General features: G+C 70.7%; 82 protein-coding genes, 2 tRNA genes and 2 pseudogenes (2 of these 86 cut by a window edge). 40 read left to right on the top strand and 46 right to left on the bottom strand.

Annotated features, from left to right (window positions below):
* The 15 genes from AB0I43_RS15435 to AB0I43_RS15365 all read right to left on the bottom strand — a co-directional run.
* A protein-coding gene (locus AB0I43_RS15435) for an ABC transporter ATP-binding protein (protein ID WP_356973403.1) crosses the window boundary here: on the bottom strand, positions 1 to 586 show its 5' portion. The gene continues 335 nt to the left of window position 1, outside the view; the window shows 586 of its 921 coding nt (coding positions 1–586); it begins with the start codon at positions 584 to 586; the stop codon falls past the left edge of the window.
* Between the two features lie 29 nt (positions 587 to 615).
* Positions 616 to 900 carry a hypothetical protein gene (locus AB0I43_RS15430; protein ID WP_356973402.1) on the bottom strand — a complete coding sequence of 95 codons (285 nt, stop codon included), beginning with the start codon at positions 898 to 900 and terminating at the stop codon, positions 616 to 618.
* A gap of 204 nt (positions 901 to 1,104) precedes the next feature.
* Positions 1,105 to 1,674 (bottom strand): hypothetical protein, encoded by a 570-nt coding sequence (locus tag AB0I43_RS15425; RefSeq protein ID WP_357432193.1) that lies wholly within the window; start codon positions 1,672 to 1,674, stop codon positions 1,105 to 1,107.
* A 50-nt stretch (positions 1,675 to 1,724) separates the two neighbouring features.
* Entirely contained in the window at positions 1,725 to 1,931 is a 207-nt protein-coding gene (locus tag AB0I43_RS15420; protein ID WP_356973400.1) for an MbtH family protein, read from the bottom strand.
* Positions 1,928 to 25,006 carry a non-ribosomal peptide synthase/polyketide synthase gene (locus AB0I43_RS15415; RefSeq protein WP_356973399.1) on the bottom strand — a complete coding sequence of 7,693 codons (23,079 nt, stop codon included), beginning with the start codon at positions 25,004 to 25,006 and terminating at the stop codon, positions 1,928 to 1,930. Before AB0I43_RS15415 ends, AB0I43_RS15420 begins: the two co-directional genes overlap by 4 nt.
* Before the next feature lie 173 nt (positions 25,007 to 25,179).
* The gene (gene sigK, locus AB0I43_RS15410) at positions 25,180 to 25,842 is read right to left on the bottom strand and encodes an ECF RNA polymerase sigma factor SigK (protein ID WP_357432191.1); all 663 of its coding nucleotides are present in this window, start codon (positions 25,840 to 25,842) and stop codon (positions 25,180 to 25,182) included.
* Positions 25,843 to 26,073: 231 nt separating this feature from the next.
* Positions 26,074 to 26,793, bottom strand: a complete 720-nt coding sequence (locus AB0I43_RS15405) for an alpha/beta hydrolase (RefSeq protein WP_357432189.1) — start codon at positions 26,791 to 26,793, stop codon at positions 26,074 to 26,076.
* Between the two features lie 64 nt (positions 26,794 to 26,857).
* Positions 26,858 to 26,931 (bottom strand) — tRNA-Leu (locus AB0I43_RS15400).
* 403 nt (positions 26,932 to 27,334) lie between these two features.
* Positions 27,335 to 28,828 (bottom strand): amino acid permease, encoded by a 1,494-nt coding sequence (locus AB0I43_RS15395; RefSeq protein ID WP_356973396.1) that lies wholly within the window; start codon positions 28,826 to 28,828, stop codon positions 27,335 to 27,337.
* 50 nt (positions 28,829 to 28,878) lie between these two features.
* Complete coding sequence (locus AB0I43_RS15390; protein ID WP_357432187.1) at positions 28,879 to 30,345, bottom strand: oligopeptide:H+ symporter; 1,467 nt, start codon at positions 30,343 to 30,345, stop codon at positions 28,879 to 28,881.
* 346 nt (positions 30,346 to 30,691) lie between these two features.
* Positions 30,692 to 31,675, bottom strand: coding sequence for a Ppx/GppA phosphatase family protein (locus tag AB0I43_RS15385; protein WP_356973394.1), 984 nt, complete (start codon positions 31,673 to 31,675; stop codon positions 30,692 to 30,694).
* Complete coding sequence (locus AB0I43_RS15380; RefSeq protein WP_356973393.1) at positions 31,672 to 32,190, bottom strand: DUF501 domain-containing protein; 519 nt, start codon at positions 32,188 to 32,190, stop codon at positions 31,672 to 31,674. Before AB0I43_RS15380 ends, AB0I43_RS15385 begins: the two co-directional genes overlap by 4 nt.
* Positions 32,187 to 32,837 (bottom strand): septum formation initiator family protein, encoded by a 651-nt coding sequence (locus AB0I43_RS15375; protein ID WP_356973392.1) that lies wholly within the window; start codon positions 32,835 to 32,837, stop codon positions 32,187 to 32,189. Before AB0I43_RS15375 ends, AB0I43_RS15380 begins: the two co-directional genes overlap by 4 nt.
* Positions 32,838 to 32,854: 17 nt before the next feature.
* Positions 32,855 to 34,141, bottom strand: a complete 1,287-nt coding sequence (gene eno / locus AB0I43_RS15370) for a phosphopyruvate hydratase (RefSeq protein WP_356973391.1) — start codon at positions 34,139 to 34,141, stop codon at positions 32,855 to 32,857.
* A 170-nt stretch (positions 34,142 to 34,311) separates the two neighbouring features.
* The gene (locus AB0I43_RS15365) at positions 34,312 to 34,998 is read right to left on the bottom strand and encodes a lytic murein transglycosylase (RefSeq protein WP_356973715.1); all 687 of its coding nucleotides are present in this window, start codon (positions 34,996 to 34,998) and stop codon (positions 34,312 to 34,314) included.
* A gap of 301 nt (positions 34,999 to 35,299) precedes the next feature.
* Between AB0I43_RS15365 and AB0I43_RS15360 the strand changes: the two genes are divergently transcribed.
* From AB0I43_RS15360 to AB0I43_RS15350, 3 genes and pseudogenes are all read left to right on the top strand, one after another.
* Positions 35,300 to 36,811: an ABC transporter substrate-binding protein gene (locus tag AB0I43_RS15360; RefSeq protein ID WP_357432185.1), complete on the top strand. Its 1,512-nt coding sequence runs from the start codon at positions 35,300 to 35,302 to the stop codon at positions 36,809 to 36,811.
* On the top strand, positions 36,808 to 37,788 hold the full coding sequence (locus AB0I43_RS15355) for an ABC transporter permease (RefSeq protein WP_357432183.1): 981 nt from the start codon (positions 36,808 to 36,810) through the stop codon (positions 37,786 to 37,788). Before AB0I43_RS15360 ends, AB0I43_RS15355 begins: the two co-directional genes overlap by 4 nt.
* Positions 37,785 to 39,878: pseudogene (locus AB0I43_RS15350) on the top strand (ATP-binding cassette domain-containing protein); the annotation flags it as partial. The gene AB0I43_RS15355 and the pseudogene AB0I43_RS15350, both read left to right, overlap by 4 nt.
* A 69-nt stretch (positions 39,879 to 39,947) precedes the next feature.
* On the opposite strand, the gene AB0I43_RS15345 reads toward AB0I43_RS15350, so the two are convergent.
* Positions 39,948 to 40,361 carry a DUF3224 domain-containing protein gene (locus AB0I43_RS15345; RefSeq protein ID WP_357432291.1) on the bottom strand — a complete coding sequence of 138 codons (414 nt, stop codon included), beginning with the start codon at positions 40,359 to 40,361 and terminating at the stop codon, positions 39,948 to 39,950.
* A 36-nt stretch (positions 40,362 to 40,397) separates the two neighbouring features.
* On the opposite strand from AB0I43_RS15345, the gene AB0I43_RS15340 reads away from it, so the two are divergent.
* The 7 genes from AB0I43_RS15340 to AB0I43_RS15310 all read left to right on the top strand — a co-directional run bounded on the left by AB0I43_RS15340 (position 40,398) and on the right by AB0I43_RS15310 (position 50,209).
* Positions 40,398 to 41,120, top strand: coding sequence for an ATP-binding cassette domain-containing protein (locus AB0I43_RS15340; protein ID WP_357432289.1), 723 nt, complete (start codon positions 40,398 to 40,400; stop codon positions 41,118 to 41,120).
* A gap of 194 nt (positions 41,121 to 41,314) precedes the next feature.
* Positions 41,315 to 42,424 carry a TauD/TfdA family dioxygenase gene (locus tag AB0I43_RS15335; protein ID WP_356973388.1) on the top strand — a complete coding sequence of 370 codons (1,110 nt, stop codon included), beginning with the start codon at positions 41,315 to 41,317 and terminating at the stop codon, positions 42,422 to 42,424.
* Complete coding sequence (locus AB0I43_RS15330; RefSeq protein WP_357432181.1) at positions 42,396 to 43,406, top strand: ornithine cyclodeaminase family protein; 1,011 nt, start codon at positions 42,396 to 42,398, stop codon at positions 43,404 to 43,406. Before AB0I43_RS15335 ends, AB0I43_RS15330 begins: the two co-directional genes overlap by 29 nt.
* Entirely contained in the window at positions 43,397 to 46,750 is a 3,354-nt protein-coding gene (locus tag AB0I43_RS15325) for a hypothetical protein (protein ID WP_357432179.1), read from the top strand. Before AB0I43_RS15330 ends, AB0I43_RS15325 begins: the two co-directional genes overlap by 10 nt.
* A 52-nt stretch (positions 46,751 to 46,802) precedes the next feature.
* Positions 46,803 to 47,834: a cysteine synthase family protein gene (locus AB0I43_RS15320; protein ID WP_356973385.1), complete on the top strand. Its 1,032-nt coding sequence runs from the start codon at positions 46,803 to 46,805 to the stop codon at positions 47,832 to 47,834.
* Positions 47,831 to 49,240: an MATE family efflux transporter gene (locus tag AB0I43_RS15315; protein ID WP_356973384.1), complete on the top strand. Its 1,410-nt coding sequence runs from the start codon at positions 47,831 to 47,833 to the stop codon at positions 49,238 to 49,240. The genes AB0I43_RS15320 and AB0I43_RS15315 overlap by 4 nt, the downstream gene beginning before the upstream one ends.
* A gap of 165 nt (positions 49,241 to 49,405) precedes the next feature.
* A complete protein-coding gene (locus tag AB0I43_RS15310; RefSeq protein WP_356973383.1) occupies positions 49,406 to 50,209 on the top strand; it encodes an enoyl-CoA hydratase in 804 nt (267 codons plus the stop codon).
* Here AB0I43_RS15310 and AB0I43_RS15305 read toward each other — a convergent pair.
* Positions 50,206 to 50,781, bottom strand: a complete 576-nt coding sequence (locus AB0I43_RS15305; RefSeq protein WP_356973382.1) for a TerD family protein — start codon at positions 50,779 to 50,781, stop codon at positions 50,206 to 50,208. The genes AB0I43_RS15310 and AB0I43_RS15305 overlap by 4 nt on opposite strands.
* A gap of 83 nt (positions 50,782 to 50,864) precedes the next feature.
* Complete coding sequence (locus tag AB0I43_RS15300; RefSeq protein WP_356973381.1) at positions 50,865 to 51,299, bottom strand: hypothetical protein; 435 nt, start codon at positions 51,297 to 51,299, stop codon at positions 50,865 to 50,867.
* Between the two features lie 611 nt (positions 51,300 to 51,910).
* Here AB0I43_RS15300 and AB0I43_RS15295 point away from each other — a divergent pair.
* Positions 51,911 to 53,404, top strand: coding sequence for a stealth family protein (locus AB0I43_RS15295; RefSeq protein ID WP_356973380.1), 1,494 nt, complete (start codon positions 51,911 to 51,913; stop codon positions 53,402 to 53,404).
* On the opposite strand, the gene AB0I43_RS15290 is transcribed toward AB0I43_RS15295, so the two are convergent.
* Positions 53,316 to 54,305, bottom strand: a complete 990-nt coding sequence (locus AB0I43_RS15290; RefSeq protein ID WP_356973379.1) for a phosphodiesterase — start codon at positions 54,303 to 54,305, stop codon at positions 53,316 to 53,318. The two genes, AB0I43_RS15295 and AB0I43_RS15290, sit on opposite strands and share 89 nt — an antisense overlap.
* 193 nt (positions 54,306 to 54,498) lie before the next feature.
* Between AB0I43_RS15290 and AB0I43_RS15285 the strand changes: the two genes are divergently transcribed.
* Positions 54,499 to 55,308 (top strand): MOSC N-terminal beta barrel domain-containing protein, encoded by an 810-nt coding sequence (locus AB0I43_RS15285; RefSeq protein ID WP_356973378.1) that lies wholly within the window; start codon positions 54,499 to 54,501, stop codon positions 55,306 to 55,308.
* A gap of 316 nt (positions 55,309 to 55,624) precedes the next feature.
* On the opposite strand, the gene AB0I43_RS15280 is transcribed toward AB0I43_RS15285, so the two are convergent.
* The 5 genes from AB0I43_RS15280 to AB0I43_RS15260 all read right to left on the bottom strand — a co-directional run bounded on the left by AB0I43_RS15280 (position 55,625) and on the right by AB0I43_RS15260 (position 62,222).
* On the bottom strand, positions 55,625 to 56,149 hold the full coding sequence (locus AB0I43_RS15280; protein WP_356973377.1) for a Uma2 family endonuclease: 525 nt from the start codon (positions 56,147 to 56,149) through the stop codon (positions 55,625 to 55,627).
* 114 nt (positions 56,150 to 56,263) lie between these two features.
* Complete coding sequence (locus AB0I43_RS15275) at positions 56,264 to 56,896, bottom strand: MazG family protein (RefSeq protein WP_356973712.1); 633 nt, start codon at positions 56,894 to 56,896, stop codon at positions 56,264 to 56,266.
* A gap of 101 nt (positions 56,897 to 56,997) precedes the next feature.
* Complete coding sequence (mfd, locus tag AB0I43_RS15270; protein ID WP_356973376.1) at positions 56,998 to 60,618, bottom strand: transcription-repair coupling factor; 3,621 nt, start codon at positions 60,616 to 60,618, stop codon at positions 56,998 to 57,000.
* Between the two features lie 140 nt (positions 60,619 to 60,758).
* Positions 60,759 to 61,406 carry a TetR/AcrR family transcriptional regulator gene (locus AB0I43_RS15265; protein WP_356973375.1) on the bottom strand — a complete coding sequence of 216 codons (648 nt, stop codon included), beginning with the start codon at positions 61,404 to 61,406 and terminating at the stop codon, positions 60,759 to 60,761.
* Positions 61,407 to 61,589: 183 nt separating this feature from the next.
* On the bottom strand, positions 61,590 to 62,222 hold the full coding sequence (locus AB0I43_RS15260) for a TetR/AcrR family transcriptional regulator (protein WP_356973711.1): 633 nt from the start codon (positions 62,220 to 62,222) through the stop codon (positions 61,590 to 61,592).
* A 213-nt stretch (positions 62,223 to 62,435) separates the two neighbouring features.
* On the opposite strand from AB0I43_RS15260, the gene AB0I43_RS15255 reads away from it, so the two are divergent.
* The 7 genes from AB0I43_RS15255 (at position 62,436) to AB0I43_RS15225 (ending at position 67,953) form a co-directional block, all read left to right on the top strand.
* Positions 62,436 to 62,506 (top strand) — tRNA-Gln (locus AB0I43_RS15255).
* 62 nt (positions 62,507 to 62,568) lie between these two features.
* Positions 62,569 to 64,038, top strand: coding sequence for a bifunctional UDP-N-acetylglucosamine diphosphorylase/glucosamine-1-phosphate N-acetyltransferase GlmU (gene glmU, locus AB0I43_RS15250; RefSeq protein ID WP_356973374.1), 1,470 nt, complete (start codon positions 62,569 to 62,571; stop codon positions 64,036 to 64,038).
* 21 nt (positions 64,039 to 64,059) lie between these two features.
* Complete coding sequence (locus tag AB0I43_RS15245) at positions 64,060 to 65,043, top strand: ribose-phosphate diphosphokinase (RefSeq protein ID WP_356973373.1); 984 nt, start codon at positions 64,060 to 64,062, stop codon at positions 65,041 to 65,043.
* A gap of 106 nt (positions 65,044 to 65,149) precedes the next feature.
* Positions 65,150 to 65,725 (top strand): hypothetical protein, encoded by a 576-nt coding sequence (locus AB0I43_RS15240; protein ID WP_356973372.1) that lies wholly within the window; start codon positions 65,150 to 65,152, stop codon positions 65,723 to 65,725.
* A gap of 70 nt (positions 65,726 to 65,795) precedes the next feature.
* Entirely contained in the window at positions 65,796 to 66,056 is a 261-nt protein-coding gene (locus tag AB0I43_RS15235) for a hypothetical protein (protein WP_356973371.1), read from the top strand.
* A 127-nt stretch (positions 66,057 to 66,183) separates the two neighbouring features.
* Positions 66,184 to 67,290 (top strand): hypothetical protein, encoded by a 1,107-nt coding sequence (locus AB0I43_RS15230; protein ID WP_356973370.1) that lies wholly within the window; start codon positions 66,184 to 66,186, stop codon positions 67,288 to 67,290.
* A gap of 33 nt (positions 67,291 to 67,323) precedes the next feature.
* The gene (locus AB0I43_RS15225; protein WP_356973369.1) at positions 67,324 to 67,953 is read left to right on the top strand and encodes a DUF2461 domain-containing protein; all 630 of its coding nucleotides are present in this window, start codon (positions 67,324 to 67,326) and stop codon (positions 67,951 to 67,953) included.
* On the opposite strand, the gene AB0I43_RS15220 is transcribed toward AB0I43_RS15225, so the two are convergent.
* Together AB0I43_RS15220 and AB0I43_RS15215 are read right to left on the bottom strand one after the other, a co-directional pair.
* A complete protein-coding gene (locus AB0I43_RS15220) occupies positions 67,950 to 69,596 on the bottom strand; it encodes a fatty acyl-AMP ligase (RefSeq protein WP_356973368.1) in 1,647 nt (548 codons plus the stop codon). The genes AB0I43_RS15225 and AB0I43_RS15220 overlap by 4 nt on opposite strands.
* Positions 69,597 to 69,716: 120 nt before the next feature.
* Complete coding sequence (locus AB0I43_RS15215; RefSeq protein WP_356973367.1) at positions 69,717 to 70,376, bottom strand: lysophospholipid acyltransferase family protein; 660 nt, start codon at positions 70,374 to 70,376, stop codon at positions 69,717 to 69,719.
* A gap of 74 nt (positions 70,377 to 70,450) precedes the next feature.
* On the opposite strand from AB0I43_RS15215, the gene AB0I43_RS15210 reads away from it, so the two are divergent.
* Positions 70,451 to 71,008, top strand: coding sequence for a WHG domain-containing protein (locus tag AB0I43_RS15210; RefSeq protein ID WP_356973366.1), 558 nt, complete (start codon positions 70,451 to 70,453; stop codon positions 71,006 to 71,008).
* Position 71,009: 1 nt separating this feature from the next.
* On the opposite strand, the gene AB0I43_RS15205 is transcribed toward AB0I43_RS15210, so the two are convergent.
* Both AB0I43_RS15205 and AB0I43_RS15200 read right to left on the bottom strand, forming a co-directional pair.
* On the bottom strand, positions 71,010 to 71,927 hold the full coding sequence (locus AB0I43_RS15205) for a ribonuclease Z (RefSeq protein WP_356973365.1): 918 nt from the start codon (positions 71,925 to 71,927) through the stop codon (positions 71,010 to 71,012).
* 6 nt (positions 71,928 to 71,933) lie between these two features.
* Entirely contained in the window at positions 71,934 to 73,112 is a 1,179-nt protein-coding gene (locus AB0I43_RS15200; protein WP_356973364.1) for an aminotransferase class V-fold PLP-dependent enzyme, read from the bottom strand.
* 303 nt (positions 73,113 to 73,415) lie between these two features.
* Here AB0I43_RS15200 and egtA point away from each other — a divergent pair, with 303 nt between their 5' ends.
* The 4 genes from egtA to egtD all read left to right on the top strand — a co-directional run bounded on the left by egtA (position 73,416) and on the right by egtD (position 78,143).
* Positions 73,416 to 74,732 (top strand): ergothioneine biosynthesis glutamate--cysteine ligase EgtA, encoded by a 1,317-nt coding sequence (gene egtA / locus AB0I43_RS15195; RefSeq protein WP_356973363.1) that lies wholly within the window; start codon positions 73,416 to 73,418, stop codon positions 74,730 to 74,732.
* Between the two features lie 103 nt (positions 74,733 to 74,835).
* On the top strand, positions 74,836 to 76,128 hold the full coding sequence (gene egtB, locus AB0I43_RS15190; protein ID WP_356973710.1) for an ergothioneine biosynthesis protein EgtB: 1,293 nt from the start codon (positions 74,836 to 74,838) through the stop codon (positions 76,126 to 76,128).
* Between the two features lie 63 nt (positions 76,129 to 76,191).
* Positions 76,192 to 77,106: a class II glutamine amidotransferase gene (locus AB0I43_RS15185; RefSeq protein ID WP_356973362.1), complete on the top strand. Its 915-nt coding sequence runs from the start codon at positions 76,192 to 76,194 to the stop codon at positions 77,104 to 77,106.
* Positions 77,107 to 77,168: 62 nt separating this feature from the next.
* Positions 77,169 to 78,143: an L-histidine N(alpha)-methyltransferase gene (gene egtD, locus AB0I43_RS15180; RefSeq protein WP_356973361.1), complete on the top strand. Its 975-nt coding sequence runs from the start codon at positions 77,169 to 77,171 to the stop codon at positions 78,141 to 78,143.
* Between the two features lie 13 nt (positions 78,144 to 78,156).
* Here the strand turns inward: egtD and pth are convergent, their stop codons facing one another.
* On the bottom strand, positions 78,157 to 78,732 hold the full coding sequence (gene pth / locus AB0I43_RS15175) for an aminoacyl-tRNA hydrolase (RefSeq protein WP_356973360.1): 576 nt from the start codon (positions 78,730 to 78,732) through the stop codon (positions 78,157 to 78,159).
* Positions 78,733 to 78,750: 18 nt separating this feature from the next.
* Positions 78,751 to 79,380: a 50S ribosomal protein L25/general stress protein Ctc gene (locus AB0I43_RS15170; protein ID WP_356973359.1), complete on the bottom strand. Its 630-nt coding sequence runs from the start codon at positions 79,378 to 79,380 to the stop codon at positions 78,751 to 78,753.
* Between the two features lie 330 nt (positions 79,381 to 79,710).
* On the opposite strand from AB0I43_RS15170, the gene AB0I43_RS15165 reads away from it, so the two are divergent.
* Entirely contained in the window at positions 79,711 to 81,351 is a 1,641-nt protein-coding gene (locus AB0I43_RS15165; RefSeq protein WP_356973358.1) for a peptide chain release factor 3, read from the top strand.
* Here the strand turns inward: AB0I43_RS15165 and AB0I43_RS15160 are convergent.
* Positions 81,348 to 81,887 carry a nuclear transport factor 2 family protein gene (locus AB0I43_RS15160; RefSeq protein ID WP_356973357.1) on the bottom strand — a complete coding sequence of 180 codons (540 nt, stop codon included), beginning with the start codon at positions 81,885 to 81,887 and terminating at the stop codon, positions 81,348 to 81,350. The two genes, AB0I43_RS15165 and AB0I43_RS15160, sit on opposite strands and share 4 nt — an antisense overlap.
* A gap of 133 nt (positions 81,888 to 82,020) precedes the next feature.
* Positions 82,021 to 82,908 (bottom strand): Abi-alpha family protein, encoded by an 888-nt coding sequence (locus AB0I43_RS15155; protein WP_356973356.1) that lies wholly within the window; start codon positions 82,906 to 82,908, stop codon positions 82,021 to 82,023.
* A 300-nt stretch (positions 82,909 to 83,208) separates the two neighbouring features.
* Here AB0I43_RS15155 and AB0I43_RS15150 point away from each other — a divergent pair, with 300 nt between their 5' ends.
* The 7 genes from AB0I43_RS15150 (at position 83,209) to AB0I43_RS15120 (ending at position 92,177) form a co-directional block, all read left to right on the top strand.
* The gene (locus AB0I43_RS15150; protein WP_356973355.1) at positions 83,209 to 84,531 is read left to right on the top strand and encodes a hypothetical protein; all 1,323 of its coding nucleotides are present in this window, start codon (positions 83,209 to 83,211) and stop codon (positions 84,529 to 84,531) included.
* Positions 84,522 to 85,391, top strand: coding sequence for an Abi-alpha family protein (locus AB0I43_RS15145; RefSeq protein ID WP_356973354.1), 870 nt, complete (start codon positions 84,522 to 84,524; stop codon positions 85,389 to 85,391). Before AB0I43_RS15150 ends, AB0I43_RS15145 begins: the two co-directional genes overlap by 10 nt.
* Positions 85,392 to 85,499: 108 nt before the next feature.
* Positions 85,500 to 87,107: a DUF4331 domain-containing protein gene (locus AB0I43_RS15140; protein WP_356973353.1), complete on the top strand. Its 1,608-nt coding sequence runs from the start codon at positions 85,500 to 85,502 to the stop codon at positions 87,105 to 87,107.
* A gap of 120 nt (positions 87,108 to 87,227) precedes the next feature.
* Complete coding sequence (locus tag AB0I43_RS15135; protein ID WP_357432177.1) at positions 87,228 to 88,529, top strand: tetratricopeptide repeat protein; 1,302 nt, start codon at positions 87,228 to 87,230, stop codon at positions 88,527 to 88,529.
* Positions 88,530 to 88,879: 350 nt separating this feature from the next.
* On the top strand, positions 88,880 to 90,418 hold the full coding sequence (locus AB0I43_RS15130) for an HD domain-containing phosphohydrolase (protein WP_356973351.1): 1,539 nt from the start codon (positions 88,880 to 88,882) through the stop codon (positions 90,416 to 90,418).
* A 65-nt stretch (positions 90,419 to 90,483) separates the two neighbouring features.
* A complete protein-coding gene (pnuC, locus tag AB0I43_RS15125) occupies positions 90,484 to 91,086 on the top strand; it encodes a nicotinamide riboside transporter PnuC (RefSeq protein ID WP_356973350.1) in 603 nt (200 codons plus the stop codon).
* Positions 91,083 to 92,177: an AAA family ATPase gene (locus tag AB0I43_RS15120; protein WP_356973349.1), complete on the top strand. Its 1,095-nt coding sequence runs from the start codon at positions 91,083 to 91,085 to the stop codon at positions 92,175 to 92,177. The genes pnuC and AB0I43_RS15120 overlap by 4 nt, the downstream gene beginning before the upstream one ends.
* A 3-nt stretch (positions 92,178 to 92,180) precedes the next feature.
* Here AB0I43_RS15120 and AB0I43_RS15115 read toward each other — a convergent pair whose 3' ends face one another.
* A complete protein-coding gene (locus AB0I43_RS15115) occupies positions 92,181 to 93,968 on the bottom strand; it encodes an ABC-F family ATP-binding cassette domain-containing protein (protein WP_356973348.1) in 1,788 nt (595 codons plus the stop codon).
* A gap of 202 nt (positions 93,969 to 94,170) precedes the next feature.
* Here AB0I43_RS15115 and AB0I43_RS15110 point away from each other — a divergent pair, with 202 nt between their 5' ends.
* On the top strand, positions 94,171 to 95,019 hold the full coding sequence (locus AB0I43_RS15110) for an LLM class flavin-dependent oxidoreductase (protein WP_356973347.1): 849 nt from the start codon (positions 94,171 to 94,173) through the stop codon (positions 95,017 to 95,019).
* 19 nt (positions 95,020 to 95,038) lie between these two features.
* Positions 95,039 to 95,677, top strand: a complete 639-nt coding sequence (locus tag AB0I43_RS15105) for a hypothetical protein (RefSeq protein ID WP_356973346.1) — start codon at positions 95,039 to 95,041, stop codon at positions 95,675 to 95,677.
* A gap of 148 nt (positions 95,678 to 95,825) precedes the next feature.
* On the opposite strand, the gene AB0I43_RS15100 is transcribed toward AB0I43_RS15105, so the two are convergent.
* Together AB0I43_RS15100 and AB0I43_RS15095 are read right to left on the bottom strand one after the other, a co-directional pair.
* On the bottom strand, positions 95,826 to 96,761 hold the full coding sequence (locus AB0I43_RS15100; RefSeq protein ID WP_356973345.1) for a 4-(cytidine 5'-diphospho)-2-C-methyl-D-erythritol kinase: 936 nt from the start codon (positions 96,759 to 96,761) through the stop codon (positions 95,826 to 95,828).
* 51 nt (positions 96,762 to 96,812) lie between these two features.
* Positions 96,813 to 97,565, bottom strand: coding sequence for an SDR family oxidoreductase (locus AB0I43_RS15095; RefSeq protein ID WP_356973344.1), 753 nt, complete (start codon positions 97,563 to 97,565; stop codon positions 96,813 to 96,815).
* A gap of 76 nt (positions 97,566 to 97,641) precedes the next feature.
* Between AB0I43_RS15095 and AB0I43_RS15090 the strand changes: the two genes are divergently transcribed.
* The 3 genes from AB0I43_RS15090 to AB0I43_RS15080 all read left to right on the top strand — a co-directional run bounded on the left by AB0I43_RS15090 (position 97,642) and on the right by AB0I43_RS15080 (position 99,392).
* Positions 97,642 to 98,235 carry a TetR/AcrR family transcriptional regulator gene (locus AB0I43_RS15090; RefSeq protein WP_356973343.1) on the top strand — a complete coding sequence of 198 codons (594 nt, stop codon included), beginning with the start codon at positions 97,642 to 97,644 and terminating at the stop codon, positions 98,233 to 98,235.
* 90 nt (positions 98,236 to 98,325) lie between these two features.
* Positions 98,326 to 98,529, top strand: coding sequence for a copper ion binding protein (locus AB0I43_RS15085; protein ID WP_356973342.1), 204 nt, complete (start codon positions 98,326 to 98,328; stop codon positions 98,527 to 98,529).
* A complete protein-coding gene (locus tag AB0I43_RS15080; protein ID WP_356973341.1) occupies positions 98,529 to 99,392 on the top strand; it encodes a hypothetical protein in 864 nt (287 codons plus the stop codon). The genes AB0I43_RS15085 and AB0I43_RS15080 overlap by 1 nt, the downstream gene beginning before the upstream one ends.
* A gap of 210 nt (positions 99,393 to 99,602) precedes the next feature.
* Here the strand turns inward: AB0I43_RS15080 and rsmA are convergent, their stop codons facing one another.
* The 4 genes from rsmA to AB0I43_RS15060 form a co-directional block, all read right to left on the bottom strand.
* On the bottom strand, positions 99,603 to 100,484 hold the full coding sequence (rsmA, locus tag AB0I43_RS15075) for a 16S rRNA (adenine(1518)-N(6)/adenine(1519)-N(6))-dimethyltransferase RsmA (RefSeq protein WP_356973340.1): 882 nt from the start codon (positions 100,482 to 100,484) through the stop codon (positions 99,603 to 99,605).
* Positions 100,485 to 100,598: 114 nt separating this feature from the next.
* Complete coding sequence (locus tag AB0I43_RS15070; RefSeq protein ID WP_356973339.1) at positions 100,599 to 101,753, bottom strand: lipase family protein; 1,155 nt, start codon at positions 101,751 to 101,753, stop codon at positions 100,599 to 100,601.
* 126 nt (positions 101,754 to 101,879) lie between these two features.
* A complete protein-coding gene (locus tag AB0I43_RS15065) occupies positions 101,880 to 103,004 on the bottom strand; it encodes a transglycosylase family protein (RefSeq protein ID WP_356973338.1) in 1,125 nt (374 codons plus the stop codon).
* A gap of 189 nt (positions 103,005 to 103,193) precedes the next feature.
* Complete coding sequence (locus AB0I43_RS15060; RefSeq protein WP_356973337.1) at positions 103,194 to 104,021, bottom strand: TatD family hydrolase; 828 nt, start codon at positions 104,019 to 104,021, stop codon at positions 103,194 to 103,196.
* 65 nt (positions 104,022 to 104,086) lie between these two features.
* On the opposite strand from AB0I43_RS15060, the pseudogene metG reads away from it, so the two are divergent.
* Positions 104,087 to 105,649, top strand: a pseudogene (gene metG / locus AB0I43_RS15055) (methionine--tRNA ligase); the annotation flags it as partial.
* 75 nt (positions 105,650 to 105,724) lie between these two features.
* Here metG and AB0I43_RS15050 read toward each other — a convergent pair.
* Both AB0I43_RS15050 and rsmI read right to left on the bottom strand, forming a co-directional pair.
* A complete protein-coding gene (locus AB0I43_RS15050; RefSeq protein ID WP_356973336.1) occupies positions 105,725 to 106,477 on the bottom strand; it encodes an isocitrate lyase/phosphoenolpyruvate mutase family protein in 753 nt (250 codons plus the stop codon).
* Positions 106,478 to 106,600: 123 nt separating this feature from the next.
* Positions 106,601 to 107,455, bottom strand: coding sequence for a 16S rRNA (cytidine(1402)-2'-O)-methyltransferase (rsmI, locus tag AB0I43_RS15045; protein WP_356973335.1), 855 nt, complete (start codon positions 107,453 to 107,455; stop codon positions 106,601 to 106,603).
* Between the two features lie 167 nt (positions 107,456 to 107,622).
* Between rsmI and AB0I43_RS15040 the strand changes: the two genes are divergently transcribed.
* The gene (locus tag AB0I43_RS15040) at positions 107,623 to 109,236 is read left to right on the top strand and encodes a phospholipid carrier-dependent glycosyltransferase (protein ID WP_356973334.1); all 1,614 of its coding nucleotides are present in this window, start codon (positions 107,623 to 107,625) and stop codon (positions 109,234 to 109,236) included.
* Here the strand turns inward: AB0I43_RS15040 and AB0I43_RS15035 are convergent.
* Positions 109,233 to 109,592, bottom strand: a complete 360-nt coding sequence (locus tag AB0I43_RS15035; RefSeq protein WP_356973333.1) for a GntR family transcriptional regulator — start codon at positions 109,590 to 109,592, stop codon at positions 109,233 to 109,235. The genes AB0I43_RS15040 and AB0I43_RS15035 overlap by 4 nt on opposite strands.
* A 7-nt stretch (positions 109,593 to 109,599) precedes the next feature.
* Complete coding sequence (gene arcA, locus AB0I43_RS15030; protein ID WP_356973332.1) at positions 109,600 to 110,835, bottom strand: arginine deiminase; 1,236 nt, start codon at positions 110,833 to 110,835, stop codon at positions 109,600 to 109,602.
* 135 nt (positions 110,836 to 110,970) lie between these two features.
* On the opposite strand from arcA, the gene soxR reads away from it, so the two are divergent.
* A complete protein-coding gene (soxR, locus tag AB0I43_RS15025) occupies positions 110,971 to 111,492 on the top strand; it encodes a redox-sensitive transcriptional activator SoxR (protein ID WP_356973331.1) in 522 nt (173 codons plus the stop codon).
* Here soxR and AB0I43_RS15020 read toward each other — a convergent pair.
* The 3 genes from AB0I43_RS15020 to AB0I43_RS15010 form a co-directional block, all read right to left on the bottom strand.
* Positions 111,455 to 112,339, bottom strand: a complete 885-nt coding sequence (locus AB0I43_RS15020; protein WP_357432174.1) for an SDR family oxidoreductase — start codon at positions 112,337 to 112,339, stop codon at positions 111,455 to 111,457. The two genes, soxR and AB0I43_RS15020, sit on opposite strands and share 38 nt — an antisense overlap.
* 121 nt (positions 112,340 to 112,460) lie before the next feature.
* The gene (locus tag AB0I43_RS15015; protein ID WP_356973329.1) at positions 112,461 to 113,588 is read right to left on the bottom strand and encodes a glycosyltransferase; all 1,128 of its coding nucleotides are present in this window, start codon (positions 113,586 to 113,588) and stop codon (positions 112,461 to 112,463) included.
* A 77-nt stretch (positions 113,589 to 113,665) separates the two neighbouring features.
* Positions 113,666 to 115,343, bottom strand: partial view of an EAL domain-containing protein gene (locus AB0I43_RS15010; protein ID WP_356973709.1) — the 3' portion only. Its footprint extends 164 nt past the window's final position; the window shows 1,678 of its 1,842 coding nt (coding positions 165–1,842); the start codon falls outside the window, past its right edge — the gene reads right to left on this strand; the stop codon is at positions 113,666 to 113,668.

The following is a 115,343-nucleotide window of genomic DNA, read 5'->3' as shown; positions in this document are numbered from 1 at the left end:
GGTTCTCCACCTGCGCGAGAATATGACTGGACAGCAGCACCGTCGCGCCGGCCCGCTTCACCTCCGCCACCACGCTCTGGAACACGGCCTCCATCAACGGATCCAGGCCCGCGGTCGGTTCGTCGAGCAGGTAGAGCTCCACGTCGGCGGCCAAGGCGGCGATCAGCGCCACCTTCTGGCGGTTGCCCTTGGAGTACGTGCGCCCCTTCTTCGTGGGATCCAGGTCGAAGCGCTCGATCAGTTCGTCGCGCCGGGCCCGGTCCAGGCCGCCGCGCAGCCGCCCGAACAGATCGATGGCCTCGCCGCCGGTGAGATTGGGCCACAGCTCGACATCGCCCGGCACGTAGGCCAGGCGGCGGTGCAGGCCGACCGCGTCGTGCCAGGGGTCGCGACCGAGCAGACGTACTTGGCCCGCATCGGCTTTCAGCAGACCGAGCAGCACCCGGGTGGTGGTGGTCTTGCCCGCGCCGTTGGGTCCTAGGAATCCGTGCACTTCGCCGCGTGCGACTTCCAGGTCGAGACCGTCGAGCGCGATGGCCGAGCCGAAGGATTTACGCAGGCTGCGAATGTCGATGGCGGTTTCCATGGGAAGAGCTTACACATTCTGTTCAGAACCTACTGAAGTGTCTGAATTACCATTCGGGAATTCCACAGCAGGTCCAGCGCCCGCACCAGCCGCGCCTCCAATTCCCCTGGCGGAGCGCAGACATCGAGCAGACTCAGCGCGGCGAGGGTGTCGCGCAGTGCCGCCACGGTGGCGTCGAATTCGGCCGCCGTCACCGCGTCCGCACACCGGCGGCGGGATTCGACGGCGCACCGCTCGGCGGGCGGCACGGCGTCCAGCGCATACGGATAGGCCAGCTCCAGCAATTCGGCGTCCGGGCGCCCGGCGGAGGTCATATCGGCCAGCTCGCTCTCACTCGCATCCCTTCGAATTCGTCGCGGCGCAGCGGAATTCGTGAGATCGATGCCGCCGACCCGGCCCGGGCCACGCACGGGCCCGGAGTCGAAGCTCCGCCGCGCCCACTCGGGCACGAAAGTATTTCGCACCGAAACGCGCGGCGGTTTGGTGATGCTGAGAATTTGCGGAAGTAGCCTCTGCGGTTACCGTCCGAGTTCGCCGTACACGGCGGCGGCGGTGCCCACCGCGGCGAAGTCGAAGTCGTAGTGGTGAACCAGGAAGAGGCCGGCGCCGAGCACGAGCAGCACCGTCGCCGCGGCGTAGAGCCGCTCGAAGCGCGTTCGCGCGCGGGCCGATTCGGTTCTCTCCGCCGATTCCCTGGCCGCCTCCAGGCGGTCCACCCCGGATAGCACGCGGGACAGCAGCCCCGGCGGCGGCGGACAGCTGTCGGACCGGCCCAGCATCGCCAGCGCCAGCCGCACCCGCGCCACCGCGGTGTCGAATGCGGCCGCGGTGGCGGGGTCGGCGTGGGCGCGGCAGCGATCGATATCCGCGCGCTCCACCTCATCGATCGCGTCGATCGCATATATGTAGGCGCGATCGAGCAGGTCGGCACGGCGGGGCTCGTCGGCGCTCATCGGGGCCTCTTCCTGCGCAGCAATCGGTGGGCGTTCGAACGCATCACGGAACCAGATCGGCTGGCCCGAGAATACCGTTCGATCGACGGTGCCAGAGATCTTGGCGCGGGGCGTGTCCGAGCACTCGGCACGCACCGCAACCATGATTGCTAGACAATAGCTATTCCTGAATTCGGAGCGACGTTCTACGGATTCTGTTCGATCAGGCTCTTCGGGCGCATATCCACCCAATTGCGCTCGACATAATCCAGGCAACTCGCCCGATCACCACTGTGCACGGCGTCCCAGCCGTCGGGAATCGGCACGTAGTCGGGCCAGAGCGAATGCTGTCCCTCGTGGTTCACCAGAACCGCGAACCGGCCGGATTCGTCGTCGAAGGGGTTGGAGCTCATGGATTCATCCTTTCCCTGGTGCTGTCGGTGGTGCTGGCGAAACCGGCGTGCCCGGATTCCTCGAGATATCCGCGCAGCGCGACCGCGATCTCGGCCAGCGCGTCGGGCGACCCCATGTCCACGTGCGAGCAGGCGACGAAACGCTCGTCGACCGCGCCCAGCACGACCGCGCGCCACGGATCCGCCCCCGGAATCGGTTGCGGCCGTTGCGCGCTGTCGGCCGCGGTGTCGTGCACCGTCGCGGTGAAATAGAGCAGATCGCCCGCGTACGGCCGGGGCCGGAACCCGTATCCCATGCTGGTGCCCGCGAGATAGCCCGCGTAGAGCCGCTCCACGTGCGCCGCGCTGAGCGAGCCGAACGGCCCCTGGTGTTCGTGCAGCAGCTCGGCCGCCCGTTCCGCGGAGACGTTCTCCGCGGCCAGGGCGGAATCGCCGAGCAGAGCCGCCAGCAGTTCGCCGGTGCTCGCGTCGGCGATCTCCGGCTCGTCGGCCAGGATCCGGCTGTCCAGCATGGCCAGCAGCTCCACCCGGTCCCCGGAGCGCTCGAGCTGGGTCGCGATCTCGTAGGCGATCAGACCGCCCAGCGACCAGCCCACCAGATGGTAAGGCCCGTGCGGCTGAACGGCTTTCATCTCCCGGATGTACCGGGTCGCCACCTCCTCGACCGAGTCCAGACCCGCCGCGTCCTCGGTCAGGTGCGGCAACTGCAGGCCGTACACCGGCCGGTCCGCCTCCAGGTGCGGCAGCAGCCCGGTGTAGCTCCAGGCCACGCCGCTGACCGAGTGCACGCAGAACAGCGGCGGCAGCGTGCCCGCCGGCCGGATCGGCAGCATGGTCTCGAAGGCCGATTCGATCACGGCCGCCGCGCCCGCGGTGTTCCCGAGCCGCACCGCGACACCGGCCGGCGTCGGATCCAGGAACAGCGCCTGCATCGGCACCTCGACACCGTGCTCGTCGCGCAGCACGGCGACCAACTTCGTTGCCAGCAGCGAGTTTCCGCCGAGTTCGAAGAAGTTGTCGTCGGCGCCGACCGTGTCCAGGCCGAGCACCGCGCCGAACGCCGCGCACACCAGCGCCTCGGCCGGGCCGGCCGGCGCCCGATAGCCGGCGCTGGCCAGCAGCTCCGGCGCGGGAAGCGCGGCACGATCGAGCTTGCCCGCCGGCGTCAGCGGCAGCGCGTCGATCACCATGATCGACTGCGGCACCATGTAACCCGGCACCCGCTCGGCGACCTGCTGCCGCAACTCCGCCGGAGACGGTCCGGCCGCCCCGGCGCAGCAGACATAGGACGCCAGAATCGCGGCGCCGCTGTCCAGTTCGACGCCCAGCGTCGTGGCCGCGGTGACGGCCGGATGCGCCACCAGGGCCGCGTCGATCTCGCCGAGTTCGATGCGGAAACCGCGGATCTTCACCTGATCATCGCCGCGGCCCAGGTATTCCAGCTCCCAGCGGCCGTCCCGGTCCACCCAGCGGACCAGATCGCCCGTGCGGTACATGCGCTCGCCCGGCCCACCCAGGGGGTTGGCCACGAAGCGCTGCGCGGACAGGCCCGGGCGGCGGTGGTAGCCACGGCCGAGCGCCGCGCCCGCCAGGTACAGCTCACCGGCCACGCCGCGCGGCACCGGTCGCAGCCGCGAATCCAGCACCGCCAGGGCGAAACCGCGCAGCGGTGCGCCGATGGTCACCGGGGCTCCGGGGCGCAGCGGCGCGCTGATCGTGGCGGCCACCGTGGCCTCGGACGGACCGTAGGCGTTGAGCATGCTGCGCTGCGGCGCCTCGGTGTCACCGACCCAGCGCCGCACCAGCTCCGGCCCGGTCCGGTCGCCGCCGACCATGATCATCTCGAGGTCGTCCAGCCCCTCCGGCGCGACCGTGGCCAGCGCCGCGGGCGTGATGAAGGCGTGGCTGATCCGCTCCTGGCGCAGCAGGGTGCGCAGCGCGTCACCGCCGTACACCGAGGCGTCGGCGAGCACGGCGGTCGAGGCCGCGCTCAGGCTCAGCAGCAGCTCCAGGATCGCCGCGTCGAAACTCGGCGTCGCGAAGTGCAGCACCCGGGCCGCCGGTGTGACCCCGCAGCGTTCGGCCAGCTCCGCCGCGAAATTCGCGATACCGGCGTGGGTGACCACGACACCCTTGGGCACGCCGGTCGAGCCCGAGGTGTAGATCAGGTAGGCCGGGTGCGCGTAGGACAGCGGGCGCCGTTCGTCCTGCCGCAGCGGCGTGTCCGGCATCGAGCGCACCGCCGCCGTCAGCGCCGGATCGTCGAGCACCAGCCACTGCGGCCCGTCCGGCACCGCCGCACGGCAGGCGGCGACGGTGAGGCCGACCGCGGCCTGGGAGTCGGACAGCATGTGCTGCTGGCGTTCCCGCGGATAGGCGGGATCGACCGGCACGATCGCGGCGCCCGCCTTCTGCACGGCCAGCAGCGCCTGGATCGAGCTCACCGACCGCGGAATGCCGACCGCGACATAGGATTCCGGGCCGATGCCACGCGCGATGAGCACTCGGGCGAGCCGGTTGGTCGCGCGGTCCAGCTGCGCGTAGCTCATCTGGACCTCGTTGTCGCGCACGGCGATTCCGCCCGGAGCGGTCGCCACGGCGGCGGCGAACAGCTCGGGGAAGGTCGACGGCGGCACCGCCGCCGGCCCGCGGACCGGGGCGAGCTCGGCCAGCTCGGCGTCGTCGAGCAGTTCGATGTCCCCGACCGGCCGCTCCGGGTCGGCCACCACCGCCGTGAGGATCGCCACGAGCCGCTCGGCCAGCCGCTCGGCGGAGGCCGCGTCGAACAGGTCCGTCGCGTAGGTGACGCTCAGGTCCAGCGCGCCCGCCACCGCGGCCGATTCGGCGACCGTGAACTGGAGATCGAACTTCGCCGTGTCCAGCGGCGGGTCCTCCGGCAGCACCTCGACGCCGCCCAGTTCCGGCAGACCCGGCCGCGCCGCGTGCACCGAGAGCATCACCTGGAACAGCGGGTGATAGGCGGCCGAACGGCTGGGCGCGAGCGCGTCGACGAGCCGCTCGAACGGAATGTCGGCGTGCGCGAAGGCATCCAGATCGGTTTCGCGGACCCCGGCCAGCAACTCGGCGAAGGACCGGTCCACCGCGACCGGCGTGCGCAGCACCAGGGTGCCGACGAACATGCCGACCAGCCGTTCCAGCTGCGGATCGGTGCGCCCGCCGGTCGGCGTGCCGACGGCGATGTCGCCGCTTCCGCTGAGCCGGGCCAGCAGCACGGCGAGCGCCGCGTGCAGCGTCATGAAGACGCTGGCGCCGTGCCGGCGCGCCAATTCCCCGATCGCCGTGTGCAACTCGGCCCCGATCCGGGCCTGCACCGTGGCGCCGCGCTGGGACGGCACCGGCGGACGCGGGCGATCGGTGGGCAGGGCGAGCACATCCGGCAGCCCGGCCAGCGTCTCCGTCCAATACGCCACCTGCCGTGCGGCGAGGCTGTCGGGATCCGTGTCGCTGCCCAGGATCTCGTGCTGCCAGAGGCTGAAATCGGCGTACTGCACCGGCAACGGCGTCCAGGTGGGCGCCGTGCCGTTGCGCCGGTCGGCGTAGGCGGCCGCGAGGTCGGCGGCCAGCGGCCCCATCGACGCGCCGTCGGCGACGATGTGGTGCACGACCAGCACCAGCAGGTGCTCGTCGGTGCCGATCCGGAGCAGCCTGGCCCGCACCGGAATCTCCTGCGCGACATCGAACCCGAGCGTGGCGAAGGAGTGGACGAACTCCTCGGCCGCCGCTCGCTCCAGATCCATCAGCGGCAGCGTCGCCGGATCGCCGGCCACCACCTGGTGCGGGCCGTCCGCGTCCGCGGGGAAGCGGGTGCGCAACGACTCGTGCCGCGCGACGACGTCGCCGAAGGCGCGGCGCAGCGCGCTCACGTCCAGCGCGCCCCGCAACCGCAGCACCAGCGGAATGTTGTAAACGCCGCTGGCGGTGTCGAATCGGTTCAGCAGCCACAGCCGCTGCTGCGCGGCCGAGAGCGGGATCCGCTCCGGTCGCGGCCGGGCGGTGAGCGCGACCTGCGGTCCGTGCCCCGCCGCGCGGGTCCGATCGATCTCGGCGGCCAGCGCCTCCGGGGTCGGGTGCTCGAAGACCGCGCGCACCGGCAGGCGGCAGCCGGCGGCCGCGTTGATCCGGCCGATCAGCTGGGTGGCGGAGAGCGAGTTCCCGCCCAGCTCGAAGAAGCTGTGATCGGCGAAGACCTGCTCCAGCCCGACCACCTCGGCCATCGCGGCCGCGACCAGACGCTCACCCGCCGTGGCGGGTTCGCGGCCGGTGTCGGCGACGGACCAGTCCGGCTCCGGCAGCGCGCGCCGGTCCAGCTTGCCGTTGGGGGTCAGCGGCACGGTGTCCAGCAGCACGAAGCGGGACGGCACCATGTGCGCCGGCAACTGCCGGGCCGCGCCGTCGCGCAGCTCCGCCTCGGTCAGCGTGTGACCGGCCTCGGCGACGGCGTAGCAGACGATCTGCGCCCGGCCGCCCCGATCGTCACGCACCTCGGTGTGCGCGAGATTCACGCCCGGGCAGGCGGTGATCACGGCCGTGATCTCGCCCAGCTCGATGCGGAAACCGCGCACCTTCACCTGGTCGTCGGTGCGGCCGACGAACACCAGATCGCCATTGCTGTTCCAGCGCACCAGATCTCCGGTGCGGTACATGCGCTCGCCGGGACCGGCGAACGGGTTGGCGACGAACCGCTCGGCCGAGAGACCGGGGCGGCGGTGATAGCCCTGCGCCACGCCGACGCCGCCGACGTAGAGTTCGGCCACCACGCCCGTCGCCACCGGCCGCAGCCGGGCGTCGAGCACCATGGCGCTTACCCCGCGGATGGGGCGGCCCAGCGCGATCGGCCGATCCGCGCTCAGCGGCTCGGAGAAGGTGGTGGTGATCGTCGCCTCGGACGGGCCGTAGCCGTTGACGAACTGGTGCCCCCGGGTCCACCGCTCGACCAGGTCGCGGTCGAACGCCTCGCCGCCCACCACCAGGGTGCGCAACTCGGGCAGCGGCCAGCGCTCGGCGTCGATGCTCGCCAGCGCCGCGGGCGTGATGACCGCATGCGTCACCCGCTCGGCGTCCATCAGCTCCGCGAGTTCGTCGCCGCCGTAGATCTCGGTCGGCACGATCACCATGGTGGCGCCCGCGCACCAGGCCAGCAGCAGTTCCAGCACCGCCACGTCGAAGCTCGGCGAGGCCAGATGCATGGTGCGCGAACGCGATCCGACGCCGAAGCGGCGGCGCTGCACCTCCGCGCAGTTGAGCACGCCGCGATGCGGCACCGCCACGCCCTTGGGCAGGCCGGTCGAGCCGGAGGTGTAGATGACATAGGAGACGTCGTCCACCAGCAGCGTCCGGGTCCGGTCGCGCTCCTCGATCGGCGCGGAGCTGTGCCCCTCGGCCGAATCCACCGGCACCCAGTCGATCTCGAGATCAATGGGCAACTTCGACCGATCGCGGTCAACGGTGAAGCCCAGGCGCGCACCGGAATCGGCGAGCATGTGCCGGATCCGATCGGCCGGGTGCCGCATGTCCACGGGCAGGAACGCCGCGCCCGCCTTCGCGATCGCGACGGTACCCACCACCGACTCGATCGAACGGGACAGCCCGAGGGCGACGACGTCACCCGGACCCGCACCGCGCCCGATCAATTCGCGCGCCAGCCGGTTCGACCAGGCGTCCACCTCGGCGTAGGTGAGCGAGCGCTCCCCCGACACCAGCGCGACCCGCGTGCCGTCGGCCGCGGCCCGCGCGAACAGCTCCGGCATGGTGATCGCCGCCGCCGCCGCGGAGCCGCGCGCCGGGGCAAGAGCCGCGCGTTCCCAGGCGCTGAGCAGGTTCGCGTCGCCGACCGGGGCGCCCGGCTCGGCGAGCAGCACCTGCAGCAGCCTGGTGAACCGGCGGCTGAGCCGGTCGGCGGTCCGGGGCTCGAACAGATCGGTGGCGTAGGTCAGGCACATCTCGATGCCCGCCGGATCGCCCTCGATGGTGTGCGATTCGGTGAAGGTGAATTGCAGATCACACTTGGCCAGGCCGGGATCGACCGGGAACGGGTCGACCGTCAGCGCCGGCAGCTGCACGCTGGGCTGGGCCATATTCGTCAGCGACAGGCTCACCTGGAACAGCGGGTGGTGCGCGGTGGAGCGCATCGGGTTGAGCACCTCGACCAGCCGCTCGAAGGGCAGGTCGGCGTGTGCGAAGGCGTCCAGATCGGCCTCCCGGACCGCGCCGAGCAGGTCGGTGAAGCTCGCCGAGCTGTCGACCTCGGTGCGCAGCACCAGGGTGCCGACGAACATGCCGACCAGATCGTCCAGCGCGCTGGCCCCGCGTCCGGCCACCGCCGTGCCGATGGCGATGTCGGCGCTGCCGCTCATCCGGGCGGTCAGCACCGCCAGCACGGCGTGCAGCACCATGAAGACGCTGCTCTCCTGCGACCGCGTGAATTCCACGAGCCGCCAGTGCAATTCGGCGTCGATGCGGGCGTTCACCGAATCCGCGCGGTGCGAGGCGACCACCGGCCGCGGCCGGTCGACGGGCAGCTCGAGGCACTCCGGCAGCCCGGCCAGGCGGGTGCGCCAGTAGCTCAGCTGCCGAGCCGCGACGCTGGCCGGATCGTCCTCCGCGCCCAGCAGCTCACGCTGCCAGACACTGAAGTCCGCGTACTGCACCGGCAGCGGCGGCCACTGCGGGGCCGTGCCGTTGCGCCGGGTTTCGTAGGCGGCCACGAAGTCCCGGGCCAGCGGGGCCAGCGACCAGCCGTCGGCGGCGATGTGATGGATGACGAACACCAGCACATGGCTGTCCGACCCGAGCGCGAGCAGCACCGCGCGCACGGGCAGCTCGACCGTCAGATCGAAACCGGCCCGGACGAACTCGGCCGCGTCGGCGTGCGCCGACTCCGCGTCGGAGACGATCCTGGTGAACGGCACCGTGATCGCGTCCGCGGGCACGACGCGCTGGTGCGGACCCGCGGCGTCCTCGTCGAAGACGGTGCGCAGCACCTCGTGCCGGGCCACGATGTCGGTCACCGCCGCCCGCACGGCCGACTCGTCGAGCCGCCCGGTCAGGCGCAGCCCGGCGGCGATGTTGTAGGCGCCCGAGGCGGTGTCGAACCGGTTCAGGAACCACAGGCGCTGCTGGGCCAGCGACAACGGCACCCGCTCCGGCCGCCGACCGGCGACCAGCGGCGGCCGCCCGTCCCCGGCCGCCGGAGCCTGATCGAGCAGCGCGGCAAGCGCTTCCGGCGTCGGGTGCTCGAAGACCGCGCGCACCCGCAGCTCCTGGCCGGTCACCTCGGCGATACGGGCCACCACCTGGGTGGCCGAGAGCGAGGTGCCGCCGCGTTCGAAGAAGCCGTCGTCGGCGCCCATCTCGCAGCCGAGCACCTCGGACATGATCGCGGCCACCGTCGATTCGGCGGCGGTGGCCGGCGCGCGGCCGGCCTCCTCCGGGGCCCAGTCCGGCTCCGGCAGCGCCCGGCGATCGAGCTTTCCGTTGGGCGAGAGCGGAATCGAGGCCAGGTACACGAAGACGGCGGGCACCATGTGCACCGGCAGCCGGCTCGCCACCGCCTCGCGCAGCGCCTCCGGTTCGATGCCGGTGTCGGCGACCACGTAGCAGACCAGTGCCGGGCGGCCGCCGCCGTCGGGCCGGACCTCGGTGTGCGCGAAGCGAATTCCGGGCACATCGGCCACGGCGGCGGTGATCTCGCCGAGCTCGATGCGGAAACCGCGCAGCTTGACCTGATCGTCACCGCGGCCGACGAACAGCAGTTCCCCGCCGACGGTCCAGCGCACCAGATCGCCGGTGCGGTACATGCGCTCGCCGGAGGTCGTGGCGTAGGGGTTGGCCACGAAGCGATGCGCGGTCAGGCCCGGTCGCCGGTGGTAGCCGCGTGCCAAGCCGTCGCCACCGATGTAGAGATCGCCGACCACGCCCGGTGGCACCGGCCGCAGCCGGTGATCCAGCACCACCATCGTGGTGCCGCGGATCGGACCGCCCAGCACCACCGTGTCGCCGACGTCCATCGGATCGGAGATGGCGCTCATGATGGTGGTCTCGGTCGGGCCGTAGCCGATGATGAAGTTGCGGCCCTCGGCCCACCGCGCCACCAGTTCGGTGCCGACGGCCTCGCCGCCGACCGCCAGGTACTGCAGCGCGGGCAACGGCCAGCGCCGCACGTCGATGCTGGCCAGTGCCGCCGGGGTGATGAACGCGTGCGTCACGGCTTGCTCGGCGAGCAGGCGAGCCAGTTCGTCGCCGCCGTAGACATCCGGCGGCACCACGATCATCGTCGCACCCGCGCTCCAGGCCAGCAGCATTTCCAGCACCGACGCGTCGAAGCTCGGGGACGCGAAATGCAGGGTGCGACTGCTGGGCTCGAGCGCGTACCGCTCGCGCTGCTCGGCCGCGAACCCGGCCAGGCCGCGGTGGGTGACCGCGACCCCCTTGGGCACACCGGTCGAGCCCGAGGTGTAGATCAGGTAGGCGACGTGGTCCGGCCCCAGGGACCGCACCCGCTCCCAATCGCTCACGGCCGCGGCCGAATCGAACCGCTCCAGCTCCGCGAGCCGCAGCCAGCGCACCTCGCCGGGCAGCGCCGCGAGCGCCTCCTCCGTGCTGACCCCGAGCCGGGCGCCGGAATCGGCGAGCATGTGCCGGATCCGGTCGGCCGGGTAGCGCACGTCGACCGGCACGAAGGCGGCGCCGGTCTTGGCCACCGCCAGCGTGGTGAGCACCGACAGGGACGAGCGCGACAGCCCGACGGCGACCATGTCGCCCGGACCGACGCCCGCGGCGATCAGCGCCCGCGCCACCCGGTTGGATCGTTCGTCCAGCTCACCGTAGGTCAGGACCGCGTCGTCCGCGACCAGGGCGATCTGGTCGCGCGAGGGCGCGGCCGCGGTGAACAGCTCGGGCAGGGTGGCCGGGACCGCGCCCGTCCGGCCGCGCGCGGGTGCTAGCAGGCCGCGCTCGGCCGCCGTCAGCAGTTCCGCGTCGCCCACCGGGCGGTGCGGGCGGCCGGTCAATCCGGCCAGCAGGCCGGTCAGCCGGGCGGTGAGCCGCTCGGCCGTCTCGGCGTCGAACAGATCCGTCGCGTAGGTCAGGGTGAGCTCGATACCCTCGGGATCCCGGTTGGCCGAACGGGATTCGGTGAAGGTGAACTGCAGATCGAACTTGGCGACGTCGGTGGCGATGTCCTGGATCCGCACCGCCACCCCGGCCAGGTCCGGCGGCGCGGGCATCTCGTCGTGCACCGAGAGCATCACCTGGAACAGCGGGTGGTGCGCGGTGGAGCGGGCCGGTGCGAGCGCCTCGACCAGCCGCTCGAAGGGCACGTCGGCGTTGGCGAAGGCGTCGAGATCGATCTCGCGCACCGCGGCGAGCAGATCGGCGAAGGTCTGCGCCCGCGGCACCGGCGTGCGCAGCACCAGGGTGCCGGCGAACATGCCGATCAGCGCGTGCAGTCGCGCGTCACCGCGGCCCGAGATCGGCGTGCCGATCGCCACCTCCGTCGTGCCCGCCATCCGGGCCAGCAGCACCGCCAGCACCGCGTGCAGCACCATGAACAGGCTCACGTCGCTGTCGCGCGCCACCCGGACGAGCGCGGCGTGCGTGGCCGCGTCCAGCTGGGCCGACACCACCGCACCGGAGTGCGTGCGCACCTCGGGCCGGGGCCGATCGGTGGGCAGTTCGAGGCACTCGGGCAGATCCGCCAGCGTCTCGCGCCAGTACCCGAGCTGGCGGGCGATGGTGCTCGCCGGATCGCTCTCGGCGCCGAGCGCGCTGTGCTGCCAAACACTGAAATCGGCGTACTGGACCGGCAATTCCTCCCAGCTCGGCAGTTCGTGCCGCTGCCGGGCGGCGTAGGCCCGGGCCAGATCGAGCGCCAGCGGCGCCGCCGAACCGCCGTCTGCGGCGATGTGGTGGATCACGACGACGAGCACGTGCTCGTCCGCGCCGAGCCGGAACAACTCCGCGCGCATCGGCGCCTCGACCGCCAGATCGAAGCCGGTCGACGCCGCGACCGCCAGCCGGTCGTCCAGTTCGGCCGCGCTCACCTCGGTCACCGGCAGCGCGGCCGCCAGATCGGCGGCCGCCAGGATGACCTGGTGCGGCCCCGCGGCGTCCTGCGGGTAGATGGTGCGCAGCACCTCGTGCCGGTCCAGGACGTCGCCCAGCGCGGCGTGCAGCGCGCCGGTGTCCAGCGCGCCGTGCAGGCGCAGCGCCAGCGGGATGTTGTAGGCGCCCGATTCGGCGTCGAACCGGTTCAGGAACCACAGCCGCTGCTGCGCCGGGGCGAGCGGAATCCGTTCCGGCCGCTGCCCCCGGCCGAGCGCGGGAAGCAGCGAGACATGCTGTGCCAGAGCGACATCCACCACCCGAGCGAGCCGCTCGGGCGTCGGATGCTCGAACACCGTCCGGACGCCGAACTGGTGGCCGGTGGCGGTGGCGAGCTGGGCGACCAGCCTGGTGGCCGAGAGCGAGGTGCCGCCGAGTTCGAAGAAGTCGTGATCGGCGCCGACCCGCGCGCAGCCGATCACCTCGGCCATGGCCGTGGCGACCAGGACCTCGCTGGCGGTTTCGGGCTCCCGGCCGGTTTCGGTGGGCTCCCAGTCCGGTTCCGGCAGCGCCTTGCGGTCGAGCTTGCCACTCGGCGCGCGCGGGATGTCGGTCAGCGTGACCACCGCGGAGGGCACCATGTACCCGGGCAGGCGCGCGGCGGCGTGCTCGCGCACCGCGCGCGCGTCCACCACGCCGCCGTCGGCGGCGACCACGTAGCTCACCAGCCGGGCGGAGCCGCCCGGATCGTGGCGGACCTCGGTGTGCGCGAAGCGGATTCCGCGCATGGCCGCGACCGTCGTGGTGATCTCGCCCAGCTCGATGCGGAAACCGCGCACCTTCACCTGGTCGTCGCCGCGACCGACGAACACCAGCTCTCCGGCGGGCGTCCAGCGCACGAGATCACCGGTGCGGTACATGCGTTCGCCGGGTCGATCGCCCCACGGATGGGCGACGAACCGCTGCGCGGTCAGATCGCGGCGGCCGACATAGCCGCGCGCCAATCCCGCTCCCGCGACGTACAACTCGCCGGGCACGCCGACCGGGACCGGGCGCAGACGCTCATCGAGCACCAGCACGGCCGCGCCGCGGATCGGGCCGCCGAGCACCACCGGGCGGCCCGCCGTCAGCTGATCCGACAGCACGGGCGCGACCGTCGCCTCGGACGGTCCGTAGGCGTTGTACATGGCCAGGCCGGGGGCCCAGCGCGCGACCAGGTCCGCGCTCACCGCTTCGCCGCCGACGATCAGGCAGCGCAGGCGCGGCAGCGGGCGGGCGGTCGCGTCGATGCTGGCCAGCGCCGCCGGCGTCAGGAACGCGTGCGTCACCTCCGCCTCGGCCAGCACCGCGGCGAGTTCGTCGCCGCCGTAGACGTCCGGCGCGACCACCACCATGGTGGCCCCCGAGCCCCAGGCCAGCATCAGTTCCAGCACCGAGGCATCGAAACTGGGCGAGGCGAAATGCGCTGTCCGGCAATCGGCGTCGATGCCGTAGCGGTCGCGCTGTTCGAGCGCGAAGGCCGCCAGGCCGCGGTGCGCGACCGCGACGCCCTTGGGCACGCCCGTCGAGCCGGAGGTGTAGATCACGTACGCCACATCGTCGACGTGCGTGCCACGCGTCCGGTCCGCGTCGGTGATCGCCGCGGCCGAGATCTCCGGCCCGGGGTCGTCGGCGAGATGCCAGTCGATCGCGACATCGGCGGGCAGCAGCGCGCGATCGGCCGCGACGGTGACGCCCAGGCGCACCCCGGAATCGGTGAGCATGTGCCGGATCCGGTCGGCCGGATGGCGGACGTCGATCGGCAGGTACGCGGCGCCGGTCTTGGCGATCGCCGTGGTGGCCACCACCGATTCCAACCCGCGGCCCACGCCGAGGGCGACGACCGTGCCCGGGCCGGCGCCGAACCCGATCAGCTTGCGCGCCAGCCGGTTCGACCACTCGTCGAGCTCGCGGTAGCTGAGCCGGCCGTGCTCGGCGATCACGGCCGTGCGCGTGCCGTCACCGACCGCGCGCGCGAAAAGCTCGGGCAACGTCCGGCTTTCGCCGCCGTCCGCGCCGCGGACCGGGCACAGCGCCCGGGCTTCCTCGGGGCTGAGGATCGCGACGTCGCCCACCCGCGCGGCGGGATCGGCCAGCACCGCGGTCAGGACCCGCAGGTAGCGCGTCAGCAGGCCGTGCGCGGTCGCCTCGTCGAACAGATCGGTGGCGTAGGTCAGGCTCAGCTCCAGGCAGTCCCCGCCCTCCGGCGCGGCCGGCACCCGCCCGAAGACGAACTGCAGGTCGAACTTCGCCACCGCGGCGTCGAAGCGCGGCACGTCGAAGGTCAGCCCGGGGATGGTCAGGGTGGGCGCGGCGAAGTCGTCGAGCGAGAGGCTGACCTGGAACAGCGGGTGATGCGCGGTCGAGCGCTGCGGATTCAGCGCCTCCACCAGCCGCTCGAAGGCCAGGTCCGCGTGCGCGTACGCCGCGAGGTCGGTCTCGCGCACCTCGTCCAGCAGCTGCGCGAACGCGAGCTCCGGGGTGACGGCGGTGCGCAGCACCAGGGTGCCGACGAAGGCGCCGACCAGGGGCTCCAGGTCGGTCTCGGTCCGGCCGCCGAAGGGCGTGCCGATCGCGATGTCGTCGGCGCCGCTCAACCGCGCCAGCGTCACCGCGAGCGCCGCGTGCAGCACCATGAACTCGCTGACCCCGTGCGCGCGAGCGAATTCGCCCAGGCGCGTGCGGGTTTCCGCCGCCACCCGGCTGCGCACGGTGGCGCCGCGATGGGTGGCCCGGGCCGGGCGCGGCCGGTCGGCCGGCAGCTCGAGGCAGTCCGGGAGCCCGGCGAGCCGGGTCCGCCAGTACCGCAGCTGCCGTGCCGCCAGGCTGTCCGGATCGGCTTCGTCGCCGAGCAGTTCGCGCTGCCAGAGCGTGTAGTCCGCGTACTGCACCGGCAGCGGCGCCCAGCTCGGCGCGACGCCGGCCGCGCGCGCCCGGTAGGCCGCGCTCAGGTCGGCGGCCAGCGGCGCCAGCGAGCCGCCGTCCAGGGCGATGTGGTGCACGACCAGCACCAGGAAGTGCTCGTCGTTGCCGGTGCGCAGCAGTTCCGCGCGCAGCGGGAGCTCCGAGGTGAGCGTGAAGCCGGCCTCGGCGCAGACCTCGATCTGGTAGTTCACTTCGAGCGCGCTGACCTCGGTCTGGGTCAGCTCGAACACGACCTCGCCCGCGGGCACGATCACCTGGTGCGGGCCGTGCTCGTCCTGCGGGTACATCGTGCGCAGGACCTCGTGGCGGGCCACGACATCGGTCAGCGCGGCCTGCAGCACCCGCGGCTCCAGTTGCCCGCGCAGGCGCAGCACCGCGGGGATGTTGTAGGTCCCCGACGCCGGGTCCAGCTGGTTCAGGAACCACAGCCGCCGTTGCGCCGAGGACAATTCGATGCGCGCCGGGCGCGGCGCGGCGCACAGGACCGGGCGGCCGTCGGCGGCCGCGGTGAGCCCGTCCAGCAGTCGCGCCAGCGCCTCGGGGGTCGGGTGCTCGAACACCTGCCGCACCGCCGGGCGCGGGCCGCCGGCCCGCGCGATCCGCGAGACCAGCTGGGTCGCCGCCAGCGAGTTGCCGCCGATGTCGAAGAAGCTGTGGTCGGCGAACACCTGGTCGATGCCGACGACCTCGGCCATCGCCCGGGCGACCAGGGCTTCGGTCGCGGTGGCCGGGGCGCGCCCGGCGTGCACGACCGACCAGTCCGGATCGGGCAGCGCCCGCCGGTCCAGCTTCCCGCTGGGCGCCAGCGGGAGCGCCGACACCGTGACCACCGCGGCGGGCACCATGTAGCCGGGCAGCCGCTCGGCCACGTGCGCCCGCAGCGCCCGCGTGTCCAGCTCGCCGCCGCCCTGCGGGCGCACGTAGGCCACGATCTGATTGCGCCCGCCGTCGTCCCGGCGGACCTCGGTGTGCGCGAAATCGAGTCCGGGGAACGAGGATACGGCCGCGGTGATCTCGCCGAGCTCCACCCGGAAGCCGCGAATCTTCACCTGGTCGTCCACGCGACCGGCGAAGATCAGCTCGCCGGCGGCGTTCCAGCGCACCAGATCGCCGGTGCGGTACATGATCTCGCCGCCGCCCCAGGGCGCGGCGACGAAGCGGGCGGCGGTGAGCCCCGGTCGCCCGAGATACCCGCGCGCCACGGCCGGACCGCTGAGGTAGAGCTCACCGGTGGCACCGGACGGCACCGGATGCAGGCGCGTATCCAGCACCGCCAGCCCCGCGCCGCGGATCGGATGGCCGAGCACGATCGGCTCCTGCGGCAGCAAGGGCCGCGAAACGGCAACGGCGACAGTCGCTTCGGAGGGACCGTAGGCGTTGATCATGCGGCGGCCGGCCGCCCAGCGGGCCAGCAGGTCGGCGCCGAGCGCGTCGCCGCCCACCGCCAGGCCGCGCAACTCCGGCAGCGGCCACCGCTCGGCATCGATGCTGGCCAGCGCGGCGGGCGTGAGGAAGGCGTGCGTGATCCGTTCCGTGTGCAGCAGTTCGGCCAGTTCGTCGCCGCCGTACACCTCGGGCGGCGCGATGACCAGCGCCGCGCCGCACTGCCAGGCCAGCAGCAGTTCCAGGATCGAGGCGTCGAAACTCGGCGAGGCGAAATGCACTGTGCGGCAGCCGCGCACGGTACCGATCCGCTCGCCGAGATCGTGCGCGAAGTCCGCGAGGCCGCGGTGGGTGACCGCGACGCCCTTGGGCGTCCCCGTGGAGCCGGAGGTGTAGATCAGGTAGGCGAGATCGGCCGGAGTCTGCGGCGCGCGCCGCTCCGCGTCGGTCACCGGCTGGTCCGGCAGCTCCGCGATCTGGGCCGCCACCGCCGGATCGTCGAGGCAGATCCAGTGCACGCTGCCGGGCAGCTCGGCCCGGTGCTCGAGCACGGTCAGCCCGATCTGGATCCCGGCGTCGGCGAGCATGTGCCGCTTGCGCTGCTCCGGATACGCCGGGTCCACCGGGAGGAACCCGGCCCCGGTGCGGGTCACCGCGAGCACCGCCGTCACCGATTCCACCGACCGCGGAATGCCGAGGGCGACAATGGCTTCCGCCCCGACACCCTGTCCGATCAACAGGCGGGCCAGCTGATTGGCCGAGCCGTCGAGCGCGCCGTAGCTCAGCTCCCCGCCGCGGAAGCGCACCGCCGGGGCGGCCGGGTCGGTCGCCGCGCGGTCGAAGATCGCGCCCAGCGTGGCCGGCTCGCCCGGGTCCGCACCGCGGACCGGCAGCACCGCCTCGGCCGGCGTCAGCACCGGCAGATCGCCGACCGCCGTCGCCGGGGCCGCCACCGCGGCCGACAGCAGCCGCAGGAACCGATCCCGCAGCGCCGCCGCCGAATCGTCGTCGAACAGATCGGTGGCGTAGTTCAGGTGCAGTGCGATGCCGTCGGGTGTTCCGGTGGCCGTGCGCTTCTCGATGAAGGTGAACTGCAGATCCCAGCGCGCCACCCCGGTGTCCAGCGGCGCGGCGGCGGCCGGGCTCAGCCCGGTCAGCCGGACCTGGTCGGAGACCGCGTCGTGCACCGAGAGCATGACCTGGAACAGCGGATGGTGCGACCGCGAGCGCACCGGGGCCAGCTCGTCGACCAGCCGCTCGAACGGCAGGTCCGCGTGGCCGAAGGCGTCCAGGTCGGTGTCGCGCACCGCCGCCAGCAACGCCTGGAACGCGGCGTCGCCGCGCACCTCGGTGCGCAGCACGACGGTGCCGACGAACATGCCGATCAGATCGTCGAGCTGCGGCTCGGTGCGGCCCGCGACCGGTGTGCCGATCGCGATGTCGGAACCCGAGGAGAGCCGGGCCAGCAGCCCGGCCAGCGCGGCGTGCAGCACCATGAAGACGGTGACGCCGTGCTGTCGCGCGAGCGCCACGACCGCGGCGTGCAACTGCGCGTCGAGGGTGGCGGACACGCTCGCGCCGCGATGCGAGGCGGTGTGCGGGCGCGGCCGGTCGGCCGGCAGTTCGAGGCAATCGGGCAGGTCGGCCAGCCGGCGGGTCCAGTATTCGAGCTGCCGCCCGGCCACGCTGCCGGGATCGGTCTCCGACCCCAGCACCCGCTGCTGCCACAGCCCGTAGTCGGCGTACTGCACGGGCAGCGCCGCCCAGCCGGGTTCCGTTCCGGCACAGCGTGCTTCGTAGGCGGCGGTGAGATCGCGGGCGAGCGGCGTCAGCGACCAGCCGTCGGCGGCGATGTGGTGGATCACCAGCACCAGCTGATGGTCGTTCTCGGCGACCCGGATCAGGGCCGCCCGGATCGGCAACTGCTCGCTCAGCTCGAAACCGCCGGTCGCGAAGTCGGCCGCGTCGGTATCGACGGTGCCCGGCCCGGAGACGATGTGCGCCACCGGAACCGACGCCTCGGTGACCGGCAGCACCCGCTGGAACGGGCCGGCCTCGTCCTCGGGGAACACCGTGCGCAGCACCTCGTGCCGGGCGACCACGTCGTTCAGAGCGGCGCGCAAGGCGGCGCGGTCCAGGCGGCCGGTCAGGCGCAGGCCGAGGGCGATGTTGTAGGCCGCCGAGGACGCGTCGAAGCGGTTGAGGAACCACAGGCGGCGCTGGGCCGCCGAGAGCGGCAGCCGCGGCGGCCGCGGCGCGGCCACCAGCGCGGGCGCACCGCCCGACCCGGCCAGCGGTTCCAGCAGCGCGGCCAGCGCGCCCACCGTGCCGGCCTCGAACAGGGCCCGGACCTCGACCTGGGCGCGCAGCGCGGCGCTGAGCCGCGCGGCCACCTTCGCCGCCAGCAGCGAGGTGCCGCCACGCGCGAAGAAGTCGTCGTCGAGGCCGATCCGGTCCACACCGAGCACCTCGGCGACGGTGCCGGTGACGGTCTGCTCCAACGCCGTCACCGGCGCCCGGTACCGGGCCTCGCGGAAGACCGGCGCGGGCAGCGCCCGCCGGTCCACCTTGCCCGTCACGGTCATCGGCAACCGGTCCAGCACCATCAGCGCCGCCGGAACCATGTAGGCGGGCAGCACATCCGCCAGCCGCGCGCGCAGCTTCTCGGCGTCCGGCGTGTGCCCCGGCGCCGGGGCCAGGTAGGCCACCAGGCGATCGCCGTGCTGCGCGTCGTGATGGGCGACGACCACCGCCGCGGCCACGCTCTGCTCGGCCAGCAGGGCGGCCTCGATGTCGCCGGGCTCGATGCGGAACCCGCGCACCTTGACCTGGAAGTCGGTGCGCCCGTGGTACCGCAGCCCGCCCTCCGCCGTCCAGGCGGCGAGATCGCCGGTGCGGTACATCCGCCCGCCCACGATCGGATCGAACGGGTCGGCGACGAAACGGTCGGCCGTCAGCGCCGCCTGCGCGACGTAGCCGTGCGCCACCTGGGTGCCCGCCAGATAAAGCTCACCCACCACACCGGGACCGACCGGGCGCAGGCGCGCGTCCAGCACGTAGGCCCGGACGTTCCACTCCGGTCCGCCGATCGCGACGGTCTCGGTGTCTTCCGCCGTGACCAGGTGCGCGGTCGCGGACACCGCGACCTCGGTGGGCCCGTACAGGTTCCACAGCCGCGCGCCCGGGTGCGCGGCGCGGAAGCGCTGCGCCAGGGCCGCCGGCAGGGCCTCGCCGATGGCGAGCACCAGGCGCAGCGAGTCCGGCAGCGGCGGAGCGTCGGTCAGCAGCGCCGTGAGCATCGAGGGCACCAGGTGCAGCACCGACACGCGCTGCGCGGCACAGAGCCGGGCGAGATAGGCCGGGTCGCGATGCCCGTCCGGCGCGGCCAGCACGGTGCGCCCGCCGCTGAGCATCGCCGAATAGAACTCCCATACCGACAGATCGAAGGTCGCGGCCGTCTTGAGCAGCACCGCGTCCTCGGCGCCGAGCCCGAAAGTCTGCTGCTTCCAGAGCAACTGGTTGACCACCGCGCGGTGCGGCACCGCCACGCCCTTCGGGCGGCCGGTGGAACCGGAGGTGAAGATGACGTAGGCGGTGTTGCCCGGGCGCAGCGGCGCGCGGCGCTCGCCGTCGAGCACCGGGTACGGCGGCAAAGCCGACAGGTCCAATGCCGCGATGTCCACGATGCGCGCGTCCGACTCCGGCAGTGTGCTCGGTCCCGCCGTGAGCACACACCGCGGGTCCGCCGTGGCGAGGATGTGGGCGAGCCGCTCGGCGGGCTGCCCCGGATCCAGCGGGACGTACACACCGCCCGCCGCCACCACCGCGTACATGCCGATCATCAGATGCTCGGAGCGGGGCATGGCCAGCCCGACCCGCACTTCGGGACCGACGCCGAGCTGGATCAGATGCCGTGCCAGGCGGTGCACGGACTCGGAGAACTCCCGGTAGGTCGACGCCACCGGCGTGCGCTCGGTGCCGTCGTCGACCACCAGCGCGATCGCCGCGGGCGTGCGGGCGGCCTGGTCGGCGAACAGGCCGGCCAGCGTCTGCTCGGCGTCCACCGGATACTGGGTGTCGTTCCAGCCGTGCAGGATTCGAGACAGCTCCGCCGCGTCCACCAGGGGCAGATCGCCCACCGGAAGATCGGGTTGCGCCGCGGCTCCGGCCAGCACCCGGCCCAGGCCCTCGGCGAACCCGGCGACGGTGCTCTCGTCGAAAAGGTCACGGCTGTAGACGAAGTGGCCGTTCAGTCCGGCCGGCGCACCGGCCGCGTCGTAGTGATCGGTGAGCACCAGCTGCAGATCGAACTGCGCCACACCGGTTTCGATCTCACTGCCGTGCACCCGCAGGCCCGGCAGCTCGGCCTCGAGGCGACCGAGGTTGTGGAAGGAGAAGCCGATCTGCACCAGCGGGTGCCGGGCGGTCGACCGGACCGGGTTCAGCTCCTCCACCAGCCGTTCGAACGGCAGGCGCGCGTGCGCGAACGCCGCGACGTCGTGCGGACGCTGCGCGGCCAGCAGGGCACGGAAGCTGTCGCCGCCGCGCACCTGCGCGCGGAACACCACCGTGTTGACGAACATGCCGATCAGATCGTCGAGTTCGCGCTCGCCGCGACCGGCCACCGGTGTGCCCACCGCGACGTCGGCGCTGCCCGAGAGCCGGGCCAGCAGCACGGCGAAGCCCGCGTGCACCGCCATGAACAGCGTCGCGTCGCCGGCCCGGGCCAGTTCCAGCAGCCGGGCGTGCACCTCGGCGCCGATCGACACCTCGACCTTCGCGCCGCGGAAGCTCTGGGTCGCCGGGCGCGGCCGGTCGTAGGGCAGGCCGAGTTCGTCCGGCAGGTCGGCCAGCCGGTCCCGCCAGTAGCCGAGCTCCTGGGCGAGCACGCTCGCCGGATCCTCGGCGGCGCCGAGCAGTTCGGTCTGCCAGAGGCTGAAATCGGCGTATTGCACCGGCAATTCGGCCCAGGTCGGGGCCGTGCCGGAACGGCGCGCCTGGTAGGCGTGCGAGAGGTCGCGCAGCAGCGGCGCCAGCGACCAGCCATCGGCCGCGATGTGATGCAGCACCACCGCGAGCGTGTGCTCCTGCGGCGCGGTGCGCAGCAGGAGCGTGCGCAGCGGAGCCTCGGTGGTCAGATCGAAGCCGCGGTCGGCGAACGTGCGCAGCCGGGCCTCCAGGTCCGCGGGCGCGACCTGCACCGCGTCCACGCCGGGGGTGGCCTGCGCCACGGGCAGGATCTGCTGGTGCGGCCCGTCCGCGCCGTCCGGGAAGACCGTGCGCAGCGATTCGTGCCGGGTGACCAGATCCGTGACCGCCGCGCGCAGCGCCGCGACGTCGAGCTCGCCCCGCATGCGCACCGCGAACGGAATGTTGTAGGTCGCGGCGTGATGGTCGAAGCGGTTGATGAACCAGAGCCGGAGCTGGCTCGGCGACAACGGAATCGGCGCCGTGCGCGCCCGCGCCGTCAGCTGCGGTACTCCCGCCTCGGGGGCCAGCCCGGCGACCCGGTCCGCCAATCCGGCGACCGTGGACTCCTCGAGCACCAGCCGCACCGGCACCGTGACGGCCAGCGTCGCGCCGATGCGGGCCGCGACCTGGGTCGCACTCAGCGAATTGCCGCCGAGCGCGAAGAATCCGTCGTCCAGGCCGACTCGCTCGAGCTCGAGCACCTCGGCCACCGCCCGCGCGACCGCGCGTTCGGCGGGTGTCGCGGGCGCGCGGTAGACCGCGGTCTCGGCGACCGGCTCGGGCAGCGCCCGGCGATCCAGCTTGCCGTTCACCGTCAGCGGCAGGGCGTCCAGGGCGACGCAGGCGGCGGGCACCATGTACTCCGGCAGGCGCTCGGCGACCGCGGCGCGCAAACCTGGAATGTTCAGCGCGGCGCCGGGTTCGGGAACCAGATAGGCCACCAGCCAGGTGTCGCCGGCCGGGCTCTCCCGGGGCACCACCGCGACCTGCCGCACCGCGGGCGCGGCCAGCAGCGCGGCCTCGATCTCGCCCAGCTCGATCCGGAAACCGCGCACCTTCACCTGATCGTCGGCACGCCCGAAGTACTCCAGTTCACCGGCGGCGGTCCAGCGGCCGAGATCACCGGAGCGATAGAGCCTTTCGCCCGGGGCACCGTAGGGGTCGGCCACGAACCGCGCCGCGCTGAGCGCGGGCCGGCCCAGGTAGCCGCGCGCCAATTGCGCACCGCTGACATAGATCTCGCCGGTGACGCCGACCGGCGCGGGTCGCAACCGGTTGTCCAGCAGCAGGATTCCCAGACCCGGGATGGCACGGCCGATTCCGCCGCCGCCGGTCTGCGCGTCCACCCGCTGCAACGCCCGGTAGCTGACGTGCACCGTGGTCTCGGTGATGCCGTACATGTTGACCAGCTGCGGCGCCGTGTCCGGGTGGCGGCCGTACCACTCCCGCAGCCGCCGGGTGTCCAGCGCCTCGCCGCCGAAGATGATGTAGCGCAGCGACAACGGCTCCGCGGCGGCCGCGGCGCGGTCGACCGGGATCAGCTGATAGAACGCCGACGGAGTCAGGTTGAGCACCGTCACCCGCTCCCGCCGCAGCACCTCGAGCAGGTCCGCGGGCGAGCGCGAGGTCTCGTAGTCGACGACGACCAGGGTGCCGCCGTGCAGCAGCGGGCCCCACAGCTCCCAGACGGAGAAGTCGAACGCGTAGGAGTGGAACAGCGTCCAGGTGTCCTCGGCTCCGAAACCGAAGCGCGAGGCCGTGTTGGCGAACAGCGCCACCACGTTGCGGTGCGGAATCTGCACGCCCTTGGGGCGGCCCGTCGAACCGGAGGTGTAGATGACGTAGGCGATGTGCTCCGGCGTGAGCGGGGCGAGCCGCTCGGCCGCGGTGAACGGCGCGACCGGACCGGCCCAGTCGAGGCCGTCGGTGTCGAGCACCGGAACCGACTCGGGCCAGGCCAGATCCAGGCTCGCGGCGGTGAGCACGCAGGCGGGCCGGGCGTCGTCGAGCATGTAGGCGATGCGGTCGGCGGGGTAGGCGGGATCGACCGGCAGGTAGCCCGCGCCCGCCTTGATCACGGCCAGCAGCGCCACCACCAGGTCGGCCGAGCGCGGGAGTGCCACCGCCACCAGGGTTTCCGGGGCGACGCCGTGCTCGACGAGGCGGCGGGCCAGGAGGTCGGCCCGCTCGTTCAGTTCCCGGTAGGTCAGTCTGACGGGCCCGCACACCACCGCCGTCGCGTCCGCGTGCGCGCGCGCCATCGCGTCGAACAGCTCCGGCAGCGTCTCCCCCGGCGTCGGGTCGGCCGGGGTGCGCGCCCAATCCCGCAGCAACAGTTCGCGTTCGGCCGCGCCGAGAATATCGAGTTCCGACACCACCGATTCGGCGGCGGTGCCCAGGAAGGTGCCCAGGAAATCCAGGAAACGCCGGTGATGGGCCTGGAGTTCGTCGGCGGCATAGCGATCCGCGTTCGCCAGGAAATCGACGAACAGTTCGCCGTCGCCCGCGCCGTTGTAGACATTGATCGACAGATCCGCCACCGGCCCGGTGGACAGCAAATGCATGGTGGCCTCGGATTCGGCGAACCGAATACCATTGTGGAACAGCATGAAATTGATGACCGGGCCGAAGAATTCGCGCTGGTCGCCCACACCGCGCCGATCCCGCAGCATGTCCTCGTGGCGGTAGCGCTGATGCTGCAACGCCTCCTGGATCCGCGAATTCACCTGCGCGACCAATTCCGCGACGGTCGCCGCCGGATCCACGATGACACGCAACGGCACCACGTTGGCGACGTAACCCGCCGACATGCGCAGCTGCGGGGTGGTGCGCGCGGTCACCGGCAGGCTGAGGGTGACCTCGCTGCGGCCGGTCACGGCCGCCAGGTAGGCGGCCACGCCCGCGGTGAGCAGCGCCGGGCGCGAAGCGGCGAAACGTTCCCGGACCGCGGTCAATCCGCTCGTGTGCGCGGCGTCGAGCAGACCGCTGGCGGTGAGCCGGTGCTTGCCCGCGGCGCCCTGGCGGTCGCTCAGCGTGGTCGCCGGGCCCATGCGATCCAGCAGCGCGCGCCAGAACTGCTGGTCGCGGCCGAAGTCCGCGGAGCCGCGGTAGGTCTGCTCGGCGTCGTAGATCGACCGCAGGTCGTGCTCGGGCGCCGGTGCGGGCTCGCGGTTCCCGACGAGCGCGCTGTAGTGCTCGGCGATCCGGGCGACCAGCAGCATCGCGCCGTAACCGTCGATGGCGATGTGGTGCATCTTGGCGTACCACAGGAATTCGCGGTCGCCCACCCGTAGCACCGCGCTCTCGATCAGACGATCGGCGGTCAGGGCGATCGGCGCGGTGACGTCCTCGCGCATCCAGTGCAGGGCCGCGGCCCGCGGGTCGTCGCAATCCCGGAAATCGTGCCGGTCGATCACGAACGGCAGATCCGGACCGATCACCTGCTGGGGCGTGCCCGCGACCTCCACCAGTCGCAGCCGCAGACTCTGCAGATCGATGGCACACAGCCGCATCGCCTGTGCGAGGACGTCCGCGTCGAACTCGCCGCGCACATCCACGTACTGCGCCACGGTCAGTGGCGCGTCCGGGGTGATGTGCTGCGCGTTCCAGATACCCGTCTGCGCTTCCGACAAGGGGAAGCACAGCGTGTCGTCTGCTGCGTCACGACCTGCGGGCTGCGAGGCCAGTGCGGTCACGAAGGCACTCCAATCGCCGATAGAGGTTTGTGGTTACGCTTCCGGGCACTACAGCAATTTCGCCGCAATACCCCGATAGTGAATCGCACAGACCAGTCGGATGGATTGGTCGAAGATCGAATTACCTTCTAAGTCAGACATTTTGGGCATAATTCCAGGTGGAAATGCCCAGGTCAGTCGGATTCGCCGCCCAGCAGGCAGTCGGACAGCCGTTTCAGACCGTCACGAATCCGTGACTTCACCGTCGGCACCGGAGTGCCGAGATGGTCGGCAACCTCCGAGTACGTCCGGCCGCCGTAATAGGCGAGCGCGATCGTCTCGCGCTGCAAGGGCGTCAGCGTCTCCAGGCACGCCAGTACCGCGCGCTCCTCCTGGTTCTGCTCCACCTCTTCCAGAACGACATCGCGATCCTGGCCCACATGCAAATGCCCGAAGGCGATGTCGCGGTCGGCCGCCGAGCGGTCGCTGCGAATACGGTCCACCGCGCGGCGATGGGTGAGCATCATCAACCAGCCCATCGGGCTGGCCAGTTTGGCGTCGTAGCGATCGGCGAGCATCCAGGTCTGCAGGTACACCTCCTGGGTGACCTCCTCGGCGCTGGCCCGATTTCCGAGCACGCGCAGGGCCAACCCGAATACCCGGTGACTGGTCGCTTCGTATAGCTCGGTGAAAGCGGCCCGGTCGCCCGTGCCGACGGCGGCGACCAACTCGGCGAGCCGGCGCGTCGCCTCCTCCTCCCGCTCGGGCCGGGTACTCGGGCACGACGGAGCCGCGGCGCCGTCGACGCCGCCGAGTGGCCCGATGAACCCGATGACGGGCCCTTTGTCGGCGCTCATGGCGGAGCTCAAGCCGGCACGCGCAGGTGCACCGTCCCACCGGTCGCGATCACGACCGGCCCTCGACTCGGATCCATGCTTTGTTCCTCCGTGATGCGTGCGCCGCGGGGCGGCACGGGCGGACAGCGGACGGAATGAGTTCGTCCAACTCCGGAAAAAGGGTTGGTCGATCGATGCCGAACTGGCAGAACACCTCGCGGACGAGCCGCAATTGTGTTGCCGTGAAACGAATTATAGAGCCACGCCGGGCGGGGTTTCACGCCCGCGCGTGTCGGCCGCGAATTCCGCGATGGCCTGCGCCGACGCGGCGGGCGCTTCGAGCATGGGTAGATGGCCGGTGGCCAGCTCGCGCCGGAACCCGGCGCCCAGCGTGTCGGCATAGCGGTGTTGCAGGGCGAGCGGGAACTCCCGATCCCGGCTGGTCGCGACGAATCCGCGCGGCCCGGTGAATTCCCGTGCCGCGACCCGGTCCCGGTAGAGCCGCTGGGATTCCGGCGCGAAGTCGGCGACGAGCCGCGCGACGACCGGCTCCGGCAGCCCCGCCGCGACCCCGGCCCGGATCATCTTCTCCGGCGGCCGGGTACCGGCGACCCGCATGGCCAGACCGACGACATAGCGCTGCGGCACCGGCAGCGCACCGAGAAACGAGCGCCCGGCCGCCGGCACGACGGCGGCGACCCCGAGCACCCCGGCGACCCGCTCGGGCGCCAGCGCCACGATCACACTCGCCACGACGCCACCGATCGAATGCGCCACCAGCGTGACCGGCCCGGCCGGCGCCTGCGCCAGCGCCGCCTCGGCGTACTCGCCCAGCACGGCCCCCGCCCGCCGCGGATACTCCGCCACCACCGTCTCGGCGTCGAGTTCGGCGCGCACGTCGTCCCAGATCCACGCGGGCAGCCCCGCACCGCTCAGCAGCAGCAACGGGGGTGTAGCCGATCGGGAGTCCATGCGCGTTCCTTCACTGAGCCTCGGAGAAACAGCCGTGCCGCGCCGCCGTCACCTCGTCGCGAAGTGCCCCCAGTCGGACTCGAACCGACACTTTGCGGATTTTAAGTCCGCTGCCTCTGCCAATTGGGCTATGGGGGCGTGGGGGTTCAGACTACCGACTCGTACGGCTGTACCGGAATTCTGGGATTCGAGGGGCGGCACAACCTGCGCTGTTCCCTGGCGGCGGGTGAGCAAACGCTCCGCCGGGGAGGTATCGAAATCCATAGCTGTCAGCTATGGTTTGCGGAGGCGGCGATCGGCGAGTTACTCCCGAATGACATCGAATTGCTGGTCGGCGCACTGCCGGCCGCGGTCGCGGCAGCGGCGGGGACTGCCGGGATCGCGTCCCCCGCACCATATTTGGCGAGCAATCACTCTCCAACACGGCGTGGCGCCGCGTCCGGCGCGCCCCCGGCAATACCTGGTTCCGACTGCCCGCAACCTCGTCGCAATCACAAGGAGAGGGGCCCGCGCCCACGCGCGAGCCCCTCCGCCACCGAGATCAGGACTGTTCGGACTTGCCCAGCACCGCATGCCTGCGGCTGTAGACGAAGTAGACCACGATGCCGATCGCCATCCAGATGACGAACCGCAGCCAGGTCTCCACCGACAGGTTGAGCATCAGCCACAGGCAGGCCAGCACCGCCAGGATCGGAATCACCGGGACCCACGGCACCCGGAACCCGCGCGGCAGCTCCGGCCGGGTGCGGCGCAGCACCAGCACGCCGATCGAGACCAGCACGAAGGCGAACAGCGTGCCGATGTTGACCATCTCCTCCAGCGTGCCGAAGTCGACGAAACCGGCGAGCACCGCGCAGACCACGCCGACGATGATCGTCAACCGGACCGGCGTGCCCTTCTTGCCGGTGTGCGCGAGCTTGCGCGGCAGCAGGCCGTCGCGCGACATGGCGAACAGCACGCGGGTCTGGCCCAGGTACATCACCATGACGACGGTGGTCAGGCCGGCCAGCGCGCCGATCGAGATCAGGTTCTTGGCCCAGTCCGCGCCGTGGATCGCGAACGCCGTCGCCAGCGTCGCGTCGTCGCCCAGCTCGGTGTAGGGCACCATGCCGGTGAGCACCAGCGAGACCGCGACGTAGAGCACGGTCACGATGGCCAGCGAGCCGAGAATGCCGCGGGGCAGCGCCTTCTGCGGGTTCTTGGTCTCCTCCGCGGCGGTGGCCACGACGTCGAAGCCGATGAACGCGAAGAACACCAGGCTGGCCGCCGAGAGCAGGCCGAACCAGCCGAAGTTGCTGCTGCCGGCACCGGTCAGCAGGGAGAACAGCGACTGGTGGATACCGCTGCCGCCGTCACCGGCGGGCTCGGCCGGCGGGATGTAGGGCGAGAGGTTGTCCTTGTTGAAGTAGGTCAGGCCCACCACGATCACCAGCGCGATCACCGCCAGCTTGATGGCGACCGCGATGGCCGACACCCGCGAGGACACCTTGGTGCCCACGGCCAGTAGCACACCGAGGATGGCGATCAGCAGCACCGCGCCCCAGTCGAAGGTCAGCGAGCCGAGTTCCACGGTCGTCTCGCTGGAGATGACCGTGCCCAGGTACTGCGACCAGCCCTTGGCGACCACCGAGGCGGCCAGCGCGAATTCCAGGATCAGGTCCCAGCCGATGATCCAGGCGGCGAGCTCACCGAAGGTGGCGTAGGAGAACGTGTAGGCGCTGCCCGCGACCGGCACGGTGGAGGCGAACTCCGCGTAACACAGCGCGGTCAGGCCGCAGGCGATGGCGGCCAGCACGAACGCCAGCGACACCGAGGGCCCCGCCACGTTGGCCGCGGTGCGCGCGGTCAGGGTGAAGATGCCCGCGCCGATGACGACCGCGACGCCGAAAACCGTGAGATCCCAGGCGGTCAGGTCCTTTCGCAGCTTCGAATCGGGCTCGTCGGTATCCCGGATGGACTGCTCGACCGATTTGGTCCGGAACAGTCCCGTGCGGCGTGGCACCGGAACCTTGTCCGGCGTTTCCTGGATCGCCACTGTTTTCTCCTTCAACAAGGGGTTGAGCTAGAGCGCACCGGCCGCGGCGGCTAGTGCACGCCTTCCATTCGCCGGCTGATCCACGGGACCAGACCGAGGACAACCAGACCCGCGGCGATCGCCGCCGCGCCGATGACGCCGAAATAGACGGTCTCGTTCTCATCGGAGTAGAAACGGGCCAGCACGCCGGCCATGGAAGTTCCGATTCCGACGGAGAAGAAGTACAGAGCCATCATCTGCGCTCGGAAGGCTTTGGGGGCGAGTTGCGTGGTAACCGCCAGGCCGATCGGCGACAGCAGCAACTCGGAGACGGCGAACCCGCCCATGATCAGCAGCACGAAGATCACCGGCACGGTCTTGCCGGAGTAGCCGGCCAGCGGGACGAACAGCAGGAACGCCGCGCCCATCCCGATCACGCCGAAGGCGAACTTGCGCGGCGTACTCGGCGCGCGGCTCCCCAGCTTGGTCCACATCAGCGCGAACAGCGGCGAGAGGGCGATGATCCAGACCGGCTCGACAGAGCCGATCCAATTCGAGGGCGCCTCCCAGCCGAAGATGCTCCAGTTGATCCGCTCGTCGGAGTAGACCGCGAGCACGGTGAAGATCTGCTGGAACAGCGACCAGAACACCGCATTGGCGATGAACAGCGGGATGAACGCGCGCACCCGGGTGCGCTCGACCGGCTCCACCTTGGGGCTGGTCAGCATGATCACGAAGTAGACCAGCGAGGCGACGACGATGACGCCGGTGGTGACGTCGGCCAGGTTGTCCAGGGTGACGAGCCGGGTGGCCCAGGCGATCGCGACCACCACGACGACGGCGGCGAGCACCGCCACCAGCTTCGGGAGCGCGGTGCGCGGCAGCGGGTTGGGCACCTCGCGCCCGGCGTCACCGAGATTGCGGCGGAAGACCGCGTACTGGGTCAGGCCCAGCGCCATGCCGATGGCGGCGGCGCCGAAGCCGTAGTGGAAGCCGACGCGGGACTGCAGCAGGCCGGTGAGCAGCGGGCCGACGAAGGCGCCGACGTTGATGCCGAGATAGAACAGCGTGAAGCCGCCGTCGACGCGGGCGTCGCCCTTCGGATAGAGCGTGCCGAGCAGCGAGGACGCGTTGGCTTTGAGCGCACCCGAGCCGAGCGCGATCAGCGGCAGCGCGATGCCGACACCGGCCAGCCCCGGGATCAGCGCCAGCGCGAGATGGCCCAGGACGACGATGACGCCGCCGTAGAAGACGGTGCGCTCCATGCCCAGGATGCGGTCGGCGATCCAGCCGCCCAGCACCGTGGACAGGTACACCAGGCCGCCGTAGGCCCCGACGATGCCGACGCCGGTGGCCTTGTCCAGGCCCAAGCCGCCTTCGGTGGTCGAGTAGTAGAGGTAGTACCCGAGGATCGTGAGCATCCCGTAGAAGGAGAAACGCTCCCACATCTCGACGCCGAAGAGGTTGGTCAACCCGATCGGATGGCCGAACAGGGTGCGACCTTCCACGGCCTGATCGGGTACCACACTTTGGGACATACCCGAGAGATTGGCATAAATCGCAACTGTGCAGCAAATCACCCCCGGCGTGCCGCGGATCTGAATGCTCGATGGGGTATGTCCGGATCCTCCGGAAGGATGTGCACAGCGGGCGGATTTCTCGCCCGGAATCGGGCAGTTTGCGCTGGTAAACGGACTGCGAGTGGGCAATCTCCCGCAGCAAGCGACCTGCGCCACGTTCCGCCCCCAGCATGCCTCGGTGCGGAAAATTTGCTGAAGATTTCCCCAATTGCCGATGGCTATAACTGGGCTCCGAAGGCCCTCGGGCGTGTCGGAACGAGCGATAGCCCCGGCGCGGGCCGGGGCTATCGCTCGGGCAGAACGCTCAGGCGATGGACAGCGCGATGCCGTCCAGGATGTCGTGCTCGCTCACGACGAGTTCGGTGATACCGGCCCGGTCGGCCAGTTCGGCGGCCAGCACCTCGGTGATGACACCGCCGCCGCCGATGACGTCCACCCGGCCCGGATGCATCGGCCCCAGCGCCGCGCGCTCGTCGTGGCTCATGCCGATCAAGCGGTCGCAGACCGCGCGCACCTGCGCCAGCGACAGGCGGGTCAGATGCACCCGCTCGGAGTCGTACTCGGGCAGATCCAGGGCGATGGCGGCGATCGTGGTCATGGTGCCCGCCACGCCCACCCAGGTCCGCGCGCCGGCCACGGGCACCCGTTCGAAGGCCTCGGCGAGCCGCTGGGCCGCGAATTTCCGTGCCGCCTCCACCTGTTCGGGGGCGGGCGGATCGCCCGGCAGGCAGCGCTCGGTGATCCGGACGCAGCCGATGTCCGCCGAGAAGGCCGCCCGCACCCCGGAACTGTCGCCGAACACCAACTCGGTGGAGCCGCCGCCGAGGTCTACGACCACGAAAGGTCCCTCGTCGCTGGACAATTCGCCGATCGCGCCGGCGAACGACAGGCGCGCCTCCTCGTCGCCGGTGATCACCTCGGCCTCCGCGCCGGGGACCACGGAGCCGAGCTCGGCCCGGGTCATGGCGAAGAAATCGTCGCGATTGGCGGCATCGCGGGTCGCCGAGGTGGCCACCATGCGCACCTTGGTCACGCCCGCCTCGCGCATCAGCGCCGCGTAGTCGGCCAGCGCGACCCGGGTGCGTTCGATCGCCTCGGGATGCAGCGCGCCGGTCGCGTCCACACCCTGGCCCAGCCGGACGATGCGCATCTCCCGGTGCACGTCGCGCAGCGTGCCGTCCGCGTACGCGTCGGCGATCAGCAGCCGGATGGAGTTGGTGCCGCAGTCGACCGCGGCCACCCGCGCGCCCGCCGGCGCCCGGTCGTGCCGCGCCACGAATTCGCTCATAGGTCCTGTCCCGCCTCGTACTTGGGCCAATCCGCCGGAATCGCGGTGCCGCGCAACCCGTTGTCGGCCGCCAGGGCGACCGCCTCGTCGCCGAACGGATTCAGCCCCGGGCCCTTGGCCAGGGCGTGCGCGATCAGCACGTGCAGGCACTTCACCCGCTCGGGCATCCCGCCGCCGGTGAAATCCGTGCCCAGCGATTCGATCTCGTCGCGCTCGGCCAGGTAGCTCTCGTGCGCGCGCCGGTAGGCCGCGGCCAGCTCGGGATCCGTGGCCAGCCGCTCGGTCATCTCCCGCATGACGCCCGCGGACTCCTGCCGGCTCGCCTCGGCGGTCAGCCGCGGGTCGGTCAGGTAGTACAGGGTCGGGAACGGAGTGCCGTCGGGCAGCCGGGGCGCGGTCTTGACCACCGCGGGCAGGCCGTCCGGAGTGCGGTAGGCGACGGCGAGCACACCGCGGGGCTCGCGGCCCAGCTGGCCGGCGATGATCTCGAGATCGCGTTCGGTCGGTGCGGTCACCGTGGTCCTTCCGGATCGGGCGCGGGAGTGGCGGGCGGCGGCGCGGGAGCCGGTTCCGTCGCCGGAGTTCGGGGCTGGGAGATCGTTTCCCAGACTTCGGTGTACCAGGGGTCCGGCGTCTTGGACTTGGTCGGCGCGGGCGGCGGCGCGGGCGCCTCGATGCCCGGCACCTGCACGATGTAGGGCGTCTCCCCCGGCATCACCAGGCGCAGGCGGTTGCGCGCCTCGGAGATGATGTAGCGCTGATCCTGTTGCTGGGCCCGGCGATCGCGCAGCCGGGCGAGATCGGCCTCCAGATCGCGGCGCTGCTGCGCCAGCTCGGCCGCCTCGGCCCGCTGCGAGAAATAGGTGCGCATCGGCACGGCGAGAGTCAGCGCGAGCGCGCACACCACCATCGCCAGGATGACGGCCTTACCGGTCGGCAGACCGAGGATCGTGCGGTCGTGCTCGCGCGCGGAACCCTTGCGCGCCTCGGATTTGCGCACCGCCGGCGGCGACTCCGCGCGCCGGCGTGCGCGTTTGGCGGCCGCGGGCCGCGCGGCGGTCTCGGTATCCGAGCCCGCCCGCGGCCGCGACCTGGCGGCACGCGACGTGCGGCGGTCCCCACGTCCGGCCGGACTGGTACCGCGCGCCCGTCGCTCCGCCATCATCTGCTCCTAGAAGGTCAGCCCTCGAACGCGAAGCGCGGGAACGCGACATCGCCGGCGTAACGGGCCGAATCGCCCAGGGCGTCCTCGATGCGCAGCAGCTGGTTGTACTTGGCGACGCGCTCGGACCGGGCCGGGGCGCCGGTCTTGATCTGGCCGGAGCCCACCGCGACCGCCAGATCGGCGATGGTGGTGTCCTCGGTCTCGCCCGAGCGGTGCGACATCATCGTCTTGTAGCCGTTGCGGTGCGCCAGCTCCACCGCGTCCAAGGTCTCGGTCAGGGTGCCGATCTGGTTGACCTTCACCAGCAGCGCGTTGGCCGCGCCCTTGGCGATGCCCTCTTCCAGGCGCTCCGGGTTGGTGACGAACAGGTCGTCGCCGACCAGCTGCACCTTGTCGCCGATGGCGTCGGTGAGCGCGACCCAGCCGTCCCAGTCGTCCTCCGAGAGCGGATCCTCGATGGACACGATCGGGTACGCGGCGAGCAGCTCGGCGTAGAAGTCGTTCATCTCGGCGGCGCTGCGCACGCTGCCCTCGAACTTGTAACCGCTGCCGGCGGTGTAGAACTCGGTGGCGGCGACGTCCAGCGCGAGCGCGACGTCGGTGCCGAGCTTGTAGCCCGCCTTGTCGATGGCCGAGGAGATCAGGTCCAGCGCGGCGCGGGTGCCCGCGACGTCCGGCGCGAAGCCACCCTCGTCACCCAGACCGGTGGACAGGCCCTGGGCCTTGAGCACGGACTTGAGCGAGTGGTAGATCTCCGCGCCCCAGCGCAGCGACTCCTTGAAGGTCGGGGCGCCGATCGGGGCGATCATGAATTCCTGCACGTCCACGCCGGTGTCGGCGTGCGCGCCGCCGTTGACGATGTTCATCATCGGGACGGGCAGCACATGCGCGTTCGGGCCGCCGAGGTAGCGGAACAGCTCCAGGCCCGAGGATTCGGCGGCGGCGCGGGCCACCGCGAGCGAGGCGCCCAGCAGCGCGTTCGCGCCGAGGCGGGACTTGTCCGGGGTGCCGTCCAGATCCAGCAGGACCTGATCGACGGTGCGCTGCTCGACCGCGTCCAGGCCGATGATGGCCGGGGCGATCTCGTCGAGCACGCCCTCCACGGCCTTCTGCACGCCTTTGCCCTGGTAGCGGTCGCCGCCGTCGCGCAGCTCGACGGCCTCGTGCTCACCGGTGGAGGCGCCGGAGGGGACGGCCGCGCGGGTCAGGGTGCCGTCGTCGAGGGCGATTTCCACCTCGACAGTGGGGTTTCCGCGCGAATCCAGGATCTCGCGAGCTCCGACCTGTTCGATGATTGCCACGAAAACGACACTCCTTCGGCTGATCATTTCGAGCGACCTGCAAAGCAATCGCTACGGCGGTGGCACGGCAGATGACGGATGGGACCGTGCGGTGCCGAGCCTAGCGCAGTGCCGCAGGGCCTAACCCTTGGCACACACTCAGAAAGTCCCTCGAACTCTCCGGCGGTGTCCTACACGCGACGGCCCACGCTGTAGGCGGCGGCGCGATCGCGGACCGTACGCATGTACTGGTTGGACTGGTTGTAGGTGAGCAGCGCCCGCTGCCACCCGTGCTCGGAGGTCAGATCGCCGCCGCTGGCACAGAGGTATCTGGCCGCGGTGAGCGCGGCGTCGTCGATGCTCTGCGGATCGGCGAAACCGTCGCCGTTGGCGTCCGCGCTCCAGCGCTGCCATGTCTCGGGGATGAACTGCAGGGGGCCGACGGCGCGGTCGAAGACCTTGTCGCCGTCGAGATGCCCTTCGTCGGTGTCCTTGATCTCGGCGACGCCGGGCGCGCCGTCCAGCGCGATGCCGATGATCGGCGGGCGCACCCCGCCGTCGGCGTCGGGACGGGATCTGCCGTGCGTGCCGTGCTTGCTCTCCACGCTGGCGATCCCGGCCAGGGTGGTCCAGCCGATGCCGCAGCCCGGTCTGGAGCGGGCCATGACCGCGGCCGCGTAGCCGTAGGCCTCCAGCGCGACGTTCGGGATGCCGAGGCCGCTCTGCCCGTCGGCCCAGTCGGCCAGCTGCGCGGCGGATCTACCGGGGGCATCCAGATCGATCGGCGGCACGGGTGTGCCGGGCCCGGGCGGGATGCCTTCGGGAATCGGTGTCAGCGTGCCCATACCCCCGCACCCGGCGAGAATCAGGGTCACCATCGCAGCGGCCGCAACGCCGGTCTTTTTCCAGAGCACCCTTCCATCATCCAGGTGTTCGGGGATGCTCCCCCGGATTGCGACATACAACGCAAACCGGGGCCGGTCCGGATCGCCTTCCGGCGCGTCGTCCCAGGTCCGGGCCACCGGGTCGATCCGGGTGCGCGCGCGTCGCTTTGGCGGGCGCGCGCCGAACCGCCTGAGCGCAGCCATATCCGGCGATCAACCGTGCGAATTAGGCTAGCCTGACCTGGCTGAGGCAGCGCCGATCGGCGGCCTCGCGGTACTGGAGGAAGGCACCGGAATGGATTGGAACCGGCGGCAACTGCTGCGCGGCGGCGTGGGAGCCGGTGCGCTCCTGCTGCTCGCCGCGTGTTCGGACACCGGCAAACCGGGTGCGCCCGCGCGCGGCGGGACGCTGCGGGTCGGAGCCGTCGGGACAGCCGCGCGGATCGAGCGGGATCCGCACGCCAACCTCAGCAACGACAGCGACTTCCTCATCATCTCTCTGGTTTACGACGCGCTGACCGTGCCGGGCGCCGACCCGAACGTCGCGCCGCGGCTGGCGAGCCGGTGGGAATCCGACGCCGAGCGCAAGCGCTGGACCTTCACCCTGGCCGAGAACGCGAGCTTCCACGACGGGACGCCGGTCACCGCCGAGGACGTGGTCTGGTCGCTGCGCCGGCTGCGCTCGATCGGCGGGGCCTCGAAAATGCCGGTGGCCGAGGCGGATATCACCACCGACGGACCGGGCCGGGTGGTGCTCACCGTGCCCGAGCCGAACACCCAGCTGCCGCTGCTGGTCCGGTTGATGACCTTCACCGTCAAGAAGGACACCACCGATTTCACCGCGGCCGTCGGCACCGGGCCGTTCCGGCTGGAGTCCTATCAGGGCGGCAATGCCCGGCTGGTGCGCAACGAGCGCTGGCACGGACCCGCCCCGCTGCTGGACGCCATCGAGGTCACGATGTTCGAGAGCGCCACCGCGCTGGGGAACGCGGTGCTCGGCGGGCAGATCGACCTGGCCTCCAACGTGGGCGCCATCGCCGGCCGCACCGCGGCGGGGCGGAGCGACCTCCAGGTGGTCCGGCGCTCGGACGACACCATGCTCGGCGTCGCCATGCGCACCGCGGACGGTCCGTTCGCCGACCCCCGGGTGCGCACGGCCGTCCGCCTCGGGGTGGACCGGCCCGCCCTGGTGAACCAGGTGCACTCCGGCTACGGGACGGTGGCCAACGACATTCTCGGCACCGCCGATCCGCGGTACGACACCTCGATTCCGCAGCGCGCCCGCGACGTGGAACGGGCGAAAACGCTGCTGCGCGAAGCGAATTTCGACACCGGCCGGACCTACCCCCTGGTCACCAAGGCCGAGGCGCCCGGCGAGGTGGAGTCGGCCCGGGTGCTGGCCACCCAGCTCGCCGAGATCGGCCTGCGGGTGGACGTGCTGGTGCAGGAATCCAACGCCTTCTACGACCAGACCTGGCTGACCGCGCCCTTCTACACGGTGTCCTGGGGCACCAACGATTCCACGCTGTTCTACGCCGACAAACTGCTGTCGAGCCGGTCCAATCGCAACGAAACCGCCTTCAAGGACCCGGAATTCGACGCCGCCACCGCCCGGGCGCTGGCCGCGCGCGACGACGCCGAGTACGCGGCGGCCTGCGCGAGCCTGCAGCGCATCCAATACGACCGCGGCGGATACCTGGTGTGGGGCATGGCCGACGGCATCGACGTCGCCGCCGCCCGCGTCCGCGACCTGCCGGTCCTCGGCGGCTTCGCCCGCGTGCAGCTGGAACGGGCCTGGCTGGAGTGATTTCCTTCGCGCGCCTGCTGCTGCGGCGGATCACCCTGCTGATCGCGCTGCTGGCAACGGTTTTCGTGGCCGTGGATCTGCTCCCGGGCAGCACCGGGCGCGCGGTCCTCGGCCGCGAGGCGACCGAGCAGCAGGTCGCGGCCAAGGAACACGAACTCGGTCTGGACCGTCCGCTGCCGGTACGCTTCCTGGATTGGGCCTCGGGCGTCCTCACCGGTGATTTCGGGCAGACCGCGCGCGGGCGATCGATCAATGACCTGCTGGCGGACAAGTTTCCGCCGACGCTGCTGCTGGGCGGTCTGGCCCTGCTGCTGACGGTGGTGCTGTCACTGCTGCTGGGCGCGTGGTGGGCGGCGGGACGGGACGGGATCGCGGGTCGCGCCCGGGTCGAGGCCACCGGCCGGGCCCGGCTCGGGCGGGGGCTGACCAGCGGACTCGAACCGGCGACGACGATGGCGGCGGCGGTGCCGGAGTTCGTGCTGGCGACACTGTTGATCAGTGTGTTCGCGCTGGCGACCGGCTGGCTGCCCGCGGTCACGATCACCGGCAGATCGGGTTTTCCGGTCAGCGCCGACATGCTGGTGCTGCCCGTGCTGGCGCTGGCGATCCCGCAGATCGGGTGGAACGCCCGGGTGGTGCGCGCCGCGCTCACCGGCGCCGCGACCGCACCGCACGTGGAAAACGCGGTGCTTGAGGGGCTTTCGCGACCGGCCGTGCTGGTCCGGCACGTGCTGCCGTTCGCCGCGCCGACCATCGTGGCCAGCTTCGCGACCACCGTCGGCATGGTGCTGGGCGGGTCGCTGGTGGTCGAGACGATCTTCAACTATCCGGGACTGGGTGCGGTGCTGGCCGGTTCGGTCGCCGATCGCGACACCTCGGTGGTCGCCGCGGTCGTGGCGCTGTCCGGAGTCGTCGTCATGCTGATGCTCGCGGTCGCCGACGGCATCCGGGCGCGGTCGCTGCGGGGGCGCGGATGAGGCTGTCGCACCGGTGGTCCCGGCTGCTGACCATGCTGCCCGCGCTGCTCGTCCTCGCGGGCGCGGCGCTGGGCCCGTCGCTGGCGCCGCATCCGGCCGAGGCGGCGCTGGGGATTCCGTTCGGGCCGCCCAGCGCGCAAGCCTGGCTCGGCACCGATCGCCTCGGGCGGGACGTCTTCAGCCAGGTCCTCTACGGCGGCTGGGGCCTGCTGCTCGTCGCGGCGGGGATCGCGATCCTGGTGACGGCGGCCGGGTGCGTGCTCGGCACGATCGCGGCGCTGCGCCCGCGCGTCGGCGCGTTCATCGAGGGCGCGACGGACTTCGCGATGCTGATGCCCGCCGTGCTGGGCATCCTGCTGGTGCTGACCTCGTGGCCGGACGCGGGCATCGCCGGGCTGGTGGTCGTCGCGCTGCTGTTCGGAATGCCGTACTGCGCCCGGGTTTTCGCGGCCGCCGCGGCGGGGGTCGCCGCCAGCGGCTATGTCGAGAGCGCCCAGGCCGGCGGGGAACGACTGCCCCACCTGGTGTTCCGCGAAGTGATCCCCAACCTCCGCGAAGTACTCGGCACCCAGCTCGGACTGCGATTCGTAGTCGGCGTCTACCTGGTCAGCACCGCCTCCTTCCTGCAACTCCCGACCACGCTGGGCGCCGCCAACTGGGCAGTCATGGTGCGCGAGAACACCTCCGGACTCCTCCTCAACCCATGGTCCGTCCTCGTCCCCAGCCTCGCGATCGCAGTCGTCGCGGTCAGCGTCAACCTGGCCGTCGCCGGGTTCTCCACCCCGCCCGCCACTGCGGCCGGCGCCCCGAGTTCGGCCGACGAGGTCGGCCGTGCCGACGGCCGGGCCGTCTACACCAGCTCGGCACCCGGCGAGGCCGACCATGCGGGACCGGCGGTAAATGCTCTAGGCGATTTGAACGCGGTAAGCGATGCGAGCCGGGCCGGGGGCCTGAACACGGCAAGCGACGCGGCCCGAACCGGGGGGTCGACCACGGCAAGCGACGCAAGCCAGTCCAGCGGACCGAACACCGCAAGCGACGCGAGCCGGGCCGACGGGCCGAACGCCACAAGCGATGCGGCCCGGGCCAGCGGATCGAACACCACAAGCGACGCGGCCCGGGCCGGGGGCCCGAACGTCACAAGCGACGCGGCCCCAACCGTCGGACCGAACACAGCAAGCGACACGAGCCAGGCCAGCGGACCGACCACGGCAAGCGACGCGAGCCGGGCCGACGGGCCGAACACCACAAGCGACACGAGCCGAGCCGGCAGACCGAACACGGCAGGCAACGCGGCCCGAGCCAGCGGGCCGAACGCCACAAGCGACACGAGCCGGGCTGCCGGGCCGAACGCGGCAAGCAACGCGAGCCGAGCCGACGGGCCGAACGCGGCAAGCAACGCGAGCCGAGCCAGCGGACCGAACACGGCAAGCAACGCGAACCGGGCCAGCGGGCTGAACGCGGCAAGCGATGCGGGCTGGGCCGGCGGGCACGAACAAGCGAGAGCTGTGGTCGAGGTCGAGGATCTGATTGTTGTCGGGTACGCGGGCCAGGAACTGTTCGGGCCCCTCACGTTTCGGCTGCGGACCGGTACCGTGACCGCGTTGACCGGGGCCTCGGGGTCGGGGAAGACCACGCTGATGCGGGCCCTGCTCGGGCACGTGCCCGCGGGCGCGCAACGGGCGGCGGGCACCGTGCGGGTGGCGGGTGACGATGTGTTCGCGCTGGACTCCGCCGCCCTGCGCACCTTCCGCCGCGACCGGATCGCCTTCGTCGGGCAGGATCCCGGCTCGACGCTGCACCCGCTGATGCGGGTCCGGAAGCTGCTCGCGGAGGTGGCGAGCGACCCCGCCGAGGCGGCTCTCCGCGAAACGCTGGAACTGGTGGGGCTCTCGGCCGAGCACCTGCGCCGGTACCCGGGCGAGTTGTCCGGCGGTCAGCAGCGCCGCGTCGCGCTGGCCCGCGCCCTGGTGCGCCGCACCCCGGTGCTGGTGCTGGACGAACCGCTGGCGGGCCTGCACGGCACGCTGCGCACCGACATCGCCCAGCTCTTGCGCCGGATCGCGGCCGAACGCGGTGTCGCGGTCCTGCTGTCCGGCCACGACACCGCCACGATTCACTCCGTCGCCGACGCCGTTCTCACCCTGGGCGACCCGAGGCTACTCGCCCGGAAGCTCGTAGTCGAACCAGATGTGGTGCCCGCCTTCGGCGTCGACGTAGAGCCCGCCGGTGCCGGTGATGCCCGCGAGGCCGCCGGTTCCGCTGCCGGGGACGATCAGGAAGAACTCGTGCGTGCGGTCCGTGCCGCCGGTGGTCGCCGAGTGGACGAAGTTGAAGGCGCCCGCGTGCCCGCCCAGCGCGCCCTCGAACGACTCCATCGCGACATAGGTGCCGGCCCCGGAGGCCATGTCGAACGCGGAGGTGAACAGGGTCGCCGCGCGGCCGGTGATCTCCCCGTCGAATTCCTTGGTGATGGTGGCGATGCCGACCGGGAGAGCGGTGCTGATCGGCGGGTCCCCGACGACGTCGGTGGGCACGAAGGCGGAGATGGTGAAGGTGCCGGTGACTTTCATGCGGCGAATGGTAGCGACGCGCACCGACAGAACATCGTGCTGCGCGCGGCGGGCATCGGCGCCACCGCGGGCGGCCGCCCGGTGCTGTCGGGAATCGACCTCGAGTTGCGCGCCGGGACCGCGCTGGCCGTCGCCGGCGTCTCCGGCGCGGGCAAGACCACGCTCGCGCGCGTGCTGGCCGGCCTGCACCGCGACGCGACCGGCTCGCTTCGCCTCGGCGAGCAGACAATCCGACTTGATCGCCGAATCCGGCACGGTGGCACCGGAATTCAGCTGGTCACCCAGAACCCGCTGTCGGCGCTGAATCCACGCCGCACCGTCGCCCAGACCCTCGGCCGCCCACTGCGCCGCACCGGACGGACGCCGAAACACGCGCTGCGCCAGCGAATCACCGAGCTGCTGGCCGCCGTGGATCTCGCTCCCGACATCGCCGGCCGCTATCCGCACCAGCTTTCGGGCGGCCAACGCCAGCGCGTCGCACTGGCCCGCGCGCTCGCCGCCGAACCTGCCGTCCTGGTCTGCGACGAGATCACCTCGGCGCTCGATCACGCGACCGCGAATTCGATCATGGGCCTGCTCGACCGGATTCGCGCCGACCGCGGCACCGCCCTGCTGGTGATCACCCACGACATGCGGATCGTCGCGGGCCACTGCGCCGGTATCGTCGTCCTGGACAACGGAACCATCGTCGAATCCGGCACGGCCACAGTAGTTCTCGCCACACCCGCGCACCCCGCCACCCGGGCCCTGCTCGGCTAGCGCCGAACCGGATTCGCGCTGGTCACGTGCCCCGCTGGACTGCGGGGCAGGCCGCGCTCTACTCTCTCATAGTTCTTCGCTATTTTTCCCGACTCGCTTAGGTAAGCCTTGCTTAAGGCGTCGCGAGGTACTAGCTTCGCAGTGCGATACGTCTTCACCCGCTTTTCGACTGATGCGAAGAAGGGACCCTCCTGGTGAAAAGCGTTCTCTCCGAACGTAAGACGCTTCACCCGCAGGACATCGAACGACGCGAGCTCCCCCCGGAGGCCGGGCATGCGGTGCGTGCCCTCGCACGTGAGATCTGCACCACACTGGCGGCACAGCCCGGCGGTGTCGGCCGAGCGCTGACCAATCCGGCGCTCGCCGAGCACGTCGACCGCCGCGTCGTCGAATTGCCCGGCGCCGTGCGGGAAGCCATGCGCGCGCCCGCCACGTGCGCCGGCGCCACCGTCGTCGGCGGCCTGCCGCTGTCCGACGACGAGCTCGGGCCCACCCCGCGCAGCTGGCGTGAGGCGGTGCGCTGGAGCGAACTCGACATCGTCATGCTGCTGCTCGCCCGCTGTGCCGGTGAGCCTTTCGGCTGGGCCGGGCAGCAGGACGGCCGTCTGGTCAACAACATCCTGCCGACGCCGGGGCACGAGGACGAGCAGTCCGGCGCGAGCAGCAAGACGCTGCTGAGCCCGCACTCCGAGGACGCTTTTCACCCGCTGCGCGCGAACCTGCTGATGCTCGGCTGCCTGCGCAACCCCGACCGGGTCGGCACCACCGTCTCCTCGGTGCGGCGCGTCGAGCTGAGCGTGGACGAGCACCGGCTGCTCAGCACCCCCACCCTGCCGATCCTGCCCGACGTCTCCTACGGCGCCGGGCACGAACGCCACGTCGCGCCGCCGCTGCCCACCGTGTGGTCCGAAATCGCGGGCGACACCGCGGGTCTCACCCTTCGCTACGATCCGGCCTACACCCCGCTCGACGACGCCGATCCGGAATTCCGGCGCGCCTACGCCCGCCTCACCGACGAGCTGGAACGGGTCTGCGTCACCGCCGCCCTGTGCCCCGGCGAGCTGCTGCTGGTGGACAACGACGTCGCCGTGCACGGCCGGGTCCCGTTCACCGCCCGCTACGACGGCACCGACCGCTGGCTCAAACGCGTCAACATCCGCCTGCCCGAACGGCGTAGGCGCGCCGCCGAAGCCGACGAGAATGGGTACGGCCAGCGGATTGTCGCCCCGTTCGCTGTGCGCACGGAAGCGGTGGCGGGAGCAGGTTGGGACCGGAATGATCGAGGATCCGTTGAACACTCGTGATCGTGTGACGCCGCTGCGCGTGCTGAGCCGCACCGATCTGGCCGATGTGCCGATCACGCCGCACGATGTGGTGCGCGCCGTGGAGGAGGCGTATCTCGCCTTCGCCGAGGGACTTTCGGACAATCCACGCAAACTCAGCGTGGCCAATCCGGACGGCTGGTCGGTCGCCTACGCCATGCTCGGCCGGGACGGGCGGCGGCGGGTGGTGGCCATGAAGACCTCCTACAAGTTCGACCCGGGCCACGACCGCAGCACCAAGCGGTACTACACCACGATCACGCTCTACGACGACACCACCGGCGCGCCGATCGCGATGATGGACTGCGCGCGCGTCGGCGCGCTGCGCACCCCGGCGGTGTCGGCGCTGCTGGTGCGCGAGACGATGCGCCGCGGCGCGGAGAGCGTGCTGCTCATCGGCACCGGAACCCAGGGCCGCAACGCGCTGCCGCACCTGCTCGCCGCCAACCCCGGTCTGCGCAAGCTGATGCTCTTCGGCACGCACCCGGAAGGGCTCGACGCGGTGCACCGGCAGCTGGCCGTGCACCATCCGCACGCCCTGCTGGAGACGGTCACCGATGTGCGGGCGGCGGCCGCGCACGCCGACGTGGTGCTCGCGACCGCCGGCCCCGGGACCGAGGTCGCGCTCGAGTCCGCGGATCTCGCGCCCGGCTCCACGGTGGTGCTGGTCGGTTACGGGCTGGCGCCGTCAACCCTGGTAGACGCGGATCGGGTCGTCGCCACCAGCGCCGAGCAGATGCAGCTCACCGGCACCGACATGGCGGGCCCCGATGGGCGTTTGCGTGCCGTGGACGCGGAACTGCCGCAGATTTTGTCCCGCCGTGCCGTGGCGCGCCGCACGGACGAAGAGAAGATCTTCGTCTACAACTCTGGACTCGTGCTCACCGATATCGCTGTCGCGCACGCTCTCGCCGAGCGTGCGATCGCCGAAGGACGCGGCACGGAGGTGCCCCTGTGGGATTAGACTCCACCGCCGAACTGACCGAAGGGCTGTTCGATACCGACGACCTGGCGCTGTTCGACATGGCGTCCACCCCAGCCCCCGCTCCGGCAGCCCCGGCCGCCGACGACCGCACCACCCGCAAGAAACCCAAGCCCCGCAAGCGCGTCGCGGCCCCCGTGACCGACGACGTCCCCCCGCCGAGCGAAGTAACTCCCCCTGTGGGCGACGACCCCCTGAACGAATTCCGCCCGAGCGAATTCGCCTTCGTGCCGTCGACCCGCTCCGACACCGAACCGCCGCTGCCCGGCACCGAAACCGAGGTGGCCCGGCCCGCCGCCGCGGACCGGATCGACGCGGAAGCCGATTCCGTCGCGACCGCGCCCACCGCGGTCGATGATTCCCACCTGGCCGACACCGACGCCGCCTTGGATGACCCCACCGCCGTGGACTCCCCACTCGAGGCGGACGAGACCACCCAGGACACCCGCTCGGCTTGTGACAAACCCGAACCGGACGACGCCCAGCTGACCGAGACTGCGGATCTCGACGACGAGATCAGCGAAGCCGCCGCAGTGGACACGGATGATGCGGCGGGCCATGCCGACACGGGCACCGCCCCTGCCGAGGACGCCGCCCCTGCCGAGCCGGAGTTCGAACCGGCGCACGACACGCCCGCAGCGGATTCGACCGGTTCGGACGAGGAGTCCATCGGCGACGCACTCGCCACTCAGCCCTATGAACCGGAATCTCTGCCCCACAACGCAACCGCCGAGGCGGATGAGGTGCGGGCCGGCGCGCCGCCGAGCGTCGCGGAAGCACTCGCGAGGAGCCTCGCCGCTCTCGCCGCGACAACAGCGCGGCCCGAGGCCGACGACGCCCTCCGCCGGACCGATCCGGTCGACGCCGATCCAGCCGAACCGCAGGATCCAGCGTGCGATCTGCCGCCGGAGACCACCGAGGACGCAGCCGACATGCCGACCTCCCACCCAGGTGTCCAGGAAGCGGAAAGCCTCGCAGACACCGCGCCAGCCAGCGATGACGTCGATCTGTCGACCGAACCCGCTGCACGAGGGCGGATTACAAAGCTGAGCGCTTCCGCCGAACCGCCCGCCCAGCGGGCACGGTGGAAGCGACGTGGCGCGGCTTCGAAAGACACGGCTCAACCGGCAGCCGTTGCGGCCTCCGCGAATGACCTTGCGCCGGAGACGATTACGGCCACGCCGACTATCGACACCGGCACGGGCTCGGATCTGGAGGCCGCCGCCGATGAGACACCCCTGACGTCGAACACAGACATGGCCGCCACCGCCGAGGAGACCGTCGACTCCGGCGGCGCAGCTGCGACCGATGCCGAGATAGGCGCGGAATCGGGCGTCAGCGTGGACGAGGCTCACACCGCTCGTTCGCCTTTGGACGCACCCACGGCAGCGACTGTTCCTGCTGCCACCGCCTCGGAGGTGCCTGCGGCGGCGGCCGCCACCAATCCGAATCCGTCTGCGGCCGAACCGGACAGCACTCGCGCGTCCGGCGCATCCGAGAACGATTCGACACCCGAGCCTGACGCAGCCGATGCACAGCGCGGCCAGCCGACCGCAGGCGACAGTCATACGCAGAGCCCGGCAGCCATTGGCGACGACCGCACCCCGAGCCCGACCGCCACGGGCGACGACCGCACCCCGGACCCGACCGCCACGGGCGACGACCGCACCCCGGACCCAACCGCCACGGGCGACAACCACACCCCGAACCCGACCACCACAGGCGACAACCACACCCCGGACCCAACCGCCACAGGCGACGACCGCGTGCAGACCCCGGCGGCAGACAGCGTCGCTGTAGCGGGGACACCCGCCGAAAGCGCGGACGCGTCGGCGACCGACTCCGATTCGGTGCGGCAGCTCGCCGATTCGACCGTCGACGCCACCTCGGCCGCGCAGGCGGACAGCGTCGACGACGGCACACCCGAGTCCGATTCGACCGACACCGAGGCCCGCGACGGGCATACCGGCGCGGACCCGGAGAATCCGTCAGGCATCACCGCGTCTCCCCTGCCCGCCCATCGCGACGAGTGGGAGCAGCGCGTCCTCGACGACCCGAACCTGTTGGAGGACATCGCTTTCGCGATCGGCGGCCCCTTCCACCTGATGTACCCGCAGCGGGTAGCGCGCAATATCGACGGGTTTCGTGAGGTGTTCACGGCCACCGGCGTCGAGGGCACGATCTACTACGGCAAGAAGGCGAACAAGGCCGCCTGTGTTGCCCGCGTCTGCGCGGAAAACGATACCGGCGTGGATGTTTCGAGCGTCGGCGAACTGACGGCCGCGCTGGGGCAGGGTGTACGCGGTGCCGAGTTGATGGTGACGGGCCCCGCGAAGTCGGACGACCTGCTGTGGCTGGCCGTGCGCCACGGAGCCCTGATCGCCCTCGACGCACTGGACGAGCTGGAGCGGCTGGAGCGAATCGCGTCCACCGCGGCGCCGGCGCGGGTGCTGCTGCGGGTGCTGCCGGAAGGCTCGGAGAGCCGGTTCGGCCTGTCCGACACCGAAATCGGCATCGCCCTGTCGGTGATCGGCGCGGCCGGTCCGGTGGGCTTGGAGCCGATCCAATTGGAGGGCTTCAGTTTTCATCTCTCCGGCTATTCCGCCGAGGCACGCGCCGAGCAGGCGGGGGTGCTCATCGAGCACTGCCTGGCGGCGCGCGAACTCGGCCACCCGATCACGACCATCTCCATCGGCGGCGGCTTCGGCGTCGACTACGTGGCCGAACCGGCGTGGCGGGAGTTCACGGCGGGCGTCCGCCCGGAGTGGTTCCACGCCGGCAAGAGCTTCGAGGATTTCTACCCGTATCACTTCCCGGCCCCCGGCCCCGCCATGCTCGCGGCGATCCTGGAGCACGGCGGACTGGGCGCACGGCTGCGCGAGCACGACCTGCGCCTGGCCATCGAACCGGGGCGGGCGCTGCTGGACGGTGCGGGCAGCACGGTTTTCCGGGTGCGCGGCGGGAAGACCCGGCGCAGCGGGGATCAGCCGTATCAGCTCATCACCGTGGACGGCACCAGTTTGAGCCTGTCCGAGCAGTGGTTCGACAGCGAGTTCCTGCCCGATCCGGTGCTGTGGCCGCAGGGCCCCGGCGCGCCGACCCCGGCGAGCGTCGGCGCGGCCACCTGCCTGGAGTCGGACATGCTCAGCTGGCGGCGCGTCCCGCTGCCGCGCCCGGCCGCACCCGGCGATCTGCTCGTCTATCCGAATACCGCCGGATACCAGATGGATTCGAACGAGTCCGCCTTCCACGACCTGCCCATTCCGCCCAAGGTCGTGCTGCACGACGCACCCGGGGACCGCTTCCGCTGGACGCTGGAGTCCTGAGCTTTCCCCGTTCCCTCGCACCACTCGTACATCCCTGATGGAGGAGACACCCATGATCGTCACGCGCGTGACGGATCTGATCGGCCGCACCCCGCTGTTCGAACTGGCCACCACCGACACCGGCACCCGGCTGCTGCTCAAACTCGAACAGTTCAACCCGACGGGCGCGGCGAAGATCCGGATGGCGCGCGCCATGGTGGACGACGCCGAACGGCGTGGTTTGCTGCCTGTTGGCGGGCATATCATCGAGTCGACGTCCGGTAATACCGGGCTCGGTCTCGCGGTAGTTGCTGCCGAACGTGGGTATCGCTTTACTGCAGTGGTCGATCATCACGCGTGTAAGGACAAGTTGCGAGCGATGCGAGCAATGGGTGCGGAACTGGTGTTCGTCGCCGACGCGGACGACGACAACCTGGCCACCTCGGCCCGGGAAGACCTGGCCGAGGCGATGGCGGCCGGGCTGCCCGACGCGTATTTCACCGAGCAGCACAACAACGATGCCAACGCCGTCGGGTACTACCCCGTGGCGGAGGAGTTGCTGGCCGAGGTGGACCGGGTCGACATCCTGCTGTCCGCGGTGGGCACCGGAGGTTCGCTGTTCGGCACCGCGACCCGGCTGCGCCAGCTCGGGTGCGTCCCGCGCGTGATCGGCGTGGAGCCGGTCGGCTCGATCGCGTTCGGCGGGCCGGGCGGCCCGTACTGGCAGTCCGGCACCGGCACCCCGCCGGGCGCCACCATCGGCACCGCGGTCGACTATTCGCTGCTGGACGAGGGCGTGAAGGTCTCCGACGTGGCGGCCTTCGCCACCGCCCGCGCGGTCGCGGCCGAGCTGGGCCTGATGCTCGGCGGTTCGGCGGGCGGCTCGGTCTATGCCGGGCTCACCCGACTGGAGGAATTCCCGCCCGGCTCGACCGTGGTCACGGTCGTCTGCGACGGCGGCGAGAAGTACCTGGACACCGTCTTCGACGAGGAATGGATGAACGATCGCGATCTGCTCGACGCCGCGACCGAGCGCGAGGTGCTGGGGCTGCTGCAGCGCTACGCCCCCGCCGCCCGCGCCGACCAGTTGGTGAACTCGCGGTGATCCTGACCCAGTTCCGCGCCGACTCCAAGCGCCTGACGGCGCTGGCGACCCCGATCGCGCTCACCCAGCTGGCGCAGATCGCGGTGTCCACCACGAACATCGCCCTGATGGGCACGCTCGGCGTGCAACAGGTGGCCGCCGGCGGCTTGGCGCTGGTGCTGTTCAACCAGATCCGCACCATGTGCGTCGGGTTGATCACCGGCACCGGCAATCGGATCGCCGCCGAGGTGAGCGCCGCGGACAAGCACGGCGGCTCCGCCGACCGCGCGGTGCGCGATGTGGTGCGGTCCGGTTTTCTGATCGCCACCGTCGCGGGTCTGCTCGGCGGCGCGGTCCTGATCGGCCTGGGCTGGTCGCTGCAGTGGCTCGGCCAGGACGCCGGGGTGCTGGCCGAGGCCCGGCCGCTGATGGTCGCGCTGGCGCCGGGGCTGCTGCCGTGTCTGTGGTTCCAGGTGCTACGGCAGTACACCGTCGGCCTGCAACGCCCGCAGGCGCTGCTGCTGGTGACGCTGGGCTCGGTGGCGCTGAACCTGGTGCTCGCGCTGGCGTTCATCCACGGCTGGGCCGGGCTGCCCGCGCTCGGTCTGACCGGCGTCGGCGTCGCGACCTCGCTGGTCTTCCTGATCACCTTCGCCGTCTTCTGGGCGATGGTGCGCTACGACGCGGAACTCGGCGCGACCCTCGCGGCGCGGCCGCGGCCGGTGCACTGGCCCACGGTCCGCGCGGAGTTGAAGCTGGGCACCCCGATCGCGCTCACCTACGGGTCCGAGGCGGGCATGTTCTCGGTGCTGGCGCTGGTCATGGGCAGCATCGGCCCGGCGGCGCTGGCCGCGCACAATGTCGTCTACCAGATCATCTACATCGTCTTCCAGGTCGCGATCGGCCTCTCGCACGGCGCCTCGATCCTGGTCAGCCACGCGGTCGCGCGCGAGGAGTATCCGCACGCCAAAGCCGTCGCCTGGGTCGCGCTGCGGCACGTCGCGGTCGTGGCCGCGGTCACCGGCGTGGCCTACGTGGCGATTCCGAATCTGGTGCTGCGGCCGTTCCTGGAGCCGGGCGACACGCAGACCCTCGCGATCGCCCACACGCTGCTGCTGATCGGCATCGTGTTGCAGTTCTTCGACGCCGCGCAGAACATCGGCACCGGGCTGCTGCGCGGCCTGGGCGCGACCAACGCCGGTTTCCGGCTGTCGCTGATCGGTTACTGGGGCGTGGGCCTGCCGGCCGCGCTGCTGTTCGCGTTCCCGCTCGGCCTCGGCGCCGCCGGCGTCTGGTGGGGCCTGACCGCGGGCCTGGCCACCACCGCCGTGCTGATGCTGCGCCGCTACTTCACCCTGCTCGACGAGCACGAGTTCTCGCACCCGCCACTGCTGCGCCGCTCACTGGACTCGTCGATGTCGTCCTGACCCGCCCGGCCGAGGAATCGCCCTGTACACCTGGGCGATTCCTCGCGCCGAGCGTCGAAATCTGCTCGCGTGCCGCGATATTCCCTCCGGCATCGCGAATCCGCGCGCGGCAGCGGGCTTCTCGCGTAGGTTCTAGAACAGGTTTCAGTTCGACGAGGAGTTCGGATGACGTTCGTGGTGGTGTCCAGGCCGCGCCCGCAGATCGCGCTGATCACGCTCAATCGCCCGGAACGCATGAACGCCATGGCTTTCGATGTCATGGTGCCGTTGCGCGAGACCTTGCAGGCGGTCGCCGCGGACAACGACGTGCGCGCGGTGGTGCTCACCGGCGCCGGCGAAGGGTTCTGCTCGGGCGCCGATCTGCAACACGCCGGGACCATCCCGGGCGTCGCCGGGTTGACGCGCACCAGCATCGCGCGCCGGTCCATGGATCTGTTCAACGACGTCATGCTGGCGCTGCGCCGCATGCACCAGCCGGTCATCGCCGCCGTCAACGGCGCGGCCATCGGCGGCGGCTTCTGCCTGAGCGTCGGCGCGGACATCCGGATCGCGGCCGAGGGCGCCTATTTCCGCGCGGCCGGCATCAACAACGGGCTCACCTCCGCCGAACTCGGCTTCAGCTACCTGCTGCCGCGCGCGATCGGCTCCTCCCGCGCCTTCGAGATCATGCTCTCCGGCCGCGACGTCGACGCGGGCGAAGCCGAACGGATCGGCCTGGTCTCGCGCGTGGTCCCCGCCGACAAGCTCCTGGAGACCTGCTACGACCTGGCCGATCAGATCCTGCGCTACAGCCGGGTCGGCACCGAACTGACCAAACGGATGCTGTGGAGTGGGATGGAAGCCGGCAGCTTCGAATCCCACATGCAGCACGAGGGCCTGGCCCAGATCTATGTCCGGCTGACCACGGACAATTTCGACGAGGCGATGCGCGCCCGCAAGGACCGCCGCCCGCCGGACTACCAGGATTAGACGTTGACGCCGTAGTCCCGGGCGATACCACCGAGGCCGGAGGCGTAGCCCTGGCCGATGGCGCGGAACTTCCACTCGCCGCCGTGCCGGTAGAGCTCGCCGAAGACCATGGCGGTCTCGGTGGAGGCGTCCTCGGAGAGGTCGTAGCGCGCGAGCTCGGCGCCGTTGCTGCGGTCCACCACGCGGATGAAGGCGTTGCGGATCTGGCCGAACGACTGCGAGCGGGCGTCGGCGTCGTGGATGGAGACCGGGAAGAAGATGTTGGTGATGGTCGGCGGCACCGCGGCGAGGTTGACGTTGATCACCTCGTCGTCGCCTTCGCCCTCACCGGTCAGGTTGTCGCCGGTGTGTTCGATGCTGCCGTCCGGCGACTTCAGATTGTTGTAGAAGATGAAGTGCTGATCGGAGAGCACCTTCAGGTTCGGGCCGGTCGCGAGCGCGCTCGCGTCCAGGTCGTAATCGGCCCCCGTGGTGGTGCGGACATCCCAGCCCAGACCCACCGCGACATTGGTGAGATTCGGCGCCTGCTTCGACAGCGAGACATTGCCGCCTTTGGCGAGTGTGACGGACATGATCCCCTTCCGTTCGGCGCCTGCGCGCCGTCTTGCGTCGTGATTTTATTACCGGCCGGTGCGGCGCGGGGCCTGCTCCGGACCTACAGGTCGGCCCACTGGCGCAGGGTAGCCACCCGGCCCTCCAGTGCGTCCAACTCGGCCTGGTCCAGCACATTGCGCTGAATGCCGTGGGCCACAGCGAAAGCCGATTGCCGGTGATCGTCGATCACCTCGACGTCGAGCTGGACCGCCACGTATTCCGCGGCGCCGGGCATCTCCTCGGCCAGCACCTTCGCCTTGCCCCGCGCGCACAGCGCCACGTTGCCGCCGCCCAGGATCAGCAGCGCGATATCGGGCTGCTTGCGCAGCCGGGCCAGCGAGCCACGATCGAACTTCAGGCTGAGCAGGATTCTTCGGTTTCCGGCCCGGACCGGCCAGGACACCGGGATGGCGTGCGGGGCCGGATCGGTGGTCACCAGCACCGCGATGGTGTCCTTGGGCCAGTGCGGAAGAATGTCGAGTTCGGGATGCTCCAAGGCTGATCCATCAGTCGAGTGGTCTTGACGTTGCGCGGGAGTCGCTCCTGCTGCCATCTGGTCACCTCGCGAATCGTTGCTTGGGGTCGCACTGCTGCCAGTCTAAAGCGCTGCGGCCCTTGCTCGCTGGTGTGTGTGATCTTTCGGCGAGGTGCCCTGACCAGGCAAGCCTTGCCTCATCAGCAACGCCGCCCAGCCTGTCCGGGACAGCGAACGGCGTACAGTTGACGGAGCAGCGCACGCAATGCATCATTCGTATCAACCCTGTGTTCATCAGGAGTTCTTCTTTTCGCCGGCCGATGACTGTCCGGCCCTGCGTGTGCTGTGGCCACGCTCGGTCGCCCGCCGTGCGCTGGACCAGCACTTCCCCCGACGCGATGCGTACGTGAGCGAGTGAGGTGAGAACGACATGGTCATCCTGCCGTCCCGAAATCGGCCCGTCGATTCGTTCTCCTACGGCGCCGCTCCCAATCCCTGACTTCGACCGCGCCGAATCCGGCGGCCCCGGCACCCTCGGTGCCGGCGGGTCGTCGTCTGAGTCGGCGCGGTGCCCCGGGGGGGAAGTCATGGCGAGCGAATCACGAACGGAGTGGACGACACAGATGATGGATATGGGAGCAGTGAACCCTGGCACCCTGCCCGGCACCACCCTGGTGGCCGGGAACCTGACGGCCTCGGCGGCGCTGATCGAGGACCTGGCCTACCTGCGCTCGGAACTGGCGGCGGCCGAGGTGCCGTTCCTGCTGATCCGCGACGGCGGGCACCGCCTCGGCCTGGCCACCGACGCCGCGCACCAGGCCATGGTGCGGCGGGTCACCGCGACCGCGATGGCCGGTGGCTTCTCCTGTATCGAACTGGCGCACAACGTCTTCCGCATCGGGCGTGATCGCGACCCCGCGCACCACGTCGAGCTGGAGCTGTGGGACTACCACGGCGACACCGTGGAATGCCCGCGCCCGAACGCCCTGACCCGCGCCGTCTTCGATCTCGCCGACGTGGAATATGTCCAGGTCCGGCTGTTCGACCGGATCTGGCCGACGCTGGAGGGCATGTTCGCGCCCCAGCCCGCCGATGTCGGCTTCGACATCGACATCGTGTTCTCCTGGGTGGACGGCTCCGATCCGGAATTCCGGGCCCGGCGCGCGGGCATGCTGGCCCAGGTCGTCGTCGGCGAGGGCGACGACGCCGACGCCCGCATCCGCCAGATCGACGAGCTGAAGTACGCGCTGCGCGCCGTGCACAAGAACGCGCCGTGGCTGCGGCGCATCTTCATCGCCACCGATTCCGCTGTCCCGGCCTGGCTTTCGGACCACCCGCGGGTGACGGTGGTGCGCGCGGTGGACCATTTCAGCGATACCAGCGGGCTGCCGATCTTCAATTCCCATGCCGTGGAATGCCAGTTGCAGCACATCGACGGATTGTCCGAGCACTTCCTGTATTCCAACGACGACATGTTCTTCGCCCGGCCGGTACGGCCGTCGATGTTCTTCACCCCGGCGGGGATCAGCCGGTTCATCGAGGCGGACACCCGGATCGGCCCCGGGCGCAACGACGAGCGCCGCAGCGGATTCGAGAACGCCGCCCGGGTGAACCGCGCGCTGCTGGCGAGCCGGTTCGGTCACGTCATCACCCGGCACCTGGAGCACACGCCGGTGCCGCTGCGCCGCAGCGTATTACACGAGATGGAGGCGGAGTTCGCCGCCGATTTCGCGCGCACCCGGACCAGCCGGTTCCGCGCCGCCACCGACATCTCGGTCACCAATTCGCTGTATCACTACTACGCGTTGCTCACCGGGCGCGCGGTGCCGCAGGAACTGGCGCGGATGCGCTACGTCGACACCACGGGCCGCGCAGGCCTGGCGCTGCTGGACGGGCTGGCCCGCGACCGCGACGTCGATTTCTTCTGCCTGAACGACGGCAGCTTTCCCGAGGTCTCCGAAGCCGAACGGACCCAGCGGGTTTCGGACTTCCTGGCGGGCTACTTCCCCGATCCGGCGCCCTGGGAGCGCCGGGGGCTCAGTGCACCGACTCGTCGTCCGATTCCTCCGCTGCGGGCAGTGGACGGGGATCCGGGCCGGCCGCAGCCGCGGGCCGGCGCCGCATGAACAGCGGAATGCGGGCCGCGGGCGGAATGACGATGCCGGCCTCGGCCAGCCGCGCCGCGGCCTCCTCCGGGGTGGCGGGCGTGCCGACGGTCGGGCCCTTGGTGATCGGGACGACCGAATGGACCACGGTCTCCGGGTACACGTGCACCAGGTTGAACGCCTGCGCGCCGTCGCGGCCGCGCTGGCCCCCGTCGGCGACGCCGAGATCCTGGGTGTAGCAGGTGGCCGAGGCGACCGAGACGGGAATGCCGGCGAAGGTCGCCGAGGTCGAGAAGTGCAGGTGCCCGGCCAGGATCGCGCGCACGTCGCTGCCGTCCAGCACGTCGGCGAGGCGGCGCTGATCGCGCAGCTCCACCGTCACCGCCAGGTCCATCACGCACGGGACCGGCGGGTGGTGCATGGCCAGGATGGTGCCGAACGGCGCCGGCTCGGCCAGCACCGATCCCAGCCACTCCAGCTGCTGATCGGAGATCTCGCCGTAGTGGTGGCCGGGCACCGAGGTGTCCAGGGCGATGACGCGCAGGCCGTCGATCATGTGCACCCGGTCCAGCGGGGCCGTCGAGGGGCGCTCACGCAGCAGCTTGCCGCGCAGCAGCGCGCGATCGTCGTGGTTGCCCTGCACCCACACGATCGGGGCGCCGACGTGCCGCGCGAACGGCTCGACGATGGCACGCAGCTTGTCGTAGGCGCCGGGCTCACCCTTGTCGGTGAGATCGCCGGTGAACACGAGGGCGGTCGGCCGGATCCTGGTCGCGGCGGCCTGGTCGATGACCTCGCGCAGGCGCTGCTCGGCGTTGACGGCTCCGTAGAGATCGCCGTCGCCGGCGATCAGGTGGGTGTCGCTGAAGTGGAACAACACATGATTCGGTCGCGGGTGCTCCGCGACTCTGCTGATGCGCACCGGACCGAGGTCCCTCCCGGCGGGTCGGCCCGCCGATCGTGTCGAGCGACCGGCGAGCGGTCGCTGCGGATTTGGCTTCGGGTTCCGCCGCCACAATAGCGAAGGCCCGTTGACAGAGTTCCCGGCACACGGTGACGACACACTTGCGAGAAGGTGAGATTTCGGTGTCGGCGGGCGCGGTTAGGCTGATCGGGTGGCTACCGTCTCCGAGCTCTGGCTCTACCCGATCAAAGGCTGCGCGGGCGGCGCACTGACCGAGGCGGAGATCCTGCCGACCGGTGTCGCGCACGATCGCAGCTTCATGTTCGTCCGGCCCGACGGCCTGTTCCGCAGTCAGCGCAGCACCCCGCGGCTGTCGGTGATCCGGCCCGAACTGGCCGGTGACGGAGCGAAACTCACCCTCAGCGCGCCCGCGTACGACGGCCACGTGCTGGCGGTGCGCCCGGACGGCCCGCGCCTGCGGGTCAACGTGCACAACGTGTGGGAGGGCGACGGCGTCGACCAGGGCGACGAGATCGCCGCCTGGGCCAGCGACCTGCTCGACGAGGACGTCCGCCTGGTGCGCGTCGCGCCGGATCATCGACGCGCGGTCGACGACTGGCACGGCGCGATCACCTTCACCGACTCCACCCCGCTGCACCTGACCTCGGTGGCCTCCCTGGACGACCTGAACGCCCGCATCGTGGAGCAGGGCGCCGAGCCGGTGCCGATGGAGCGGTTCCGCCCGAACATCGTCCTCACCGGCTGGAGCGACCCGTACCGCGAGGACGACCTGCGCGATTTCACCCTCGGCAGCACCCGGCTGCGCTGGGTGAAGCCGGATGTGCGCTGCCAGGTCACCACCGTCGATCAGCCGACCGGCAAGCGCTCCGGCCCCGAACCCCTGCGCACCCTGGCCCGCTACCGCCGCGACCCCGGCGGCGGCGTCACCTTCGGCATCAAGGTCGCCGTGGCCGCCCCGGGCGTCATCGCCGTCGGCGACGAACTCACCGCGCAGCCCTAGTCCCTGACGTAGTAGTGCCCGAGGGTGTCGTCGTAGCGCCCGCTCGCCCGGCAGCACCGGCGGAAACCGCCGCCCGGAGCCGCACGGGCAGGGATCCTTGCCGCCGAGCTTCTCGATCAGCTCCTTGCCCGCGCCGACGCTGCGCGCTCCCCGCTTGACCCGCGTCTCGCTAAGGGAACCCCTTACGCCGCTTGCTGGTTCGCTCGAAACGGCACCTGGAACTCGTCGCCGTACATGATGGCCTCCTCGGTCGGTCGGATACGACCGCGCGACGGTAGCAGCCCACCACCGACCCGGGCACTCGATTTTCAGCGCCTCAGAACCCGCTGGTGCCGACCTCCAGATCGAACGGCGCGGGCAACGCGAGGGGAGTGCCGAAGACGTGCGGGCCGTCCTGCTTCGCGTAACCGAGATCGTGCGGGTCGGAAAAGAGTGTCCACACCTGCTGCCGGCGGTCGACGAGGAGATAGAGCGGCGCGCGATACTGCCCGTAGCGCTTGCGCTTGGTGACGCGATCGGTCTGTGCGTTCGAGTCGGAAGTCACTTCGACCACCAGGAGAGTCTGCTCCGGCAGCAGGGCTCCCGCCCCCTTCGCCAGCGCCCTGGGAACCACCGCCAGATCAGGCACGAACCAGTTCAGCGAACCGGGCAGATCCAGATCGCCCGCACCCATCATGCACTCGAGCGCACGCACCCGGACGCGAAGCTGATCACGGATCTGATCGAGCACACTCTCGTGATCCCAGTGCGGCTCGGATAACACGAGGAAGCCCTCGATGACTTCCGCGTTGCGGTGGTCGAAGCACTGGACCGAGTATTTCAGCGCGGCTTCGGGATCCACGAAATCGTAGGTATGCGGCCGAGCCATGATCCCCACCCCCATATCATCGCGTTATAGCCGATCGCTTCCACACACTAGTCGCTCTCACGATCGATGTCAGCCCTGCGGACGTGCTCAGTGCGGCCAGCATTCGCGCCAGTCGGCCGCGGTGAGCGGAGCGCGTGTGCCGCGGGCGCTTTCCGCGATGTCCTCGGCGGCGCGTATGCGCGTGGCGAAGGCGAGGGTGGCTTTGCGGAGGCGTTCTTCGGCACTGTCCGGTCCCCCCAGACGCACTATGCGCAGGTCCTCGGGGATCAGGTCGGCGGGTAGGCCCGCCTTCGTGCTGCGGGAGACGACCTTCTCGGCCAGGGCGAGGGCGGGCTGGGCCATCGCGATGCCGTCCAGACAGGAGCGGCGCGCCTTCTCCGTGGATTTGCGCTCCTCCCAGGCCTTTTCCTGGGCGGCGATCTTCGCCTCGAGCGGCGCGCCGGGATCGATGGCCGGGCCGGTGAGCTGCGGGCTCCGGTTGACCAGCTTGGCGACCAGCACGGCGGCCACGTCGTCGACGGTGAATTCGCCTGCGGCCTGGGCGATCCGGGAGTGGAACAGCACCTGCAGCAGCAGGTCGCCGAGCTCCTCCTTGATGGTCTCGGCGTCGTTGTGCTGGATGGCGTCGAGCAGCTCGTAGGTTTCCTCGAGCAGGTAGGGGCGCAGCGAATCGTGGGTCTGGGTGACTTCCCATCCGCCGAAATCCCACAGCCGGTCCATCACCTCGACCGCGCCCGCCAGCCCGCGCGCGACCACCGCCGTGTCGGTGCCCGCGGCCGCGTGCCGGGCAGCACGCAGCACGGACTCCTCGCGATCGGAGGTCATCGCAGCGCCGTGGCTTCGGTCTCGACGGTGAGATCGACCGCGCCCTGGGCTTTTCCGTCCAGCGCGAGCAGCAGATCGGCGACGAACTGGAGCAGCCGGACATCGCGCACCCGATCCGCGCCGACGCTGTCCTCGACCCGCGGCAGCGGCAGCGAGACGACGCCGCTGGCGGCCTTGTACCCCGCGCTCGGATACATCCGCTTCAGCCGCAGCTGCTTGGAATCGGGCAGATTCAACAGCGGCGACACCTTCAGTGTGGTTCCGGTGACCGCGATCTCGGTGACGCCGTACTCGCGCGCCAGCAGCCGCAGCTTCGCCACCGACACCAAGCGGCCGACCTCGACGGGCAGCGGGCCGTACCGGTCGACGAGTTCCTCGACGACGGCGGCCAGCGCCGCGTCGTCCTGCGCGGAGGCGAGCTTGCGGTAGCCCTCCAGGCGCAGCCGGTCGCTGGCGATGTAATCGGGCGGGATGTGCGCGTCCACCGGCAGGTCGATGCGCACCTCCTTGACCTCCTCGGCGGTGCTGATCGGCTTGCCGTCGGCGGCGGCCCGATAGGCCTCCACCGCCTCGCCGACCAGGCGCACGTAGAGATCGAAGCCGACGCCCGCGACGTGGCCGGACTGCTCGGCGCCGAGCACGTTGCCCGCGCCGCGGATCTCCAGGTCTTTCATGGCCACCGCCATGCCCGCGCCGAGGTCGGAGTTCTGCGAGATGGTGGCGAGCCGGTCGTAGGCCGTCTCGGTGAGCGGCTTCTCCGGCGGGTACAGGAAGTAGGCGTAGCCGCGTTCCCGGCTGCGCCCGACCCGGCCGCGCAACTGGTGCAGCTGCGACAGGCCCAGCGCGTCGGCGCGCTCCACGATCAGGGTGTTGGCGTTGGAGATGTCCAGGCCGGTCTCGATGATGGTGGTGCACACCAGCACATCGAATTCGCGCTCCCAGAAGCCCTGCACGGTCTGCTCGAGCGTGTCCTCGTTCATCTGGCCGTGCGCGACCACCACCCGCGCCTCGGGCACCAGTTCGCGGATCCGCTTGGCGGCCTTGTCGATCGAGGACACCCGGTTGTGCACGTAGAACACCTGGCCGTCGCGCAACAGCTCGCGGCGGATGGCGGCGGTGACCTGCTTGTCGTTGTAGGCGCCCACGTAGGTGAGCACGGGGTGCCGTTCCTCGGGCGGGGTGAGGATGGTCGACATCTCGCGGATGCCGGCCAGGCTCATCTCCAGGGTGCGCGGGATCGGCGTGGCGGACATGGTGAGCACATCGACGTGCGTGCGCAGCGCCTTGATGTGCTCCTTGTGCTCGACGCCGAAGCGCTGCTCCTCGTCGACGACGACCAGGCCGAGATCCTTCCAGCGCACGCCGGTCTGCAACAGGCGGTGCGTGCCCACCACGATGTCGACCGAGCCGTCGGCCATGCCCGCCATCACCTCGCGGGCGTCGGCGGGATCGGTGAACCGCGACAGGCCCTTCACCGTGACCGGGAACCCGGCGACGCGATCGGTGAACGTCTGCAGGTGCTGCTGGGCGAGCAGCGTGGTCGGCACCAGCACGACGACCTGCTTGCCGTCCTGTACCGCCTTGAACGCCGCGCGCACCGCGATCTCGGTCTTGCCGTAGCCGACGTCGCCGCAGACCACGCGGTCCATCGGGACCGCCTTCTCCATATCGCCCTTGACCTCGGCGATGGCTGTCATCTGATCGACGGTCTCGGTGAACGCGAACGCGTCCTCCATCTCCTGCTGCCACGGCGTGTCCGGGCCGAAGGCGTGACCGGGCGCGGCCTGGCGCGCGGCGTAGAGCTGGACCAGCTCGCCCGCGATCTCGCGCACCGCCTTGCGCGCCTTGCGTTTCGTGTTCGCCCAGTCCGAACCGCCGAGCTTGGACAGGCTCGGCATCTCCCCGCCGACGTAGCGGGACAGCTGGTCCAGCGACTCCATCGGCACGAACAGCCGGTCCCCCGGCTGGCCGCGTTTGCTGGGCGCGTATTCGATAACCAGGTATTCGCGGCGCGCCCCGCCGACGGTGCGCTCGATCATCTCCACGAACCGGCCGATGCCGTGCTGATCGTGCACCACCATGTCGCCCGCGCTGAGCGCCAGCGGGTCGACCTGGTTGCGGCGCTTGGCGGGCATCCGCTTGCCCTCGCCGGGCGCGGTGACCCGGTTGCCGGTGAGATCGGATTCGGCGACGACGACCAGGCCGGCGTCGGTGAAGACCAGGCCGTCGTGCAGCGAGCCGCACAGCACGCCGACGACGCCGGCGACCGGTTCGGCGCCCGGCTCCAGCGCCGCGGCGGGCACCTCGGCATCGGCCAGGCGCTCCAGAATGCGTTGCGCCGTACCGTGTCCCGCGACCACGACCACCGCGCGGCCGCCGGTGGCGACGTGCGCGCGCAACGAGGCGAAGATGGTGGCGACCAGCTCGTCGGACCCGCGCGCGGAGGTGCCGCCGGTGACCGGCAGCACCACCTCGGCCGGATCGCCGGAGGCCAGCGGGCTCAGTGTCCACCAGGGCAGGCCGTGCTGATCGGCGCTGGCGTGGATGTCGGCCAGCGAGCGGTAGCCCGAGGCCGCGAGATCGAGCCCGTGCCCGCCCAGCGGCGCCGCGCCACCGAAAGACGCTGCGGTCCAGGACGCTTCGAGGAACTCCTCGCCGGTGCGCACCAGATCGGCGGCGCGGGTGCGGACCTTCTCCGGATCGCACAGCAGCAGGTGGGTGTCGGGGGCCAGCACCTCGGTGAGCAGGCGCAGCTCGCCGGGCTGCAGCACGGGCAGCAGCGCCTCCATGCCCTCGACCGGGATGCCCTCGGCCAGCTTGTCCAGCATCTCGACCAGGGCCGCGTCGGCCGGATTGTCGCGCGCGACCGCCGCGGCGCGCTCGCGCACCGCCTCGGTCAGCAGCAGCTCCCGGCACGGCGTGGCGACCACCGCGGGGACGTCCACCTCCGAGATCGAGCGCTGGTCGGCGACCGAGAACGCGCGCACCTCGGTGATCTCGTCGCCCCAGAACTCCACGCGCACCGGGTGATCCGCCGTCGGCGGGAAGACGTCCAGAATGCCGCCGCGCACCGCGAACTCACCGCGCTTGCCCACCATGTCGACCCGGGTGTAGGCGAATTCGACCAGGCGCGTGAGCAATTCGTCGAAATCGAACTCCGCGCCGACGCGCAGCACGATCGGCTCGATATCGCCCAGGCCGGCCGCCATCGGCTGCATCAGCGAGCGCACCGTCGTCACGATCACCCGCAGCGGCGCGGCGAACAGCGGGTCGCGCGGGTGCGCCAGCCGGCGCAGCACCTCCAGCCGGCGGCCCACCGTATCCGCGCCCGGGGAGAGCCGCTCGTGCGGGAGCGTCTCCCAGGACGGGAACTGCGCGACGCTCTCGCCCAGGATCTCGGCCAGCTCCACCGTCAGGTCGTCGGCCTCGCGGCCCGTCGCCGTCACCACCACCAGGGGCCGCCTGGCGGCGACGGTGGCTGCCACGAACGGCCGCACGGCACTCGGCGCGACGAACTCCACGGTCGACTTCCCGACCAGCTCGGCGACGGTGCGCAGGGCGGTGTCGGCCCCGGCCACCGCGGCCAGTCCGGCGAGGGGCGGGCGGTGCGTGGACATCAACGACTCCTGAGCTCAGCGGTGCTTTCCGGAACGGCCAATCGAGTCTAGTCACCGCCACCGACAGGCGATCCGTCGCCGTCCGCCCAGCTCCGTGCGCGGGTTCGCACCCCGTTCGGGGGAAAATCGCGCACCGGCCCCTAGGGCACGTACCGCCGCAACCGCCGCGCCGCGAATTCCCGGAAGTACGAGAGCTTTTCGTGCGGCACGATGCTCGGCAGCAGGAAATACCAGGCGCGCTCCATGCGCGTGGCCATCTGATCGATCGACTCGGTGCCGACCGCCACGATGTGCACGCCCGCGGTCACCTCCTGCAGCAGCAGGCCGACCACCTCCGGATCCAGGCTCGGTTCCAGATCACCCTGGGCGATGGCCCGCTCCGACAGCAGCCGGTAGGTATCGCCCCAGGTCTTGGCGATATTGTCGCCCTGGGCGCCGCGATAGTCGCCGATCTGGTGGGTCAGCTTCAGCATGGCCCCGACCATCGGATCGTTCATCGATAGATCGGCCACCACGTAGGTGATGCCGATGCACGCCTCCAGCGCGGGCACGCGGGGATCGAAGAAACCCTGGCACGAGGACACCAGTCGCTCGTTGCCCTGATCCACCACGGCGCGCGCTAGCTCTTCCTTCGAGCCGAAGTGAAAGTACAAGGCGCCCTTGGTCACATTGGACTGCGCGATGATCTCGCTGAGGCTCGCGTTGGCGTAACCCAAGCGCAGAAAGACATCGGCAGCGCCCGCAAGGACGGAGTCGCGGGTGATCTCCGCGCGCGCTTGCCTAGCCATCAGATCCGCCTGTCATCCCTAAAACCAGCCATCCTGAAGTAGACCGACATCCCGAATTAGACCGACATACCGCTCGAACAGCACCCAGAGGATGGGTGAACCGTACCACCAGGTGGGCGTGCGACAGCGAATTCCAGCATTCCCTTGGGGGCGCAGCGCAATTCGCTGGTTACCGAAACCGGGTCAGTCGGCATCGCGACGCGCCCAGTGCACACCCGTGGTGCCCTGCGAGCTGAGCCGCGGCGCGGCCTCCAGATGACTCAGCCCGTTCCAGCACAGATTCACCAGGTGTGCTGCCACAACCTCTTTCGGCGGCTCCCGTACGTCCAGCCACCAGGTGGCGGCGGTGGAGACCATGCCGACCAGCGCCTGGGCATACAGCGTGGCCAGGCTGGTATCGAACTCCCGCCGCTCGAAATCTCCGGCAAGGATATGGGATACCTGATTCACCGCTTCGTTCAGCAGGCTCGAATAGCGCCCGTCCCCGGTCGCGGCGGGCTGATCGCGCACCAGGATCCGGAATCCGTCGGTGCGCTCCTCGATGTAGGTCAGCAGCGCCAGCGCAACCCGCTCCAGCCGCACCCGGGAGCGGTGATGGGTGAGCGAGGAGGTGATCATGTCGAGCAGCATCGACATCTCCCGGTCCACGACGACCGCGTACAAACCTTCCTTGCCACCGAAATGCTCGTACACAACAGGTTTGGAGACCTGGGCGCGCTGCGCGATCTCCTCGATCGAGGTGGCCTCGTATCCCCGTTCGGCGAACAGCGCACGGCCGATCTCGATCAACTGCTGCCGGCGTTGGGTTCCCGTCATGCGTGGACGGGTCACCCGCTGCGGCTCACCCGAAGTCACCACGTGCCTCCTCGGCTACGACCAGCACTACCTTCGACAACTGTTCCAGACAGCGCCGCCACACGCACAACGCGAGGCCCCGCAAGATTCGCGAGGAGGCCGACTAGTATGCGAGGATCTTTCCCGTGCCGCTGGCACAGCGGCGGGTTCTGTGTCGATCCGCCGGTGTGGCAATCCGCCGTAGTGTAATGGCAGCACCTCTGATTTTGGTTCAGATAGTTCAGGTTCGAGTCCTGGCGGCGGAGCACATCGGCGGCACGATGGCCTATCGCCGCCATGCCCGATGACAGGCAGCCGAGGGAGATCCATGCCACAGCAGACCGCCGTCGTCGTTCTCGCAGCCGGAGCCGGGACGCGAATGCGGTCGAAGACCCCCAAAGTGCTGCATTCGCTGGCCGGTCGGAGCATGCTCGCGCACGCGCTGCATGCGGCGAACGAGATCGACCCCGCCTTCCTCATCACGGTGGTGGGTCACGACCGCGAACAGGTCGGCGCCGCGGTAGCCGCGGAAGCCGAGATCATGGGCCGCGAGATCACTCCGGCCCTGCAGGAACAGCAATTGGGAACCGGCCACGCGGTGCAGTGCGCACTCACCGCGCTGCCCGCCGACTTCGGCGGCGACCTGCTGGTCACCTCCGCCGACGTGCCGCTGCTGGACGGGCACACCCTGTCCGCGCTGCTCGACGAACACCGCAGCTACCCGGAGCGTTCCGCGGTCACCGTGCTGACCTTCGTTCCGGACGATCCGAACGGCTACGGCCGCATCATCCGCGACGCCGAGGGCCACGTCAGCGAGATCGTCGAGCACGCCGACGCCACCCCGGAGCAGGCCGCGATCTCCGAGGTCAACTCCGGCGTCTACGTCTTCGACGCGGCGGTGCTGCGCACCATGGTCGGCCGGCTGTCCACCGCCAACGCCCAGCACGAGCTCTACCTCACCGACGTGCTGAAGCTGGCCCGCGAGGCCGGCCATCCGGTGCACGGCGCCCGCCTGGTCGACGCGAACAAGGTGACCGGCGTCAACGACCGGGTGCAGTTGTCCGAGGCGGCGCGCACCCTGAACCGCTACATCCTGGAGCGCCACATGCGCGCCGGGGTCACGATCATGGATCCCGCCTCCACCTGGGTGGACGCCGCCGTGCGGATCGGCCGCGACGCGGTGCTCAAGCCGGGCGTGCAGTTGCTCGGCACCACCGTCATCGGCGAGGACGCCGAGATCGGCCCGGATTCCACACTGACCGACGTGCTGGTCGGCGACGGCGCGAAAGTCGTGCGCACGCACGGCGAGGGCGCGGCCATCGGGCCCGGCGCCACCATCGGGCCGTTCACTTATCTACGGCCGGGCACCGTCGTCGGCGATTCCGGCAAACTCGGCGCCTTCGTCGAGACCAAGAACGCCTCGATCGGCGCGCACTCGAAGGTGCCGCACCTGACCTACGTCGGCGACGCCACCATCGGCGAGCACAGCAACATCGGCGCTTCGAGCGTGTTCGTCAACTACGACGGCGTGAAAAAGCATCACACCGTGGTGGGCTCGCACGTGCGCACGGGCAGCGACACCATGTTCATCGCGCCGGTGACGGTGGGTGACGGCGCCTATACGGGGGCGGGTACTGTACTGCGCAGAAGCGTTCCCCCGGGGGCCCTCGCGGTATCCGGTGGTCCGCAGAAGAATATCGAGGGCTGGGTGCAGCGGCACCGTCCCGGGACGGCCGCGGCGCGTGCGGCGGAGGCTGCGTCTTCCGCCGGCGATGAAGATGTCGAGTCGGGCAATTGAGCAAAAGGATGGCAACTAGCAGTGACCGCGTCATGGATCGACAACCAGAAGAACCTGATGCTCTTCTCGGGACGCGCTCATCCTGAGCTGGCCGAGCAGGTCGCCAAGGAACTCGACGTCCACGTCACCCCGCAGACCGCCCGCGATTTCGCCAACGGCGAGATCTTCGTCCGCTTCGAGGAGTCCGTGCGCGGCTCGGACGCCTTTGTGCTGCAGAGCTTTCCCGGCCCCGATCTGAACAAGTGGCTGATGGAACAGCTGATCATGATCGACGCGATGAAGCGTGGCTCGGCCAAGCGCATCACCGCGGTGCTGCCGTTCTACCCCTACGCCCGCCAGGACAAGAAGCACCGCGGCCGCGAGCCCATCTCCGCCCGCCTGGTCGCCGACCTGCTGAAGACCGCCGGCGCGGACCGCATCATCACCGTCGACCTGCACACCGATCAGATCCAGGGCTTCTTCGACGGCCCCGTCGATCACATGCACGCGCAGGTGCAGCTGGTGGAGTACATCCGCAACAACTACCCGCTGGAGAACGTCACCGTCGTCTCCCCCGACGCCGGTCGCGTGAAGGTCGCCGAGAAGTGGGCCAACAACCTCGCCGACGCCCCGATGGCCTTCATCCACAAGACCCGTGATCCGCTGGTGCCGAACCAGGTCGTCGCCAACCGCGTGGTCGGTGACGTCGAGGGCCGCACCTGCATCCTGATCGACGACATGATCGACACCGGCGGCACCATCGCCGGCGCGGTCAAGGTGCTCAAGGAGGCGGGCGCGCTCGACGTGGTCATCGCGGCCACCCACGGCGTGCTCAGCGCCCCGGCCGCCGAGCGGCTCTCCAGCTGCGGCGCCAAGGAAGTGGTGGTCACCAACACCCTCCCGATCACCGAGGACAAGAAGTTCCCGCAGCTGACCGTGCTCTCCATCGCGCCGCTGCTGGCCCGCACCATCCGTGAGGTGTTCGAGAACGGCTCGGTCACGGGCCTTTTCAACGGCAACGCCTGACCTCGACGAATAATGGCCCGGACGTGCTGTCCGGGCCATTGTTGTTTGCCCGGCCGGTGCCGGCGTGTGAGTATGGGGGCACTTCGACTCAGGGAGGGGGGCTCACATGAGTACACCGCAGGATCCGCAGCAGCCGATCGATCTATGGAAGACCCAGCAGCCGCAGGACGCGCCGCCGCCCCCGGCCGACCCGACCCAGATCCGGCAGCCCGCCCAGGCGGATCCGACGCAGGTCTGGCAGCCCGCCCAGGCCGACCCGACGCAGGTCTGGCAGCCGGGCCCCTACACGCCGCCCTCCGCGCAGCCCGTGAATCCGCCGCACCCGGGTTTCACACCGCCCGCCTACGGTCAGCCGCAGTACCCGCAGCCCGGGTACGGTCCGTATCCCGGCTACGGCACGCCCGGTCCGGTGCCGCCCTACGCCGGGCGGTCCCAGACACCGGCGTGGTCGATCGCCAGCTTCGCCTGCCTCGCGGTCTCGGCCTTCTCCGTCCTGGCCTTCTGCGGGCTCCCGATGATCGTGTCCGGCCCGGCCGGAGTGGTGCTCGGGATCGTCGGCCACAGCAAGGGTGAGCAGCTGGGCAAGTGGGGCGCGATCGCCAACGGCGTGTCGGTCGCCCTCGCGCTGATCCTGCTCCTGTTCGGCATCGCCGCCTTCACCTCGCTGCCCGACTCGGCGTAGTCACTCGTCACCTCCGGCGCGCGCCGCTAGGCTCGTGGCAGGACTGAACCCCCAAGAAGGGACGGGCGCCATGACCAGCGAACGGCTCGATCAAGACATGGGTGACGACGAGCAGGCGGACGAGATCCGCGAATATCAGCGCAATATCGAAGATCCGCCGGACCAGCTCCGAATCCGCTATCACGAGAACGACGACGACGGCAGGCTCGGGATCGGCGAAGAACTCGAGCAGGAGTGGCACCGCGGCGACGGCGCCGCCGAAGCCCGCCGCGAAGACGAGCGACCCGCCGAGGTCGCCGCGGTGGACATCGTCGACGATTCCGATCTGTAAAGATTCGAACCGGTAGCGAACGCGCATAGTGACTTTGTTCTGAAGTGGTACTCGGCAGCTGACCCGTTTCATCCGGGGGCGGCTCCCCGGCCCCCGGGCAGCCGCCATCTTCGACGAGGAGCGCGCTATGACCAACCCGCAGAACCCGGACGAGTCGCCGGAACCGCTCACCGGCAGCGCGCCGCAGTCGGGGCAGGAATCCGACCCGCCCGCGCTACCCGAGCCGGATTCGGGAACACCGACCCCGAATCCGGCCGAGGAGACGTCGCGGCCCTCGAGCGAGTCGGCGGAGCTGCCCTCCGAGCAGACGATGATCATGCCGGGCGGGACGGAATGGGCGACGCCCGCCGCCTCGGAGTGGTCCGCGCAGGCGGCCGCGTCCGGGACACCCGGTCAGCCGGGGTACGAGACCGGTGGGTCGTCGCAGGAACCGCAGGCCGGAGGGTATCCGCCGTACCCGGCGGATCCCTGGCAGCAGAGCCAGGCTGGGCAGGCGTACCCGGGGCAGTCGGCGCCGGGGCAGGCGTACCCGGGACAGTCAGCGCCGGGGCAGGCTTACCCGGGGCAATCAGCGTCGGGGCAGTCGTATCCGGGTGAGCCCGCGCCGGGCCAGCCGTACCCGGGTCAGGCCACACCGGGCCAGCCGTATTCGGGGCAGTTCACGCCAGGTCAGCCATATCCCGGCCAGGCCACGGCAGATCAGCCGTACTCGGATCAGCCCACGCCAGGCCAGCCATACCCCGGTCAGGCCACACCGGGCCAGCCCTACTCAGGACAACCCACGCCAGGCGAGTCATATTCAGGACAGCCCGCGCCGGGCCAGCCCTACACCGGTCAATCCGCGCCAGGCCAGCCCTATACGAGTCAGCCGTGGCAGCAGAGTCAGCCGCATGCACAGCCCCACCCGTACCCGCCGGGCCCGCAATCCGGTGGCTACTCCCAGTACCCGGGCCAACCCGGCCAGTACGCCTACGGCTCCGCGCCGCAGCGGCCCGCCACCACCCAGCTGTTCTCGATCCTCGGATTCATCTGCGCACCGCTCACGGTGTTCCTGTGCCCGCTGCTGTTCGGCCCGGCCGGCATCATCCTCGGGCTGGTCGGCCGCAGCAAGGGCGAATCGCTCGGCAAATGGGCGGCCCTCGCCTGTGCGATCGCCCTGATCCTCGGATTGATCTTCGCCACCCTGGTCTGGGTCGACGTCTGGAACAACTACGACGACGGCACCACCTACTGACGCTCGCCCGGTGCCGATCGGTAGGTTCGGCGTATGAGTTTCAGCGGGTTCCCCCTGGCGGGACTGGACTTCTACGAGGACCTCGAAGCCGACAATTCGAAGACGTTCTGGACCGCGCACAAACACGTCTACGACGAGTCGGTGCGCGCGCCGATGGTCGCGCTCGCCGCTGACCTGGAGGCCGATTTCGGCACCGCGAAGATCTTCCGGCCCTACCGTGACGTGCGTTTCTCCAAGGACAAGGTGCCCTACAAGGACCATCAGGGCGCAGTCGTCAACCTCTCGCCCGGCGTCGGCTGGTACGTGCAGATCGGCGCGGCCGGGCTGTTCGTCGCCGGCGGCTTCTACCTGGGCACGCCCGCGCAGCTCGCGCAGCTGCGCGCCACCATCGACGACGAGGTGCGCGGCGCGGAGCTGGAAGCGATCCTGGCGAAACTCACCGCGGCGGGGTTCACCGTCGGCGGCGAGCAGCTCAAGACCAAGCCCAAGGGGTACGACGCCGACCACCCGCGCATCGAACTGCTCCGGCACAAGGCGCTCACCCTGAGCAAGGAGTACGGCGCGCCCGACTGGCTGAGCACACCGCGCGCGGGCAAGGAGGTGCGCAAGGCCTGGGAAGCCCTGCGCCCCCTGGTCGAATGGCTGCACGCCGTGGTCGGTTAGCCCAGGTGCACGGCGGTGGCGGCGCGGCGCAGCTTGCCCGAGGAGGTTTTCGGGAGCGCGCCGGGCCCCAGCACGGCGACGGTGCGCGGGCGGACGCCGACCTCGGAGACCACCTCGTGCACGATCTCGCGCTCGATCCGCTTCACCTCCACGCTGTTCTGATGGTCGTTGGACTCGACGACGACGGCGAAGCTCTCCCGCTTCTGCCCGGCGTCCAGACGGACCGCCACCGCGTTGCCGGGCCGCACGCCGAGCACCCGCATGGCGGCGCGCTCGATGTCGGTCGGGTAGATGTTGCGACCGCCCATGATGATGACGTCCTTGATCCGGCCGCACACCACCATCAGGCCCGCCTCGGTGAAGTAGCCGATGTCGCCGGTGTCGAGCCAGCCGTCCTCGTCCTGGGCGGAGCGGAAGCCGTTGACCGTCACATAGCCGGAAGTCACGGCGGGACCGCGCAATTCGATGACCCCGACGGAGCGGGTCGGCAGCGGCTGCCGTTCGGCGTCGACGATGCGGCCCTCCAGGCCGTCGACCAGATAGCCCAGGGTGGGCAGCCTGCGGACATTGCCGTGGTGGGCGTGCTCGTCGGGCACCGGAACGGCCTTGCCGAGGGCCTCGAGCAGATCGGCGTCGATCGCGTCCAGGACCTGGCCCTTGCCGGGATCCGGAATCGACACCGCCAGAGTCGTTTCCGCCATGCCGTAGACCGGGGTGAGCGCCATCGGATTCAGCCCGAAGCGGCGGCCCGCCTCGGCCAAGGTGTCCATGGTGTCGGGATCCACCGGTTCCGCGCCGTTCCACATGTAGCGGACGCTGCTCAGATCGAGCGAGCCGTCGGCGGCCTGCTTCAGGCGGCGCGCGAGCAGCGAGTACGCGAAGTTCGGCGCGGCTGTCACGGTGCCGCGGTACTTGTCGATCAGTTCGGCCCACAGCAGCGGTCGCATCAGGAAGTCGATCGGCGTCACGCACACCACCTCGGCGCCGAATTGCATGGGCACACTGAGGAATCCGACCATGCCCATGTCGTGGAACAGCGGCAGCCAGCTGACCATCACGTCCTGATCGAGCTGGAACTGCACCCGGTTGAACATGTCGTGGGCGTTGACGAAGAAGTTGCCGTGCGTGATCTGCACCGCCTTCGGCGCGCCGGTGGACCCGGAGGTCAACTGCTGCAGCGCGATATCGGACTCGGCCGTCGGCAGCGGCTCGGTGTCGGGGCAGTCGGGCAGCTGATCGATGCGGACCACGGTGATGCCGCGTTCCCGCAGGATCGGTTCGGCCGCCTCGAACGGCGCGCCGAGCACCACGGCCCGCGCCTCGATCATGTGCAGCACCGTCTCGGTGTCGCGGGCCCACACCACCAGGTCGGTGCGCGGGGTCGGCTGGTGCAGCATGGTGATCGAGGCGCCGCGCATCCAGATGGCCTGGCAGACGGGCGCGATGTCGACCGGTAGGCCCGCGAGCACGCCGACCGCGTCGCCGCGCCCGATGCCGGCGGCCGCCAGGCCACCGGCCATGCGACGGGCCAGCCGGTGGATCTCGCCCCAGGTCTGGCGTTTCGGCGCGCTGGGCTCGCCGGTTACCAGCCCGCGCTGGGAAAACTGTGCGGTCGCGTACATCTCGTCCGTGAACCTGCTCAACGTCCGACTCCCTCGTTGCCGTGCCGGGCCTTTGCCAATTCCTCTCCAACTATCCCGCGCCACCCGACCGGCGTTAACCCGTTTCGCCGTCTGATCTCGATTCCGGTGCGGCGAAGCGGATCAGCGGGCGGCGAAGGTGGCGGCGTACCGATCGACGTACGGACGCCCGGAGCGCGCGGCGAGTTCACGCATCAATTCGTCGGTCGCGGTCCGGGGTGTGGTGTTTCGATCGGCCGCGAAATAGTAGCGGGGCGCCCCGATGCTGAGGCGAATCCTGGCCGGACGCAACAGTTTGCTGCCGCGCGGGTTCATCCGATCGGTGCCGGAGAGCACGATCGGCACGACCGGCGCACCGGTGGCCATGGCCACGCGCAGCATGCCGGTGCGGCCGCGGTAGATCCGGCCGTCCGGCGAGCGCGTGCCTTCGGGGTGGATGGCCCAGATGCCGCCCGCCTCCAGGATCCTGGTGGCCGCCGCGAGGGCGTCGGCGGCGGCGGTGCCGCCGGTGCGGTCGACCGGGACCTGCCCGGCGACGGTGTAGAACCAGCGCTGGAAGCGGCCTTTGAGGCCGGTGCCGGTGAAGTACTCCTGCTTGGCCAGGAAGGTGACGCGGCGCGGGAGGATCAGCGCCAGATACAGCGAGTCGATCACCGCGAGATGGTTGGCGGCGATGATCACCGGTCCTTCTGCCGGAACATGGTGCAGCCCTTCCACCTTCGGCCGGCCCAGCAGCCGCAGCAGCGGCCCGAGCAGGACGTGTTTGAACAGCCAGTACCACATGAGTGCATTCCTCCCGGAAAAGTCGCGTAGACACTGTCTACACCACCATCGTAGACAGTGTCTACACTGTGCGGGTGGCCGAGAACGAAACTCTGCGTGCGCGATTGATCGGCGTCGGCGTCGACCTGCTGGAAGAGGTGGGCGCGGGCCGGTTGGGCCTGCGCGCGATCACCCGGGCGGCCGGCGTCTCACACGGGGCGCCTCGCCGCTACTTCCCCACCCATCAGGCCCTGCTCGGCGCCATCGCCGCGCGCGGCTTCGCCGACCTGATCGCGCGCTTCGCGGCGATCGATCCGACGGCGCCGGACCGGGAACGCCTGCGCGCCATGGCCGTCGACTACGTCGACTTCGCCGCCGCCCGCCCGGAGATGTTCACCCTGATGTTCCGCCACGACCTGCTGGAAGGCTCCGGCGAGAACCTGCGCGCCACCACCCTGCCGATCTTCGACCAGTTCACCGCCCTGGTCGGCAGGGTGACCGGAACGCCCGACCCGGCCGCACGCGCGCTCGTCCTGTGGACCAACCTGCACGGCATCGCCACGCTGCAGGCCAACCGCAGTCTCGCCCTGATCGCGCCGGCCGCCGACCCGGGCGCGCTGGTCGCGCAGGTGCTCGAAGCGCACCTGAACTGAGTCAGCGCCGGGGCGGAAACGGGATGCGCGCGAGATCCCGCGCCACGACGATCTCGCCCGAGAAGTGCTTCTCGGCCTCCGCGAGGTGCGGATCCAGCGACTGATAGCGCTGGGAGAAGTGGGTCAGCACCAGTTTCCGGACGCCGCACTCGGCGGCGACCCGCGCCGCCTGCGCGGCGGTGAGGTGCCCGTAGTCCTCGGCCAGCCGCGCGTCGGCGTCCAGGAAGGTCGCCTCGATGACGAGCAGATCCACCCCGTCGGCCAGTTCGTAGACGCCGTCGCAGAGGCGGGTGTCCATGACGAAGGCGAAACTCTGCCCCGGCCGCGGCGCGCTCACCTCGGCCAGGGTGACGGTCCGGCCATCGATGTCGAGGCTGCCCTCCTGCTGGAGTCGCCCGATCGCCGGGCCGCGCACCCCGAGTTCGCGCAGGAGTTCGGGCCGGATCCGCCGGCCGGCGGGCTCGGTGAGGCGGTAGCCGAAGGTGTCGACCGGATGCGAGAGCGCCGCCGCCGTAATGGTAAACGGCGCGTCCGGCGCCGGCAGCGGCCCGGCCGCCGCGACCGGATGCGGGCACAACTCGACATTGCGCCGATAGGCCGTGGCATTGCACAGCCTGTCGAAGTACACCTCACCGGAGGCCGGGTAGTAGGCGTGCACCGGGTGCGGGACCTTGTCCAGGTTGATGCGCTGCACGATGCCGGGCAGGCCCAGACTGTGGTCGCCGTGGAAGTGGGTGATCGCGATCCGGGTCAGATCGGTGACCGAGACGCCGGCGTAGGTCATCTGGCGCTGGGTGCCCTCGCCCGGATCGAACAGCACGCCCTCCGCGCCCCAGCGCAGCAGATAGCCGTTGTGGTTGCGGACCTTGGTGGGTACCTGGCTCGCGGTGCCGAGGACGACGAGTTCACGCTGCGACATCGCGCCCTACAGCTCGGCGACGGCCGCGAGGAAACGGTCGAGCTCGTCGAAACTCACGAAGCAGTGCGGCGAGGCGCGCACGACGGCATCCAGTCCGCGGTCGGTCATGTCCAGCAGGGTGGAGCTCGCGTGACTCACGGTGACCGTGATGTCCTGTGCCGCCAGACGATCGCGGACCTCGACGGCGGCGACGCCGTCGACGGTGAACGAGACGATGCCGCTGTGCCGCGCCCCGAGATCGCGGACGGTGACGCCGGGTAGCTCCGGCAGCGACTTGCGCAGGTGTTCGGCGCGGGCGGCGACGGCGGCGTAGACCTGCTCCGGGCCGAGGTCGAGCAGATAGCGGACGGCGGCACCGAGGCCGAGACGGCCCGCGACGTCGCACTCCCAGAATTCGAACCGGGCCGCGCCCGATGCCAGCTGGTAGCTGTCGGGCGCGGTCCACTGCGCGCTGTGCAGATCCAGGCGCTGCGGCTCCATCGTCTCCGCCAATTCCGGCCGGACATAGAGGAATCCGGTGCCGCGCGGGCCGCGCAGCCATTTGCGCCCGGTGACCGAGAGCGCGTCGACCCCGAGCTCCCGGGTGTCGAGCGGCAGCTGTCCGGCCGACTGGCAGGCGTCGAGCAGGACCAGCGCGCCCACCGAGTGGGCGATCCGGGTCGCCTCCGCCGCCGGGTTGACCAGGCCGCCATTGGTCGGAACATGCAGTATTGACACCAGTTTCACGCGTTCGTCGACCAGCTCGGCCATGGCCTCGAGATCGATCTGCCCGGTCGGATCGGCGGGGATCCGCACCACTTCGGCCCCGGTGGCGCGGGCCCGCTGCAACGCCGCGATGCCGTTGGAGGCGTAGTCGGACCCGGACAGGAGGATGCGATCGCCGGGGCGCAGCGGCACCGAGTAGAAGAAGTCGGCCCAGGCCCGGGTCGCGCTGTCGCTCAGGGCGATGGTCCCGGGATCGGCATTGATCAGCGTGCCGATGGCGGTCTTGACCGCGGCCAGATCATCGAGCCGCTCGTTCGCCGCTCGGTAACCACCGACCTCGGCTTCGCGGCGTAGGTGGGCGATCACGGTGTCCAGCACGACCCGCGGCGGCAGCGAAGAACCGGCGCTGTCCAGGAAAACCTGGCCGGAATCGGGCCCACACCCCGGTGTATCGGCCCGAACGCGACTCTCGTCAAGCATGTCAACGACCCTAGCGCTTCCCACCGCTCCCGGGCGGCCGGTCGCGAACCCCCTGGTGTCCCGCGTCGGGACGGCGGCGCGGCGCACCGGGCGCGGCACAGCTCGACAGCGAAGTTTTGGTTTCTGGTCGGTTTCTTGTCGGTGCGCCTCGCTACCCTGGTTTGGGTCGGCGCCACGGCGGCACGGCGAACCAGAGTTACGCGAAACCCGCGGCCCGGCTCCAGTGGGCCCGCACCAGCTACACGAAACCAACGGCGCCGGGCCCGCAGGCCCGGGCCGCGCTCGAGCACGGTGGAGGTCGGCATGGCGGTCACGCTCACCAGATCCGAATCACCCGGCCGCGTCACGACCTCGGGAGATCTGTCCTCCCGGGCGGCCGCGGAAGCCTACGTCGGAGGTGTCTGCTTCAAGCTGGGCCCACCCGAGCTGATCGGCGCCGAACTCGAATGGCTCACCGTGCAGGGTGAGTGTTCGGCCGCCGGCCCCGCCGCCGCTCCCCGCCCGCAACTGTCCACCTTGGCCGCCGCCCTAGGGCCCTACGCGCCGCGGTCCATCGCCCCCGATTCACCGGCACACGCTTTGCCCGGGGGCAGCCGGGTCACCATCGAACCCGGCGGTCAGATCGAACTCTCCAGCGCGCCGTTCGGCACCGCCGCACACCTGTGCGAACAACTCGGCGCGGATGCCCGCCGCCTGCGCGACCTGCTCGCCACCCGCGATATCCGCACCGTCGCCCTCGCCGCCGACGCCGACCGCCGCCCCAAACGCCTGCTGCGATTACCGCGCTATCACGCCATGGAGCAGTCCTTCGGCGGCATCGGGCCCTTCGGCAAGCTGATGATGTGCAATACCGCCGCCACCCAGGTCAGCGTCGACGCGGGCGCCGATCGGCCGGAGGTCGCGGCCCGGTGGCGCGCGCTCTACGTCATGGGCCCGGCGCTGCTGGCCGCGTTCGCGTGCTCCCCGTCGCTGCGCGGCGCCCCTGCGGGCGCCTGGGCGTCCCAGCGCATGCGCACCTGGTTGCGCCTGGACCACGCCCGCACCCGCCCGTCCGCCGAGGACTGGCCCGATCCCATCGCCGCCTACAGCCGCTGGGCTCTGGACGTGCAACTGCTGTGCGTGCGCCGGGCCGACGGAGAGAGCTGGGCGCCGCCGCCGGGTGCGAGCTTCGCCGACTGGCTCACCGGCGCGCTCGACGACGAGATCGGCCGGCGGCCCGAACGCGCCGACCTCGATTACCACCTGACCACGCTGTTCCCGCCGGTCCGCGCGTCCGGTCATCTCGAAATCCGTTATCTGGACGCACAACCCGAGGCGGGCTGGGCCACGCCGATCCACGCGATCGAAGCCCTGGTGTCCACGCCGGAGGTCGTCGCCGAGGCCACCGCGCTGGCCGAGCCCACGGCCGGCCGCTGGCTGGACGCGGCCCGCTGCGGTCTCGCCGATCCGGAGATCCGATCCGGGGCCGCCGAGCTGCTGGCCTTGGCGGCCGCTCAGGCGGCGAGCCCCGCCGCGCGGGGCGAACTCGATATCGCCTCGCACCGATGTCGCCGGGGGCAGAGCCCCACCGACGATCCGGCAGCCGTCGCGACCGATCCTGCCCGCGGAGCCGACTCATGATCGCCGCGCCCCGACTACGCCCCGTTCCCCTCGGAGGACTCTCGTGACCATCGACCACCTACCGGCGTCCGACCACAGCGCGACCGAACACCTCCGCGCCCGGATCGCCGACGCGCTCACCCGGTCCCGGGCCCGCTCGCTGGCCCTGACCGACGTCCTCGACGAGGCCGAGCTCGTCGCCCAGCATTCGCGCCTGATGAGCCCGCTGGTCTGGGATCTCGCGCACATCGGCAACCAGGAAGAACTGTGGCTGGTGCGCGATGTCGGCGGGCGCGAGGCGGTGCGCGCCGATATCGACGAACTGTACGACGCGTTCAAGCACGCCCGCGCCAACCGGCCCGCGCTGCCGCTGCTCGATCCCACCCAAGCCCGCGGCTATGTCGGCACCGTGCGGGAGAAGGTCTGGGATGTGCTGGACGCCAGCGCTTTACGGGGCGACCCGCTGGTAGACGGCGGGTTCGCCTTCGGCATGATCGCCCAGCACGAACAGCAGCACGACGAGACCATGCTCGCCACCCATCAATTGCGCGCCGGCCCGGCGGTGCTGCACGCGCCGCCCGCCCCGGAGGCGGTGGCATCCGGTCTGATCGGGCGCGAAATCGTCATTCCCGCCGGGGAATTCACCATGGGCACCTCGACCGAACCGTGGGCGCTGGACAACGAGCGGCCCGCGCATCCGGTGCACGTGCCCGGCTTCGCGATCGATGCCGTGCCCGTCACCAACGAGCAGTACCTGGCCTTCCTCACCGACGGCGGCTACGACCGGCCCGAGCTGTGGTCCGAGCGCGGCTGGGCGCACCGCCGGGACGCCGGCCTGGTCGCTCCGCAGTTCTGGGAGCTCGATGCCGACGGGACCTGGTGGCGCCGGGCCTTCGGCGTGCGGTCGCCGTTGCGGCCGAATCAGCCTGTCCTGCACGTCAGCTGGTTCGAGGCCGAGGCGTACGCGAACTGGGCGGGCAAGCGCCTGCCCACCGAAGCCGAATGGGAGAAGGCCGCCCGCTACGACCCGGCCGGCCGCCGTTCCCAGCGCTACCCCTGGGGCGATGCCGAACCCGGCTCGCACACCGCCAATCTCGGCCAGCGGCACCTGGAACCCGCAGACGTCGGCGCGTATCCGGCGGGCGCGTCGCCGGCGGGTGTGCACCAGCTCATCGGCGACGTCTGGGAGTGGACCTCCTCCGGCTTCCACCCCTACCCCGGTTTCCGCGCCTTCCCCTACGCGGAATACTCCGACGTCTTCTTCGGCGGCGATTACCGCGTCCTGCGCGGCGGCTCCTTCGGCACCGACCCGGTCGCCTGCCGCGCCACCTTCCGCAACTGGGATCACCCCATCCGCCGCCAGATCTTCTCCGGCTTCCGCCTGGCCCGCGACCTACGCCCGGAGGAACGCCGATGAGGCCGTATCGGATGACCGGCGTGCGCCCGGCCCCAGCGCACCGCAGAACGAGGGCGGCCGCCCATGTGTAGGCATCTGGGGTACGTCGGGCCGACTGCGGCGGTGGGCGAATTGCTCACGCGCGGGGTGTATTCGCTGCGGACGCAGTCGTGGGCGCCGCGGGACATGCGCGGGGGCGGCACGATCAACGCCGACGGGTTCGGGGTGGCCTGGTGGCGGGCAGCCGGGGGTGGATCGGAAGCCGCTGAGGCACAGCAGGTTACGGCCGGACGCGGAGATGTCTCCGGGCGCGGCGGGGTGCCGGACGCCGGGCTCGGCGCGGGCAACGGGCTGGTGGCGAGCCGCTACCGCAACGCCGATCCGATCTGGACCGATCCGGCGGTGGAGGAGGTGCTGCCGCAGCTGCGATCGACTGCGGTGCTGGCGTCGATTCGGTCGGCGACGGTCGGCATGCCCGTGGAGCGGGCGGCGTGTGCGCCGTTCCTGGGCGGCCGGTGGGCGTTCAGCCACAACGGCGTCGTGCCGGACTGGCGGACGGTGCTCACCGCGGTGTCCGCGGATCTGGACACCGCGGCCACGCAGTGGGGTGCGACCCGGCTGTTCCAGACCGCGCGGCTGCTCGAGGCGGAGGCGCCGACCGACTCCGCGGCGCTGTGGATCCTGCTCGGCGAGCTGCTGGATTCGGCCGGCCCGGACGGCTTCGTGGCCGATCCCGGAGCCGCCCTGGCCCTGCTGACCGAGACCGTCCTGCGGCACGCGCCGCAGGCGCGCTTGAACTTCCTGCTCGGGGACGGCGAAACCCTCTGGGCGACAACGGTGCACCACGCGCTCTCGGCGCTGATCACCGACGACGCCGCGATCCTGTCCTCCGAGCCCTACGACGACGACCCGGGCTGGCAGCCGATCAAGGACCGCTGCCTGGTCACCGCCCGTCCCGGCGAACTCTCGATCGATCAGCTGACCGCGCCGAAGTCGTGAACCGCTCCGGCGAAACCCGCTTGCCGGCAACACCTTCGAGTCCTACCGAAAGGCGTACCACCATGACCGGACCGACGCTCGACATCCACCTATCCGACGCGGACCTCACCGCCGCGCTGCGCGCGGACGCCCGGCACGGCCTGACCGCCACACCGAAATCGCTGCCGCCCAAGTGGTTCTACGATGCCCGGGGCAGCGAACTGTTCGAGCAGATCACCGAACTGCCGGAGTACTACCCGACGCGGACCGAGCGGGCGCTGCTGGAGCGGGTGGTCGGCGAGATCGCCCGGGCCGCCCAGGCCGAGGTGCTGGTGGAGCTGGGCGCGGGCTCGGCGGCCAAGACCCGGCTGCTGCTCACCGCGCTCGGCGCCGAGGGGCCGCTGAAAACCTATGTTCCCCAGGATGTCTCGACGTCGGCGTTGCGCGCCGCGGCGGACGAGGTGGCCGCGGAGTTCCCCGGCCTGGCCGTGCACGGCGTGGTCAGCGACTTCACCGACACGCTGCACAACCTGCCCGGCGGCGGCCGCCGGATGATCGCGTTCCTCGGCGGCACGCTCGGCAATCTGGTCCCGGACGAGCGCGCGGAGTTCCTGCACGGCATTCACGAGGTGCTGGAGCCGGGCGAGCACCTGCTGCTCGGTGCGGGCCTGGTCATCGACCCGGCGATCCTGGTGCCCGCCTACGACGACGCGGCCGGCGTGACCGCCGAGTTCAACCGGAATGTCCTGCACGTGTTGAACAATCGGCTCGGCGCGGACTTCGAGCCGGAGAAATTCGCGCACATCGCGCTCTGGGACGACGAGCAGGAGTGGATCGAGATGCGCCTGGCGGCCACCGAGGACATGGTCGTCACCGTGCGCGATCTCGATCTCACGGTGCGATTCGCCCGCGGCGAGCAGCTGCGCACCGAGATCTCGGCCAAATTCCAGCTGACCGGGCTGGAGAAGGAGCTCGGCACCGCGGGTTTCAGCGCCGACCACGTGTGGACCGATCCCGAGGACCGCTTCGCCCTGGTGCTGGCCACCCGGCTCCCGTAGGCCGGAATCGCTGCTAGTGCAGCTGGTTCTGCGCGGTTTCCAGGCCCACGCGCAGCAGCAGCTCGACGGCGTCGGCGGCCTGCTCCACGAGCACCGGGACCTCCTTGCGCTCCGGCGTCGCGAACTGCTTGAGCACGTAGTCCGCCGGGTCCTGGCGACCCGGCGGGCGGCCGATGCCGATCCGGGTGCGCAGATAGTCCTTGGTGGTCAAAGCGCTGGAGACCGAACGCAACCCGTTGTGCCCGCCCTCGCCGCCGCCGCGCTTGAGCTTGATCGCGCCGAAGGGCAGGTCGAGTTCGTCGTGCACGACGATCACCTCGGTGGGCGGCACGGAGAAGAATTTGGCCAGCGCCGCGACGGGACGGCCGGAGAGATTCATGAACGAGCGCGGCTTGGCGATCAGCACCTGCCGGCCGTCCAGGCGCGCCTGCAACAGGTCCGCGCCGGACTTCTTGTGCACACCGAAACGGCCGCCGACGCGCTCGGCGAGCACGTCGGCGACCAGAAAGCCGATGTTGTGCCGGGTGCGCTCGTATTCGGGACCGGGGTTGCCCAGTCCGACCACGAGCGCAGGCACGGAGTCGGTCATCTAAGACCAGGTGTTTCTTTACTCGGCGCTCTCGTCGGCGGCCTCGTCGGCAGCCTCCGCGGCCTCGCCCTCGGCGGCCTCTTCGGTCTCCTCGACCTCGGCGGCCGGGGCGGTGATGATGTTGACGACCAGGGTCTCGGCATCGGCGGCCAGGGTGGCGCCGGCGGGCAGCTTCAGGTCGCCGGCCAGGATCTGGGTGCCGGCCTCGGCGCCGTCGATCGAGACCTCGATGGCTTCCGGCAGCTTCAGCGCGTCGGCCTCGATGGCGATGGTGTTGGTGTCCTGGGTGACCAGGGTGCCGGGGGCGGCGTCGCCGACGACGGTGACGATCACGTCGGCGGTGACCTTCTCACCCTTCTTGATGACCAGCAGGTCGGCGTGCTCGATGTAGCGGCGGATCGGGTGCACGACGACCGACTTGGTCAGCGCCAGCTGCTTCTTGCCGTCGATGACCAGGTTCAGGACGGCGTTGGTGCCGTGCTGACGCAGGATGGCCGAGAACGCCTGGGCGTCCAGCGACAGGTGCTGCGGGTCGGTCGCGTGGCCGTAGAGGACGGCGGGCACGTTGCCGGCACGACGGGTGCGGCGGGCTGCGCCCTTGCCGAACTCGGTGCGAACGGCGGCTTCGAGAAGGTTGGCGTCAGACATGACTGGATGTACTCCTACGGCTCTACGGTGGCTGTCAGCTGTGGGCCAGGGAATCGAACCCTGACAGTTGGTCTACTCGTCGGGCGAAAGACAACGAGGACGACGGCCATGGAGCCGCGCCGCGTCGATCACGGTGTCGCATTCATCGGAAACGTCTGCGGACACCCTCGCCGAGACAACCCGAACACTGTACCGCAGGGTGACGGCCCGGAATTAATCGGGAGGTCAGGCGCCGTACATTTACGCCGAAACCCCGGGTCGGAGCCATGATATGCGGACCGCCTAAGCTGGAACGGTTGTCTGCTGCCGTCCGCGTGAAAGGTTTGCCCCGTGACCTCCTCCGAGGAACTCGCCGCCCCCACGCCGCGAGGTCTGCCCGCCGAGGTCGCCCGGCGTCGCACCTTCGCGGTGATCTCGCATCCGGACGCGGGCAAGTCCACGCTCACCGAGGCGCTGGCGCTGCACGCCCGGATGATCTCGGAGGCGGGCGCGATCCACGGCAAGGCCGGGCGCAAATCCACCGTCTCGGACTGGATGGAGATGGAGAAGGCCCGCGGCATCTCGGTCAGCTCCACCGCGCTGCAGTTCAACTACCGGGCCGCCGGCTCGGAGGTCGACAATGTGATCAACCTGGTCGACACCCCCGGCCACTCGGACTTCTCCGAGGACACCTACCGCGTGCTCACCGCCGTCGACGCCGCGGTCATGCTCATCGACGCCGCCAAGGGCCTGGAGCCGCAGACGCTCAAGCTGTTCCAGGTCTGCCGGCACCGCGGCATCCCGGTCATCACCGTGATCAACAAGTGGGACCGGCCGGGCCAGGCGCCGCTGGAGCTGCTGGACGAGATCAGCGAGCGGATCGGCCTCACCCCGACGCCGCTGTTCCTGCCGGTCGGCATCGCGGGCGACTTCCGCGGGCTGCTGCGCCGCGGCGCGGACGGCGTGGCGCAGGAGTACATCCACTTCACCCGGACCGCGGGCGGCGCGACCATCGCCCCGGAGGAGATGCTGTCCCCGGCCGAGGCCGCCGACCGCGAGGGCGAGGCGTGGACCACGGCCGCCGAGGAGAGCGAGTTGCTCTCGGCGACCGGCCAGGACCACGACCAGGAGATGTTCCTCGCGGGTCAGACCTCCCCGGTCATCTACGCCTCCGCGATGCTGAACTTCGGCGTGCGCCAGCTACTGGAGACGCTGGTGGCGCTGGCGCCCGCGCCGGGCCCGCGCGCCGACGTCAACGGCGCGGCCCGCACCACCACCGACCCGTTCAGCGCCGTGATCTTCAAGGTGCAGGCCGGCATGGACACCGCGCACCGGGACCGGCTGGCCTTCATGCGGATCGTCTCGGGCGAGTTCGAGCGCGGCATGGTGGTCACGCACGCGCAGACCGGCCGCCCGTTCGCGACCAAGTACGCGCTGACGGTCTTCGGCCGGGACCGCACCACCGTCGACACCGCCTACCCGGGCGACGTGGTCGGCCTGGTCAACGCCACCGCGCTGGCCCCGGGCCACACCCTGTTCGTGGACAAGAAGGTGGAGTTCCCGCCGATCCCGTCCTTCGCGCCGGAGCATTTCGCGGTGCTGCGCGCGCAGTCCGCGGGCAAGTACAAGCAGTTCCGCAAGGCGATCGACCAGCTGGATTCCGAGGGCGTCGTGCAGGTGCTGCGCAACGACGCGCGCGGTGACGCCTCCCCCGTGCTGGCGGCGGTCGGCCCGATGCAGTTCGAGGTCGTGACCGCCCGGATGCTGGGCGAATACAACGTCGAGACGCACCTGGATTTCCTGCCGTACTCGATCGCCCGGCGCACCGACGCCGCCTCGGCCGACGAACTGGGCCGCCAGCGCGGCGTGGAGGTGTTCACCCGCAGCGACGGCGTGCTGCTGGCGCTGTTCAGCGACAAGTGGCGGCTGCAGTACATCGAGAAGGAAATGCCGAAGATGACGCTGGAACCGCTTGTCGCGGCGGCCGATTAGGGCTGCGCCTCGGGATCCTTCTGCACCGAGGCGATCCCGTCCTCCCGGGAGATCAGGCCCCAGCGACTGGAAGTCAAACGGAGACTGGGCAAGTCGCTGAGGGAGAGCACGACCTCGTAGGTGCGCTCGTAGCCGGTGTGCGCGATCCGCCACCGCCCGTCGTCGCAGCGGACGTAGCGGTCGCTGTAGAACGCCGCGCCGCGCAGCAGCATGTTGTGCGCGGGAATGAGCACGGTGTCGGCGAGATACCAAGTGCCCGTTGCGGTATCGCCGTCGATGTCGATCTCGGGGTGGTCGCAGCGGTGCTCGGTGATGACGTGCGGGCCGAGGGTGTTGCGCATGAAGGCCAGGAAGGCGTCGCGCGATTCGAACTGCAGATACTCGCTGTAGGTGGCGGTGGCCTCGGCGATCATCGTGTCGGCGAACTCGTCCCAGGATTTGGTGTCGAGCGTGCGCAGATACCGGTACTTCAGGCGACTGATGGCCGAGACGTCATCGGTCGCCCGGTTACCTAGGTGCTGCTCGGCCGATCCCATACTTCAACAATCCCATCTGAAGCCGCGATGCTTCAGGAGATTTGTATCATCTCGCTATCAATCTCTACGCGCTTCCGTCACCGAGCGGGGCAACCACCCCACCCGCGCAACCGTCACCCGGTGAACGCCGGGGTCAGTTGCCGATGCTGAAGCAGGTCCGGCAGAAATCCTCGCCGAACTCGGTCAGCCGGAGGCTCTTGCGCACGATCTTCGGCGCCCGCCCGGCCTGCTTGAGCGCCGCCTCGACCACGGGCTGCACCTCCAGCACCATGTAGCGGCTCAGCACCACCGGATCGTCCGAGGTCAGGGTCAGGCCGAGGCGGTTGAGGTTGATCAGATAGGACCGGGAGCGGTCCGGGTAGCGCACGCCCGACTGCTCCGGCACCGAGGTCAGGTCGCCGCGTACCAGCTCCGAGCCGATGCCCAGCGGACGGTTGGTGCGCACGTCCACCGCGGGCTGCGGGCCGTTGAGGGCCATGAAGCGCAGGATGCGCGCCTCGTCGGGGGCGAGTTGGTCCAGGATGCGGTCGTAGGCCGGGTGCACGTCCTCGGTGAAGTAGACATCGGCGGACCGCGCCAGCAGCGCGTCACCGCGCCGGCGTAGCTCCTCGGTGCTGGCCGAACGCACCTGCGAGCCCAGGCTCAGGGCCGGCTGGCTCGGGGCGTGATTGTTGTTGCCGGGAGTCGGCACATAGCTGACGATTTCGCGCACCGAACCCTCGGTGACGCCGAGCGCGCTGCGCGCGATCGAGCGCAGCGCGTTGCCGGTGCGCTCGGCGATATCGGCGGAGGACTCGCCGTCCAGCGCCGCCTGCGCGATCTCCCTGGTCACCTCGTAGGAGGTGTTGACCGCCCACTGGCCGCCGCGCACGGCGGTACCGGCGGCCAGGCCGGCCGCCCGGAACACGCCGCGGATCAGCCGGGCCTCGTTGCTGATCTGCCGCTGTTCGACATCCGAGCTGCGCTCCACGGAGCGGGAACCGGCTCGGGTGATGTCCTGTCCGGCCCTGTCGTCTGCCACGTCATCTCCGATGTATTGCACCAATGAACGAATCTGCCCACAGATTATTGCCCGCCGCGGCCTCGGGTATGCCGAACCCGGAGCCGCGCGGGTCACAACCGGTGGCCCCGGCACCGGAATGTGGTCGCTGTCATTCTCGCGGTCCGGCCGATCGGATGCGACATTCCGGGGGACGATTGTGACTGACGTCTCGGGCTGTCTGGTACGGCGCTGGTGGCTGACGTAACGAACGGGTCGTCGTGGTGCTAACTTGGGGTGCCGGTGAGGCGGCGGTCACCGGTATGTCGGCAGGAGGGTGTCGTGTTAGAGAGCGTGTTCGGGGTACACCCGACAATCCTCCTGGAACTCCTGACGATCCCGCTTTTCACCGGCGTCATCGGCTACATCACCAACTGGACCGGCATCCTCATGCTGTTCAAGCCGATCGCCTTCCACGGTTTCCACCTACCCGGCTTGCGCGCGGTGTTTCCCTTCCTGCCCAAGCGGATTCAGGTGCTGCCGCTGCTGAGCTACGACGGCCGGATCGGCTGGCAGGGCATCGTGCCCTCGCGCGCGGACAAAATGGCGAGCATCGCGGTGGACAAAGGGCTGGCCAAACTCGGCAGCGTCGCCGATTTCTACCGCGAGCTGGAGCCCGACAAACTCGCCGAGCACCTCACCACCATCGCCGAGACGCAGATCCAGGACATCGTCGAGGAAATCCTGCGCCGCGAGCATCCGCAGCTCTGGTACAACCTGCCGAGCCAGGTGCGCGAGATGGTGCACGCCCGGGTGCGGCAGCAACTGCCCGATATTCTGCGCGAACTCACCGAGGAACTCGGCGCGAATATCGATCAGCTGCTCGACGTCAAGCAAATGGTGATCCGCTACTTCCAGGCGCGGCCGCATCTGCTCAATACGCTGTTCCAGGTGCTGGGCGCCAAAGAACTGCGCTTCATGCAGAACTTCGGTTTCTACTTCGGCGCGCCGATGGGCGTGCTGCTGGTCGCGGTGCTGCACCTGACCGGCTGGTCCTCGCTGGTGGTGCTGCCGGTCGGCGGCGTGATCATCGGCTGGGTGGTCAACTGGGTGGGCCTGAACATGATCTTCGCGCCGGCCTACCCGAAGTGGTGGTGCCCGTGGCGGCGCGGTTTGCTGATCAAGCGGCAGTCCGAGATCACCGACGGCTACGCCGAATTGGTGTCCAGTCAGGTGGTGACCGTCGCCAATATCGGTGACGAGCTGCTCAACGGCCCGCGCTCGGACCGCACCATGCAGATGCTGGAGGACACCCTGCGCCCGGCCGCCGATCGCGCGCTCGGCCCGGCCCGGCCCGCGGTCAAGTTCATGCTGGGCAGCCGCGAATACGATTCGCTGCAGGAGACGCTGACCAACGAGGCCAAGGCCATCGCACCGATCGCGTTCGCCGACCCGGAATTCAATGTCCGCCAGGGCCGCCAGATCAACGACTACATCGCCAAGCAGATGTCGCAGCTCTCGCCGCCGGACTTCGTCGACATGCTGCGCTCGGCCATCAAACAGGACGAATGGCTCCTTTTTCTGCATGGCGGTGTGCTGGGCCTGTTCGCCGGATACGCTCATATCCTGATCTTCGGCACGGGAGTAGCGACGACATGGCTCTGACGGAATCCGACGGCGGCGACCATCTTTCGGCCGCCGGGCGTACCCCCGACGCGACGCCGTCGGCGGAGATCGCGCGGCGGCCGGTGACGCCCCTGCCGGTTCCGGAGTCCCCCCGCGGCCGCCCGTCGGCGCGTCAGACCGTCCGCGCCGGAGTCGGGGTCGCGCGCGTCGCCCTGACGGCGGCCTCCAAGGTGACGGCGTGGAGCGTGGGCACCGCGGCCGACGTCGGCAAGACGGTGGTGCGCGGCAGCATGGCCGGCGCACCGCCCGCCGAGGTGCTGGCCGAGGCCGAATCCGAGTTCAAGGGCGCGGTGCGCCGGGCGCTGGGCGTCCCCGGCGCCGACGCGGTACCGGCCCTGCGCGAGCAGGGCGCGGCGCTGCTGCGGCTCTCGGCCAGCCCGCATGCCGAACAGCAGGACATCCACCCCGCTTTCGCGCGGATGCTCGCCGATCTGACGCCCGACGAAGCCCGCGTCCTGCGCTTCCTGCACACCGACGGGCCGCAGCCCGCCATCGATATCCGGGCCGGCCGCCCGCGCGCCCTCGGCGCGGAACGCCGGGTGTCCGGGCTGAACCTGATCGGCGAGCACGCGGGGCTGCGATTCCCGAACCGGACTTCGCAGTATCTGCCGAATCTGGCCCGGCTGGGGCTGATCGAGTTCACCGCGGAGCCGGTCGGCAACCCGAATCGCTACCAGATTCTGGAAGCCCAGCCCGAGGCCCGGAACCTGCTCAAGCGCTCGGGTTTCGGCACCAAGGTCTTCTATCGCAGCATCGCTCTCACGCCCTTCGGCGCGGACTTCATCCAGACCTGCCTGCCGATCGTCGTGGACGGGGACCGCGCCTGCGGCACCGAATGACCGCACGGGGATAGGTCGATCGACCGATGTGGACCCGCCCCGCGGGCCCGCACCATGGCAGCACTGGCTCGCGCCAGCGCCCTATCGTCCTTCCCCCGAGGAACTCTCATGCCCCGAACACCCCAGCGCGGCCTGCGCCGCGCCGGTATCGCCCTGGCGGCGGCCGGCGTCGCCGTGCTCAGCGGCACCGGCGGTCTCGTCGTGCCCACCGCCGCGGCCTCCAGCCATCGGGAGGCCCCGCTGATCGCCGCCGATCCGGCGGGCGACAACACCGACGTCTACGCCTTCGTCAGCCCCGACCAGCCCGACACCGTCACCATCGTGGCCAACTGGTTCGGCCTGCAGGTGCCCGACGGCGGCCCCAACTTCTACCCCTGGGCCACCGCGGCCAACCACGACATCAATATCGACAACGACGGCAACGGCAAGCCCGACATCAGCTACCGCGTCACCTTCACCGACGACGACCGCCGCGGCGCCAACACCTTCCTGTACAACAACGGCCCGGTCACCGCACTCACCGACGAAAATCTGCTCTACCGGCAGAATTACACGCTCGCCGTGAGCCACGGGGCCGACGACTGGCGGCCGATCGCCAGCGGCCTGGCCGCACCGTCCTACACCGGTCCGGCCTCGATGCCCGACTACGGGCGGCTGCGCCAGGAGGCCACCAAGGCGCTGCCCGGCGGCGGCGCGCTCTACGTCGGCGCGTCGGAGGACCCGTTCTTCCTGGACCTGCGCGTCTTCGACCTGCTCTACGGCGGTGACCTGTCCGAGGTCGGCACCGACACGCTGGCCGGCACCAATGTGAACACCATCGTGCTGCGGGTGCCGATGAAGGATCTGGCACTGAAGGGCGACCCGGGCCGCAACCCGGTCATCGGCATCTGGAGCGACACCGAGCGGCGCACATTGCAGCTGCGGCCCGGAACCGCCACGCCCATGGGCGATTTCGTGCAGGTCTCGCGTCTGGGCAATCCGCTGGTGAACGAGGTGGTCGTGCCGTCCGGTTTGAAGGACGCGTTCAACAGCCTGGTGCCCAGCGCGGACGCCGGGATTCCCGCCGTGGTGCAGCGGGTGACCGATCCCGAACTGGCCAAGCTGCTGGAGGCGATCTACAAGGTGCCCGCACCGGCCACGCCGCGCAACGACCTGGTCGAAATCTTCCTCACCGGCATCGCGAAGAACGCGCCGACCCTGGACAACAGCCCGCCGCCGATCCAGGCCGACCTGAATTCGCAGATCCTCAACCGCGACGCCGATCCGAAGGCGTTCCGGCCCTCGGAGATGTTGCGGCTCAACATGTCCGTGCCCGTGACGGCGCAGCCGAACCGGCTCGGCGTGCTGGCCGGGGACCTGCAGGGCTTCCCGAACGGCCGGCGACTGGCCGACGACGTGGTCGACATCGAGTTGCAGGCCGTCGCCGGTGCGGCGCAGACCGGCAAGCTCGTCGAGGCGCTCGCCGCCGGAGACGAGGTCGACGCGAACGACGTCGCGTTCGGCGCGGCTTTCCCTTACGTGGCACTGCCCGCTCCGGCCCGGAGCGTCGCCGACTCGGCGGCGCCCGGAATCGCCCCGGCCGCCGCGCAGAGCGCGGTCGCGGACGGTATGTCGTGGATGCCGGTCGCCGCGGGCGGTGCGGCGGTGGGCGCGCTGCTGGTCGCGGGCGGCGGTGGCTGGTTGCTGATGCGCCGGCGGCGCGGCGGGATCGACTGATCCTCCGTTCCGGGTGCCGGGGACAGCGGCGTCCCCGGCACCCCCGGGGGCGGAGACAACGTCGTCTCCCCCCTTGGTATCCGGCTTTCGTTCTCCCCCAGCGTCATTCGAGGACTCTCGATGCTCTATACCACCAAACGCCCCCTGCTCCTGCTGCTCTCGATCGCGCTCACCGCCGCGATCGCCGCCGCCGCACTGCTGTTCGCGGGCACCTCCGCGGACCGGCCCGTCGCCGTGTCGACCCTCCAGGTCCCGCTGGCCGCGGAGATCGCGCAGCGCCACGCCCGCCTGGACCGCCTGCCCGGCGACGCGTCCGGCTGGGCCGCACTCGGGGCCTCCTACGTCGAATTGGCGCGCGTCACCGGCGATCCGGCGCATTACGGTCAGGCGCAGCAGGCGCTGGACCGCTCGTTCCGATTGCGGCCTGACGACAATGCCGAAGCCTTGACCGGGCTGGGCGTCCTGGCCAACGCGCGGCACGAGTTCCGCGCCGCGCGGGGATACGCCGACCGGGCCCTGGCGCTGCGACCGGACAGCACCGAAGCGCACGGTGTCCTGGTGGACGCGCTCACCCAGCTGGGCGCGGCCGACGCCGCGACGGCCGCCGTGCAGCGCATGCTCGACCTGCGCCCGGGTGTCGCCGCCTACACCCGCGCCGCCTACGACCTCGAGTTGCACGGCCGCGTCGACGACGCGCGCACCGCGCTGGAGCTGGGCCTCGGCGCCGCCCGCACCGTCGACCAGATCGCCTACTGCCGATACCAACTGGGCGAGCTCGCGTTCCAGGCCGGGCAGCTGGATGTCGCCGAAAACCATTACCGTGCAGGGCTGCTGGCCGCGCCGGAGCATCCCGCGCTACAGCAGGGGCGCGCCAAGCTGCTGGCCGCGCGCGGCGAGGTCGACGAGGCGATCATCCGGTACGCGGCGCTGACGGAGCGGGTGCCGCTGCCGGAGTATCTGATCGAATTCGGCGAACTGCTGGAATCCGCAGGTCGGCTCGACGCGGCCGACCAGCGGTATCGGCAGGTCGCCGCACAGCTCGCCGCCCTGGAAGCCCAGGGCGCCACGGACTATGCCGAAGCCGCCCTGCTGGCCGCCGACCACGGCGATCCGGTCGCGGCGGTGCGCATGGCCGAACTCGAATTCGGCCGCCGGCAGAGCGTGATCACCGCCGACGTGCTCGCCTGGTGCCTGCACCGCGCGGGCCGCCACGCCGAAGCGCTCGGCTACGCCGACCGCGCCGCCACGCTCGGCTGGCGCAACGCGACCCTCGCGTATCACCGGGGCATGATCCTGGCCGCGCTGGGCCGCGCCGACGAAGCCGCCACGGCCCTCGGCGAAGCGCTGCGGATCAATCCGTATTTCTCCCCGCTGCACGGGCCGCGCGCCCGGGCCGCGCTGGCCGAGTCGACCGCACGGTGAAAGCGACTGCCGCTGAGGTCGACCCGGATCGTCGGCGCACGCTGACAGCCATCCAGATCTACGGCCGCACGCTGGGCGCGACACCCCGGCTCCGTTCGTCGGCCCCACGCCTACAGCCCTGCACCCGGGTCTCCGACCTCACACCGACAGCGAAACCCACGAACCCCCGAGTCAAGGACGCTAAACGTGAATTCCGGTTCGACCCGCCGCCCTCGTGATCGGCGCGGGGCCGCAGTGTGACTGGTCCGGCACCCGCCCTCCGCCTCGAAACCGGCACCGCCCGGCGGCACCGCGCGCATCCCGAATTACATTGCGATTCCCGAATATCCGGACCGCGATACGGTGGCAGTGTGACCGGTCCAGCACCCGCCATCCGGGTCACCGAGGTCCTGGCAGCGCTCTCGCTCACCACCGATCTGGCGACCGGCGCCCCCTTCGAGAAAGGTCTGGCCACCTGCCTGGTGGCGACCGCCCTCGCCGAGCGGATCGGCCTGGATCAGACCGATCGCCGCGTCGTCTTCCACGCGGCGCTGCTCGGCGCGATCGGCTGCACCAGCCGGGCGTCGGAGAACGCCGGGGCCTTCGCCGACGACATCGCTTTCCAGCGCGCGTTCCACGTGCTCGATCCGGGCGACCCGCCGGTGTTCGCCGCGCAGCTCGAGCACTTCGGGGCCTGGGCGCCGGATGTCCAGCCGCAGGTGCGCGAGCGCTACGTCAACTCGCCGCCGGAGAACACGGTCGCGGCGGTCCGATCGGTCTGCGAGGTCAGTCGCGCCCTGGGCCCGCGGCTCGGCCTGCCCGAGGCGGCGGTGCTCGCCCTGACCGAGGTGAAGGAACGCTGGGACGGCCTGGGCGCGCCCGAACACCTGCGCGGCGAACAGATTTCCCTGCCCGGTCGCATCGTGCACGTCGCCGAGCAGGCCGTCCTCGCCGCGGCGGGCCGGGACCGCCGCGCGGCCGAGGCCGAGTTGCGCCGGCGCGCGGGCGGGCACCTGGACCCGGACCTGGTCGCGGCGTTCGCCGCCGACGCACTGTGGGACTGCCTCGAGGCCCCCGACGCGCTCACCGCCGTGATGCACGCGGAACCCGGTGTGCCGGTGTACATCCGGCCCGCCGAGCGCCTGCACCTGTGCTTGGCGCTGGCCGTCGTGGTGGATCTGAAGGGCCGCTGGCTGCTCGGCCATTCCGGCCACGTCGCCGACATTGCTTGTGCCGCAGCCGAATTGAGCGGATCAAGCGCCGCCGAGCGGGCCGACCTGCGGGCCGCCGCGCTGCTGCACGACATCGGCCGCGCCGCCGTCTCGACCGCGATCTGGGATCGCCCCGGCCCGCTGGGCCCCGGCGACTGGGAGCGGGTTCGCCTGCACACCTATTGGACCGACCGGATCCTGCGCCGCTGCCCCGGGCTGGCCGATCTCGCCGATCTCGCCGCGGGCCATCACGAGCGGCTCGACGGCACCGGCTACCACCGCGGCGTCCGCAGTCACGACCTGCCCCGCACCGCGCGAATCCTCGCCGCCGCCGATGTTTTCGCCGCCCTCACCGAGCCGCGCCCGCACCGGCCCGCCCATACCGGCGACGAGGCCGCCGCGTTGCTGCTGGCCGAAGCCGGCGCGGGCGCACTCGACACCGGGGCCTGCGCCGCCGTGATCGAGGCCGCCGGACTGCGCAAGCCGCGCACCGAGTTGCCCTGCGGTCTCACCGAGCGCGAAGTCGACGTACTACGCCTGGCCGCGCGCGGCCTGTCGAACCGCAAGATCGCCGCGGAACTGGTGGTCTCCGAGCGCACCGTGGGCCATCACCTGGCTCACATCTACGACAAGACCGGTCGCCGAACCCGCGCCGGGGCGGCCGTTTTCGCCATGGAGCACGGGCTGCTGCCCGAGTGAGCCCCCGGTTGCGTCCGGCGGCGGACGCAGTTATGGTCGTATCGACTATTAAGGGAGGGGCCGACATGGGCTGGGCGACGAGCTGGACCGAGATCCTCGGATTCGCGACCGGTGCGGTGTGCGTCTGGCTGGTGGGGCGCCAGCACATCGCCAACTGGCCGATCGGGATCGCCAACAACATCTTCTTCATCGTGCTGTTCACCCAGGCCGGACTCTACGCCGACGCCGGGTTGCAGATCGTGTTCATCGCACTGGCCGGGTACGGCTGGTGGTGCTGGACGCACGGCGCGGGACCGGGCGCCACGGCGGCCCTGCCGGTGCGGCGCACCAGCGCCCGGGAATGGGCGGCGCTGGCCGGGGCGGGCGCGGCGGGCGTGCTCGCCCTCACCGTATTGCTCAGCAGTGCCACCGATTCCACCGTGCCCTTCTGGGATGCCCTGACCACCGGGCTCTCACTGATGGCCACCTACGGGCAGTGCCGCAAACTGCTGGAATCGTGGTGGCTGTGGATCGCCGCGGATCTGGTCTACATCCCGCTCTACATCCACAAGGACCTGTATCTGACGGCGCTGCTGTACACCGGCTTCCTCGCGCTGTGCGTGGCCGGGCTGGTGCGCTGGCGCGGTTCGGTGCGCCCGGTTCGCGAAACATCGGGAGCGACAGCGTGACTCGCTTCGGGCACGGGCTGGTCCTCGGCAAGTTCTATCCGCCGCACGCCGGGCACCACCACCTGGTGCGCACCGCCCAGGACCGGTGCGAACGGGTCACCGTGCTGGTGTGCGCCTCGGCCGTGGAGTCGATCCCGCTGGCCGATCGGGTCGCGTGGATGGGCGAGGCGCATCCGGGCGCGAACGTCGTCGGCGCGATCGACGACATTCCCGTCGACCTCTACGATCACGCGATCTGGGACGCGCACATGGCGATCTTCCGTGCGGCCGTGCCCGATCGGGTCGACGCCGTGTTCACCTCCGAGGAGTACGGCGCCGAACTGGCGCGCAGATTCGAGGCCGAATCGGTCTGCGTGGATCCGCGGCGGTCCCGTTTCCCGGTGTCCGGCACCGCCGTTCGCGCGGACCCGGTGGGCTGCTGGGACTTTCTCGGCCCCGCCGTCCGCGCCGCCCTGACCCGGCGGATCGTCGTGCTGGGCGCCGAATCCACCGGCACGACAACACTGTCGCGGGATCTGGCCGCGCACTACCGGCAGCGGGGCGGCGTGTGGGCGCGCACCGGATGGGTCGCCGAGTACGGGCGGCGCTACAGCGCGGAGAAACTGGCCGCGGCGCGCGCCGCCGACCCGGCCGCGACCTGGTCGGACATCACCTTCGACACGGCGGAGTTCCCGGTCATCGCGCGGCGGCAGGACGCCGACGAACAGCGCGCGGCCCGCGCCGGTTCGCCCGTGTTGATCTGCGACACCGACTCTTTCGCCACCGGGATCTGGCACGAGCGCTACCTCGGCACGCGCAACGCGGAGGTCGAGCGGATCGCCGCGCGCACCGAACGCGACCTCTATCTGCTGACCGACCACCACGGCGTGCCTTTCGAGGACGACGGGCTACGCGACGGCGAACACCTGCGGCCGTGGATGACCGAGCGCTTCCGGGAAGAGCTGGCGCGCACCGGAAGACGGTACCGCCTCGTGCAGGGCGACCGGGCGGCCCGGCTGGTCAGCGCCGTCGCCGCGGTCGACGAGGTACTCGCGGCCGGCCGGCGTTTCGCCGATCCGCTGCCCGAGAACGCCGGGCCCGCACCGGCTTAGCGCTCACGCGTCCTCGGCCAGCTCCATCCACCGCTCCTCGGCGGCATCTTTATCGGCGAGGACCTGTTTGAGTTCCGCGCCCAGCGATACCAGCTTGTCCGCGTCGGTCGCCGCGTCGGCCAGGGCGGCGTGCAGCTTGGCCTCGCGCTCGCCCAGCTTGTCGATGCTGCGCTCCAGCTTCGCGAGCTCCTTGCGCGCCGCCCGGTAGGCCGCCGAATCCGTCACCGGGGCAACGGGTTCCGCCGACGGTCGAGCCAGCGCGGGCGCGGACTGGGCGGCGCGCTTCTTCAGGTACTCGTCGATGCCGCCCGGCAGGTTGGTGAGCTTCCCGTCGCCGAACAGCGCCCAGGTGGAGTCGGCGATGCGCTCGATCAGGTACCGGTCGTGGCTGATCACGACCAGGGTGCCGGCCCAGTTGTCGAGCAGATCCTCGAGCTGCTGCAGGGTGTCGATGTCGAGATCGTTGGTCGGCTCGTCGAGCAGCAGCACGTTGGGCTCGGCCATCAGGATGCGGGTGAGCTGCAGCCGGCGGCGCTCGCCGCCGGAGAGATCGCCGACCGGGGTGCGCTGGCGCGCCGGGGTGAAACCGAGCCGCTCGGCCAGCTGACCGGCCGAGATCTCCTTGTCGCCCAGCATGATCCGCTGCGCCACCTGCTGCACGGCCTCGAGCACGCGCATATCGGTGGGCAGATCGTCGAGTTCCTGGCGCAGCCAGCCGATCTGGACGGTCTGGCCCTGCACCCGCTTGCCGGCGGCCGGTTCCGCCGCGCCGGCCAGGGTGCGCAGCAGCGTCGTCTTGCCCGAGCCGTTGACCCCGACCAGGCCGACGCGCTCGCCCGGCGCGAGCCGCCAGGTCAGGTCGCGCACCAGCTCCCGGCCGTCCGGGGTGGTCAGCGTGGTGTCCTCGAGCTCGATCACCACGCGGCCCAGCCGTTTCCGCGCGAACGCGGCCAGCGAGACGCTGTCGCGCGGCGGCGGCACGTCGGCGATCAGCGCCTCGGCGGCCTCGACCCGGTAGCGCGGCTTGGAGGTGCGCGCCTTGGCGCCGCGGCGCAACCAGGCCAGCTCCTTGCGCGCCAGGTTCTGCCGGCGCGCCTCGGAAGCGTCTGCCTGCCTGGCCCGTTCGGCGCGCGCGAAGATCCAGTCGCCGTAGCCGCCCTCGTAGCTCTCCACCTTGCCGCCGACGACCTCCCAGGTGTTGGTGGCGACGGTGTCGAGGAACCAGCGATCGTGCGTGACCACGACGAGCGCGCTGCGGCGGTTCAGCAGATGCTGGGCCAGCCACTGCACGCCCTCGACGTCGAGATGGTTGGTGGGCTCGTCGAGCACCAGCAGGTCCAGCTCGCGCACCAGCGCGGCGGCCAGGGCGACCCGGCGGCGCTCGCCGCCGGAGAGGTTGTCCACCGAGGTGTCCATGCCCAGGCCCTCGATGCCGATGCCCTCGATCACCGAGCGGATCCGCGGGTTCGACGCCCATTCGTGTTCGGCGACAGCGTCGGTCATCGCGTCGTCGGCGAGACCGGCGAGCACCACGGATCCGACCGTGGACCCCGGCGGCAGCACGCCGCGCTGGGTCACCACCGCCAGGCGCAGGCCGCCGACCCGGCTCACCCGGCCGCTGTCCGGCGCCTCGAGCCCGGTGAGCACCTCGAGCAGAGTCGTCTTGCCGCCGCCGTTGAGACCGACGACGCCGATCCGCTCCCCCGCGTGCACGCCGAGCGAGACGTTGTCCAGCAGCGGCTTGATGCCGAAACTCTTGGACACCTGCTCCAGGTTGATCAGGTTGGACATGGATCCTTCCGAGGTTTGCCGCGGGCTCCAGATAGTTGCCCTCGGCAAGGGTACCCAGCGTCCGCTACCCGATTTCGGGTGCGTACGAGGTCCGGGTTGCGTCACGAACAGTGTTCGTTTACGGTTTCCTCGAACGAACACTGTTCGTAACGGACGTTGTTCCGTACTGCTGAAAGCTACTCCGATCGGAGGTTCTACCCCGATGAAGTACGGCCTCGGCCTACCCATCTCCAATCCTGCCCGGTTGCTCGACTGGGCCCGCCGCGCCGAAGCCGCCGAGTTCAGCACGCTCGGCCTGCTCGACCGCCTGGTCTACGACAATCCCGAACCGCTGGTCGCGCTCGGCGTACTGGCCGGCGCCACCTCCCGCATCACCCTGCAGACCGAGGTGCTGCTGGCCCCGCTGCGCGAGCCCGCGCTGCTGGCCAAGCAGGCCGCCACCCTGGACCGCATGTCCGGCGGCCGCTTCGTCCTCGGCCTCGGCGTCGGCGGTCGCGCCGACGACCACGTCGCCGCCGGCACCGAACTGCGCGACCGCGGCCGCCGCTTCGATGAACAGCTCGGCCTGCTGCGCCGGCTCTGGTCCGGCGCGGCGCACGGCGCCGAGTGCGGCCCCATCGGCCCCGCCCCCACCCGCCCCGAAGGTCCCGAATTGCTCTTCGGCGGCTTCCAGCCCGCCGCCCTCGATCGGGTCGGCCGCTGGGGCGGCGGCTTCCTGGCCGCGGCCGCGCCGGAGTGGGCCGGCGGCCTGTTCGATACGGTCCGCCGCTCCTGGAAAGATCACGGCCGCACCGGCGAACCGCGCATCGTCGCCCAGATCAACGTCGCCCTCGGCGATTCCGCTCAGGTCGACGCCGCCCGCGCGGCCATGGGCGCCTACTACGAATTCAGCGGCCGCGCCGACTACATGGTCGCCGGAATGCGCAGCACACCGGCGGAAATCCGCACGGCCGCCGCGCAATTCGCGGACCTCGGCGCCGACGAGCTCATCTGTTACTGCTACGGCGCCGATCCCGCTCAGGTCGACCGCATCGCCGACGCCCTGGCCTGAGCACCGCTACGGTCGAGACATGCCCGCCCGCTCTCCCGTCACCGCCGCGGACCTCGACCACGCCGTCCAGCTCGCCGTCACCCTGCTGCGCACCGCGCCGCCGGACGGCTGGGGCCGGAAAGCCGGTGCGCTGGAATGGGATTGCTGGGAAACCGTCGAGCACCTCAGCGACGACCTCTTCGCCTACGCCGCCCAGCTCGGCCCGCGCACCCCGCCGCTGAGCGGGCACGTGCCGTTCGTCTGGGAGCCGCGCCGCCCCGGCGGCCCGGCCAACGCGATCCACGCCGACCGCGCGGCGGGCGCGCCCGGCCTGCTCCAGGTCCTGGAGGCCAGCGGCGCGCTGCTGGTCGCCATGGTCCGCACCACGGCACCGGAGGTTCGCGCCTATCACGTCTACGGCAACGCCGACCCCGAAGGCTTCGCCGCGATGGGCATCGCGGAAACCCTGGTCCACACCGACGATCTGGCCCAGGGCCTGGGTCTCACCTGGGCTCCGCCCGCCGACCTCTGCGCGCGGGTGCTGCGACGACTGTTTCCCGACGCGCCGACCGACACCCCGCCCTGGCCAACCCTGCTGTGGGCGACGGGGCGCACCGACCTCGACGACGCTCATCCACGCCTGGCGAAATGGCGGTGGGACGGCATACCGCGCCCGTAGCCGCGCCGGCCGATGGCTGGATACGCCCTGCGCCACAAGCCGATCTGCGCGTTCCAGCCCGGATTTGTTCGCGCCACGGAGCCGGGCATCGCACGGGTATGGACGACGTTTCCGACCGAGTCGGGAACGGCGGGCCGCAGCGGCCTGGTCAGCGTTTGGTCTGCGCGTCCGGCGGCAGGATCCGGGCGCCGGGTACCGGACCATTGGCCGTGCGCACGCTGCGGGCGACGCCCGCGCCCGCGAGCTCGGCGGCCACCGATACCGCGGCCTCTTCGTTCGCACACAGGAACGCACAGGTCGGCCCGGAACCGGAGACCAGCCCGGCCAGTGCGCCCGCCGCGACGCCCGCGCGCAAGGTCCGGCGCAGCTCCGGTTTCAGCGAGACGGCCGCGGCTTGCAGATCGTTGCCCAGCAGCGGCGCGAGCTGTTCCGGATCGCCGGCGGCCAGCGCCTGCATCAACTGCTCGGGCGGGCCCAGGCGCGGCGGATCGCCGATCTCACGCAGCCGATCGAGCTCCCGGAAGACCGCCGGGGTGGACAGGCCGCCCTTGGCGAAGGCGAGCACCCAGTGAAAGGTGTTGCGGGACAGCACCGGCAGCAGCCGCTCACCGCGCCCGGTGCCGAGCGCGGTGCCGCCGTGCAGCGCGAAGGGGACGTCGCTGCCCAATTCCGCGGCCAGCGCCAGCAATTCCTCGCGACCGAGGCCGGCATCCCACAGCTCGTTCAGGCCGAGCAGGGCCGCCGCGCCGTCGGCGCTGCCGCCGGCCATGCCGCCCGCCACCGGAATGCCCTTGGCGATGGCGATTTCCACCAGCGGGTTGCGCCCGGCCACGTGCGCCAGCCGGACCGCCGCCTGCCACACCAGATTGGTGCGGTCGGTCGGCACCTCCGCCGCGCCCTCGCCGCTGACCTTCACGGCGAGGGCCGCGGCGGGGGCGAGGTGCACGTCGTCGCTGAGCGATAGCGCCTGGAAGACCGTGGTCAGGTCGTGATAGCCGTCGGCGCGCAGATCACCGACTCCGAGGTGCAGGTTCACCTTCGAAGGCGCACGCACGGTGACGGGGCTCGGCACTACTGACAACACGGTGCCCAACTCTAACGGGTGGGACCGACACCGGCCGCCCGCGCGAACCGGTTACAGCAGCACGCCGCCGGTCGCGTCGATCCACTGCCCCGTGACCCAGCGCGAGTCGTCGGAGGCCAGGAACCCGACGATGTCGCCGACGTCCTCGGGCCGGCCGATCCGGTTGAGCGGGGACCAGCCCGACACCATCGCCTCGCTGTCGGGATTGCGCAGCCAGCCCGCGTTCATGTCGGTGTCGATCACGCCGGGAGCCACCGCGTTCACGGTGATCCCGCGCGCGCCGAGTTCCTTGGCCAGGATCTGGGTGAACGAATCGATCGCGCCCTTGGTCATCGTGTACGCGAGCAGGTTGGGCATCCGCGCACCCTGGGTGAGCCCGGTGGAGACGTTCACGATGCGGCCGCCGTCGCGCAGCCGGTCCAGGGCGAGCTTGGTGATGAAGAACGGGGCCTTGGTGTTGACCGCGAAGACGCGGTCGAAGTCCGCCTCGGCGGTACCCGCGAGCGGCTCGCGGACCCCGTCGATGCCCGCGTTGTTGACCAGGATGTCCAGGCCGTCGGCGTGCGCGTCGAACGCGGCCCACAGCGCTTCGGCGTCGCCGGGCACGCCCAGCTCGGCGCGGACGGCGAAGGCCGAGCCGCCCGCCGCCTCGATCGCGGCCACCACGTCCTTGGCGGCCTGCTCGTTGCCGTTGTAGTGCACGCCCACCCGTGCGCCGTCCCGGGCCAGCCGTTCGGCGATGGCGCGGCCGATCCCGCGGCTGCCGCCGGTGACCAGAGCTGTCTTGCCTGTCAGTGCACCCATTGCGCGTTCCTTTCTATAACGATCACTACAAAAAGGACGGTAGCACATTATCTAGCGAGCGCTATAAAATAGGGACATGGCCACACCGACCCGGGGACGACCGCGCTCCTTCGACCGCGAGGAAGCGCTGGACAAGGCCGTTCGGCTGTTCTGGACCCGGGGCTACGAGGCCACTTCGATCGGCGACCTGACCGCCGCGCTCGGCATCGGCGCGCCCAGCCTCTACGCCGCCTTCGGCGACAAGGCCAAACTCTTCGCCGAGGTCGTGTCCAGCTTCGCCGCCCGCTACGGCGGCTTCATGCCGCGCGCCCTCGAGGAGGAGCCGACCGCGACGGCCGCCGTGCGCCGGATCCTGCGCGAGGCGGCCACGCAATACACCCGGCCGGAATGCCCGCACGGCTGCCTGGTGATGAGCGCCGGCCTGAACACCACCAGCGACGAGATCGCGGACATGCTGCGCGCGCTGCGCAATCGGAACATCGAGATGTTCACCGAGCACATCCGCGCCGACATCGACGACGGCCTACTGCCCGCCGACGCCGATCCGAAGATGCTGGCGCGCTACGTCGGCACCGTGCTGCAGGGCATGTCGCAGGCGGCCCGGGACGGTGCGAGCGCGGCCGAGCTGACGAAGGTCGCCGAGATGGCGATGCGCAACTGGCCCACCTGACATTGCGTCCCACTACCCCCTAGGGGTATGTTCGTTTGGGCCGGGGACGCCCCCGGATCGTAGGATCGGGCACGAACGAAGGAGTCGGCGATGGCCACCAGCACCTACACCGTCACAGGGATGACCTGCGAGCACTGCGTCCGCGCGGTCAAGTCCGAGATCGGCAAGATCGACGGCGTCACCAGCGTCGACGTCGACCTGGCCAGCGGCGCGGTCCGGGTCGACAGCGCCGCGCCCGTCGCCGATTCCGCGATCGCCGCCGCTGTCGACGAAGCGGGCTACGAGGTCGCCTGATGCGGGATCGGCTGCGGGTGGCGGCGGCCGGCGGCGCGCTCGTCGTGCTGTTCGGGGCCGCACTGGGCATCGGTGCGCTGGTGGGCGATCCGGCCGGGGATCCGCCCGCCGACACCGCGAGCGCGACCGGCCTCAGCGATGCCGAGGCCGGTTACACCCTGGCCGATCTCACCGCGCCCGCCGCGCCGAATCAGCCCGGGACGCTGCGCTTCCGGATCACCGGCCCGGACGGCGCGCCGGTCACCCGATACACGGTTCAGCACGAGAAGCAACTGCACCTCGTCGTGGTCCGCTCCGATGCCACCGAATACCGGCACGTGCATCCCGTGCTGGACGCCTCGGGCACCTGGTCCCTCGACTGGACCTGGGCGCAGCCGGGCACCTATCGCGTCTTCGCCGATTTCGTGCCCATCGACGCCGGTCGCGATCTCGTCCTCGGTAAGACCGTCACCGTCGCGGGAAACCCTACGCCGCAACCCATTCCACGACCGGAGCGCACCGCCACCGTGGACGGCTACCAGGTCTCGCTGACCGGCGAGCAGAGCACGGCGGGCAGCGAACTCCGGTTCACCATCTCCCGGGACGGCAAGCCCGTCACCGATCTTCAGCCGTACCTGGGCGCCTACGCCCACCTGGTCGCCCTGCGCACCAGTGATCTGGCCTATCTGCACACCCATCCCCAGGGCGAGGTGGGCAATACTCCCCCGGGCCCGGATGTCGTGTTCCACACCACGGCCCCCACGCCGGGCGACTACCGCCTGTATCTGGACTTCGCACACGGCGATTCGGTGCACACCGCCGAGTTCACGGTCACGGCAACCGATTCCGCCGCCACCGGCAACCATTCCGGCCACCACAACTGACAGAGAGTACGGGCGGTGAGCTCCACCCATCGGGTCTGACCCAGCTACCGACTGGCTCCCCGGTGCGCGACGTCCTCCTCCGCGGGCGGCACGATCCGCTCCAAATCGACGAGCAGCGGAAGCCCCGGGGCAGCCGATCACGCGGCCCGGCAGCCGGATCACGCGCGGTCGCAGCGAATCGAGACGATCCGGGCCGGAGACTACATCGCGTCAGACCTGCGCGGCGAGGCGGACGTAGGCGGCGGTGTCGAGGGTCTCGCCGCGCGCGGTGGGATCGATCCCGGCGGCCACCAGACGACGCTCGGCCTCGGCCGGCGAACCGGCCCAGCCGGACAGCGCCGCGCGCAAGGTCTTGCGGCGCTGGGCGAAGGCGGCATCGACGACCTCGAAGACGCGGCGGCGGTGCGCCTCGTCGGTGGGCCACGGCGGTTCGGCGTAGCGCTCGATGCGGACCAGGCCGGATTCGACGCGCGGGACCGGCCAGAAGACCTGGGTGCCGACGTGCCCGGCCCGGCGCACCGCGCCGAAGAAGCCGGCCTTCACACTGGGAACGCCGTAGATGCGGCCGCCGGGCTCGGCGGCCAGGCGGTCCGCCACCTCGGCCTGCACCATCACCAAAGTGGTGGTGATGCTGGGCAATTCGGCGAGCAGATGCAGCAGCACCGGCACCGCCACGTTGTAGGGCAGGTTCGCGACCAGGGCGGTCGGCCGGGCGGGCAGTTCCGCGGCGGTGACCCGCATCGCGTCGGCCCGCACCACCCGCAGGCGATCGGCCAGCTCGGGTGCGCGGTCCGCGACCGTCACCGGCAGGTGCTCGGCGAGCACCGGATCGATTTCCACCGCGATCACCGAATCGACGACGTCGAGCAGCGCGAGGGTCAGCGAGCCGAGCCCCGGCCCGACCTCGAGGACGACGTCCTCGCGCCCGACCCCGGCCGCCGCGACGATCCGCCGCACCGTGTTCGCGTCGTGCACGAAGTTCTGCCCGAGCTGCTTGGTCGGCCGGACGCCGAACCGCTCGGCCAGCGTGCGCACCTCGGCGGGACCCAGCAGCGCGGCGCTCCCACGAGCGGAAACATCAGATTCGGACACCAGAAGAACCTACCAACCCCTGCTATCCGGCCGGGCCCACGGTGCGCACGGGCCCGGCCGGAGCACGCCGGGCAGACGGGGAGTCTCCGCCGCGGCGAGTCTGTGGCGAGCGGTCTAGGACTGGACCGGGGCCGCCTTGATCCGGGCCAGGAAGGCGTCGATGCCCGCGGACATGGCCGGGTTCAGCTCGCAGTGCTCGCCGGTGCCGGTGATGGTCTCGAAGCCCACGCCGTTGGCGGCGAACTGAGCGACCAGCGCGCCGTGCAGCGGCGAGGGCACGACCTTGTCGGTGACGTTGACCAGCAACAGGATCGGGGCGTCGTAACCGCTGGTCGGCACGGTCAGGTAGTCGTCGAGCGCCGCCCGGATGCGGGCGTCGGACAGCGGCTTGGCCATCAGCTCACCGAGACCGAGGCCCTTGACCCGCGCGTAGACCTCGCCGAAGCACTCGGTCTCGACGTCGTCGAGCACCGACTTGCCCAGCGGCGTCAGGTAGCTGTCGACGTCCACGTCGGGGCGCGCCTGCCGGAGTCCGGCGAGAATCGCGACATAGAAGCTGAGCGCGCCGTCGGCGCCGTCCACCTTGGGGATGGCGGGTCCGGCCAGCGGCAGCACCTTCTCCACATCCGATTCCGGGTCCACCGCGATGGTGCCGCGGAAGTCCAGGTCGGGGGCGTAGGTGGCCTGGAGATGCCCGGTGCCCAGCGCGGCCTGGCCGCCCTGGGAGAAACCGATCACGCCCCAGGTCCGCGAGAGTTCCGGGTGGGCGGAACGCGCGGCGCGCAGCAGATCGATGGTGGCGGTGGCTTCGGTGCGCTGCTCGAGATAGGGGTGCGCGCCGGTGTCGAAGTTGCCGAGGCCGAGGTAGTCCGGCGCGACGACGGCGAAGCCCTGGCCCACCATGCGCTGGATGATGGCGTCCTCGCGGCCGCTGCGCGGGTTGGACTGGCCGCCGCAGCCGGGGCCGAGCCCGCTGGTGCCGTGGTCGTAGGCCATCACCGGCCAGCCGCCGGGCGGCGGGGTACCGGCGGGAACGAACAGGGCGCCGCTGGCGGGCTGCGGCGATCCGTCGGATCCGGTCATCCAGTAGTCGACGACGGAATTGCCGGTGCCGGTGGGCATCCCGCGCCAGCCGTCCGGTCGCGCGGACAGGGCGATCACCGTGCCGGGCGTCTCCGCGTGCGCGGGGCCCGCCGGCACCAGCAACGCCGCGCCGGCCGACATGGCGGCAACCGCGATCGCGCGCTTCCAACCGGGAACTGTTCGCATCCGAAACCCTTCGACAACCCGACCATGAACAAAACCTGGACGAGCGTACAGTTGAGTTCCGGTCATTCCCGGGCTGTTTAGAGAACCCTCAGGGAATCCTGTGCGCCCGCTCAATCGGGCCGGTGCTCACATCCCCAACCGGCTGGTGCAGGCCGGCCAGGCGCCCCAGCCCTGGCGCGCGCGGGTGACCTCACCGATCGCGATCTGCTCTTCCCGGGTGGCGAGATCGGCGCGCGGCGCGTACTTCAAACCACCCTGGCGCTCCCAGGTGCTCTGATCGAACTGCAGGCCACCGTAATACCCGTTGCCGGTGTTGATCGCCCAGTTCCCGGTGGCCTCGCAGCGGGCCAGCGCGTCCCAGATCGAGCCGTCCTTCACCGGCGGCACCTCGGTGCCCGGCTTGGCGCCCTTGCGCACCGTCTTCGGCTGCGCGGGCACGGTGACGTTCGAGGCGACCGGCTTGCGATCCACCTCCTGCCCGTTGACCTTGGTGACCGCGAAGGTGACATCGTGCACGCCGGGCACGCCCTTGCTCTCCACCACGGTGCGGCTCATGTTCATGGTGACGTCCTCGATGACGTTCTCCGGCGGATCCAGCGGCAGCGTCTCGGTCACGTTCTCGACGCGCTTGCGCGTCACGGTGATTCGCATGCCCTCGGCGAGCTGGGTGTCGGCGGCGGGCTCGACGGTGTCCTGCTCGATCAGCGGGATACCGGCCGTGGCCAGGGCTTCCCCGACGGTGCGCCCGGCCATCTTCACCTCGATGAAGCCGCCGAGGCCGTCCAGCAGCGCCACCGGGCGCGGGCTCGCGACCTGCAACGTCGCCCCGGCCAGCGGCAGCGGGGCGGTGCGTGCGGGCGCCACGAAGCGATCGCTCGGAATCTCGAGCTGCTCCAGCGCCTCACCCGCGGTGAGACCGGTGGTCCAGACCTTCTGCGGCTTGCCGTCGATGGTCAGGGTGACCTCGCGGGCCCGGTTGAACACGATGGTGGCACCGTCGGCGACGGCCGCGGCCAGGCCCGGGCGCACCAGATCGCGGTCGGTGACATCGAACCCGGCGGCGCGCAGCACGCCCGCGACATTGCGCGACATGGTCGCGTGGGTGGACTGGGCGCCGTCGACGATCACCGTGACGTGCTTACGGTTCACGATCGCCAGCGCGGAGCCCACGATCAACGTCATCAGCAACGCCGCGACCGCTGCGTACAGCAGCGGCGAGCGTGACTGGTTGATCCGGGTGAATGGGGACATGGTCACAGGACGATAACGAGAGGAGGGGTGGTGGACAACCGCAGGACGTGGAACTGCGGCTTTGAACATCACGATCGAATATCGCAGCCGCAGGTAAATCACGAAACGTGGACAGAATAGTGATCTGGCCCACATTTGTGAAATCAAGGGGCCTGACGGGGTAACGCGTGCGCCCGGGCACGCGAAATCCTAGATCCCGTAAACCCGCCGGGCGTTCGCCGTGGTGATCTTCGCGAGCTCGGCCGGATCCTGTTCCCGCAGTTCGGCGAGGGCGCGCACGGTATACGGCAGGACATAGGATTCGTTCGGCGCGCCGCGGAACGGATGCGGCGTCAGATAGGGCGCGTCGGTCTCCACCAGAATCGCCTCGTCCGGCACCACCTTGGCGGCCTCCCGCAATTCGTGGGCGTTCTTGAAGCTGACCGTGCCCGAGAAACTCAGCAGGTACCCCTCGGCCACACAGGACAGCGCCATATTGGTGTCCGACGAGAAGCAGTGGAAGATCACCTTTTCCGGCGCGCCCTCGTCCAGCAGCACCGCCAGCAAATCGTGATCGGCCTCGCGATTGTGGATCATCAGCGGTTTGCGCAGGCGCTTGGCCAGCTCGATGTGCCAGCGGAAACCCTCGATCTGGGTTTCGATATCGGCGCAGCCGTCGAGTTTGCCGGGCCAGTAGTAGTCCAGCCCCGTTTCCCCGATCGCGACCACCCGCGGATCCGCGGCCAGTCGCTCGAGTTCCGCTTTCGCGGCGTCGTCGAGCGCGTTGGCCCGAGTCGGGTGCAGCGCCACGGCGGCGTAGACCCGGGGATCCCAGTGCGCCGCCTGGACCGCCCACTGGGCGGCTTTCAGGTCGTCTGCCACGGTGACGATGGTGCCGACGCCCACCGACGCCGCCCGGTCGACGATCACCGTCGTCGACGCGGCATCGGTCGCACCGCACGCGTCCAGGTGGGTGTGCGCGTCCACCAGCGGAGCGAGCGGTTCGGGCAAATCCGGTGCGGGCCGTTTGCCGCTCATGCCGCTACCTCGCCGACGGGGATATTCAAGTGAGCGTCGAATAGCACGGCCATTACAGTAGACACACCATGAGCGCAGCTGACCGCCCCGCCTTCTATGTCACCACGGCCATCGCCTATCCGAACGGTGCGCCGCATATCGGGCATGCCTACGAGTACATCTCCGCGGACGCCATCGCCCGATTCAAGCGGCTCGACGGGTACGAGGTCTTCTTCATGACCGGTACCGACGAGCACGGCCAGAAGATGCAGCAGGCCGCGGCCGCCGAGGGCGTACCCGTCCAGGAGCTGGCGGCGCGCAACTCCGACGTGTTCGAGGCGCTGGACAAGACGCTCGACGTCTCCTACGACCGCTTCATCCGCACCACCGACGCCGACCATCAGCGGGCCTCGGTGGCGATCTGGGAGCGGATGCTCGCCAACGGCGATATCTACCTGGGCAATTACTCCGGCTGGTACTCGGTGCGCGACGAAGCGTTCTACACCGACGAGGAGACGACGCTGCTCGAGGACGGCAGCCGGATTTCCACCGAGACCAAGACGCCGGTGGAATGGACCGAGGAATCGAACTTCTTCTTCCGGCTCTCGGCCTATCAGGACAAGCTGCTCGCCCTGTACGAGGAGCATCCCGAATTCATCGCGCCCGCGACCGCGCGCAACGAAATGGCCAGCTACGTGAAGGCCGGTCTGAAAGACCTGTCGATCTCGCGCACCACCTTCGACTGGGGCGTGCCGGTGCCCGGCCATCCCGATCACGTGATGTACGTCTGGGTGGACGCGCTCACCAACTACCTCACCGGCGTCGGTTTCCCGGAAACGGATTCGGCGGCGTTCCAGCGGTTCTGGCCCGCCGATCTGCACATCATCGGCAAGGACATCACCCGTTTCCACACCGTGTACTGGCCGGCGTTCCTGATGTCGGCGGGCGTGGAACTGCCCAAACGCGTGTTCGTGCACGGGTTTCTGTACAACAAGGGCGAGAAGATGTCGAAGTCGGTCGGCAATGTCGTCGACCCGCTGGCGCTGATCTCCGAATACGGCCTGGACGCCGTGCGCTTCTTCCTGCTGCGGGAAATCTCCTACGGGCAGGACGGCAGCTACAGCCACGACGCCATCGTGTCGCGGATCAACGCCGACCTGGCCAACGAATTCGGCAATCTGGTGCAGCGCAGCCTCACCATGGTGAACAAGAACTGCGACGCCCAGGTGCCGACGCCGGGCGAGTTCACCGCCGAGGATCGGGCCCTGCTCGAGCAGGCCGGTGGCCTGCTCGCCAAGGTGCGCGCCGAATTCGACGCCCAGCAGATGCACCTGGCGCTGGACGCGATCTGGAAGGTGCTCGCCGAGACCAACCGGTACTTCTCCGCCCAGGCCCCGTGGGCCCTGCGCAAGTCCGGCACCCCGGAGGATCTGGCCCGCATGGCCACCGTCCTCTACGTCACCCTCGAGGTCGTGCGCATCGTGGCGATCCTGGTGCAGCCGGTGCTGCCCGGATCGTCGGCGAAGATCCTGGACCTGCTCGCCCAGCAGGGCCGCACCTTCGCCGACCTGGCCACCCCGCTGGCCGCCGGTGTGCCGCTGCCCGCGCCGGAACCGGTGTACCCGCGCTACGTGGAGCCGAAAGAGTAAGCGGCGCAGCACTGTCGAACGAACTCACCCCGCGTTCTCCGGAACGCGGGGTGAGTTCGTTGCCGGTCTAACCGCCTACTGCCACTGCGCGAGCAGGCGGTTGGCCTCCTCGGCGAGGGCGGCCTGAAGGTAGGGGCCGAAGCTGACGCGGGCGACGCCGTGCTCGGCGAAGTAGGACTTGGCGGGCTTGCCGGGGATGCCGATCGCGTTGACGGGCAAGGGCAATTCGGTGGTGAGGCGGCGCAGGTCGGCGTCGGAGTGCCGGCCGACCGGGTAGAGCACGTCCGCGCCCGCCTCGGCGGCCAGCTTCAGGCGGGCGATGGCGCGGTCGACGCGATCGGCCTCGTCGCCGTCCTGACGCAGGAACAAATCGGTGCGGGCGTTGACCACCACGTGGACCCCGGCGGCGTCGGCGTAGCGGCGCAACTCGCCGACGAAGCTGGCGTGCTCCTCGGCGCCGCGCAGGCGGCCGCCCTCGCTGTGCACGGTGTCCTCGATGTTCAGCCCGACCGCGCCCGCCTCCAGCAGGCCCTCGATGAGCTGCGCCGGGTCCAGCCCGTACCCGGATTCGATGTCGAGCGAGATCGGCACGTCGACCGCCTCGGTGATCTGGCGGACCCGGGTCAGCGACTCGGCGTAGGTCATCCCCTCGGCGTCCTTGCGGCCGATCGAATCCGCCAGCGGATGACTGCCGATGGTCAGGGCCGAGAACCCGGCGGCGACAGCCAGATTCGCCGACCACGCGTCCCAGACCGTCGGCAGCACCGCCGGATTCCCCGGCTGATGCAGTGCGAGAAACGCTTTGGCCTTGCTTTCGAGTGTGGTCATGCCCCGATCATCCACGGCCGCGCCCAGACCTGCCAGGACCACCCGGAGATCACTGGCCGGGAAGGCTCCCGCGGCCTGCCGGATCAGCGCGCCCGGCGGTTGCGCCGGGCGGCCTCGGTCGCGTCAGTCCTCGCCGTCGCGCCGTGCGGCGAGCACGGCGTCGTAGAGTTCGCGCCGCGAGACGTTGTGTTCGCCGGCCACCTGCGCGCACGCGTCTTTGAGCCGAAGGCCCTCGGCGGTCAGGGTTTCCACCGCGCCGACCAGATCGGCGGGGTCGGCGGCCTGCGGCCGCGCGCCCTCCAGTACCACCGTGATCTCGCCGCGCGCCCCCTCGACCGCCCAGGCCGCCAGCTCGGCGAGGGTGCCGCGCTTGACCTCCTCGTAGGTCTTGGTCAGCTCCCGGCACACCGCGGCGCGGCGGTCCGGCCCGAGCACCTCGACGGCGTCGGCCAGGCAATCGGCCAGCCGGTGCGGCGCCTCGAAGAACACGCAGGCGCGCGCCTCGGTGGCCAAGGCTCGCAGCCACTCCCGGCGCTGCCCGCCCTTGCGCGGCGGGAACCCGTCGAAGCAGAACCGTTCGACCGGCAGCCCGGACAGGGCCAGCGCGGTGGTCACCGCCGACGGCCCGGGCAGGCAGGTCACCGGCAGATCCTGCTCGACGCAGGCCGCGACCAGCCGGTATCCGGGATCGCTGACCGAGGGCATGCCGGCGTCGGTGACCAGCAGCACGGTACGCCCGGCCTCGATGTCGGCCAGCAGCGCCGGAATCCGCGCGGCCTCGACGTGGTCGTAGAAACTCACCACCCGGCCGGTGATCTCCACCTCGAGCGCCTTGGCCAGCGACCTGGTCCGCCGGGTGTCCTCGGCCGCGACCACCTCGGCCGACGCCAGCGCGTCCCGCAGCCGCTGCGAAGCGTCCCCGATGTCACCCATCGGCGTCGCCGCCAGCACCAACCGGCCCACTGCCGTCGAATCCACCGCTCTCCCGTCCGAACCTCGCGTCCGGCGCACACCGGATCGGCTCCGAGCCTAGTGCGCGCTCCGACGGGGCACGTAGTCGCCGAACTCCCAGGTGGCCGGGATTCCGCGCGGCGGCTCGGTTGCCGGTGCGCGACCTTGTCCGCCGGACCGCATAACATCGGGGCGTGACCCAGGTGACCTCCCGCGCGACCGCTCCGTTCGGGAACGTGCCCTCGTGGTCGAGTCCCGCGCCGCTGCGGCCCGCGCCGGACTTCGGGCCGACCGACACCGTGCGTGGCTGGCTGGTCACGGCCTTTCTGACGGTGGTCGCCGCGGTCACCCGCTTCACCATGCTCAACTACCCGACCGATGCCGGCACACCGGTCTTCGACGAGAAGCACTACGCGCCGCAGGCCTGGCAGATGCTCACCGGCGGCGGCGTGGAGGACAACCCCGGCTACGGGCTGGTGGTGCATCCGCCGGTCGGCAAGCAGATGATCGCGATCGGCGAGTGGCTGTTCGGCTACAACGGCTGGGGCTGGCGGTTCACCGCGGCGCTCGCGGGAACGATCCTGGTGCTGTTGATCATTCGGATCGTGCGCCGCCTGGCCCGCTCCACGCTGATCGGCGCGATCGCGGGCATCCTGACGATCGCCGACGGCCTGCTGTTCGTCTCCTCCCGGATCGGCATGCTCGACATCTTCATGGCGCTGTTCGTCACCGCCGCGTTCGGCTGTCTCATCGTCGATCGAGACGACGTGCGCCGCCGGATCGCCCTGGTGGACGCGCAGGGCCGGATCGCGGCCGGCGAGTGGGGCCCGCGACTAGGCGTGCGCTGGTGGCGCTTCGGCGCGGGCGTACTGCTCGGCCTGGCCTGCGGCACCAAGTGGTCGGGCATCTACTTCATCATGGCTTTCGGCCTGCTCAGCGTGTTCTTCGATGTGGCGGCCCGGCGCGCGTACGGGGTGCGGCGGCCCTGGGTGGGCACGATCGCGCGCGATGTCGCCCCCGCGCTCTACGCGCTCGTGGCCATCCCGATCGGCGTCTACCTGATGACCTACTGGGCCTGGTTCGCCAGCGAGGACGGTGTCTACCGCTACGCCGTCGGCAATCAGATCGGCACCGGCGGCACCTGGTCCTTCCTGCCCGACGCCCTGCGCTCGCTGTGGTTCTACAGCGGGGAGTCGCTGCACTTCCACGAGACCCTGACCAACTCCGCCGGCAACCACCACCCCTGGGAATCCAAACCCTGGACCTGGCCGATGGGCCTGCGGCCGATGCTCTACTACTACGCCGACACCAACGTCTCGGGCTGCGGCGCCGCGCAGTGCGTGAAGGCCGTGATGCTGATCGGCACGCCCGCCCTCTGGTGGGTGGCGTTCCCGGTGCTGGCCTGGATGGCGTGGCGCATGATCGTGCGGCGCGACTGGCGCTACGCCGCGGTGCTCACCGGCTACGCCGCGGCGCTGCTGCCCTGGTTCCTCACCCTGGACCGGCAGATGTACTACTTCTACGCGGTCGCGCTGGCCCCGTTCCTGATGATGGGCGTGGCGCTGGTGCTCGGCGACATTCTCGGCCCGGCCCGGAATTTCGCGCTGCCCAGACCGGGCTGGTCGATTCCGCGCGGCCCGTCGGGCAACTACCTGCCGACCGAGCGCCGCAGTCTCGGACTGCTCGCCGTCTGCCTCTATCTGGGCGTGGTGGTCGCGAACTTCATCTGGCTCTGGCCGATTCTCACGGCCCTGCCGATCACGCAGTCGAACTGGCACGACCACCTCTGGCTGCCCAGCTGGCGTTAGGCCTCCAGCGCCGAGCGGATATACCGCAGCGCGGTCGCGTCGTCGACGCCGAGGCGGCGGACCGCCGCCACGTACTCGGTGGCCGCCCGACCCGCCGCGTCCCGGGTGGGATCACCGGAGGAGGCGATGAACGAGCCCTGCCGCCCGCGGGTTTCCAGCACACCGTCGGCTTCCAGCTCACGATAGGCGCGGGCCACCGTGTTCGGGGCCAGCCCGAGCTGGGCCGCCAGCGCTCGCACGGTCGGGATCTTGGTGCCCGCGGTCAGCTCCCCCGAGCGCACCTGGGCCAGCACCCCCAGACGCAGCTGCTCGTAGGGCGGGACGGACGACTCGTGGTCGAGGTTCAGAGTGAACATGGCGGGCTCACACGGCATCTCGGGACAGTGGACAGGACATACAGCGTGGGCCGCCGCGGCCGGAGCCGAGTTCGGATCCGGGGATCCGCAGCACCTCGATGCCGGCGTCGGCGAGCCGCACATTGGTCATTTCGTTGCGTTCGTAGGCGATCACCACGCCCGGCGCGACGGCGAGGGTGTTGTTGCCGTCGTCCCACTGTTCGCGTTCGGCGGTGACGCCGTCGAGCCCGGTGTCGATCACCCGCAGCTTTCCGATGCCCATCGCCTCGGCGGCCGCGGGCAGGAACGGATCCGGCCCGCGCATGCTGACCTCGCCGTCGTCCTCGCGGCGAATGGTGAACGCCTGCAGGGTGTCCCGCACGGCGGGGTACATCACCACCGCGTCGGTATCGACCATGGTGCACACCGTGTCCAGGTGCATGGTGGCCCGGTTCTGGGCGATCGGCACCACCAGCACGGTGTGCGCGAGACCGTCGTCGAACAGGCTGCGGGCCAGCGCTTCCGCGCCGGCGGGCGAGGTGCGCTCGCCGACGCCGACGGCCACCACGCCGGGGGCGAGCAGCAGCACGTCACCGCCTTCGATCGGCGCGGTGTGCGATTCGTAGGCGCGCCGCACGCCGAGGAAGCGCGGGTGGAAGGCGTAGATCAGGTCGGTGAGCGAGGTTTCGCGCATCCGCGCGGGCAGCGCGAGCGAGGTGATCGCCACGCGCGGGCCGACCCAGAACGAGGAGTCGCGGGTGAACAGCAGATTGGGCAGCGGGGTGATGACGAAATCGCCGCCGTGGTGCATGCGGCGCACCAGCGACGCGGCGTCCGGGCCGAAGGGTAGCTCGTCGAAGGTCATGCCCGCCATCAGCAGATCGGCCAGTTCCCGGGCCGGGACACCGCGCAGGAACGCCGCGAGTTCGTCGGCCAGCGCGTGCCCGAGCTTGCGGGCGTCCACGGCCGAGGAGATGCCCTGGATGCGCGCGGCCCCGCTGACCTGGAGGGTCTCGGTGAGCAGGTCGGCCAGCAGCAGCACCTCGACGCCGTGGTCGCGCAACACTCCGGCGAAGGTGTCGTGCTCCTGCTGGGCGCGCTCCACCCAGGGGATGCCGTCGAAGAGCAACTGGTCGTTGTTGCGCGGGGTGAGCCGCCGCAATTCGTCGCCCGGCCGATGCAGCAGCACCGTGCGCAGGGTTCCGACCTCCGAGGTCACCCCGAGACGTGCTTCGGCGCCGCGTGGTTGTGCGTCTGCTCCCATGACCCGACCGTAGTTCGCCACGGGCCGCTGAGCACGGAATTGGCGCGGATGTCGTGCCGTTACGGGCGGCTGGTCCGATTCTGCCCCCAGCACACCCTAACCTGAAGTATTGTTCAGGTGAATGGAGGAGCGTGCATGTCGACAGCCGATTGGCGAACGAAGGAGCTGACCCCCGGGCAGCTGTCCGAGCGTAGCGGAGTCGCGGTATCCGCGTTGCACTTCTACGAACGCGAGGGCCTGATCACCAGTCGCCGCACCAGCGGCAACCAGCGCCGCTACGCCCGGGAAACCCTGCGGCGGGTGGCGTTCATCCGCATCTCCCAGCGAGTCGGCATACCGCTCAGCGAGATTCGGGCCGCGCTGGACAAGCTCCCCGAGGGCCGCACCCCCACCCGCCGCGACTGGGAGACCCTGTCCACCACTTGGCGCAGCGATCTCGACGACCGCATCACGCAGCTGATTCGCCTGCGCGACAACCTGACCGGCTGCATCGGCTGCGGCTGCCTGTCTCTGGGCAGCTGCAAACTGGTGAACGAGCGCGATCAGCTCGGCGCGCAGGGCCCGGGCGCCGTGGTGCTCGACACCCACATCAACTGCCCGCCGGGCAAACCCGCCGCCGTCAACTGCCAGCCCGGGAAGCAGTCAGCAGCCGGTTGAACCGCGCGCTCATCTGCCGGATGACGAACTCGTAAGGGAGCGCGAACTTCCGGGCCCACCAGTAGCCGAAGCGGATGTCGGGCGAGCTGTAGACGATGAACCGATTGCGTTCGATGCCTTGGAGAATCGCCGCGGCCACCTTCTCCGGCGGCACCGCATGCTTGGTGAACCGCTTGGCCATCCGGTCCACCCGGGGTTCCCGCCGATCGATGCCGACCAGTTCGACGGTGTGCACCAGGGGGGTGTCCACCGCGCCGGGCGCCACCAGGTGCACCGAGATCCCGTGCGTCTCCAGATCGAAGCGCAGCACCTCCGACACGCCCCGGATGCCGTACTTGCCCGCACTGTAGGCGGCGTGCCAGGGCAGCGCGATCAGGCCCGCCGCCGACGAGACGTTCACCAGCGCACCGCCTTTCCCGGCCCGCACCATGGCCGGGACGAAGGTCTCGATGACGTGGATCGGACCCATCAGGTTCACCTCGACCATGTGCCGCCAGTGCCGGTGCTCGAGATTCTCCACGGTGCCCCAGATGGAGTGGCCCGCGACGTTCATCACGATGTCCAGGCTGGGATGTTCGGCGTGCACCGACTCGGCGAAGGCGGCCACGGCGTCGTAGTCGGTGATATCCAGTGCGCGGCTTGCCAAGACGACCCCGCCACGAGCCCGGATAGTTTCCACGGTCTCCGCCAGACCCTCGGCGTTGATATCGGTGAGCACCATCTCGGCGCCGGCCGCGGCGGCGGCGAGCGCGGTCGCGCGGCCGATCCCGCTCGCCGCGCCGGTCACCAAGGTCTTGGCGCCCCGCACCGTTGTCCGCCCGACCCGCCGCTGCCCCAACCCGCGCACCGCGACTCCCATTCTCCTAGACCCGTTTCACTTTCTCCGGAGGCTACTGCCCCGCGCCACGGGGATAGCCGAATTCCACCGGGGCGACACCCCCCAATCCTGGGGTCTCCTCCGCACCCGGCTAGCGCCCCAGCACCGCGAGCATGCCGTCCACCGCACGCGGCCAGGTGAATTGCTCGGCGCGGGTGCGCGCCGCCCGGCGGCGTTCGGCCGCCGGCCGGGCCAGCACATCGGTGACCGCGTGTGCGAACGCGGACGGATCGTCCGCGGCGATGGCCCCGCAGGCGGGGGTGACGATGTCGGCCAGCGCCGAGGACCGGCTCGCGACCACCGGCGTGCCCGCGGCCAGCGCCTCCAGCGCGGCCAGCCCGAACGTCTCGTGCGGACCGGGCGCGAGGGAGATATCGGCGGTGGCAAGCAGTTTCGCGACCATGGCGCGCTCGGAGATGAAGCCGGTGAAATGGATCGCGGGCACGCCCCCGGCCAGCGCGGGCACCGCGCGGGCCCGGCGCTCGAGCGCCTCGCGGCGCGGACCGTCCCCGGCCACGATCAGGCGCACCTCGGTCCCGGCCCGGCGCAGTTCGCCGATCGCCTCGATGCTGCGGTCCACCCGCTTCTCCACCGAGAGCCGCCCGCAGTGCACCAGCAGCGGATGGCCCGGCAGGCCCAGGTCGGCGCGCAGCGCCCGATCACGCCGGTGCGGGCTGAACAGCTCCAGATCCACCCCGAGCGGCACCAGCTCGACATTGGGCGCGCCGATGCGCTCGAACTCGGCGCGGGCGAAATCGGTGGTGCACACCACGATCTCGTAGTCGTCGGCGGTGCGGCGATTGGCCACGTCGGCCAGGCGGCGGGCCGCGGCGCGGGGCAGCACCTGCCCGAGCAACCGGTCCAGGCGTTCGTGCGAGATCATCACCCCGGCGATGCCGCGGCGGCGCGCCCAGCGCCCGAAACCGCGCAGCGTCAAGCGATCCGAGACCTCGAGCACGTCCGGCCGCAAGCCGGTCAGGGCATCGGCGACGCGGCGCGGGTCGGCGGCCCGGTAACCGCCCGTCCAGGGAATCGGCACGGCGGGCAGCGTCACCCGCAGCACGCCGGTCGGCAGGATCTCCTCGCGGCGGCGGGCGCCGGGCACGATCAGCACCACCTCGTGCCCGGCCGCGACGTAGCCCTCACCCAGGTGATGCAGAGCGGTGCGCAGTCCGCCCGAGCGCGGGCCGTAGAAGTTCGCCAGTTGGACTATGCGCACTCCTCGATCGTTCAACGGGTCGGGTGTGCGCGGGCGTGCTGCCGCGCAACACGGGGTGAACAGGAGGCGAAGAACCGTCAGCGGGGTGCGGCGCCCCGCCCGGCCCGGGGCAGTTCCAGATCCAGCGGGATGCGGCCGGTGGTCAGGTGCTCCTCGACCTCGTCGGCGGGCATCGGCCGCGCGATCAGGAAGCCCTGGGCGCGATAGCACCCCAGCCCGACCAGGGTGCGCGCGGCGACGGCGGTTTCGACGCCCTCGCCGACCACGCCGAGGCCGAAGGACCCGGCCAGGCCGATGATCGATTTCACGATCGCGAGATCGTCGGTGCTGGCGCCCAGGCGCTGGACGAAACCGCGGTCGATCTTGACCGCGTCGACCGGGAGTGCCTTCAGGTGCGACAGCGAGCTGTAGCCGGTGCCGAAATCGTCGATCGCGATCTGCACGCCCATGCGCTTGAGGCCGCGCAGCGTTACCTGGGTGCGCGCGAGATCCTGCACCACGACATGCTCGGTGATCTCCAGGCAGACCGAACTGCCGTCGATGCCGAACAGCCGCAGGATATCTTCGATGCGCTCGACGAAATCCAGGCTCACCAGCTGCACCGGCGAGACGTTGATCCGCATGACGACATTGGAAGCCAGGCCGCGCCGCCGCCACTCGGCGAACTGCGAGCAGGCCGAGCGGATCACCCAGCGGCCCAGCTCACCGGCGAGATTGGTGGCCTCGGCCACGGTGACGAAGGCGGCGGGCGGCAGCAGCCCCCGGGTGGGGTGCATCCAGCGCACCAGCGCCTCCAGCGCCACGATCCGGCCGGTGCGCAGGTCTACCTCGGGCTGGAAGTGCAGCAGCAGCGAGCCGTCGGACACCGCGCCGCGCAGATTCAGCTCCACGTCGTCCTGCAGTTCGAACTGGGCGCGCATGGCGTCGGTGAACACCGCGACGCCGTTACCCCCGCCGGATTTGGCCGACAGCAGCGCGTGGTCGGCGCGGCGCAGCACGTCGGCGACCGTCGTCTCGCCCGGAATGCCCACGGCCACACCGACGCTCGCGCCCCGGCTGACGGACTCGCCGCCGACGGTGACACGCCGCCCGATCAGCTGCTGGATCCGGGTGGCCTCCAGCTCGGCCGCCACCGCGTCCATCGGCTTGGCGGGCACGATGACGAACTCGTCGCCGCCCAGGCGGGCGATCATGTCGTTCGGGTCCAGGTTCTCGCGTAACCGGGAGGACAGCGTGCGGATGAAATTGTCGCCGGCGGTGTGGCCGAGGAAGTCGTTGAGCGCCTTGAGCCGGTCCAGATCCAGGAAGAGGGCCGCCACCGGGCCGGGCGCGCCGGAGCGCAGCCTGTCCTCCATGTGCTCGAGCAGGGCGCGGCGGTTGGCCAGCCCGGTCAGGTCGTCGTGCAGGGCGATGTAGCGCAGCCGTTCCTCGGCCACCACCCGCGCCTGCACCTGGGCGAACAGCGCGGCGATCGCCTTGAGCACGTTGAGTTCCCGGGTGCTCCAATCCCGGTCGCCCTGCTTGATGAAGCCGAGGACACCGGTGGATTCGCCGCGCGAGATCAGCGGCACCGCCGCCATCGCCACGGTGGGGATGCCGGAGGAGCGGCGGATCGTCTCCTGGTAATCGGCGGAGCGCGGATCGGGCCGCACGATGATCGGCTCGATGGCGTGCTCGAGTTCCCGGAAGACCGAGTCGGCGTGCTCGAAGTGCACGACCTCGAGCGGATCCGGGTCGGGGATCTCGCCCCGGTGC

This window comes from Nocardia sp. NPDC050435 (genome assembly GCF_040655395.1).
Classification (GTDB): domain Bacteria; phylum Actinomycetota; class Actinomycetes; order Mycobacteriales; family Mycobacteriaceae; genus Nocardia.
This window is presented reverse-complemented; position numbering and strand designations above follow the sequence as displayed.

Bases quoted from the DNA above. Each gene is read 5' to 3' on its own strand.
- AB0I43_RS15430 (WP_356973402.1), bottom strand. From the start codon at position 900: ATGACCTCCGCCGGGCGCCCGGACGCCGAATTGCTGGAGCTGGCCTAT.
- AB0I43_RS15420 (WP_356973400.1), bottom strand. From the start codon at position 1,931: ATGAGCTCCAACCCCTTCGACGACGAATCCGGCCGGTTCGCGGTTCTG.
- sigK (WP_357432191.1), bottom strand. From the start codon at position 25,842: ATGAGCGCCGACAAAGGGCCCGTCATCGGGTTCATCGGGCCACTCGGC.
- AB0I43_RS15405 (WP_357432189.1), bottom strand. From the start codon at position 26,793: ATGGACTCCCGATCGGCTACACCCCCGTTGCTGCTGCTGAGCGGTGCG.
- AB0I43_RS15390 (WP_357432187.1), bottom strand. From the start codon at position 30,345: ATGTCCCAAAGTGTGGTACCCGATCAGGCCGTGGAAGGTCGCACCCTG.
- AB0I43_RS15385 (WP_356973394.1), bottom strand. From the start codon at position 31,675: ATGAGCGAATTCGTGGCGCGGCACGACCGGGCGCCGGCGGGCGCGCGG.
- AB0I43_RS15375 (WP_356973392.1), bottom strand. From the start codon at position 32,837: ATGGCGGAGCGACGGGCGCGCGGTACCAGTCCGGCCGGACGTGGGGAC.
- AB0I43_RS15365 (WP_356973715.1), bottom strand. From the start codon at position 34,998: ATGGTGACCCTGATTCTCGCCGGGTGCGGGGGTATGGGCACGCTGACA.
- AB0I43_RS15360 (WP_357432185.1), top strand. From the start codon at position 35,300: ATGGATTGGAACCGGCGGCAACTGCTGCGCGGCGGCGTGGGAGCCGGT.
- AB0I43_RS15345 (WP_357432291.1), bottom strand. From the start codon at position 40,361: ATGAAAGTCACCGGCACCTTCACCATCTCCGCCTTCGTGCCCACCGAC.
- AB0I43_RS15330 (WP_357432181.1), top strand. From the start codon at position 42,396: ATGATCGAGGATCCGTTGAACACTCGTGATCGTGTGACGCCGCTGCGC.
- AB0I43_RS15320 (WP_356973385.1), top strand. From the start codon at position 46,803: ATGATCGTCACGCGCGTGACGGATCTGATCGGCCGCACCCCGCTGTTC.
- AB0I43_RS15310 (WP_356973383.1), top strand. From the start codon at position 49,406: ATGACGTTCGTGGTGGTGTCCAGGCCGCGCCCGCAGATCGCGCTGATC.
- AB0I43_RS15305 (WP_356973382.1), bottom strand. From the start codon at position 50,781: ATGTCCGTCACACTCGCCAAAGGCGGCAATGTCTCGCTGTCGAAGCAG.
- AB0I43_RS15295 (WP_356973380.1), top strand. From the start codon at position 51,911: ATGGGAGCAGTGAACCCTGGCACCCTGCCCGGCACCACCCTGGTGGCC.
- AB0I43_RS15275 (WP_356973712.1), bottom strand. From the start codon at position 56,896: ATGGACCGGCTGTGGGATTTCGGCGGATGGGAAGTCACCCAGACCCAC.
- mfd (WP_356973376.1), bottom strand. From the start codon at position 60,618: ATGTCCACGCACCGCCCGCCCCTCGCCGGACTGGCCGCGGTGGCCGGG.
- AB0I43_RS15265 (WP_356973375.1), bottom strand. From the start codon at position 61,406: ATGGCTAGGCAAGCGCGCGCGGAGATCACCCGCGACTCCGTCCTTGCG.
- AB0I43_RS15260 (WP_356973711.1), bottom strand. From the start codon at position 62,222: ATGACGGGAACCCAACGCCGGCAGCAGTTGATCGAGATCGGCCGTGCG.
- glmU (WP_356973374.1), top strand. From the start codon at position 62,569: ATGCCACAGCAGACCGCCGTCGTCGTTCTCGCAGCCGGAGCCGGGACG.
- AB0I43_RS15240 (WP_356973372.1), top strand. From the start codon at position 65,150: ATGAGTACACCGCAGGATCCGCAGCAGCCGATCGATCTATGGAAGACC.
- AB0I43_RS15235 (WP_356973371.1), top strand. From the start codon at position 65,796: ATGACCAGCGAACGGCTCGATCAAGACATGGGTGACGACGAGCAGGCG.
- AB0I43_RS15230 (WP_356973370.1), top strand. From the start codon at position 66,184: ATGACCAACCCGCAGAACCCGGACGAGTCGCCGGAACCGCTCACCGGC.
- AB0I43_RS15225 (WP_356973369.1), top strand. From the start codon at position 67,324: ATGAGTTTCAGCGGGTTCCCCCTGGCGGGACTGGACTTCTACGAGGAC.
- AB0I43_RS15215 (WP_356973367.1), bottom strand. From the start codon at position 70,376: ATGTGGTACTGGCTGTTCAAACACGTCCTGCTCGGGCCGCTGCTGCGG.
- AB0I43_RS15205 (WP_356973365.1), bottom strand. From the start codon at position 71,927: ATGTCGCAGCGTGAACTCGTCGTCCTCGGCACCGCGAGCCAGGTACCC.
- AB0I43_RS15200 (WP_356973364.1), bottom strand. From the start codon at position 73,112: ATGCTTGACGAGAGTCGCGTTCGGGCCGATACACCGGGGTGTGGGCCC.
- egtA (WP_356973363.1), top strand. From the start codon at position 73,416: ATGGCGGTCACGCTCACCAGATCCGAATCACCCGGCCGCGTCACGACC.
- AB0I43_RS15185 (WP_356973362.1), top strand. From the start codon at position 76,192: ATGTGTAGGCATCTGGGGTACGTCGGGCCGACTGCGGCGGTGGGCGAA.
- egtD (WP_356973361.1), top strand. From the start codon at position 77,169: ATGACCGGACCGACGCTCGACATCCACCTATCCGACGCGGACCTCACC.
- pth (WP_356973360.1), bottom strand. From the start codon at position 78,732: ATGACCGACTCCGTGCCTGCGCTCGTGGTCGGACTGGGCAACCCCGGT.
- AB0I43_RS15170 (WP_356973359.1), bottom strand. From the start codon at position 79,380: ATGTCTGACGCCAACCTTCTCGAAGCCGCCGTTCGCACCGAGTTCGGC.
- AB0I43_RS15160 (WP_356973357.1), bottom strand. From the start codon at position 81,887: ATGGGATCGGCCGAGCAGCACCTAGGTAACCGGGCGACCGATGACGTC.
- AB0I43_RS15145 (WP_356973354.1), top strand. From the start codon at position 84,522: ATGGCTCTGACGGAATCCGACGGCGGCGACCATCTTTCGGCCGCCGGG.
- AB0I43_RS15140 (WP_356973353.1), top strand. From the start codon at position 85,500: ATGCCCCGAACACCCCAGCGCGGCCTGCGCCGCGCCGGTATCGCCCTG.
- AB0I43_RS15135 (WP_357432177.1), top strand. From the start codon at position 87,228: ATGCTCTATACCACCAAACGCCCCCTGCTCCTGCTGCTCTCGATCGCG.
- pnuC (WP_356973350.1), top strand. From the start codon at position 90,484: ATGGGCTGGGCGACGAGCTGGACCGAGATCCTCGGATTCGCGACCGGT.
- AB0I43_RS15115 (WP_356973348.1), bottom strand. From the start codon at position 93,968: ATGTCCAACCTGATCAACCTGGAGCAGGTGTCCAAGAGTTTCGGCATC.
- AB0I43_RS15110 (WP_356973347.1), top strand. From the start codon at position 94,171: ATGAAGTACGGCCTCGGCCTACCCATCTCCAATCCTGCCCGGTTGCTC.
- AB0I43_RS15105 (WP_356973346.1), top strand. From the start codon at position 95,039: ATGCCCGCCCGCTCTCCCGTCACCGCCGCGGACCTCGACCACGCCGTC.
- AB0I43_RS15095 (WP_356973344.1), bottom strand. From the start codon at position 97,565: ATGGGTGCACTGACAGGCAAGACAGCTCTGGTCACCGGCGGCAGCCGC.
- AB0I43_RS15090 (WP_356973343.1), top strand. From the start codon at position 97,642: ATGGCCACACCGACCCGGGGACGACCGCGCTCCTTCGACCGCGAGGAA.
- AB0I43_RS15085 (WP_356973342.1), top strand. From the start codon at position 98,326: ATGGCCACCAGCACCTACACCGTCACAGGGATGACCTGCGAGCACTGC.
- AB0I43_RS15080 (WP_356973341.1), top strand. From the start codon at position 98,529: ATGCGGGATCGGCTGCGGGTGGCGGCGGCCGGCGGCGCGCTCGTCGTG.
- AB0I43_RS15070 (WP_356973339.1), bottom strand. From the start codon at position 101,753: ATGCGAACAGTTCCCGGTTGGAAGCGCGCGATCGCGGTTGCCGCCATG.
- AB0I43_RS15065 (WP_356973338.1), bottom strand. From the start codon at position 103,004: ATGTCCCCATTCACCCGGATCAACCAGTCACGCTCGCCGCTGCTGTAC.
- AB0I43_RS15060 (WP_356973337.1), bottom strand. From the start codon at position 104,021: ATGAGCGGCAAACGGCCCGCACCGGATTTGCCCGAACCGCTCGCTCCG.
- AB0I43_RS15050 (WP_356973336.1), bottom strand. From the start codon at position 106,477: ATGACCACACTCGAAAGCAAGGCCAAAGCGTTTCTCGCACTGCATCAG.
- AB0I43_RS15035 (WP_356973333.1), bottom strand. From the start codon at position 109,592: ATGTTCACTCTGAACCTCGACCACGAGTCGTCCGTCCCGCCCTACGAG.
- arcA (WP_356973332.1), bottom strand. From the start codon at position 110,835: ATGGGAGCAGACGCACAACCACGCGGCGCCGAAGCACGTCTCGGGGTG.
- soxR (WP_356973331.1), top strand. From the start codon at position 110,971: ATGTCGACAGCCGATTGGCGAACGAAGGAGCTGACCCCCGGGCAGCTG.